Raw genomic sequence first — 115,343 nt, forward strand, 5'->3', positions numbered from 1 at the left:
GTTGAAGGAACTCGGCAAATTGCCCTCGTAACTTCGGAAGAAGAGGGCCCCGTTGTGGCGCAAGCCATGGCGGGGGGCACAGACCAGGGGGTAGCGACTGTTTACTAAAAACACAGGGCTCTGCGAAGCCACACAAGGCGACGTATAGGGTCTGACGCCTGCCCGGTGCCGGAAGGTTAAGAGGAGGAGTGCAAGCTCTGAATTGAAGCCCCGGTAAACGGCGGCCGTAACTATAACGGTCCTAAGGTAGCGAAATTCCTTGTCGGGTAAGTTCCGACCTGCACGAATGGCGTAACGACTTCCCCGCTGTCTCCAACACCAACTCAGCGAAATTGAACTCTCCGTGAAGATGCGGAGTTCCCGCGGTCAGACGGAAAGACCCCGTGCACCTTTACTACAGCTTTGCAGTGGTGCTAGGGACTTCATGTGTAGGATAGGTGGGAGGCTTGGAAACATGGGCGCCAGCTCGTGTGGAGCCAACCTTGAAATACCACCCTTGAAGTCTCTGGCATCTAACCGTGGCCCGTTATCCGGGTCCGGGACCCTGCATGGCGGGTAGTTTGACTGGGGCGGTCGCCTCCCAAAGTGTAACGGAGGCGCGCGATGGTGGGCTCAGAGCGGTCGGAAATCGCTCGACGAGTGCAATGGCATAAGCCCGCCTGACTGCAAGACTGACAAGTCGAGCAGAGACGAAAGTCGGCCATAGTGATCCGGTGGCTCCACGTGGACGGGCCATCGCTCAACGGATAAAAGGTACGCCGGGGATAACAGGCTGATGACTCCCAAGAGTCCATATCGACGGAGTCGTTTGGCACCTCGATGTCGGCTCATCACATCCTGGGGCTGGAGCAGGTCCCAAGGGTTCGGCTGTTCGCCGATTAAAGTGGTACGTGAGCTGGGTTTAGAACGTCGTGAGACAGTTCGGTCCCTATCTGCCGTGGGTGTCGGAGTTTTGCGAGGATCTGTCCCTAGTACGAGAGGACCGGGATGGACATACCTCTGGTGCACCGGTTGTCACGCCAGTGGCATGGCCGGGTAGCTAAGTATGGACGGGATAACCGCTGAAAGCATCTAAGCGGGAAACCCACCTCTAAACCAGAGCTCCCTTGAGAGCCGTGACAGACCATCACGTCGATAGGAGGCATGTGGACGGGCAGCAATGCCTGAAGCTAAGCCTTACTAATCGCTCGATCGGCTTGATCTCGACACCACACTAACCGCGCCATGCGCAGCAGCAAGCCTGTTCCAAGCAGTGCTTGACCAGCGCATCGCCGTTCGATACATCCTCAAATCACTTGCACGAACAAGCATACGCGCTTTCGGTAACAGCGTCGGTCTTGTGCCTCGGTGACCTGGTGGTCATGGCGAGGTGTCAAACACCCGATCCCATCCCGAACTCGGCCGTGAAAAGCCTCCGCGCCAATGGTACTGCGTCTTAAGACGTGGGAGAGTAGGTCGCCGCCAGGTCGCTCAGGCACAAGAGACGCTCAATATACAAAGCGCACAGGCTTGCATCTTCACACACATCGGAAACGCCCCGCCTCGAATGAGACGGGGCGTTTCGCCGTTGGGGTCGCGCTTACTCCAGGGTCGGGCCTTGCCTGGAGATAGGAGTCGTCGACGCACGGCTGCCGCCAGAGGAATGCAGGGCTGATTATCAGTCTGCCGAATTAGCATGCTCTGCAACCTAAAGAGAGCGGCCGGTCATGATGGACGAAACGGTGGGCGGCAGGCGAAACGGAACGGCCCGCCAGACGGCAGCCGGGACGGAACCCGGCCCGACGATCTACCTGCAGCTTGGCGGAGTCGTCCTGTTCTGGGGCGCCAACTGGCCGCTGATGAAGCTGGCGCTGCTCGACATCGGACCGCTCGCCTTCTGCGCCGTTCGACTGGTCGGCACCATAGTAAGCGTGGCCCTGATGGCGCCGCTGTTGCGCTTTCCTTTGCTGCCCCACCGCGGCGAGCGGCTGATGATCGCGGTCGTCGGCCTGCTGCAGGTCGGCGGCATGATGGGGCTGAGCAACATCGGGTTGCAGTTCGTCTCGCCGGGGCGGGCGTCGGTGCTTGCTTACACCATGCAGATGTGGACGCTGCCGCTCGGCCTGCTGCTGCTCGGCGAGCGCATCTCCAAGCGGCAAGCCGCGGCGGCGCTGCTGACCTTCGCCGGGGTGGTGGTCTTCTTCAACCCGGCGCTGGTGAACTGGAGCGACGTCAACGCGCTGATCGGCAACGGCTTCCTGATCGGTTGCGCGATCAGCTGGGCATTGGGAGCGACGCTCTACCGCCGACGGCTGTGGCGCACGCCGTTCTGGACCCAGATCTTCTGGCAGGTCGCCGCCAGCGCGGCGGTGATGGCGCCGCTGGCGCTGTTCGCCGAAACGGCGCACCCGATCAACTGGTCGGGCTCGCTGTTGGCGGTCATCGCCTACAACTGCCTGATCGCCACCGGGCTTTGCTATTGGTGGTGGAGCAAGGCGCTGTCGGTGATGCCGGCCAGCCAAGCCGGGCAGATCGTCTGTCTGGTGCCGGTCACGGCGCTGCTGTTGAGCGCGCTCTTCGACAGCGAGCCGCTGAGCTTGGGCGTGCTGCTGAGCGTGGCGCTGATCGGCGGCGGCATCGCCCTCTCCGCACGGGTGCGCTGATCGGCGGCGTCAAGCGAACGCATGCGGGAAATCCTGATTGGCGGGCGGGCTTTCGGCCGAAGACGGGCCTCGGTAACGGGGCGGCCGGTCGCAATCCGTGCGGAGAACCGTCCTTCATTTTCGAAGTAGCCGGAGGCGCAATCCTCAATTGCGCTAAAATTTTCTTTGAACCGTTACCTTGCGGCAGTGGATTGTTCCGGAAATGGATTATCCAACAGTCCAGTTCGGAGCAAGTCCCGGTCGAAGTGGCGCTTCCAGTGTGGATACTGATGCGGGAGAAACGGACCAACACTGGAGAGCACCCGATGGCCGGCATTCAGATCGCCGAGATGGATTTTTCCGCAGGGCTCAAGACCAAGCACATGAAGGTGCCCGCCATGGTCGCGAAGGTGGATTTGAAGGAGGTTCCGAAGGATCTCCAGAAGGCCATCGACAAGGACAAGATCATTGTCCAGAAGCTGATCGAAGCGGCCTATGAGCAGCTCAACAAGTCGAAGAAGGACATCCAGGGGGCTCTCCAGGACTTCGACGCCAACCTTGGCAAGAAGCCGCCGGTCAGCGAGAAAGAGCTGGCCGAGCGCGAGAAGACGATCAACGTCATGTGCAAGCAGTTCACCGAGGCACAGTCGGGGCTGGCCCTGAAGGCGGTGGAAAAGGCGTGGGACGCCTATGCTAGCAAGAAGTCCGATCTGAAGTCGTTCAAACTGAAGTTCGCCAAGAGCATGGTGCTGGGGTCGATCAGCATTCTTGCCAGCACCGTGTCGGCCGGCGTCAGCGTCGGTGTCGCAGCGGTAACGGCGGGCGGCGCCACCCCGATGGCGATCATCGGCATCTGCACGACCGTCGCCAGCATCGGCAAGACCGCGGTCACCATGGCGCTCGCCATTCACAATTTCGCCCGCGACATCGAGAAGGCGGAAACCGACATCCGCAAGACCGACGACACGCTGGCGTCGGCCTACAGCAGCGGCGACCTGAACTTCAAGGCCGGCGCGCGCGAGGTGGCGGCGATCCTGGGCGTGCCGTTCGTGAAGTCGGTCGGCGGCATGGAGAAGCTGCTGCTCGAATACCATGCCAAGACCGGCAAGATGGAAGAGCAGTCCGATAAGCTCTACGATCAGGCCAAGAAGATGATGACCCAGATCGAGAAGCTGGAGAAGGAGAAGCTCTCCAAGCAAGCCGATGCTCTGGTCAAGATCCTCGGCGAGAAGGTGACCTTCACGCTCGACAAGATCCACGAGCTGCAGGCGCGTATCAAGACGAAGGACGTCTTCTACGATCAGATGACCGGCCACCTGGTCTGCTACAAGGACCTGCGCGGCAAGCCGCTGGAGAAGATCGGCGTGACGAAGGAGACGCTGGAGACCATCGTCACCATCGGCTCGACCCTGAAGACCATCGTCTCCACGACGCTTCAGATCGTCAAGCTGGCCGGCGGCTGACGCCTGTGCCTCATCGGAGTCTGTCCGGCGCCCGGAGAGGCACTGGACAGACTCCGGGCTTTATTCCGGGAATGGACCGCAGCGAACGGGAAAAGGAGACGCATCATGGGAATGCAGGCCGTCATGGGCGCGATGACGATGTGCAGTTTCGGCGCCGCACCGTCGAGCCTCATGGTGCTTCCCGCCAGTGCGGTGATGAGTTCCAAGGTGCCCGCCGCCAACATCATGGACAGCAAGCCGTTCGTCAATGTCTTGCCGTTCGGCGTGTGCATGAGCATGGCCAACCCGGCGGTGGCCGCTGCCACCGCGGCGGCCTTCGGTGTGCTGACGCCCATGCCCTGCACGCCGATGACGGCCGCCCCCTGGGTGCCCGGCAGCCCGACCGTCCTGGTGGGCAAGATGCCGGCGCTCAACAACAGTTCGAAATGCATGTGCGCCTTTGGGGGCGTCATCCAGATCACGCTGCCCGGTCAGTTCACCGAAATGGTCCCCTGAGCATCGGTTGCCGGACCGAACCGCCCGACGCTATCGCCCCTGCGGCTTCGGCGGCGGGATCGCGCCGGTCTCCTTCCCGCCCTCGGAGAAGGTCCGCAGCGGCTCCACCAGGACGCCCTGGTGATAGACGCCGCGCTGCATCACCTTCCCGGACGGAAAGAAACGCAGGAACTCCCCCTCCAGCAGTCCGTCCTTGAAGAACGCCTGCTCGCTGACCGCTCCGCCTTCGAAAAAGCCTGCCGTCGGGCCGTGCAGACGGTCCGCGGCGTAGGTCTCCCGGCGCAGAACCGCGCCATGGGGGCTGTAGAAGACCGACTCGCCCTCGCGTTTGCCGGCACGATACTGCACCACGGCCGCCACCGTGCCGTTGGTGGCGAAATAGACGGACGGCCCTTCCAGTTCGCCGGCGCGGTAGCTCATGCGGCAGACCAGCCGCGCCTGCATGTAGAAGGTCGATGTGCCGTGCATCACCCCGTTTGCATAATCGGCCACCTGCACGATGTTGCCGTCATCGTCATAATGGCGTGTCTCGCCATGCATGGCGCCGCCGCGCATGCGGGCCCGCATCGCCGGCCGTCCGGTCTCTCCATAACGGATGAAGTCGCCGTCGAACACCCCGTCCACCAGCCGTCCGGACTGGACGATGCGCCCGTGCGCGTCGCGCTCCTCGACCGTGATCTCGGTGGGACCTGCGGCGTCGGGGGTGTCGGTTGGAGAGTCCATGTCCGTCATCTCAGTTCACCATCACCACGCCGCCCTTGAGCGTCAACATGCCGCCGCCGCTCACCTCGGCCGTCGCCGACCCCTTCACCGTGCTGGTCAGGCCCTGGGCCGTCAGAGCCAGCCCCGCCTTGAGGTCCAGCGTCGTGCCGCCCTTCAGCGTGGCGCCCATGCCGGCCTTCATGTCCAGGCCCATGCCGGCGTCGATCTCCATGCCGGTTCCGGCCTTCACGGTCATCGCGGTGCCGGATTTGACGTCGAGGGACGTGCCCGCCTTGATCTCGATGCCGGTCGCCGCCTTGATGCCGATGTCGGCCGATGTCGCCGTCAGCTTGATCGACTTGCCCTTGATCACGATGTCGCCGGTCACGTCGATGGTCAGGTTGCCCTTGACCGTCAGCGTGTAGTTGTTGTCGACGGTGTGCTCGAAGTCGTCGTTGTTGAGGTGCGTCTCCTTGCCCTTGACCGACAGGTCGCGGGTGCCCTTGGAAATCGCGTGCGTCTCGTTGCCTTCGGACACGGTGATCGTATGGTTGTTCTTGACCGTCAGCTTCCGGTCGTTCTTGACGTCGATGGTGCTGTCGTTCTCGATCGTCTCGATCTCGTCGTGCTTGACCAGGCGCGTCAGGTCGTTGAGGACCTTGATGTTCATGTCCTTCTGGGCCTGGACGAAGATCTCCTCGTTGTCGGCCTTGTCCTCGAAGCGGATCTCGTTGAACTTGCCAGTGCCGTTCTTGGAGGTCTGGGTCTTGATGGTGCTCTTCGTGGAATCGTCGGGCAGCGTGTAGGGAACGGTCTGGTCGGCGTTGTAGACGGCGCCGGTGACCAGCGGCCGGTCGGGATCGCCGTCCAGGAAGGTGACGACCACCTCCTGCCCGACGCGCGGGAAGAACATGATGCCGTAATTCTTTCCGGCCCAACCCTGCGCCACCCGGACCCAGCAGGAGCTTTTCTCGTCGCTGGTGCCGAGCCTGTCCCAGTGGAACTGCACCTTGATCCGCCCATACTGGTCGAGCCAGATCTCCTCGCCCGACTTACCGACCACCTTGGCGGTCTGGGTCGAGTGGATCCGCGGCTTCTGGGCGGTGTTGAGCGGGCGGAAGGGGTGGGCCGACGGGAAGCCGGTGAAGGTCGCGACGAAGCGGTTGGTCGCCCCGTCGATGCGCACGGAGTTCAGCACCATCTCCGCGTTGAGCGAGTCCTTGCGGTGGCCGGAGATGGTGATCTTGGTCCCGGCCTCCATCCCGCGGCAGTTTCCGCCGCCGCGGATGCGCTGGCTGGCGAAGGCGAGCGCCTGCTGGCGCACCAGGGCGATCTGCTCGCCGTCGGCGGACACCGTGTGGCGCACCGCATAGTCGTTCATCGTGCCGGTGCCGGCACTCCCCTCCGCCGTGGCGTAGAGGTCGGTCGAGGGCGTTTCGAAGTGATAGCTGTCCACCCCGACGCTCTTGGTCGTCACCCGCCGCTCGACGCCGAGCTGGGTGATGACATTGTCCTCGTTGTCGTAGGCCTTGTGCCCGCGATACTCGTAGGTGGAGACCAGAGCGCTGGTGGTGAAGGCGCTGTCGCCGTCGCCCAGAACCAGCTTGTGCTCGCCGTCGGCATGCTCGAAGAAATAGAAGATGCCTTCCTCTTCCAGCAGCCGGGCGATGAAGTTGTAGTCGGTCTCGCGGTACTGCACACAATATTCGCGGGTCGAATAGGTGCCGTTCAGCACCGTCTTGATGGTGCCGGTGGAGCCAATCACCGCCTCGACGATTTCCGGCACCGTCTTTTCCTGGAAGATGCGGCAATCGCCGGAATGGGTCAGCATCCACAGCCAGGGATGCAGCTCCGCCTCGTAATGCGCGGAGGAATCGCGGTCGTCGATGTGCGTCAGCTCGATGCGGCCGACGATGGCGTTGATGTAGCGCTTGGAGGTGCCGTCGCCCAGCGTCAGGGTCACCGTCACCGGCTTGCCGACGATCTGGTCGAAGTCGATGTCGTCGTCCGATGAGAGCATGGTCACCCGGTAGGAGAAGAGCGACGACAGCCGCTCTTCGCCCACGATGTTGCGCAGGATCAGCTTGTCGGGTCCGAGCGGAGTCGAGATCGACAGGTGCTGTTGGGCCTGTGAGAAACGCTCGCTCATTCTTCCCTCGTGCTGCCTTCCCTCGTGCTTCCTCGCCCCGTCCCGCGGCCGGTCAGGCCAGCGCCGGTTCCGCGGCTCCAACGGTCACGGTGAAACGCCCGTCGCTGTCGCAATCGACCCGGATCGCCCCCACCGGCTGCCCGGCGGCCACCTGATCGAGGATCCGCATGGCCACTTCGGGCACCACGAACTCCGACAGCAGGGTGTCGATCATACGGGCGCCCGCATCGGAATGCACGGCCCGCCGCACCAGCGCCTCCAGCGCTGCCGGTGCAACAGTGAGCGCCGCGGCGCGGTTGCCCTCGGTGCGCTTGCGCAGCTTCTCCACCTTCATCATGGCGATGGCGCGGACCTGCTGCTCGCTGAGGGGATAGTAGGGCACGACCGTCAGGCGACCGAGGAACGACGGCCGGAAGCGCCGCCGCAGCGGATCGGAGATGGCCTCGATACCCTCTTCCAGCGCCTCGCGGATCTCGCCGGCATCGAGCCGCGCCCGGCCCAGTTCCGTCAACTCCACGTCGCCGAGGTTGCTGGTCAGCAGGATCAGCGTGTTGCGGAAGTCGACCTCCACCCCCTCGCCATCCTCCAGCACGCCCTTGTCGAAGACCTGATAGAACATGTCCAGCACGTCCGGGTGGGCCTTCTCCACCTCGTCCATCAGGATGACCGAATGCGGGCGGCGTCGTACCGCCTCGGTCAGCACGCCGCCGCTGCCGTAGCCGACATAGCCTGGAGGGGCGCCGCGCAGGGTCGCCACCGCATGCGCCTCCTGATACTCCGACATGTTGATGGTGATGAGGCTCTGTTCGCCGCCGTTCAGCAGCTCGGCCAGGGCCAGCGAGGTTTCCGTCTTGCCGACGCCGCTGGGACCGCTCAGTAGGAAGACGCCGATGGGGCGGTTGGGCTCGTTCAGCCCGGCGCGGTAGCCGCGCACCGCCCGCGCGATGGCGCGCAGGGCCTGCGGTTGGCCGACGACGCGCGCCTCCATGCGCTCCTCCAGCCCGACGACGACATCGACGTCGTCCTTGGACATCGAGCCGACCGGAATGCCGGTCCAGTTCGACACCACCGCGGCGACCACGCCGCCGTCGACCCGGTGCGGCACCAGCGCGTCGTCGCCGCGCAGCGCGGCCAGCCGCTCCTCCGCCGCCACCGCGTCGGCCTGCCGGCCGGCGGTCAGCGCCTCGTCGATGGCCTTCACCAGTTCGGCTTCGCGGTTCCAGCGCCCGGTCAGCGCCGCAAGCTCCTCGGCGACGGCAAGGCGGCGGGTGGCGATGCCGGCCAGCCGGGCCTCGTGCGCCGCGCCGGCCTCGCGCTCCAGCCGCTCGGCCTCGCGGGCCAGCATCTGGTCCTCGCGCTCCAGGGTCTCGACGGCTTCGGGTTTGGAGGTGCGGGCGACGGCCACCCGGGCGCAGGCGGTGTCCAGCACGCTGATCGCCTTGTCGGGAAGCTGGCGCGCCGGGATGTAGCGCGCCGACAGCTTCACCGCCGCGGCGATGCCGTCGTCCAGCACGCGCACGCCGTGGTGTTCCTCGAAGCGGCGCACCAGTCCGCGCAGCATGGCGGCGGCGGCGACCTCGTCCGGCTCGGGAACCGAGACCGGCTGGAAGCGGCGGGCGAGCGCCGGGTCCTTCTCGAAGTATTTCTTGTATTCGGCCCAGGTGGTGGCGGCGATGGTGCGGAACTCGCCGCGGGCGAGCGCCGGCTTCAGCAGGTTGGCGGCGTCGCCCTGTCCGGCCGCCCCGCCGGCCCCGATCAGCGCGTGGGCCTCGTCGATGAAGACCACCGTCGGCACGGCGGAGGCCGCGACCTCCTTGATGATCGACTTCAGCCGGTTCTCGAACTCGCCCTTGACGCCGGCGCCCGCCTGGAGGAGGCCGAGGTCCAGCGTGCGAATCGCCGTGCCGCGCAGCGGCTCCGGCACGTCGCCCTCGGCGATGCGCAGCGCCAGCCCTTCGACGATGGCGGTCTTGCCGACGCCGGGGTCGCCGACCAGGATCGGGTTGTTCTGCCGCCGCCGCATCATCACGTCGACGACCTGACGGATTTCGCGGTCGCGGCCGATCACCGGATCGATCTTGCCGGCACGCGCCTGCGCCGTCAGGTCGACGGTGTACTGGTCCAGCATGGACTGGCCGGAGGCCAGCGGCGAGGGTGCCGAAGGCGCCTCGCCGAGCGGTGCGCCAATCTGCCCCGGCGCCGCCGCCGGGGACGCCTCGCCGAGCTTGGCGTCGCTGCGCAGCATGCGCACCAGTTCCGGCAGGTCGGTGGCGGTGCGGTCGCGCGGGATGGCAAGCAGCGACGGTGCGGACTCGCCGACCACCGCGCGCACGGAATCGCAGGCGACCGCCGCCCACAGCAGGGCCGGCACCAGGATCTGCGGGCTGTCCAGATGCGTCACCGAGGTGAGCAGCGCGTTCTCCAGCAGCTCCGGCACCCGCGGCGAGAAGGCGGGGGTGCGTGTGTTGCCGCGGCGGATTTTCTCCAGCGCCGCGTTCAGCTCGGCCTCGACCCGCGCCGCATCGACGTTGTAATGGCGCAGGATGCCGGTCACGACGCCGCTGTTGGCGCGCAGGACACTGAGCAGCAGATGTTCGACCTCGACGTCGTAATGGGTGTTCGACACGCACAGGGCGGCGGCGCGTTCCAGCACCTTGCGGCCGTCGCGGTCGAGCTTTCCGATCAGGGTCTTGATGTCGGCGGTCACGGGCTGCCTCCGGTCGCGGGCTGAAGAGTGAGCTGGCCGGGTGTCCGGCTCGGCGAGTTGGGGAAGCGCAGCCAGGACGTCCAGCCGAGCAGGCTGCCGTCGCGGGCGGAAAGGCGGGTGTGCGGCACCATCGGCGGGCTCAGCACCAGGGAGATCTGGAAATCCATGCCGTCGCCGCTGTGGAAGCGGGCGAGGGCGCACAGCGTGGCGTGGTGGCGGCCGCTGGGCAGGAAGTCGCGGTAGCGCTCCAGCGAGTCCATTTTCAGTTCGATGTCGTAGCAGGTCTGCTGGTCCCAGACGCGCCGTCCGACAACCACATCCTGGCCCAGCCGGTTGTTGCGTCCCCGACGCCCGGCGCTGACGACGGTCGTCGCCTCCTCGCCCAGGGGAAGCCAGCGGCCGACGAAGCCCTTGACCCGCGCCTCGACCTGGAAGATGGCGCCGATCATCGTCTCCAGCCCGGCGGCGGAACGCACGCGGCAGGACAGGATGCCGGAAAAGGCCAGCAGCATGCGGTCGGGCGCACCCGGTAGCCGCTCTTCCAGATGATCGGTGCCGATGCCCACCAGGGAACGCAGGGCCCGAGCCAGCAGCGACCGCTCCGGATCGCGCTCCAGCAGCGGCAGGCTGCCCTGCCGCGTCCGGTAGAGGATCGACATCAGGCGGTGGTTGAAGATGTCGTAGAAGGCGGCGCCGGCCGTATCGTGGCGGGCCACGCGCTCCAGCATCATCTCGGTGGCGACATAGGGCAGGGGGCCGCCCGTGCCGCCGAGCCCCAGCACCGGCGAGCGCACGACGCCGCGCCCGTCCTCGTCCTGCCGGGCCGACACCACGTCGCTGGCCGGAAAGGCGAGGGTGGCGTCATGTTCGATGCGCACGGCCTCGCGGTCGGGATCGATGCCGGACCCGAGTGGCTCGCGGTCCGGTGCGGCGCGTTCCAGCAAGGCGATGGCCTGAAACAGGTCGAACCCCCAGGGCTCGGCCTCCAGCGCCTCGATCAGAGGACGGGCTGATTGCCTGCCAGGCGTGGCCATGTCTTCCAGATCCCCCCTCGTTGCACCGAGCGCAGCCGGAGCTGGGCGAAAGCGTTGACGTTGACGTAGAGGCCGAGGAAGCGGCTCAGCACCCCGCCGAACACCAGCGGGCTGGTGCCCACGAAGTTGCGCTCGTCGATGTCCAGGGTCAGCTCCAGCCCGCGCACGAAGCCGCGCCAGGCATCCTGGCCGATGCGGTGCAGCACCGGCCGCGAGGAAAGGGCGTTCAGGCCGCGCAGCTGGTTCTGCGCCATCACGTCGTCCGGCGCATAGAGCCCGAGAATGGCCTGGAGCGCCCGCAGCCCCTCCGGATCGCCCGTCAGGCTGAGGTGGTTGACCGACAGGTGCGAGACCAGCTTCCACGCCGACGTGCCGCCGATCGGGGCAGGACGCCCGGCGGTCGGCTTGTTCAGGCAGCGGATGGCGGCGATGGGGGCCGCCTCCTCGATCATCAGCACCGCCCCGGCCGGTACCTGCTCCGCCAGTCCCCGGTTGGTGCAGGCGACCCGCACCAGCAGCGTCTCGTCCGCCGGCTCCGCCGGATCGAGGTCGAGATGGTGCAGGCTGAGATAGACGTCGGTGCCCGGCATGTCCTCGCGCTGGGTCGGTTCGCGCGCGGCGAGCCAGAAGCCGCGCGGATCGGCATCGGCGCTGGCATGCTGGAAGGAGAACAGCGGCACATAGGTGCGGCGCGCGCCGTCGGCGTCGCGCATGCCCGTGACCTCCAGCACCGAATGGATCTCGGTGGTCCGCTCGCGCATGGCGTCTGCGACGACGCGGTAGGAGGTGCGCTTGTGGTTGAGCCGCACCGGCTCGGCCGAGCGGGTGAACAGGTTGACGATCGGCGTGCAGCCCAGCTGGAAACAGTCGCGGCGCACCGTCAGCCGGTTGGGCAGCGGGCGCGACACCAGGATCAGCACGTCCACCACGGTTCCCGACAGCCGGCCCTGCGGCAGCGCCAGATCGTAGAAGTCGAATTTCTGCGGGAACTCGAAATACTCCTGCAGCAGGCCGTAGGCCGGCTGGGCGTGCCGCGGGTGCGGCAGCACGGTCTGGTCGGGCTCGAAGCCGACGGGGCGGAGCAGGTCGTCGCCGCGCAACCGCACCGGCGGCTTGCCGGGCATCAGGTAGACGACCTCCACCATGCCGCACAGCAGCAACTCGTGCAGCGCCGCGTTGAGCACCGGCTCGCCGTTGAGGAACAGCCTCAGGCTCTCGACCGGCAGATTCTCGAAGACCTGATTGCAGGTTTCCAGCCGCAGGCGCAGGACCGAGGCGGCTTCGCCGCCGTCGATGAAGTCGTAGCGCTCGGTCGGCTCCACCGCGGCCTCGGTCAGCGCCAGCGGCCACAGGGTCACGTCGTAGGCGGTGCGGAAGCGGCAGCGCGCCGATCCTTCGGCCAGGGCGTGCAGGGCCGTGCCCCGCGGCACGGTGAAGCCGCCGGTGAGCTGGCCGTTGCCGGCCGCCGGCTCCATCTGGGCGATGCCCATCGGCGGCACCGGTGCCACCAGCTGCGGGTGGAGGATGCCCAGCAGCGCTTCGGTGAAGCGCGGAAATTCGCGGTCGAGGTTGAGTTGCAGGCGTCCGGTCAGGAACGCGAAGGACTCGATCAGCCGCTCGACGTTGGGGTCGGCCGCCTGGTCGGGCCCGAGCGCCAGGCGCCGGGCGATCTTCGGGTAGCTGCGTGCGAACGCCTCGCCCGCCCGGCGGACGTACAGCAGTTCGCGCTCGTAATGTTCGAGGAGATCCTCGCGCCGCATGTCAATCCGTCCCGGCGGCGAGGCCGGCGGTCGGCGCCTGGGATGCAGCGCCGAGATTAACGGAGAAGAACAGCGGCTCGACGACGGTCCCGGCGGCCACCTCGCCGGAGATTTCCACCGTCAGCGTCCCGTTGCCCTTGCCCGGCGTCACGACGACGCGCGGCCGCAGCAGGCGCGGCTCGAAATCGAGGATGGCATGGCGGACCACGGTCTCCACCCGGCGGCGGTCGGTGAAGGAGCGCGGATGGATCTCGCCGAAGTCCGGCAATCCGTATTCCATCACGGTGCCGCCCGTGTCCGTCCGGCGTTCGCCCGCGGTGCGGCTGTCCAGCAGGCGCTGGATTTCCCGCTGGATGGACGCGGTCAGGTCGGGCATGGACATGACGATCATGGACGGATCGTCGGTCGACGGGTTGTCCGGCTCGAAATCGATCAGGCGCTCGAAGAGCAGCGTGCGCCCGCCGTTCATCGCCTTGGACTGTGTCATTGCCGGCCTTTCGATCCCTTGTCGTCCGCTTGCCCGCGGCGTTGCCACGCTTGCCCCTCCCTTGCGGAGCGAGAGAGGGGGCAACCGTTTCCGCCACGGCATGGCCCCGGCGGTTACCGAGGGCTCATGCCGCAGAGTCTCAGCTCGCGCCGCCGACCGCACCGGTGAGCAGATCGAACGAGACGCCGCCGCCGCCCTGGCTGGTCTGCTTCTCGTCGTACTGCTTGTAGACCCAGGTGATCTTCGTGGCGTTGATCTCCAGGCTCTCCGTGGTGTCGCCCTCGCTGACGCTCAGCGAGTGCTTCGACAGAAGCGGGTTGGTCAGCTCCAGGGTGAGGAACTCGACCCACTGGAACTCGTCGTCGCCCAGCGGCTTGACGCAGTGGATCTTCCAGGTCTCGCCCTTCACGCCGGCCCGCAGCAGCAGGCTGATGAGCTTGGGGGACGCGATGTCCCACTTGCGCTCCAGCGTGATGTTGTTGACCTTCGGCGTGTGGACGGTGCGCCGCGCGTTGGTCGTGACTTCCATCTCGACTTCCATGTCCTGAGCGAGCGATTCGCACAGGATCATGTCGGTGAAGTCGACCTGCTTCGTCTTGACCCGGCACTCGCCCTTGACCTCAGGGATCTCCAGGATGACCATGGACATGGTGATGAACTCCTAAACAGATGGGCGTTGGACGGTCGGGGCCGGGGTCAGGCTTCCGGCGCCGGCAGCTCGGCCACCAGCCGGATCGAAGCCGACAGCTCTTCGAGCTGGAAGTGCGGGCGCAGGAACACGTTGGCGCGGTAAACGCCCGGACGGCCCGGCACCTCATAGACGTCCACGCGGGCCTCGCGCAGCGGGAAGCGCGCCTTCATGTCCTGGGAGGCGTCGTCATCCAGCAGGATGTAGTTGCCGATCCAGGTGTTCAGGTAGCTCTGCACGTTGCCGCGGGTCGCAAACGAGCCGATCTTGTCGCGCAGCATGACCTTCAGGTAATGCGCGAAACGCGACGACACGAGCATGTAGGGCAGCATCGCCGAGAGCCGCGCGTTCGCGTTGGCCTCGTTGGTGTTGTACACCTTCGGCTTGTTGGCCGTCTGGCCGCCGAAGAACGCCGCATAGTCGGTGTTCTTGCAGTGCACCAGCGAAATGAAGCCGAGGTCGTTCAGCTCCTTTTCACGACGGTCGGTGATGGCGATCTCGGTCGGGCACTTCAGCGCGACGTCGCCCTCGTCCGTCTTGAAGGTGTGGGTGGGCAGACCGCCGACCCGGCCGCCGCCCTCGACGCCGCGGATGGCCGCCGTCCAGCCATACTTGGAGAAGGCTTCGGTGATGCGCACGCCGAGCGCCCACGAGGCGTTGCCCCACAGGTACTTGGAGTGGTCGCGGCCGTCCACGTCCTCCACGAAGTTCACGCCTTCGACCGGCACGGTCTTCGGGCCGTAGGGCAGGCGCAGCAGCGTGTGCGGCATGACGAGCGCGACGTAGCGCGAGTCTTCCGACGCCCGGAAGGAGCGCCACTTCACCATCTCGGCGGTTTCGAAGATCTTCGACAGGTCGCGCGGACCCGACAGCTCGGAGAAGCTGTCCATGTCGAACATCTTGGGCGAGGCGGCGGCGATGAACGGGGCGTGAGCCGCAGCGGCGACGTTCGAGATCTTCTCGATCAGCGACATGTCCTGCGGATGGCGGCCGAACTCGTAGTCGCCGATCAGCACGCTGTAGGGCGTGCCGCCGAGCGTACCGTACTCGGCCTCGTAGACCATCTTGAACAGCGCGCTCTGGTCGAACTCGACCGCGCTGTCCAGGTCCTTCTGCAGGTCCTTGCGCGAGCTGTTCAGCACGCGGATCTTGAGCTGCGTGCCGGTCTCGCTGTTCATGACGAGGTAGTTCAGGCCGCGCCAGGTGGCTTCCAGCTTCTGGAAGTCCTCATGGTGCAGCACCTCGTTGAGCTGAAGGCTGATCAGCTCGTCGATCTGGGCGATGCGGTGATTGATCGCCTCGACGACATCCACGGCGACAGCGTCGCCGGTCTCGGCGACAACCTGGTCGACGAACTCGGACAGCAGGTCGCGGGCGTAGGGGCGCTGGCCTTCTTCGCGCGCCATCTTGCCCTCGACCATCATGCGGTCGAGCAGGCTGGCGCTGGCGGTGCTCTCGACGGACATTTCCGTAGTCACTTGGGCACTCCTGTGAATGCGTTCCGTATCAGCGGATTGGCAGCCGTCAGGCGGCCGGCGGCTCTTCCGTCGGAACCGGCGCCATGGCCGTTTCCGTGGGGCCGAGGAGCTTCTTCAGCTCGTCCTGCTGTTCGGTGTTGGAGATGACGTCGTTGAGCAGGCCGCTCAGCTCGTCGTTGCCGTCCAGCTTCGCCAGCAGGTCGGAGAGCTTCTGCCGGGCCTCGAACAGGCGGGCCAGCGCCGGCACCTGGTTCAGCACCTGGACCGGCTCGAAATCGCCCATGTCGTCGAAGTTCAGCAGCACGTTGAGCTTGCCGCCGTCGGGCTGGAGCTTGTTGTCGACTTGGAACGCCAGCCGCGGAGCGGCGGAGGCCAGAACGTCGTTGAAATTGTCGCGGTCGATCTCGACGAACTTCCGCTCCTTCAGCTTCGGCAGCGGCTTTTCCGGCTTGCCGCTCAGGTCGGCCAGGACGCCGACGAGGAACGGAAGCTCCTTCATCTCGGTGGCGCCGCCGGTGTGAACCTCGTACGTCAGCTTGACGCGCGGCGGACGGACGCGCTCCAATTTCTTCTGGATGCTCTCGGTCATGACCTCACCACCTCGCAATGAATCCATGCGCGCCCTGCGCCGCGCGTTAGCCCCGCCATCATTCGGAGTGCAATCAATCTTAGCCAGCCGAGATAGGCCCCAATTGGCTGGCATCCCCCGGTAACACCTCCGTTTCGGAGGTATTACCCCGCAACCGGCCTTTCGGCCTGTACCATTCCGGCGGGAAGCCCGGCGCCGGTACGGAGTTACCGGCGCAGATGCCGCAGCAGGAAGTTGCGCGCTTCCACCAGCTGGCTCATCCGTTCCGCGCTCGACAGCAGGCCGGTGTCGGGATGGTAGATCGGCGCCAATGTGCGGAAGCGGCTGTTGACCGCCTGCGGATCGAGGCCCCACTCGTGGGTGAATCCCAGCACATAGGTCGCCTGCCAGGGCTTGAGGATCGGCTGCTGGAGCGGACGGAAGGCCAGCGTCTCCAGCGCGGAGGTCAACTGCTCCAGGCGCAGGCGGCAGCGGCTCATCTCGGTTTCCACCGCGGCCAGTTCGCCCGACGTGACCAGACGCGCCCCATCGGACGCACCGATGGTCGCCGCCGCCCACGCCGCCTTGCGCACCGTCGCATGGTCCAGGCGGACCGGGTAGCGCACCCTCAGCTTCGGCACCACGCGTACCCGCCGGGTGCGTCCGTTCTTCAGCGTTACCCGCCGGTACGACACGTCCACCGGGTTGGGTTCCCCCGGATCCGGCAGGGCTTCCAGCACGTCGGGGCTCATGACCGTCAGGAACGTTCGCAGAAGCTGTGAGGTCGTCATGCCACGGGCGGTGGCCGCCGCCTCGACGGCCGACCTCAGGGAATGCTGACAAGGCACGACGAAGGAGGACAAAGGGCGACCCCGAAGTGTGAGTGAAACCATGTAATGACCTGTAAGGCTCAGTCCCGCGCCTGCCGGATCTGGGCGAGCGCATCGCGGATCGCCGCCTCCAGCGCGGCGATCCGGCCGCGTTGCTGTTCGTCGCGGCGGGCGGCGGCCTGTGCGGCGCTGCGCAGGCGGCCGACCTCCTCGATCGGCGACGCGTCCACCCCCCGGCGGTCGAGGTAGAACAGCCCGACCTCGATCACCTCACGCAGCGTCTGGCCGGCCGGCAACAGCCGCTCCACCGCCGCCAGCGCGGCAATCCGCTCGCCCGCCGCCTCGCTGCCCAGACGCGGAAGCACCGCCCGCAGGCGCTTGTCCCGGCTCAACGCGCCGTCCGATCAATGCACGGCATGAGGAAGCCGCTGGAACATGCAGAGATAGCCGTGGACCGGAACCGACGCCTCGGTGCGCAGGATCACGTTGTCGATGGTCCTGGCGCGGAACAGGCCGCGAGCGCTGCTTCGCAGATGGTCGAGGCCATGGACGTAACGGCCGCTCGGCGTCAGCCGGTATCCCGGCTCCTCCTGCCGCTCCACGGTGAAAGCCAGCAGCCCGCCCGGATTCAGCACGCCCGCCGCCGCCCGGAAGACCTCGGTCAGGTCGCCGATGTAGCAAAGCACATCCGCGCTGACGACGGCATCGAAACGTTCATCCGTTCCGGTCATGAACTGGACGAGTTCGGCCTGCGCCAGCAGGTCATAGAGGCTGCGGTCGCGCGCCTTGTCCAGCATGCGCGCCGACAGATCGACCCCGACCAGCCGGGATGCCGCCGGGCGCAGGATCGGCCCGCACAGGCCGGTGCCGCAGCCGATGTCGAGGATCCGCGCACCGCCATCCGCCGACAATGCTGCGGGCAGGGCAGCGACCGCGGTACGTGCGACGATCTCGTGCGCCTTGTACTGGAGCGTCTTGACCAGATGCTCGTCGAAACGGTCGGCATAGGAATCGAACACGTTGGCGACATAGGCCTCCGGCGCCTTGGCCGAGGTCGTCCCGGCGATGGCGTGGACGAGATGGGCCAGAACCGTGTCGTCCGGGTCGAGCTCCATGGCCCGGCGATACACCGCCAGCGCCTCGTTCCGGTGATTGCGGTTCACCAGCAGCGATCCCAGCACGATCAGCGATTCCCGCCGCGACGGGTCGAGCGCCGCCCCGCGGCGGGCGGCGGACAGGGCCTCCGCCGACCGGCCGACGGCGTCCAGCGCCTGGGCCTGCACCGCCAGGACTTCCGTGCCCGCCGGATCCAGGGCGAGCGCGGCGCGGCACACGGGCAGGGCCTCCGCCGGCGCCTGGCCCTTGAGCAGGGCCATGGCGCGCAGGGCATGCATCGCCGAGTGGTCCGGGCGCAGCTTGGCCGCCTGCTCGGCGGCGAGGGCGGCGTCGCGGTAGCGGTTCTGGGCCAGCAGGATGCGGGCGAGGTTGGCGAAGGCCTCGGGATAGTCGGGGCGGTGGCGTAGCGCGGCGGCGCAGGCGAGCAGCGCCTCCTCCAACCGGCCCATGCCGCGCAGCGCGACCGCGAGGTTGTTGTAGGGCATCGGCCAGTCGGGTTGCGCGGCGATGGCGTCGCCGAACAAATCGGCGGCCTCGGCGAAGCGCCCCTGGCGGAGCAGGGCCGTGCCGTCCTCCACCTTCGCCCGGATTTCGTCCGGGATCTCGCCGGCTTGGAATGCGGGGGTTTGGAGAGACGGGGCATGACGGGGGGAGGGCGTTCCGGCGACACTTGGCGGCGCCATTGCGGGCGCCATTGCGGCGGACGCTTCGTCCATGGCGGTCCCCTCCGAGAAAGACTGATATTCCGGCCTATGCCGTGACAAAGGGCATACCGCACCCCCGATGCCGCCGCAAAAGCAGATCGAACCAACATGGGCCAATCTTCAGGGGCTCCGGCGCTGGAATCCGGCTATAGCCGAACCAGGAGGCCAGCCATGCTCTTCGGTTTCGGGCGTCTTGCATTCGTCCTGTGGCTCTGCGCGGTCGGCGGTCAGGTCTTCACCCTGTTCGCCTTCCACAACGCAGTGGCCGAGGCTCACACCAGCGAGATCGCCGCGCGGCTTTCGGCGTTGACGAACCGCGTCGCCGCGGCCGCGGCGGAACGCGCCACCATCGGAATTCCGCTGGCCCACCAGACCGACCTCCAGCGCCGCATCGAACTGGCGACCGGCGTCGGCAGCGGCGTGGCGCTGCATGTCGTCGACGCGCGCGGCACGGTGCTTTTCAGCACCGCGCGGGAAATGGTCGGCGCGACGGTTCCGGCCTCGTGGATCGGCATCGTCGCGGCCGCTCCGGCGGATCCGTGGAGCCACGAGGGGCGCGACGGCATGGTCATCGGCGTGCCGGTGCTCGACGCCCTGGGGGCGGTGGGCGGCGCCATTCTCGGCCATGCGGCGCAGGAGGATGCGCGGGTCGAGGTGCTGACGGCGCTGCGCGAGACGGCGACGGTCACCCTCGTGTTCCTGATGCTGGTCGCCGTGCTGGCGGCGCTGGGCACCCGTCTGCTGGTCGGGGAGACCCATCGTTCCGTTTTGAAGCTAAAGGCATTCTATGAGGCGCAATGCCAGAGGCTGATGGGGGCTGAGCCCGCCAACGCCGGGACGCGTCCCGCAGGGCAGGCTCTCGGCGTGGTCCTGCACGGTCTGGAGCAGGCCGAGGAACAGGCGGCGCGCATCGACGATGCGCCACCCCGCGGCACGTCGGGAGCATAACCAATGCTGTTTGGATCCGAGCACCCCGTCCGCCGCTTCGTCCCCCTGCTGGTCGCGGTCGTCGTCATTCCGTGGATCGCCACCCTGGCGGCGGCGCTGGTCGGCGCCGCCAATCTGGCCGACCGCGGCACGGCAACGCGCACCGACATCGTCGGCCAGGCCCTGGTGCAGGACCTCGAAAAGGCGCTCGGCCTCGGGCTGCCGCTCAACCGTCTGGCCGGCATGGACGATTATCTGGAGGAACTCTCCGACATCGTTCCCGAGATCGAGCTGGTGCTGATCGCCGACGCCGATGGGAAGACGCTGTTCCAGAAGGCGACCACCGGCCGGCCGGACCTGTCGGCGCACCTGTCCCCTGCCGAGACCGACTGGTCGGCCTTCCACCTGTCGGTGCAACGCTATCCCCTGCGAACCGGGGCGACGCAGTCCGGCGAGGTGATCCTCGGCCGGAAGGCGCTGGCGCAGCCGGCTAACACCCGGCGCATCCTCATCGATTTCGCGGTGGCGTTGACCATCGCGCTGACGGGTGGGTCGCTGCTTCTCCGCATGCTCGTGCACACGCAGCTGGTCGCTCCGCTCGGCTATGCCAGCGGGCTCGACGCGGTGGTGGCCCGGCGCGTCTATGACCGAATCGCTCCGCCGGTGGATCAAAGTCTGATCGGCGGCCTGCTGGCGGAAATGAACCGGCTGGTGATCGGCGTCAACGACCGCTTCGCCCGTGCGCATGCCTACCTGACCGAAGTGCGCGACCTCAGCTTCAATCCGGATGCGGCGACGGAGGTCGATCCCCTGATCGCCCGCATCGAGCGGCTGGGCCGCTTCTCGCCCGACCGGCTCGCGGCGCTGCCGCCCGTCGCGGGCAACCCGCTGCCGCATGCCGTCGTCTTCTTCGCCGCGGTGGCGCTGTCCATCCTCGCCGGTGTCGCCGCCCAGCGTCTGCCTCTCGACACGGCCCTGGCGGCGACGGCGCTGGGCATCGCCCTGGCGGCCCCCTTCGCGCGCATCGTCGGGCGGTACGGGCTGGCGGTGACGCTCGCCGCGCTGGTGGCCTGGGGCGTGACCACCCTGTCGGACCCCGGCCGCGACCTGCTGCTCGCCGCAGCGGTTCTGGGCGGCATCGGCGCCGGCCTGTCGGTCCAGACCGTCCGCCCGATCCTCGACACGCTCGGCGCCGACCTCGGGGTGTCGGCCACCGGGGGGCTGGTCGCCGGGGCGGGGATTTCCATCCTTTGCACCGCGAGCATCGGCACCGGACCGGTCATGGGCATCGGCGCCCTGTCGGCCGCCATCGGCCTGCTGGTCGCCCTGCGCGTGGAACGCGTCGCGTCGGCGCGCCGGGCTCCCCTGATTCTGCGCCAGATCTTCACCCTCGACCCTTGGTGGAGCGGCGGACGGCCCGCGCCGAAGGGCTGGGCGCTGTGGTTGGTCACCGGCCTTGCCCTGACCTATGCCGCCATGCCGCAGGTGGCCGGCACCCCCGGTGTCCGCCAGGGCGCGGAGTTCATCTGGTTCCACGGCGGTGCCGCGTGGCTGGCGGCAATTGCGGTTGTGGCGCTCTCACCCCGGCCGGCGGCTGCCGTGCTGCTGTCCTTGTCCGCCACCGCCCTGGCGGCCGGCGCGTTGGCGTTGGGGGCCGCCGCGGCCGGGCCGGGCTCGGCGCTGGCCGTCGCCGCGGCGCTCGGTGCCGGGCATGCCGCGCTGGCGGCGAGTGGCGAGAATGGCGGTCTGGTCGCACTGCGCGGAGCGATGGCGCTTCTGGCCGGAATGGGGTTGCCGCTGCTGCTCGGTGGCAATGCCGGCGTCGTCGCGGCCTCGGCCGGGCTGGTGGTGACGGTCGCCCTGCTGCCGCCCATCGCGCTTGCGCTGCGGCGCGTCCTGCTGGACCGCCGGACTGTGCCGGCCGCCGCGGCGGAAGGGAGTGCGGCGGCATGAGGATGGGCATCGTGGGAGCCGGCACTACGGGCGCTGGTTTGGGCGGGCGGATGTTCGTCTTCGCCGCCGGTGCGGTGCTGGCGGTGCTTGCCACGGCGGTCCTGTTCTCCGTGCTGTGGGGCGACCGCACCGCGGAACGCCGTGTGGCGGAGGAGACCCGTGTCGCCCAGCGGCTTTGGGAAAGCCTGATGGAGGAGGAGGCCGTCGTCATGCAGCGGGCGGCGGCCGACCCTCTGCTGGTCGCGGCGATGGACCGCAACAACGGCCAGGCCGCGGCGGCCCGGCTGCCGCTGCTCGGTTTTTCCTCGGCGGCGCTGGTCAACAGCGTCGGGCAGCCGCTGATATCGGTGCCGGCGCCGACCGACATGCGGCTCATCGACGAGCGGCGGGTCGCCCAGGTGCTGGCGCAGAACGATGTCTACACCGGCCTTGTCGTCGTCGGTGGCGCCGTGCAGCACATGGTGGCAGCCCCCTTCGGCGAGGCCCGGCCGGCCGACCGAGTCGTCCTTGCGCTGCGCACCGTGCAGCCGAGCCTCACGGTTCTCGCCCGCGTCCTCGGCGGCTCAGCCTATCTGGTCGACGGCAACGGCGCGCTTTACGACCGTGCCGGGGCCCTGCCCTGGGAGGACATCCAGCCGTCCCTGGGTGGCGGCGGCGGGGACCACGCCAGGGTCCATCGGTCCGGCCGCAGCTTCGAGGTCCGTACCCTTCGCCTCGCCGATCCTGCCGGCGGCAACACGCTGGCGCTGGTCGTGGCGCGCGAATCCACGCTGGAGGACATGGCGACCAGCCTGTTCGACACCAGCGCCATCCTGGTGCTGATGACCGTGCTGGCGGCCAGCCTGTTCGGGCTGGAGTGGTTTTTCCGCCGCTCCCTGGCGCCGATCCATGCATCGCTTTCCGCGCTGTCGGCGTTGGCCGACGGCAACACCAACGTGGCGGTGCTGGGCGCCGAGCGCAACGACGAGGCGGGCCGGCTCGCCCGGACGGTGGAGGTGTTCCGCAACCGCAGCCGCGCCCTGCAGGATGCCGAGGCGCGGCGTGGCCGCCATTGGCTGCGTCAGCAGTCCTTCATCCGCAAGCAGATGCTGCGCATGGCCGAAACCCTGCCCGACCAGGGGCGGGTGGAACTGCTGGGGGATCTGGATCGCATCGAGTCCGTCACCGGCCGTGGCGACGGGGCGGGCGGTGACGGGGCTGGCGGGCTGGCGGTCGCCTTCGAGGTGATGGCCGAGCGCGTGCGCAGCCAGCACGCCGCCCTGGACGGCATGGTCGTGCAGCTTCGCGCCTCGCTCGACACCAAGACCGAACTGGTGGAACTGCAAAAGCAGTTCGAGATCGCCCGCCGCATGCAGGAGGCGATCCTGCCCGCCGGTCTGCCGGCCCGCCCCGATCTGGCGGCGGCCGGCCTGCTGCTGCCGGCGGCGGAGTTCGACGGGAGCTTCTACGACTTCTTCCTGGCCGACGACGACACGCTGGTGATCCTGCTGGGCCAGGTATCGGGTGGCGGTCTGGCCGGCGGTCTGGCCGGCGGCTTCATGACGGTGACCGCCCGCACCGCCGTGCGCGCGCTGGCCTCCGCCGGGCTCGGTCCGGGGGCCTGCCTGACCGGCGCCAACCGCCTGCTCGCCGCCGACAATGCGGCGGGGCTGCGGATCGGGCTGGCGATGGGCGTGGTGACCCTGCGCAATCGCCGCTTCGTCTTCGCCGGTGCCGGCGTGCCGGCCCCGTTCCTGGCCCGTCGCCTGGGCGACGTCGTCGATCTGCCGGTGGCGGAGAACCCGCCGCTTGGGCTGGATGCCGGCCTGACGGTCGCCGAGACCGCATTCGACTTGCCGGTGCCGAGCACGCTGGTTCTGTGCGGCTCGGGGCTGCTCGACGGCACCAACCGGTTCGACGTGCCGTTCGGCCGCACCCACATGGGCGAGGTGCTGAGCGGTCTCGACGATCTTTCGGCCGACAGCACGGTCGCCGCCGTGCAGGCGGCGCTGTTCGAGCATGCCGGCGGCCGCACCGTTCCGATGGCGCGCGACCGCACCTGCCTCGCCGTGCGGGTGCGGGCATGACGCCCGGCATGCTTGTCCGCGCCGCGGCGGCGTTCGCCCTTCTCGGGCTGCTCGCTTTCCCCGCGACCGCGCGGGCGCAGCACCCGTGCGAGAGCTACTTCGCTGCGAACGAGGCGGCCTATGGCATCCCCACCGGCATCCTGCACGCCATCGGCATGACCGAGTCCGGCCGCGGCGGCGCGACCTGGCCCTGGGCGCTCAACCTGGGCGGTGCCCCGGCCTTTCCGGCGAGCCGCGGCGAGGCGCTGGCGCTGATGGGTGACGGGGCGGGGTCGCTGCGCCTCGACATGGCGGTCGGCTGCATGCAGGTGCACACACGCTGGCACGCGCGCGCCTTCCGCTTCGGAGAAGACATTCTGGACCCGGCGACCAATGTCGCCTATGCAGCGGCCTTCCTGCGCCTGCTCTATGACCGCCATGGCACCTGGACCGAGGCGGTGCGCCGTTACCATGCCGGCGCCGGCAACACCCAGGCGCAGGACATCTACCTGTGCCGGGTGCTGGGCTGGCGGGTCCGTCTCGGCTACCAGCGCGAGACCTCGGCGATGGACGGTCTGTGCGCCGCTGCCCGGACCGTCTCGGCGGAGGGGCGATGAAGAAGATCCTCCTCGCCGTGCTGGTCCTGCTGCTGTTGGTGGTGGCGTTCGGCGGCGGTTACTATCTGGCCGGCGGCGGGCTTCCGGGCGTCACCGCCCAAGCCGACAAGGACGCTCCGGCGCCGGCAGGAGGTGCCGCGGGGGCGGCCAACGGCAATGCTCCTGCCGGCGCGCCCGCCAGCGCCCCTGCCGCCGCCCCGGCCGGAGCGAAGACCGCGGACGGGAAGGATGCCAAGGATGCGAAGGGCGCACCGGGGGAAACCCCACCGCCCGACATCCCGGTGAGGCCCGCAGCGGTAGCGGCCAAGGGCGGCACGGTCTACGCCGTCGAACTGGGTGTCTTCCGCTCGCCCGACAATGCGAAAGCCTTTGCCGGCGTGATGCAGGAGCGCGGTCTGCCCGTGTCCATCGTCGAGACGCTCGACGCTGGCGGACGGCCCTGGCTGCGCGTGCGCGCCGGCAGCTTCGCCGACCTGTGGCAGGCCGAGGCGCGCCGGCCGGAGTATGAGCGGGTGGCGGGGATCGGCGGCGTGGTGGTCGGCGAGACATCCCCTGCCGCTCCTGCCGCCCCGCCGTGACCGGCGGCCGTCCGCGATCTGCCGCGGAAGTTGAATGCTCCACATTGGATGTATGCCTCAACCCCGCGGAAACGCATGGGATGCGGACTTTCGCCCATGCCGGAAATAGGCCTTCGGGACAGCGTCCCGTCCACCCCTGCGGACTACGCCAGAACGAACCAGACAGAGGGCGTGATTCCGGCGGCTTGATGCTTCAATTGCCACGATCCGGGCCGACGGGCTCTCGGAACAGGATTTCGCTCGGGATGCGATGGCGATGACGACGATTACGCTGGGGCGGGGACAGGTGGCCGGGCTGGCCATCGGCGTTGTCGTGCTCATGGTTGTCGCCGTGCTGCTGGGCGTCGGGATCGCCGTGGCGACGATGGGGCCGGTGCCGGCCACGCAGGTCGCCGCCGGCCCCATCGTCGCCACGGCGGGTGCCGCGCCTGCCGCCGCACCGGCCGGCGAAGGGCGGTTTGCCGGCGTCGCCGACACCGTCGGTATGAGCGCCATCTCGCGCCGCTTCGAGACCGAACAGGCGGTCAAGGCCACCGCCGACCGCGCCGCGGACACCGTCTCGGGCGTGACGGAGTCTGTGCTGGACCCGGTCGCCCACGGCACGCTCGCCGCCGCCGGCCGCTTCCTTCCCTCCTGGATGGCCGCTCCGATGGCCAAGTCGGTGAACCGTGCCTCCTTCCAGGCGCGCAGCAAGCTGTCCTACGGCGTCGAGAACAGCGTCGAGGAGCGTCTCTTCAACGGGCTCGATCAGGTGTCCGGGCAAGGGCAAGGGGGGCAAGGGGCGAAGGCGGGAGACCCAGCCCCCGTCCGCAGCTTCGCGGTCGAGCTGGGCCGCTTCGCCAACCAGGCCAATGCCGAGAGCTTCGCCGATGCCGCCGGTCAGCGGGGCGTTTCCGCCGCCGTGTCCTACGCGCCCGACGGCGGGGCCACGACGCCCTACGCCGTGCGCAGCGGCCGTTTCGCCACCACCGACGAGGCGACCGCCGCCGCGGACGCCATCAAGCGGTCCAGCGGCGTCGCCGGAACCGTCGTCACCCTTGCTGAGCCGGGAGGACGGTCCTGATGTCCCTTCGACGTTCCCATGCTGCCCTCGCCTTCCCCCTGGCCCTTCTTCTGCTTCTCGGCGCCTGTGCCGACAAGCCGGCGGCCTGGCTGAACACCGTGTCGTTCACCGTGGCACCCGCCGCCAACGACAGCACGCCGGTCGCCATCGACGTGGTGTCGATCCGCGACAAGGCTCTGGTCGATCAGCTCGCCGCCCTCACCGCCGCCGACTGGTTCGCCAAGCGCGAGCAGTACCGGCGCGACCACCCCTCGACCCTGGACATCGCGAGTTGGGAGCTGGTGCCCGGCCAGAAGCTCGACGCCCAGCTTCCGTCGGACCGCGAGGCGGCCTGGGCGATCCTCGTCTACGCCAACTACGCCACCCCCGGACCGCACCGCCTGCGCGTGCCCGACACGCGCACGCTTTCCCTTTCCGTCGGCGACAAGGATGTCGAACTTGCTCCCTGACGTTTCCGCCATTCACCGGAGGCCGGCATGACCGAGGCACGCGACATTCCCGAGGCCATCGCCTGGCACGACGGCATGCTGCTGGCCCCGCAGCATTTCCAGCAACAGGCCCTGCGCAACGAGCGGCTGCTGACCTACCACGCCGGCCATGCCCGTCCCTTCCACTGGGGCGTCGTGCATTTCCAGGTGGACCGCGTCAATCTGGTATCCGGTCTGGTGCGCATCCGCGAGCTGGAGGCGATCATGCCCGACGGGCTGATCGTCCATCATGCCGGCGACAGCACCGAGCCGCTGGAGGTGGACATCTCCGCCTATGCCGACCCGGTCGGCCAGACGCAGATCACCATCCATCTGGTGATCCCGCAGGCATTGGCGGACCGGGCCCCCGGTCCCGGCGAGATTTCCCGCTTCCTCTCGGTGGAGGGGCGTCCGGTCCCCGACCTCAACGGCGGCGAGGAGGTGGCCATCGCCCGCCTGCGCCCGCGCCTGGGACTGTTCGCCACCACCGGTCCGAACCAGAAGCCGCCGCAGAAATTCGTGTCGATGCCGGTGGCCCAGGCGACCTTCCGCAACGACGCCTTCGTTCTGACCGACTTCGTGCCGCCGACGCTGTCGGTGACCGCCAACTCGGCGCTCGGCCGCCTGGGCGGCGAGATCGTGCGGCGCGTGCGCGAGAAGGCGCTGTTCCTGGCCGAACGCTCCGGCGTCGGCACCGGCAACGCCGCCACCGAGCTGGCCGACGCGGCCCGCACGGAAATCCGCAGCCTCGTCACCGGACTGCCGCCGCTGGAGGCGCAGCTCGCCGTCGGCGTCTGCCATCCCTTCGATGTCTATCTGTCGCTGTGCACGCTGGCCGGCCATCTCTCGGCCTTCGCCAACGGCGCCGTGCCGGCCAAGCTGTCGCGCTACGACCACGACGACCCGATGTCGGCCTATGGCGAGGTTCGCGACTTCATCCTGCGCATGATCGACCGCGTCAAGGAGGGCGTCGCCCGCATCCCCTTCACCTTCGAGGCCGGGATGTTCGGTCTGGTGATGGAGGAGGCCTGGCTGAAGGGCCGTCTGGTCATCGGCGTGCGCGGCCCGGCCGCCGCGACCGTGGGCGAGGTCGCGGCCTGGATGGAGAACTGCATCGTCGCCTCCCATTCCAAGCTGGAGACGCTCTCCGGCCTGCGGGTGAAGGGAGCCGACCGCATCGCGCTCGACGACAGCGGCGAATCCGGCGTCGCCGCACCGCGCGGCGTCGTGCCGTTCGAGGTGGTGGTGGACCCTCGCTACATCGTTCCCGGCGAGCGGCTGGAAATCTGGAACCCCGACAGCATCGGCAGCCGCTTCAGGCCCGCCGAGATCACGCTGTTCGTCAGGGCCTGAGCTGAGGATTGGCACGATGCTTCACCGCCGGGATCTGGTCGATCACTTCCTCGCCTTCGCCCGCGAGATCCAGCAGCACCGTGCGGCGATCCGCGCCGGCCGCCCGGCTGCCGCTGCTGCCGCCGGTTCCGGGGCGGAGGCGACCGAAAGCCTGCCGGCCTTCCTGAACGAGGACGTGCTCGCGCTGTCGGCCATGCATGCGCCCGCCGGCTTCGCGACCCGGCCGGGGATCGGCGGGGTAGGGGGGACGCCGGCGCTGTCCCTCGAACCCGATGCGGAGATCGTCATCCGCCGCCTCCAGGACTTTCTGGAAGCCCAGGCGGCGCAGGTCGCGCGCACCGGCACCGAACTGATGATCAGCCAGTACCGCGAGGCGCAATACGCCATGGCGGCGCTCGCCGACGACCTGTTCATCCACGACGTGGAGTGGAACGGGCGGGAAGTCTGGCGTTCCGCGCTGCTGGAGCAGGCGCTGTTCCGCACCCGGCTTGCCGGCGAGCGCGTCTTCGACCGCATGGAGGCGCTGCTGGCCAGCAACGACCGCCGGCTGTCGCAGCTCGCCGCCGTGTACCTGCTGCTGTTGGGGCTGGGCTTCAAGGGCCGTTACCGCGAGCCCGGCGGTGCCGTGCAGCTGCGCAGCATCTCCGCCCGCCTTTTCGAATTCATCGCCGGACGCGAGTCCGAGCTTGCCCCCGGCCTGCTGCCGGCCGGGCGCACGCTGATCCCGTCCGCCTACGCCCACACCATGACCGACGGGCAGATGCGCACGCTGGCGCGCGGCGTCCGCTGGCCGGTGGTGCTGGCCGCCCTGGCCGGGGCGTGGCTGGTCGTCGGTCAGGCGATGTGGTGGGTGACGACCGCGAACCTGTCGAGTGCGGCGGACGCGGTGATGCAGGCGTCCGTCCGCGTGACGCGCTGAGCCGGGGCGGGGAGAGAGACCATGGATATTCTCGGCACCGTCCTGACGGGCATCGCGCAGAACCAGCTGTGGTTCTTCGCAGCACTTCTGCTGGTCGTCCTCGTCATCATCGCCGTCATGGCGGTGATCCTGCTGCGCGCCGGCCGCCGGCCGGCCGAGCCGCCGCCGGAGGTCAAGGCCCTGCCGGCGCCCGAGAGCGCCGACCCCGCCGGGGCGCCTGCATCGGGAGTGCCCGCGGCGTTGCCCATCGTCGGCGGGCGCGACCTCCGCCGGCTGTTCCGCGAAGGGCTCGCCGCCTATCGCGAAACCCTGTCGCGCAACGTCTATCTGGTGCCGTGGTACCTGCGCACCGGCGTCGTTCCCGGTGACGACGGCGGCCTGCTGACCTGCGCCGAGGAGGTGCGGCCGTCGGTCGAGTCCAAGGACCGGCCCTTCGGCTTCCACTGGCGCTTCTACGACCGGGCGGTGGTGATCGACATCGACGACGCGCGGGTGGCGTGGAAGGGCGTGCTCGACCAGCTCGCCCGCCACCGCGTCATGATGCCGGCCGATGGCGTGATCCTGACCATCCCGCTGGAGGAGCTCGAGGACGTCCGCCGCGCCGCCGCGCGCGGCACCGAGCTTTACGCCCGCCTGTGGGAGATCCAGCGCACGCTCGGGCTTGCGCTGCCGGTCTATGTGGTGGTCACCGGCTGCGACGCCATTCCCGGCTTCCCGCTGCTGGCCGATGCGCTGCCCGAGCCCCTGCGCGACGGCATGCTCGGCTGGTCGTCGCCCTACGCGCTGGAGACGGTGTTCACCCCGGACGTCGTCGGCGAGGCGCTCCAGTCCGTCGCCGCCGGCATGCTGGCCCTCCAGCTCGAAGTCTTCGGCGCGGCAGCGCGGGAGGACGGGGCGCAGATCGTGGCGCTGACCGACCGGCTGACCGGGACGGAGGCGGCCCTGCGCGCCATGCTCGGCACGGCTTTCAAGCGCACCGCCTATCAGGAAACGCTGTATGTCCGCGGCCTGTATTTCGTCGGCCGGACGGCGCCGGAGACGCCGGCCGTCTTCGGCCGCGACCTGCTGAACCGCAAGATCTTCCCCGAGGCTGGGCTGCCCAAGCCGACCCGCGCCTTCGCCGCAACGCGAACTCTGCGCCGCCATGCCTGGCCGGTCGGCACCGCCGTCGCCTCCGCCGCCGCGATCCTGCTGCTATGGATGGGTGTGCACCGGGTGAACACGCTGTCGGACCAGCTGGTGCCGATCCTGTCGGACATCCCGGCGAACCTCCAGCAGCTCTCCGACCAGCGCGCCGCCAATCAGGCCGGCGCGCCCCTGCCGCCGACCTATGCCGATGCCGCTGCGCGGTTCGTCCAGGGCATGGCGACCCTGCCGCAGGATCCGCCGTTCAACCCGCTGCCGGCCGCCTGGATCAGCGGCGTGCCCGACGAGGTGTCCCGCGCGCTGGCGGTCGGCTATCGCCGGCTGACGCTGGCGACCATGCGCGACGTCGCCGAAGACCGGCTGCGCCGGCTGGCCCGCGACCCGCTCCGCGTCCAGATCGGTGCCGGCGAATTCGACCGCCTGCGCGCCTTCGCCGCCGAGGTGGGCATCGCCGAAGGACTGGCCAGGGCCTACAACACCGTCGATTCCCGCGACGCCAACATGCCGCTCGACGAGGCGCTGGAATTCTCGCTGGGTTCCGCCGGGGCGCGCGGCTTCTCCGCAAGGCTGCATGGCTGGAGCGTTGACGTGCCGCCGTCGGGCGGCGCCGTCCCGGCCCCCGGTCCCGGCGCGCAGCGGCCGATCGACCTGTCCGCCTTTCGCGGTGACGTGACGCGCCGCTTCCGCCAGTTTGCCGACGCCTATCTGCGCGAACTCGCCATGAGCGGCCTCGCCGTGGCCCGCCTGTCGGTCGCCGCCAACGAGCTTGAACTGCTCGCCGGGGGAGCCCGCACCGGCGCCGATGCCGCGACCTCCTACGCCGAGGTGCTGGGAAGCCTGGACGAGGCCGCGCGCGGCCTGAACATGGAGCGCGGCGCCTGGATCGGCACCGATGGACCGGTGCTGCCGCCCGAGTTCGACACCCTTCTCACCCGCCTGGAGAAGTCGGAGCTGTTCGGCCCCGGCTTGCGCGCCGACATCATGGAACTGGCCCAGCGCCGCTATGACGAGGCCGGATCGGGTGGAAAGTCGCTGGACTCGGTGATCGGCCGGCTGCTGGTCCAGGGCTCCAACGGCGCCCCGCGTCTCTCGCCCACGGCCGAAAGCCTCCGCCAGACCCTCACGGTCTGGTCGGCACGACGCTTCATGCGCTCCGGCGAGGCGTCGGGCACGGCAGCGGCTCCGACCAACCGCGCCGGCTGGGACCGTGCGGCTTTGGAGACGATCCCGCCATTGCTGGAAGATTACCTGCTGTTCGATGCCAAGGAGGTGCCGCAGGCCCCGCAGATCCTGCGCGCCTCGATGCGCGCCGCGGCGCAGCACCAGCTCCGCCGCGGTGTCGAACAGGTTCTTGCCCGCGCCCTGTCCGGCACGCCTGCCGGCGGGACCATCGACCGTGCCGGCGGGCTGACACAGCTTCGGGAGTCTGCGCGCTCGCTGCGCCTCGCCTTCCCGGTGCTGGCCGAGACGATGCAGAGCTTCCGGCAGATCGGCCTCGCCACGCCGGCCGACGCCATCCGCGACATCGTCGCGCGGCAGGCCAACGCCGTGCTCGCCCAGGCCGACCGCATGCTGGAGGAAGACCAGCTCTACCGCCCCGATGCGCGGTCGCTGAACGCCTGGATCGACGGGCCGCTGGTTCCCGCCCAGCTGTTCGGCCAGCAGAGCCCGACGGCGCTGGCCCTCTATCTCGGCAATGCGCGGCAGGAGGTGATGGCGCTGACCCGTGAGGTCGCGGCTCCGGTGGTCGAAATCCTGGAGAAGCCCGTCATGGGCGGTGGCGCGGCCTCCGGTCTCTCGGCCAAATGGTCGCGCATCGTCGCCGAATTCGACCGCTATGAGGGCGGCCGTCCGAACAGCACGCTGGCCGCCCTGGAGAAGTTCGTCACCACCGACGTGGCCGCCATCGACGCCACCAACTGTTGGGATAAGGCGCAGCTCGACCCGCAGGCCGGCGATTTCTTCGCCAGCCGCCTGAACGAGCTGAAACAGTCCATCGCCGACCGCTGCCGCCTGATGGTCGACCAGCGCGTCTATCTGGGCTATGCCGAGCTTGCGACCGCCTTCAACGTCTCGCTGGCCGGCCGCTTCCCGTTCGGTCCGGTCGGCGACAGCCAGGCCGACGTCGCCATGGTGCGGGCCTTCTATGACGCCTTCGACGCGCGCCAGGGCTATGTGATCGAGGGGTTGCGCCGTTCGACCCGCCTCGGCACCGCCGGTCACGACGCCCTGCGCTTCATGGAAACGATGGCGTTGGCGAAGCCGGCGCTGACGGCCGCCACCGTCACCGACCAGTCCGGCGGACTGCTGCTCGACCCGACCTTCCGCGTCAACCGTGGCCGCGAGGCCGGCGGCACCAACATCATCGAGTGGAAGCTGTCCACCCCGGCCGGCACCATCGCCAACATCGGTGCGCGCTCGCCCTTGCGCTGGTACCCCGGCGACCGCGTTGCTGTCTCGCTGCGCTGGGCCAAGGACGGCAAGCTGGTGCCGGTCGCGGGCGTCGGTGCATCCTCCAGCGTGGACGAAGCCACGCTGACCTTCGCCTATGAGGGTCCGTGGGCGCTGTTCGCGCTGGTGCGCCAGCACAATGCCGCGCAGCGCGACCGCCCCACCAACGCCGATACGGTCCTCCTGTTCGAGGCGCAGACCAGGCCCGTGTCGGCCGCCAGGGACGGCGAGGGCAGGGAGGTCGAGGACAAGGCCGGACGCGATGCGCCGGTCTCCCTCAGCCCGACCCCGCGTCCCGGCACGCCGGGTCTGCCCTCCGTGCCCGAAGCGAAACGGCCGGACACGCGGGTCTTCATGGCGCTGGGCGCCAAGCGGACCGTCGTGACCGACGGCAAGCCGCCGCGCGACGAGAAGGTGGCGCTGCCCGAGCTTCCGTCGTCGGCGCCGCTGCTGGCGTCGGCCGGCGCCATGCCGCGGCCGGGCTTCCCGCCGGCCTTCCCGCCGAGCTTTCCCCCAAGCTCTTCAGGGACACCTCCGGCGGGGCTGACGGGCTTCCCCTCGGCCGGCTTCGGCGGTCAGCCGGTCAACCCGACCGACCGCGCCTTCTTCGACCTCCAGGCGCCGCCGGGCGTGCCGCCGCTGCTGCGGCCGGCCAACCAGCGCGTCTACTGACGTGTCAACGAACGGATCCCAGTCAACGCCATGACCGACACGCAGACCGCCGAACGCCCTCTCATCGACGTCGAACGGATTCTCATGCCGATCCCGGGAGATCTCCCGGCCGGCGAGGACATCCGCTACGAGCCCGAGTTCGACGCGCTGGTCGAGGCCCGGCGCATGGACGACGACACCGACAAGGGGATCTGGCAGACCGACGACGTCAAGCGGGCCGACTGGAAGGGCGTCGCGGCCGGCGCCACCGATCTGCTGGCGACCCGCTCGAAGGATCTCCAGATCGCCGTCTGGCTGGTCCAGGCGCTGGTGCAGCAGCATGGGCCGTCCGCCATCGCGCCGGGCCTGTCGATGCTCGCCAGCCTTGCCGAAACATTCTGGGACGGGCTCTACCCGCGCATCGACGAAGACGGCGACATGGAGGCGCGCTTCGCGCCCCTGTCGTGGCTGGATGAACGGCTGGCCCGCGATCTGCTGGCGATGCCCATCGCGCTGCCGGAACAGGGCGCCAAGTCGGGACTCCGGCTTCAGGACTGGCAGAATGCCCAGCGCCTGCGCAAGCTGGCCGGCCGCGATGCCCGTGCCTACAAGGCCGCCATCGCCGAAGGCGAGGTGCCGGTGGAGCGCATCGTCAAGGATGTCGAGAAGACGCCTTCGGAGTTCTACGTCGCCCAGCGTGAAAGCCTGAAAGCGGCAGAGGCGGCGGCGCATGGGCTGGGCGCGGTGCTGGACCGGCTCGCCGGCCGCAACGCTCCCGCCCTCTCCCGCATGAAGCGCACGGTCGAGGAGCTGTGCCGGTTCCAGGAGGATGTCTTGCGCAAACGCGGTGTCGCTCTCGAACCGGCGGCACCCGTGGCCGCGCCCGAAGACGCTGCGACCGGCGATGCCGACGCGGCGCCCGATGCCGTGGCCCGTCCGGCCGGTGCCGGCTGGACCGGCGGTCCGCGCAACCGGGAGGAAGCCTACGGAATGCTCCGGCAGATCGCCGACTTTCTGGAAAAGGAGGAGCCGCACAGCCCGACCTCCTATCTGGTGCGCCGCGCGGCCTCCTGGGGTCAGCTCTCGTTGCCGGAACTCTATGCAGACCTGCTCGGCGACCGCGGCGAGGTCGGGCGGATGTTCTCCGTGCTGCGCTTGAAGGACGAGTGACCCCGCGATGCGCATTCTTCTCAAATATCCCGGCATTGCCGGCGATTCGCTGCTCCAGGGCTACAGCAACCTGATCTTCTGCTCGAAGTTCGACATGAAGACCGGCTCCAACGACGCCGGATCCCTGGAATATGGCTCGGCGGTCGAGGACGACGACTACGACGTCTACGGCATCGCGGCGATGCATGACAATTACAGCAATGTGAAGCCGCAGGCGAAGCGGCGCACCGTCGGCATCGACAGCATCGACCTCAGCAAATCCATCGACATGGCTTCGCCGTTGCTGCTGAAGGCGGCGTTCGCCGACCCCGTGCCGGGCGCCGAAGCCACGATCTACTTCCTGCGGCCGATGGACACGCAGGTGTCGGCCAGCCAATCGGACATCGACGGCGGCAAGATCAGCTTCGACAAGTTCATGACCATCGTGCTGACCGATGTCCACGTCACGTCCTACACGGTCTCCGCCAATGGCAGCGGCGACAACAGCGGCGACGAGACGATCTCGCTGTCCTTCACCAAACTCAACATGACTTACGTCCATTACAAGAACGGCCAGCCGCAGAACGTTCCGGCTGAAATCAAGGTGGCAAAGAAAGAATGACCCACGCTCATATTACTCCGGCGGAACTCCCGACCGGCACCCCCATCCGGGGCCCCCGCGGACCGGCGAAGCAGGTCGAACATCTGCTCGAACAGGCGATGTTCCAGAGCCGCTGGCTGCTGGCGCCGCTTTACCTCGGGCTGGTCGGCGCGCTCGGCATGATCGGCTGGTGCTTCGCGGTCGAGTTCGTTCACGCCTTTCCGAAGCTGGCCAGCGGCAACGAGTCCGAGGTCATCCTTGTCGTCCTGGCTCTGGTCGATCTGACCATGGTCGGCAACCTCGTGCTGATGGTGATCTTCAGCGGCTACGAGAACTTCGTGTCCAAGATCGACGTGGCCGGCCATTCGGACCGTCCGGAATGGATGGGGAAGCTCGATTTCAGCGCCCTGAAGGTGAAGCTGATCGCCTCCATCGTGGCGATCTCGTCGATCCAGGTGCTGAAGACCTTCATGCATGTCGGAACGGTGTCCGACCGCGACCTGATGTGGCTGGTGGCAATCCATTGCACCTTCGTGGTCTCGGGTCTGCTGCTCGCGCTGATGGATTACATGGTCAAGAAGAGCCACGCGCTCGAACACTAACCGGGCCGGAAAGGGGGGCTTGAGATGTTTAGGAACCTGCTGGCGCTCGCGCTTCTGCTATTCACGGGTCTTTCCGCCATGACGGCGGACGAAGCGCGTGCCGAGCCGCAGAAGGTGGTCGTGGGGACTTACATCAACCAGATCACCGGACTGAACCTGAAGGAAAAGCAGGTGACCGTGGATTTCTATGTCTGGTTCCGCTGGGATGCCGACGACATCAATCCGCTCGACTCCTTCGAGGTGATGAACGGCACCATCAGCTCGAAGGAGCCGACCCCGCTGCGCAAGATCAAGGACCAGAATTATATCTCGGCCCGTGTCCATGCCGTGCTCAACCAGGCGTGGGACATCAGCCGTTTCCCGTTGGACAAGCAGTCGATCCGCATCGAGATCGAGGACAACGACCGCACCGTCGAAAATCTGGTCTATGTCGCCGATACCGAGAACACCGAGGTCAATCCCGACATCGACATTGCCGGCTACAACGTGAGCAAGACCACGGCCGGCATCATGGAGAAGACGTACCGAACCAACTACGGCGACATCTCCCTGCCGAAGGCGCACGAGTCGCGCTTCTCGCGCTTCGTGCAGGAGGTGCAGATCGACAGGCCGAACACGGTCTATTATTTCAAGACCTTCTCGACCATCTTCATTTCGTGCCTGGTCGCCTTCCTGGCCTTCCTGGTCAAGCCGGTCGATCTCGACCCCCGCTTCGGTCTCGGCATCGGTGCGCTGTTCGCGGTGGTGGCCAGCTACTTCATCGTCGCCGGCGAACTTCCACACAGCACGGGCTTCACCCTGTCCGACAAGATCAACATGGCGTCGATGGGGCTGATCTTCCTCAGCCTGTTGCAGAGTTCGGTGTCGCTGATGATCTACGAGCGGGACGCGGCGAAGGCCGTCAGGCTCGACCGCATCTCGGTCATCGTCTTCCCGATCGCCTACGTGATTCTCTGCGCCTGGATCACGGTGGGGTAAGGCCCCCGCCGCTCAAGGCGGGCGGCGGGCGGCGGGCGGGGAGGCCGCAATGGGGCGGGCCTCCCTCCATCAACGCCGCCAGTATTAAAGTCTCCAGTATCAACGCCGCCAGAACAGCAGTCCCTTGCGCTTCTTGGGCGGTTCGGGTTCCGGCTCGGGCTCCGGTTCCGGTTCCTTGGCTTCGGGCTCCTCGTCGAAGGAGAAGGCGTCGGCACTGACCGTCGGGGTGTCGTCGGCTTCGTCCTCGAAGGCCTTGAACGGGTCCTCGTCTTCAGCCGTCTCACTCTCGGCTGTCACGTCCTCCGGATCGTCCGCAGCCCCGGCCGTGCTTTGCTCCGTTTCGGACGAATCCTCCTCGGTGTCGAAGACAGCGAACGGATCGTCGGAACCGAAGGGATCCTCTTCGCCGGGTTCCTTTTCCTTCTCTTCCTCGTCGAAGCTGAAGGGATCCTTGCCGCTTTCCGTCTCCGTGTCGCTGCTGGAACCGAACGGATCCTCCGCAGCTGTTTCAGCATCGTCATCGTCGCCGAAGCTGAACGGGTCTTTCCCGCTTTCGTCATCGCCGAAGCTGAAGGGATCGGAGCTGCCCCCCGCTTCGTCGTCATCGCCGAAGCTGAACGGGTTTTCGTCCGACGCGGCCTCGTCGTCATCGGTGGCCGACGACCCGCCGGACGCCCGCATTTCCTCTTTGAATTGCTCCAGTTCTGCGCGGAAGCGCTCCTCCGCCTCGGACCAGCGCGCACGTTCGACTTCGAGCGCCTCCAGCAATTCCTCCTCGCGGGCACGCGCCTTGGCGCGCTCCTCGTCGAGGGCACGGATCAGTTCGTCCTGGCGGTCGATCATCGTCTCGTGACGCTCGTCGAGCGTGGCGATGACCTCGCGGACATACTGCTCGAACGCCTGGAACTGAAGGGCGAGGACATCCCGGTCGTCGTCCGCGGCGGCGGCGGCCCGGGCGGCGGCGGCCTTGGCGGCCTTCCCCTTGGGGGCCGGTGCGGGCGTTTCCGCCGGGGCGGATGTCGATTTTGAAACAGAAGCGACCCGGGCAGCCTGCTGTGCCGGGCCGTCGCCGAGCCAGCGCGCCACCAGGATGTAGGAGACCTGCAACTCCTCGGATATCCGCCGATAGCTCCAGCCCTGCGCCCGCAGCCGCTCGGCCATCTTCTGGCGGTCCATCTCATCGCGCGAGGTCGGGGCTTGGTCGGGGATTCTGCGGCCAACGTCGCCGGCCTGATCGGCCGAGGACAGCACGATCAATTCCTTGAATTTCCGATCGCTCATTCAGCCCCCGCGGCCACGCGCTTCAAGATTGTCCGGCCTTTCCGAGTGTCGCGGGTTTGCATCGCGGTTGTCGATGCCCAAACAGTCCTCATTGGTGCGGTTTGCGGACCGGCGGAAGGGTCCGCTTCAGGCCGTCAATTGAACGGAGGCGGATTGATGGACTGGATGTGCTCGATGTAGCGGGACATGGCGGCGATCCCCTCTTCGGTCAGTTCGACGAAGACCCGCCGGCCGTCCTGATCGTCCGCCACCCGGCGGATCAGGCCGCAGCCCTTGAGGTTGGAGATGCGGCGCAAGGCGGTCGTCTGGGCAACGCCGGAGGCCATGCACAGCGAGGATACCGAGATCCGCTTGCCCAGCAGGTGGTTGGTCATCAGATCCAGCAGCATGGCCCAGCAGGGATCCTCGAACAGATCCTTCGGGAAAAACTTGTCGCGGGACGCCTGCCACTGCTGGAGCGCACGAAGCGCGCGCAACCGCTCATGGTCCGATTCGGGGCGGATCGGAACGGGCTTCTTCGCCTTGGTCATTGGGACGACGCTGATCGTCGGCGCAGGAGGCGCCGCCGTTGCGGCGAAGGCGTGCGGGGTGGCCGAGTTTTGCCGTTCGCGCAGTGCCTTCACGGCGGCGATCATCGCCATTCCGTGCCGGTAGGCCTCATCGAGCGCGGCGTCGTGGGGCGGGGCCTCGCGCGTGGTCTGGCTCACGGACAGCGCCCGCACCAGGGCACCGTGCAGCCGGCCGAAATCCTCCGGATCGTCCACGAAGTCGGCCACCTTAAGGTGCATCGCCCGCACCACGTCACCAACCTGGGCGCCGGACGCCAGGATGATGAACTGGACGGAACGGCTGCCGATGGAGGACTGCATGCGTTCGACCAGCGCCAGCCCGTCGAAATGCGGCATCACCATCTGGACGACGACGACACCGATGGAGGAGTCGGCCTCCAGCGTGTCGAGCGCCTGGACGATGTCGCTGGTCACCTGGATGCGGTGACCGTTGCGCAGGAAACTCTCCCGCACGCGGTCGGCCGCGGGAAGGTTCTGACCGACGACCAATATGGAAGGACCCGGCGCAACAAGCTCCGTGCTGGTCTCTACCGGTCGGATCGGCCACGTCAACGGTCGCTCGATTTCGATCCGCATCATCCTACCCTCTGGGTTGCGATGTAGCTATGCCCATAGTAGGTACCACAATGGACCGCGGCATGAAAAGAAGTGATGTAGCACGTTTGGGCGTAAACTTCCGAGACACGCCGAATTAGCGGGAACAATGCTGTGACACGACTCGCACTTATTCGGTAGATCGACGCAATTACCCCGCAACTGTCATGTTACAGCTTAGAAATATTAGATTGTTCTTGAAGGAAGCGAAGCTATCGCTCAGATTGTGGTAATATTACTTAGGTCGTAAGCGCACAAAATGAATGCCCGCCTCGACCACTGCACGCCGGACGCGTCCACTCTGGACCCGTCTCGTCCGCGAGGCCGGTTGATTTGGGTTAAGGTCGGCTGAAACCGAGCTTCAGGCTGGGCAGAAGAATCTGCGATCAGCCATCTGCGATCAGCCAAGCGACCGATAATGCGATTGACCCTGTCGACCAAGATCATGCTCCTGCTTCAGGTGGCGCTGTGCTTCGCGCTCGCCTCCACCGCGGTGCTCTCGTATCTCAAAATGGAGCGCATGGTGGAGGAGACGGTTGCTTCGCGCTTCCGGGTCGTTGCCCATGGGTTGTCAAGCGAGGTCGAAGGCGCGGTGAGCCTCGGCGTGGCGCTGAACGCGTTGCGCAACCTCGACGAGATGATCCAGCGCGCCCTGGTGCGTGACCTCCAGATCACTGGGCTGATGCTGTTCAACGACAGGGGCGAGGTGCTGGGCGCTGCCGGCGGCAGTGCGGTCCGGGGCACGCTGCCCGACAGTTGGCTAGCGGCCTTCCACCGCGACGGCAAAACCGACCGGGGAGCGAAGATCGTCGATGGCGGTTCCCAGGTTCTGCTGCTCAGCATCGGCAACGCCTATGGCGGCGTGGCCGGCGGCGTCGCGCTGACCTATTCCCTGGACGCCTTGCGCGCGGGCATCCGCGGCACGATTCCGGAACTGGCGATCTCCGGTGCGATCAACCTCGCCACCTGCTACGTCATCAGCCTGATCGTCGTCTGGCTGGTGATGCGGCGGCTTCAGCGGTCCCTGCGGGAGGCGGCGGTCATCGTCGAGGCCGCGACCGACGGCGGGCGGCCGGTCGTTCCGCCGGAGATCGCGGCGTTCGCTCCGGGACTTGCCGGTTTCGTGGACCGCGTGTCCGCGCGACGCCGGCAAGGCATGGACGAGCGCAAGGCGGCGCCGGTGGAGGTCGCCTGATGGAACTCACCTTCATCAAGCGGCTGAACTGGCTGCTCACCGGCCTCGTGTCGGTTCTCATGCTGGTCAGCCTCGTCGTCCAGACCTCTCATTTCAACACGCTTTTCCGTCCCCAGGCGGAGCCGGAGCTGGCGCGCAAGGCTGAGGTCGTCGGCAGCTACATCGTCGCGCAGATCGACCGGGCGGTGTCGCTGGGCTTCGAGGTGGAGAAGCTCAACGGGGTCGACGAAATCCTCGCCGACGCCCTCGCGGTCAATCCGGACGTCAACTACATCGCGCTGATGGTCGGCGACCGGATCGCCGCGTTCGCCGGCGCCCCGGATGCACGTGCCGGAGATATGCTGGCGGCGCGCGACGCCGACGGCGCGGTGGCCGGGCGTTACATCGATGCCGCATTGACCGTCGGCGGCGGTGTGCCGGCGCTCCTGCATGTCGGCGTTCCTGCCGGTTCGGTGGAAGCGGCGCTCAACGACATCGTCTTCGATCTCGGGTCGGTGCTGATCGTCGCCATTCTCCTGAACATCGAAATCCTGCTCCTCGTGGTCGGCAGTTCGGTGACGGCACCGCTTCAGCGGGTGGGCGACGTTCTCAAGGAGGGTGCCGAGGGCAGGCTGAACCTGCGGACCGGCCTGCGAGGACGCGACGAGGTGGGGCATCTGGGCCGTGCCATAGACCGCGCGCTCGACGTCATGCGCGGTACCGACAGCGCCGCCCCGCAGCAGCAGGGTGCAAATGCGGCCGAGGCCCCTGCCGCCGGCGACCGCATCGTGACGATGCAGAGGATCAGCGAGCTGCGTTTCGCCATCTTCGTCTTCGCCCTGGCGGAGGAACTGACCCGCACCTTCCTGTCCGTCTATATCAAGGACCTCTTCGAGCCGGTGCCCGGTCTGAGCAAGGAGCTGGTGATCGGGGCGCCCATCGCGCTGTTCATGCTGCTCTGGGCCGTCGCCCAGCCGATTGCCGGCAACGTGTCGGAGCGCCGGGGCCGCCGCACCGTTTTCCTTGCCGGCGCGGTGTTCTCCGCGCTTGGGCTGCTGGGCTCCGGCCTGGCGACGGATCTCATCCAGCTCATCGTCGCCCGGTGCCTGACCGCGGTCGGGTACGCCAGCGTCTTCATCGCCGCGCAGGGCTTCGTCATCGACGCCACCGACCCGCGCCGACGCGCCGGCGCCATCGCGCTCTATGCCGGCGGCATCCTGACGGCCGGCGTCTGCGGTCCGGCCATCGGCGGTGTCGTCGCCGACCAGATCGGCTTCCGCATGACCTTCATCGTCTCCGCGACGCTGGCTCTGGCGGCGGCCTTGATGGCGTGGCACCTCCTGCCCAGGCATGTCGACAGCGGCAAGGCCAAGACCCGTGGGCTGAGGCTGCGCGACGTCGGCGTTTGCCTGACCAATCCGCGCTTCGTCGCCGTGACCCTGTTCAGCGCCGTGCCGGCGAAGTTCGGTTTGACCGCCCTGCTGTTCTTCCTGCTGCCGCTGGCGCTGGACGACAGCGGCGTCAGCCAGTCGTGGATCGGCCGCGTGCTTCTGCTCTATTGGCTGATGATGATCGTGGCGTCGCCGCTGGTGGCGCACCTGTCGGACCGTTCGGGGCGGAGAACCCCGTTCCTGGCGATCGGCGGCGTGATCGCCGCGGGTGCCGCCTATGTGCTGGCGAACTCCGGGACGCTGCCGATGACCATCACCGGCGTCGCCCTGCTCGGCTTTGCCCATGCGCTGGTCAACACCCCGCAGATGGCGCTGCTGGCCGAATCCTGCGTGCGTGAGCGTTCCACGCTCGGCGAGACCACGGTGATCGGCATGTTCCGGCTGATCGAGCGCATGGGGTCGGTGGTCGCACCGTTCCTGGCCGGCCTGTTTCTCGCCTATTACGGCTACCACGGCGCCATGAAGGGCATCGGCATCGTGCTGGCCGCCTGTGTCGCCGCCCAGCTTCTCCTGCTGGCCGCCACCGGCGGGCGGCCCTCCGCTGACCTCCCCCAGAAGGACCCGGCATGACCTCCGTGACCCGACGCTCGCTGCTCCTCGGCTCCGCCGGCGCGCTCCTGGCATCCGGCCCGGCCGCGGCCGCCATGACGGGTGCTCCGGCGGGAGCCCCGGTGCCCAATCCGGCAACGGCCGGGCGTGGCAACCGGCCCGCCAATATCATCGTGCTGACTCCGCGCAAGGATGTCGGCGACGTGCTCGGATTCCGCGATCTGCTCGAATCCATGGGCATGCAGGCGAAGATCGACGTGCGCGAGGTGCAGCAGGCGTCCGCGGTGGCCGGCATGCTGCCGGACATCCGCGCCGCCCGCCCCGACCTCGTGCTCACCGTGTTCACGCCGCTGACGCTGGCGACCGTCGGCCGCTACGACGATCCCGATCCGTCGAAGTTCCTGACCGATGTGCCGGTGGTCTTCACCTCCGTCACCGACCCGGTCGCCTCGCGCATCGTCCGCTCGCTGGAGCAGCCTGGCCGGGCGGTGACCGGCACCCGCCACATCGCCCCGGTGGCGGTCCAGCTGAAGACGATGCTGGCCTACCGGCGCTGGAAGAAGATCGCGGCGGTCTATAACCCCGCCGAAGAGAACATGGTCGTCGCCGTCCGCGACTTGAAGGAGGAGGCGGCCCGCCAGGGGGTGGAGATCATCGACGGCGCGGTTCCCCGCGATGGAGCCGGCAGGCCGAATCCCGACGCCATTCCCGACGTCATCCGGGACGTGGCGCGGGCCGGGGCGGAACTGGTCTACATCGGTCCGGACACGCTGGTGGCCTCGAACAACAGCCAGGCGGTGGCCGACGCGGCTCTGGCCAACAATGTCGCCACCTTCTGTTCCACCGAACTGCCGATCCGCCGCTCCGGCCTGCTGATGGGATTGGTGAGCCCAGCGGTCAACGTCGGCCGCTTCGCCGGGCTGAAGGCCTACGACATCCTGAACGGAGCCAAGCCGGCCGCCGCGATACCGGTGGAGACGCTGAACCGCTTCTCCCTGCTGCTGCGCATCAACACCGCCAAGCGCCTCGACCTTTATCCGCCGATGCGCCTGCTCAACATTGCCGAAATCGTCAAGGATGCCTGACATGCCGGTCGTGTCCTCTCCGTTACAGAGTCTCCATCAAGGCATTCTGAGCCTGTGGAACGGACAGCCTTCCGGTATTCCCTACCGCTTGCGTTTTCTCAACGCCGACGATCTTCCGGCGCTGGAGGAGTTCCGCGCCTTCATCTTCGGCAGCCTTCCGGACATCGACGCCTATTTCCCGGAAACCCCGGAATTCTCCGGCCTGCATATGGCCGAGCGCGGCGTCACGCTCGGCCTGGAGACGCAGGGCGCGCCGGGCGGCGACCGCCTCATCGGCTGCGCCGTTCTCGGCCTGCCGCAACCGGGGATGCCGGCCTTCGCCGATGACCTGCCGGGCGGAGGCCCCGATGTGACGGCCACCGCCCACATGTCGAGCTGCATGGTGCACACCGACTTCCGGGGCAACGGGCTCCAGCGCCTTCTGGTGACCATGCGCACGCTGTACGCCCTGGGAGCCGGCCGTCCGCACCTGCTGAGCCGGGTGGCGCTGTCCAACCCGGTCAGCCTCTCCAACATGCTGGCGTCCGGCTTCACCGCCCGCCGCATCCTGGTGATGCACAGCGGCCGGCTGCGCTACCTGCTGCACCGCGACATGCAGGCGCCGCCGCCGGCCTTCGAGCCCGGAACCGACCGTGCCCTGCGCGTCGCGGACCATGCGGCGCAGAACGCCGCCTTCGAGGCGGGGCTGGTCGGGCGCACCGTCACCTTCTGCGGCGACGAGCCCTTCATGATCTACGCCCGCCCGGCTGCCGCCGCCCGCCGAGCGGCCGCTCCTGCCGAACTGGAGGCCATCCCATGAAGACAGCGATCGTCGTCGACCCCTACTCGACCGGACATCTGCTCGCTCCGCGGCTGCGTGCGCGCGGTTACCGTGTGATCGCGGTGCAGAGCAGTCCCGACCTCGCGCCCTCGCTGCTTCTCAGCTACGTTCCCGGCGATTTCGACGAGCTGGTCCTGTTCGACGGCGACGTCCCGGCCCTGGCCGAGCGGATGCACGCGCACAGCCCCTCCTTCGTGCTGCCCGGCAACGAGTCCGCCGTGGAACTGGCCGATGCGCTCGGCGCGGCGCTGGGCACGCCGGGCAACACGCCCAAGCTGACGGCGGCGCGTCGCAACAAATACATGATGATCGAGCGGCTGGGTGCCGCCGGCCTGCTGACGGCCCGGCAGACCATGGTGGAGTCGGGTGCGGAGGCGGTGGAATGGGCGGCAGGCGCCGGCTGGCCGGTGGTCGCCAAGCCGCTCGACAGCGCCTCCACCGACCATGTCTATTTCTGCGACGGCGCTCCGGCGCTGCGCGAGGCCGTGGAGTCGATCCTCTCCAGCCGCAATTTCTGCGGCACGCCCAACCGGCGGGCCCTGGTGCAGACCTATCTCGACGGCGACGAGTATGTGGTCAACACGGTGAGCCGCAATGGCCGCCACTATGTCTGCGACGTGCTGCAGTCGGCCAAGCGCACGCTGAACGGCTCGCCCTTCGTTTACGACTATTACCGCCTGCTGCCGCCGGACGACGAGCGGTCCGTCCAGCTCATGTCCTACATCCGGCGCACGCTCGACGCGCTGGAGATCACCGACGGCGCCGCCCATGCCGAAGTGCGGCTGACCTCCCGCGGGCCGGCGCTGGTGGAGATCGCCGCCCGTGCCATGGGACCGGCGGGCTCGACCACGGCGATAGGTCACGGCACCGGCCACGATCAGGTGGATCTGCTGGTCGAGGCTTTCGACGGCGGGGTCTGCCCCGGTGGTCCCGATGGTCATTACCGCTTCCTGGCCGACGCCATGGTGCTTTACCTGCCGGTGCTGGTTTCCGGCCGTGTGGAGGCGCTCCCCGACCTCGGCGTGCTGGACCGGTTCGAGAGCGTCCGCGGCTACGGCATCGTGCCGCGCGTCGGTGCCCGGATCGTCCCGACGCTCGACCTGACACAAGTGCTGGCGAAAGTTTATCTCTCCCATGCCGACCGGGCGGTGTTCGAACGCGATTGGGCGGCGATCCGTGAAATGGAAGAGAGCCTGCAACCGGTCGTAACCCCCTGAAGCAACCGCCCCGCGAGGAGGACTAGATGGCGCACACTCCGTACGATCAGCAGTGGGATAAGGCCAAGAAAGAGTTCGAGGCTCTCACCGGCAAGCATAAGCCGAAGGAGAGCAAGGGCATTTTCAATGCCTTCGGCAGCCACACCGGCCTGTCCGGTTCGCTGAAGAAGTGCGAGAAGGCGCTCACCGCCTGCGACACCGCCAACTCGACCGACGTCAAGGAAGGCAAGAAGGTCGTCGCCGCGTTCCTGGCCGCGTCGAAGGATTTCTCCAAGGCCAAGAAGGGCTATCTTGAAGTTCTTCAGAAGGAAATCTACGCCGAGTTCGACAAGCGTACGGAAAAGGACTTCAAGACGAACTACGAGAAGGCGTTGAAGTTCCTGGTCAAGGAGCTTGCGGCGCTGGAAGCCACCATCGAGTCCGCGGTGGCGATGTACACCCAGAAGTTCAACGAGGCGGAGAAGGATTTGTCCGTCGAGCAGAAGATGCTCAAGAACTGGGAAAAGAACATCAACGGCGCGCTGGCCCGTGCCGCGGCCGGCGTTGCCAAGGTCAAGGCCAAGCCGACGGCGGAAACCTACAACGAGCTGTTCCCGACGCTGGCCCGCGACATCACCATGCAACTGGTGTTCGCGCGCAAGATCGAAGGCCTGCTGGCCGATCCCGACTTCTTCAAGAAGAAGCTGGATCCCTGGGCGAACCAGAGCAACGCCAACGAGCCGGTCAAGGTGCCGGCGGATGCCACGCCGAAGGTGATCCTCGACCATATGAAGGAGTTTTCGGCGGCCTGCAAAGGCGTTGTCCAACTCGTCAACTCGCGCACGAGCGCCTGATCAGCCGCCCGATCCGCCACCGGTTCGACGCCGGATGGTGCCTGCGCAGGTCGGAGCAGGGCGGGCAAGGACGCCCGCCCGGTCCGACGGATGCCGGTCACCGGACGGAAAAACCGTGTGGGGCGGAAAGGCGTCCTTCATGGAACGGCGGCCGTGGTCCATAGAAGGGCGAAAATTTAACGAACAACAATCGTAAAATATAAGAGCAAGCGATGGCAAAGAAATATCTGGAGTCTTGGAAGAAGGCTAAAGCCAAATTCGAGGCCGACACCGGCAAGAAAAAGCCCGATCCGAAGAGCCGCTTCGGGAAGATTTTCTCCAAAATCAGTTCCACGGGATTCGAAAAGTCTTTGAAGGCGTACGATGCGGCGAAGACCGTCAAGGAGGCGGAGAAATACGCCCGCGCTTTTCAGGCTGCCGCCTCCGACTACATCCCGACGCTGGACGCCGCCGGCAAAGCGGCGCGGCAGGATGGGGACGACGTTTACGCTGACGCCTGCGCCGCGATGGTCGCGTCGCTCAACAAGATCACCGCCAACGTCTTCATGGATCTGGAACGGTTCGGGAGCTGGCCGGACAAGCTCGACAACTTCTTCAAATCGCCATACTGGTACAAGCTCCTGCTGAAGCAGGCAAAAAAGGAATACTCGACCGAGAATATGGAGCTTTTCGGGCTGATCCTGAACAAGAAGGTGAACTCGGAGGCCAATGCGCAGAAGGCCTATGAACTCTATATCCGGGTGGGGTCGCCCAAAGAAGTCAACATGTCCTCAACGACCCGGAAGCTCTGCGATAAATGCGCGCAGGGAGGGACATGGAAGGCGATGCCCTGGGACAAGGTGGAGATGGAAGTCGCTGTGAATCTGGCCGATACCGTCGCGAGGCTGGGCGCGGCAGTGGCCGACGGGACGGCGTAGCACCGCCGGCAGCGGTCGCATCGGTCTTCCGCCAGGATGTCCGCTGGATATTGGAGGTGCGGATTGCCGCGCTGAGCGGCATGCTCGTCGTTGGGTGTCACCTGTCCCGGAAGTAGGCATTCGGAAGCGTCAGGGTCCGGATGCCGCATCTGTGCGTTCCATCTCCGGGAATGACACCGAGGCGAGTGCCATGATGAAGGATCCGAAGCAGATCGCGCGCGTTTGCCTCCAGGCGGCACGCGTCGACTTGGAAGCACACGCTGCCTGTGGGCTGATCACCGCGGACGACGAGTTCGGCCTGCGCTACAAGATCGCTGTCCAGGCATGCGATGTGAACGGCGACGACTGCCGGTTTCCCGCCTGCGCCTGTCCCTGGCCGGACTGTTCCCGGCAAACCCGGAAGCAGTGATCCGCAGTCGGGCTGAGGACGCCGGTGCCGGCACGACGCAAATGCGGGCGCCGCCGTCGCCGGCCCTCTGACCGGCGACAACGGCTTCCTTCACCTCGGCTTCCGCCGGAGCGGCGTGATCCGACTCAGACCGTCAGGAACAGCGCCGAGGTCCACACCCGCGACTGGTCGCGCTGGCGTCCGGTGAGGAACAGCGGGTGCTCGCGGCCTGCCGCCAGATCCAGTCCGGCCAGCGGGATGCGGCCGGCGAGATCGCGGGGCAGCGGCGCCTCGGTGACACGCTCCACCGTCACCTCCAGTTCCGTGCCGGGCAGCAGGCGGCTGACGGCTCCGGTCGGCAAGCGGGCGGCATCCAGCAGCGCGTCGCCGTCGATCTCCAGCACGGCCTCCGGCGCATGCGGGTTGGGCGGCGGGGTCAGCGGATTGCCGACCTTCACATAGGTGCCGATGTCGAGATGCACCCGGATGCGCGTGCCGGCCAGCCGCGACAGCGTCAGTTCCACCCCGTCGGTATCGCCGTGGGTGACGGTGCTGAGAGCCACCGTGGTGGCGTCCTGCCGCCAGCAGCCCTGTTCGGGATGGTCGAAGCCGAAGGGCTCGACCCGCTGCACCGCCGCCCCGGTGACGGTGATGCCGCCGCTCCAATAGGCGCCGCGATAGCGGTCCTTGATGCGGGCGCCGCCCAGCCGCAGCCGAATCCGCCGCTCCGAGAATCCCAGTTCGCGGTGCAGGTCGCGCTGCCACAGCGAAGTCTCGCCGTCGTAAAGCCGCAGGCTCTCCCAGCCGCGGTCGCCGAGCAGCCGGTAGTCGAGCCCGTCGCCGTCAGACGCCGTCACCACCTCGCCCATCCAGCGGTCGCCCAGCCGCAGGCTGGCGAAGCTGCGCTCGCCCGTCGTGGCGAAGGTGCGGCGCGAGCGCAGCGCCCGGCCGATGGTGGCGCGGTCGAGCCGGTCGGCCAGCACGCCGGTCAGCCCGCCGCGCGCACCGAACACCGCGGTCGCCGGTGCGCCGCCGCCGCAGCGGCCCTGGTGCTCGTCGCTGCTGGCCGAGGCGCCGAGCCGGTAGCCGCGGGCCAGCGCCTCGGCATAGACCCAGTGGAACTGACCCCAGGCGGAACCGATCTCGATCAGCCGCTCCAGCTCGGGATGGTGCCAGTCGAGATTGCAGCGCCGGCCGCCGACATGCGGGATCAGCAGATGGCCTTCCGGGTCGTCCTGATAGGCGGCATAGAGGTCGTCCAGCGGCCAGGCGCCGGGGCGCAGCTTGCCGCGCGTGGACTCGTTCCATTCGAAGGAACGGACCGGCTGCCCCCGGCTGTCGATGGGGAATTGCGGCACGCCGTCGCGCAGGAACACCACATTGTGGTCACCGCCGGCCGCCGAGTTGCCGCACCATTCTGTGCCTGGATAGCAGACGAAGCGGCCGGCCTGGTTGAAGCCGTCGATCAGCCCGACCGCCTCGCTCCAGGCCTTTTCGGTGACGTTGAAGTCGTTGGCTGTGTAGCCCAGCACGTCCAGCCCGGCGATATCGCGACCGTAGGACAGGTTGTAGGCGGTGTCGTTGGTGCCGACCGTGTCGTTGGAATGGACATGCAGGTCGGCATAGTAGGCACGCGGCGCATTCTCTTCGACGGTGACGAAGGCTTCGGCCGGGACCAGCCCGTCGGCGGTGGCGGCAATGCGCCAGTCGCCCTCCGACAACGCCACATCCTCGCGATGGACCAGCCAGCCATAAGCACCGGGGTTGGACGAGAGCGTCAGTTGCTGCGTTGCCTCACCCTGCGGTCCCGCCAGGGTCAGGGCGGCATCGATGGTGCCGCCGGTGCAGCAATTGCCCCAGACATCCTCGGCGCGCAGCAGCAGGTTGGCCGGACCGGGTGCCGTCAGGCGCGGCGCCACCAGACGCAGGGCGGCCGGCGTGCCGGGGACGATGTCGATCACGCAGTCGCCCGGCACCTCGGCATATTTCTGGCTGCCGAGCGGGTCGATGAAGACGCGGAAGCGGAATCCCTGCTCGACGAAGCTCTGCACCCGCGTGCCCGGCCCGCCGCGCCGCCGGTCGCCCAGCCGGATGACGATGCGGTCGCCGGGGTTGAGGTAGCCGTCGATCACGTCGATGACGATGGCCTTCTGATAGGGGCGCTCGTGTCCCTTCTGGTCGAAGCGCACCTTCAGCGCCTGGATCGTCGCCGGGCTCTGCCCCGGCACCAGCGGCCCGGCCTCGTATTCCGCCGAGACATAGTTGGCGGCCTGCGGCTCGCTGGTCTGGAACAGTGCCCAGTCCGAATAGAACTTCATCGCCAGCTTGATGCCGGCGCCGTCGGCGAGGCCCGACGCCCCGACCTCGTAGACCAGTTGCAACTCGGTCCATTCGCCGGCGACCAGCCGGCGGTGCGAACAGCTGGTCGACCCCAGGAAGGGGCGGTCCTTGTTGCGCTCGTACAGCCCGACGGGGGCGATGTGGCGGACAGGCGGCTGGGCTTCGGACATGGTGGCGTTTCCTCCGGTTTTGCGGGTTTTCGGGTCAGGCGAGGTGCCAGTGGCGGTAGTGCCGCTCGATGCGGCGGAAGACGAGGCTTTCGGTGATCCAGGCGGTCATGCCGATGATGGCGACGCCAAGCAGCACCTGGGAGGCGTTGCCGATCTGGCCGCCCATCGCCACCATCCAGCCGATCCCCTGCGAGGCGCCCAGCATCTCGGCCGCCACCAGCGCCCGCCACGCCTGGCTGAAGCCGATGCGCAGCGCCGCGGTCAGGAAGGGCAGCGAGGCCGGCAGGTAGACATGGCGGATCAGCTGCCAGCGGCGGGCGCCCAGCACGCGGGCGGCGCGCAGGTTGCCGTTGCGGATGGCGAGGAAGCCCTCCTGCACCGTCACCGCCATCGGGAACAGGGCGGCGACCACGATCACCATGGTGATGGCGACATAGCCCAGCCCGAAAAAGATCATCGACAAAGGCGCCCAGGCGATGGGCGGGATCGCCATGAACAGGCCGGTCAGCGGGGCGGAAAAGGCGCGGAAACCCGGCGACAGCGCGCCGGCCAGACCCAGCGTCAGCGCGCCCAGAACGGCCACCGTAAAGCCGCCGGCCTCGCGCAGCAGGCTGGCGACGACATGGGCGGCGAGCTGGCCGCTGTCCAGCCAGCGCACCGCCTCCGCCGCCACCGCCCAGGGCTGGGGCAGGACATAGGGCGGCAGGTTCCAGGCGGCCGCACTCCACACCAGCAGCAGTGCCGGAAAAGCCGCCCAGCCGTAGAGCCGGGTCCGCATCAGCGGCCCGCCCGGCGCAGATAGGAGCCGTCGACGATGTCCGCCGCCTTCATCGGCGCCGGAATGAAGCCGAGCGCCAGCGAGGTGTCCATCAGCCGCTGGATGAAGGCGAGGTCGCTTTCCTCCAGCCGGTCCGACCAGCCCAGCCGCTTGCGCGCCTCGGCGGCGACGGCGGCCGGGGCGATCTCGCTGCCGTCGGCGCGCTTGACCGGTTCCAGCTTGAACGCCTCGGCGATCAGGGCGTCGCCTTCGGCCGGGTGGTCGGACAGCCAGGAGATGGCCTTCGCATGGGCGCGCAGCAGCCTCACCACATCGTCCGGCCTATCCGCCAGCGTCTTCTTCGGCGCCATCACCACGTACCAGGGATAGCCGGGCAGTGCCTGGTTGACGTCGAACAGCACATGCGCGCTCCCCCGCAGCACTTGCTGGCTGATGAAGGGTTCCCAGGTGAAGGCGGCGTCCACCGTGCCGCTGTCCAGCGCGGCGTTCATGTTGCCGACCGGCATGGAGATCACCGACAGGTCACGGTCGGGGTCGAGGCCGGCCGCCTCCTTCAGCACGACGCCGCGCAGCAGCACGTCCATCCCGCTGCCGCGCGCCACCCCGGCGATCTTGCAGCCGCGCAGGTCGGACAGCTTGGCGATGGCGGGATTGTTGGCGATCACCGCCGCCTGCCCGTAATTCACCTTGGCCAGGATGCGGCTGTCCAGCCCGCGCGCCGCCCACTGGTAGACCGGCGGCGCGCCGATATAGGCGACGTCCAGCTCGCCGGCGGCGAGCGCCTGCTGGATGACCGGCCCGTCGCCGAAGGGCTTGGCTTCCACCGTCAGCCCCTCTTCGGCATAGAAACCCTTGCGGTCGGCGACCAGCGCCGGGGCGTTGGCCATGGCGAAGACCCAGCCGACCCGGAGCGGCCGGCTGTCGCCCGTTGTGGCGGCCCCGGCCGGGGCGATGCCGGCGAGCAGAGCGATGGAGCCGTACAGGGCGGCGGACAGTGCCGCGGCGAAGATCCGGTTCATGCGCGAAATCCTTCTGGTCGGGGGCTGGCAGGGGCTGGTCCCGGCTGCGGCTCAGGCCGCGGCGACGATGGCGGAAATCCGCTCCAGCAGCGTGTCGGTCAGGGTGGTGAAGCGCTCCAGCCGCCGGGTCTCGCGCAGGCGGCGCGGGCGGGGCAGGTCGATGGTGAGTTCGCTGTGGATGCCGGCCGGGGCGATGTCGAGCAGCACGACGCGGTCGGCCAGGAACACCGCCTCCTCCACGTCGTGGGTGATGAACAGGACGGTCTGGCCGAGCCGGCCGCACAGCCGCAGCAGTTCCTCGTTCAGGGTGGCGCGGGTGATGGCGTCCAGTGCTGCGAAGGGCTCGTCCATCAGCAGCAGGCGCGGTTCCAGCACCAATGCGCGGGCCAGAGCCACCCGCTGCTGCATGCCGCCCGACAGCTGGTGGGGAAACTTGCCGGCCGCGGCGTCAAGCCCGACCAGCGCCAGTGCCGCCAGCGCCTTGTCCCGCTGCTCCGCATCCGGCAGCCGGCCGGCCATCCGCAGGCCGAACCGCACATTGTCGAGCGCGTCGAGCCAGGGAAACAGCTGCGGCGACTGGAAGACATAGCCGAGCGCCGGCATCTCCGGCGTCACCGTTTCTCCGTCGATGGCGATGCGGCCGGAATCGGGCGGCAGGAAGCCGGACAGCAGGTTCAGCAGCGTGGTCTTGCCGCAGCCCGACGGGCCGAGCAGCGCCACGAACTCTCCGGGCCGGGCGGACAGCGCCAGCGAGCGGAACACCGGGTGCGCGCCATCATAGGCGAAATCCACGCCATTGACGTGGAAGTCGGCACCGCCGGAGCGGTCATTGGAAAAAGCCTCGAAGCGGCTGCTGGAGGAACAGGCCGGAATTCCACAGTCCATGTCCGTCTTATCCCCCTGATCAACCGGTTCAACTCGATAATACATTATAATACATATTATAAAATACGTAGCAACTAGGGAATTGAATCGGGATTCACGCGAACGGCACCGTGGCGGGATAGACGCTTGAGCCGCCCCGTCGCCGGTGGCATCAAGGCGGCCTCGATCCGCTGGCCGGGTCGATCAATCGGGGAGGGAAGCCAGGGTGCCCGTGGTGCGAGACAACGCGACGGCGCTGTACCGGCAGATCGCCGACCGGCTGCGCGACGAGATCGCCGCCCGGCTGTTCGAGCCGTCGGGGCGTCTGCCAACGGAAAGCGAGATCGGGACCCGCTTCGGCGTCAGCCGGGTAACCGTCCGGCTGGCGCTCGACCGGCTGGAGGCGGACGGGCTGATCGAGCGCCGCAAGGGCAAGGGCACCTTCACGGCGGGCAAGCGCGTCCAGCATCCGCTCGACCGTTTGCGCAGCTTTCACGAATCCCTGCGGCTTCAGGGGCTGGACGCCACGATGCGGCCGATCTCGGCGCGGATCGTCGCGACTCCGCCGGACCTGCGGGAGGATTTCGGGCCCCATTGCCTGGAGGTCTGCCGCCTGCATCTGGTGGATGGCGAGCCGGTGGCCCTGGGCCGCAGCCTGCTGCCGCCGGCTCTGGAGCCGGTCGATTGGCAGGCGGCCGGACACAAGCCGATCTACGGCATCCTGCAGGACATCGTCGGCAAGCCGGTCGGCGGCGCCGACATCGAGGTGAAGGCGGCGGCGGCCGATGCGGAGGTGGCGGCGGCGCTCGGCCTGCCGGCGGGCGCGCCGGTGCTGGTGATGGACCGCCGCTCCGTCTTCGTCGGCGGCGGCTGCGCCGACCGTTCGGTGTTCCACATCAGATCCGAGCGCTACAGCTTCATCCTGTCCCACCGCTGGGAAGGGTAGGGTCGGGCGACGGACATCTTGGCCAGATAGAACATAGATTATGTGTGCAAAAGAATTTACAATCGCTATCTTTACAGTAGGAATAAATAAGGTCTATGTTCTCCTCAGATGGTGAATGGAGAGCGTTGCACACGATCCCGAACGAGGAGGGATAGCGATCCGCGGCAGTCCGTCGCTGTCGCCCGGACGGTCGCCGCCGATCCGGACATCCCGCTGCCGCCAACCGATCCGAATTTCAAAATTTGAAAGCCAGATTTTTGAAAGACAGCCCGATGCTCGATCTGATCCTTCGTTCCACCGCCCTGGTCGCCGGCACCCTGTCGCTGTTGGCCGCACTCGGCCTTGCCCAGCCTGCCTTTTCGCGGACCGTGCCTGCCAATCCGGCGACGGTGCCGGTGGCGATGGGTGTCAGCGGGCTGCTGTCGGTCGGCCAATAGCAGTTTTCGCCTCACAACATAGCCCAACGCTCCAGGGCGGCGCGGACCCGAAGGATGACGGGAGGCCAGTCACCCGGCCGGTCCTGGCGGAACAGGCGCATGGTCGGATACCAGGGGCTGTCGGACCGGTTACGCAGCCAGCGCCAGCAGGCATCGTGACGCGACAGCATCCAGACCGGCCGTCCCAGCGCGCCGGCCAGATGGCATACCGAGGTGTCCACGCTGATGACGAGGTCGAGTTCCGCGACAAGTGCGGCAGTGTCGGCGAAATCCTCGACCTCATCCATCCAGTCGACAAGGTCGAGGCCGGCTGGCCGCGCTTCGCTCGCCGGCGGGCCTTTTTGCAGGCTGTAGAACCTCACACCCGGAATGCCCGCGAGCGGGGCCAGGGCAGCCAGCGGCAGGCTGCGCCGCCGGTCGACCATATGCGCGACGAACTGCTCGTCATGCGCCGAACCGGCCCAGACCAGACCGACCTTCAGTCCGCCCTCACCGCCGGGGCTCCCGTCGAGCCTCCGTTTCCAGGCGGCGCGCTCCTGCGCGGACGGGCTCAGATAAGGGACGGAGGCCGGAATGGTCGCCAGACCGGTGCCGAACACCAGTGGAAGGCTGAGCAGCGGAATGCAGGCATCGCATGCCGGTGGCGGCTCCGTGAGCGACCGGACGGAAGCTATGCCGGGAAGCCCGGACAGCAGCCGGACCAATGCCGGCTGCACCATCAGGTGGACCTGGGCGCCGAGTGCCGCCAGCATCGGGGCATAACGGACGAACTGAAGCGTATCTCCCTGCCCCTGTTCGGCCACCAGAAGGAGCGAGCGTCCCGCCGGATTTCCGCCGGCCCAGCGTGGCGCATGGGCCGGATAGGCCACATGCTCCATCCGCCAGCGCGATTCGTAGAGCTGCCACCCCTTGGCGAAGTCGCCTTCCGCCAGCAGCACCATGGACAGGTTGAAGCGGGCGATGTCGCTTTCGGGCTGAAGCGCCAGGGCGCGCTCGTTGCCGCTGCGCGCCGGTTCCGTCATGCCGCTGCCATGTTCAGCCAGGGACAGGTTGATGAGGGCGGCCGGAGAAGCCGGTTGCAGGACGAGAGAGTGGCGGGCCAGCGATAGGGCCGTCGCGAAATCGCCGCGCAGGGTTGCCACCAGACTGTCGCCGGTTTCGGCATGTCCCTCCAGCGGCGCCAGCCGGCGCAGCCGGCCATGCAGGGCCTGCGCCGCGTCGAGCCTGCCCAGCCTGATCAGCAGGCCGGCATGGTTCACATAGCCGGCCGGCCGGTCGGGCGCCAGCGCAACCGCGCGCTGGACACAGGCAAGCGGAAGAGCCGGCTCCGCCGTTTCGCCAAGCCCTCCGGCCAGCGCCAGCCACGGCAACGGGTTGTCCGGAGCCAGCCGCACCGCCCGGCGCAGGACAATCGGCAGGCGCTCCATCGCCCGCCGGTCCAGCAGGATCGAGCCGGCGACCGACCAGGCTTCGGAAAACCCCGGATCGAGCGCCAATGCCCGCATCGCGGCGCGCGCAGCGACCTTGGAGCGGCGACTTTTGAGCAACAGCGAGGCCAGCCCGGTCCAGGCCTTCGGATAAGCAGGACGCAGCCGCAATGCATGGCGGTAAGCCTGCGCCGCACCGGCAGGTTGGCCCAAGGCACGCCGCGCTTCAGCGAGATTGTGCCAGATGCTTGCCCGATGGGGCGCCAACAGGGCGGCCGTGGTGAAGTGGGAAGCGGCAAGCGCAGCCTCTCCCTCGTCCAGCGCTGCGGCGCCTCGGAGGGTGAGGGCGATGGCCGGGTCTGTAAAACTTTTGGTTTGGTAGGACATAATAGAATTGCCCTTTGGAACGTCTCGGACCGATGCAGAGCAGCCTTGGAGAGATGTATAGGCGGATTGGTGCTTCGGTCCGATTCGGACGGATGAAATTCCCGGTCCGTTCCGACCTGTGCAATCTTAAATCGTTCTTCCGTCGATATCCTCCCACGTCATTTCCATCTTCGGATGCGGGTAATTCCCAACTTTAAGGAGATTTCATATTCTATTATTAATTTAACTTTATTTTACAGCGTACGCGAATAAATCATTCAGGATGGTTGGGGACGGACGAGAGGGAACGTTGGATGGCCGCTGAAGAACGATCCCAGCCCATGGTGGCTCGGCCGATGCTGGAAGGTACGCCGAATCTGCCCGACTGGCTGGAGACGATCGGCTGCGCGATTGCCTTTTCGACCTACGAAACCCACAGGCTGTTCTTTCTGGGGTTGGGTGAAGATGGGCGTTTGAAGGCCCATGAGCGGATGGTGCAGCGTTGCCAGGGGCTGTGCGTCGACGGAAGCGCGCTGTGGGTCGGCGGGCAGTCCCACCTCTGGCGCTTCGCCAACACGCTTCAGCCATCCGACCGGACGCCGTCGGGCGCGGACCGTCTTTACGTGCCGCGCCTGGGCTACATGACCGGCGACGTCGATATCCATGACATCGCGGTCGGGCCCGACGGTGTTCCGGTCTTCGTCAACACGCGCTTCAGCTGTCTTGCCGTTCCCGACCCCGACCGCGGCTTCCGTCCGGTCTGGAAACCCGCCTTCATTTCCGCCCTGCGCAACGAGGACCGCTGCCATCTGAACGGGATGGCGCTCGGCGAGGGCGGCCGGCCGATGTTCGCGACGGCGTTGGGCCGCTGCGATGTCACCGAAGGCTGGCGCGAGCGCCGGACCGACGGCGGCGTGCTGATCGATGTCCCGTCCGGCGAGGTCGCCTGCGCCGGACTATCGATGCCCCATTCCCCCCGCTGGCACCGCGGCCGGCTGTGGCTGCTCAATTCCGGCACCGGCGAGCTTGGAACGGTGGACGGAAGCGGCCGCTTCGAGCCGGTCTGCTTCTGCCCCGGCTTCGCGCGCGGGCTGGCCTTTCATGGGAAATGGGCGGTCATCGGGCTGTCGCGTCCACGGGGCGGTCACGGAACCCTGAGCGCCTTGCCGCTCGAACCGGCGCTGAACCGGGCAGGGGTTTCCGCCCAATGCGGCTTGGCCGTCGTCGACACGGACAGCGGAACCGTGGCGCATATGCTGTGGCTCCATCACACCGTGAACGAGCTGTACGACGTCGCCATCCTTCCCGGCGTACGCCGTGCCGAAGCGGTGGGATTGCTCGACGCGCGGGCGCTGGCCGAAGCGGTGGCCACTCCAACGGAAATTGTGCATTGACCGGACGCCCCATGGCGGCCGGTGAACCGATGCGGTGTCGATACTTGTTTCTGAGGGGCTGAAAGATCGTGACCACTCCCACCTTTACCCTCGTCGGCACCAATTCTTTCGGCCTCAACGGCGTCGGCAATTATGCCGCCCCCACGTTCAAGGATCTCGACGGCGACGGCGACCTGGATCTTCTGGTCGGCAACGTGCTTGGCGAGACGGTGTATTTTGCCAATGTCGGAACGGCGCTGGCACCGACCTATTCCCTGCAAGGCACGAATCTGTTCGGCCTCTCCAGTTTCGATACTTATGCAAAGCCAAGCTTCGTCGATATCGATGGCGATGGCGACCTTGATCTGTTCATCGGCAGCAAGAACGGCGGCACGCAGTTCTTCCGCAACAATGGAACATCGTCGGCTCCATCCTTCTCGCTGGAGGGGACCAACCTCTTCGGCATCGTCGCCGGCAGCTATATGGCTCCGACCTTCGCCGATCTGGACGGTGACGGAGATGCAGATCTGCTGATGGGGGACCGTTCCAACGGCATCCTTCTGTACCGCAACAACGGTACGTCGTCGTCGCCGACCTTTTCACTGGAGGGAACCAACCTTTTCGGCATGACGGCGGGTGTCAGTCACAATGCGCCGGTCCTCGTCGACCTGGACGGTGACGGCGATCTCGACCTCGTGAACAAGGATGTCGTTTCCATCAACGTCGGGACGACATCGTCCCCCAGCTTCTCCCTTGTCGGCACGGCTGTCTACGGTCTCGTCACCGGTGGCTATCCGATGCCGGCGCTGGCCGACCTCGATGGCGACGGCGACGTCGATGCGCTCTATGGCGTCGACAATGGCTCCCTGAGATATCTCAGGAACGTTGCGCCGGTCGTCAGAATCCTGGCCGATTCCGGCAACACGCTGACGCTGTCGCAGATCAACACGCTGACAGGCGGTGCCGGGACCGACGCCATCACGCTGGGCGATATCGGCGCGACCTTCAGCGTCACCCGCGTCGAAACTCTGACGGGCGGTGCCGGGACCGACGTCGCCACGCTGGGCACCGCCGGCAACACGATTCTCGTTTCGGCTCTCGAAACGCTGACCGGTGGGGTCGGCACCGACGTGCTGACGCTTGGCACCGCCGGCAACAGCCTGCTGATTTCGGCTGTCGAGACGCTGACCGGCGGGGTCGGCACCGATGTCGTCAAGCTGAGCAGCGGCGGCTCGACGCTGCTGGTGAGCGGGTTGGAGACGCTGACGGGTACCGGCGGCACCAATGTGATCACGCTGAGCGGCACGGCCGGCACCACCATGACGGTGTCGTGGCTGAAAAGCCTGATCGGCGGGGTTGGGAACGATGTCATCACGCTGGGCTCGGCGGGCAACACCACGACGATGGCGCAGGTGGAAACCCTGGTCGGTGGCGTTGGAATCGACACCATCACGCTGGGTTCGGCGGGCAACACCGTACTGGTGTCCAAATTGGAAACCCTGCTGGGTGGCCTCGGTGTCGATGTCATCACCCTGGCCGATACCGGCAACACGACGGCGGTCTATAGTGCTGAAACCATCATCGGCGGTACGGGAACCGACTCCGTCGTGCTCGGCAGCAATGGCGTACAGTACGCGGTGTCGGGCGTGGAAATCGTCACTGCGGGAGGCGCGGGCGGTACGTCAGTTTTGAACCTGGGGGCGGAGGGCAACACCACCACGGTGTCACTGGTGACGAGCATCGTCGGCGGTAGCGGCACCGACCTGATCACCCTGGGATCGGCCGGCGTCACCACGAGGGTATCGGATTTGGAGACGCTGACCGGCGGCGCCGGCATCGACGCCGTGACCGTCGGAACCGCCGGCACGACCATGCTGGTTTCCCGGCTGGAAAGCCTGATCGGCGGCAGCGGCACCGATGTCATCACCATCGGAAGCGCCGGCAGCACCATGCTGACGAGGCTGCTGGAGACACTGACCGGCGGAGCCGGCACCGATGTCGTGACGCTGGGCTCCACCGGCAACACGGTGATGCTTGCCGCCGTGGAAAGCATCATCGGCGGCGCCGGTACAGATGTTGTGACCTTCGGATCGACCGGCAGCACGGTATTGATCTCGGCACTCGAAACGCTGGTCGGCGGTGCGGGTATCGATTTCGTCTCGGCCAGCGCCAGCGGCGGGACGCTTCTTGTTTCCCAGGTCGAAACGTTGAGCGGTAACTCAGGCCGTGACGCCATATCGCTTGCGGCATCAGGCAACACCATCCTGCTTTCGCGCATCGAAACGCTGACAGGCGGGGTCGGCAACGATGTCGTGACGTTCGGATCCAGCGGAAGCACGACACTGACATCCGGCATCGAGACGTTGACCGGCAGCACCGGCACCGACTTTGTGACACTGGGCACCGGCGGCAACACCCTGCTGGTCTCGGCTGTCGAATCGCTGACAGGTGGAGCCGGCACCGACGTCGTGACGCTCGGCACCGGCGGCAACACCCTGCTGGTCCTGGCTCTCGAAACGCTGACGGGTGGGGCCGGCACCGACGTGGTGACGCTCGGCACCGGCGGCAACATGGTGCTGGCATCCGACATCGAGACGCTGAACGGCGGGGCTGGCGTGGATGTCGTTGTCCTCGGCACCGGCGGCAGCACGATTCAGGTTTTCCGCATCGAAACGCTGGTGGGGAACAGCGGCACCGATGTCGTGACGGTGGCATCCAGCGGCGCATCGATAACGGTGGAAAGCCTCGAGACGTTGATTGGAGGTATCGGCAGCGATGTGGTGATGCTGGGCACGTCCGGTACCACGATGTTGGTCTCGACTGTCGAATCGCTGACCGGCGGTGTCGGCACCGACGTCGTCACGCTCGGCACTGTGGGCAACACGGTTCTGGTTTCGCTCATCGAAACGCTGACCGGCGGTGCCGGCACCGACATCGTGAGGCTGGGCGCCGCCGGAAACACCCTGCTGGTGGCGGCTCTCGAAACGCTGACGGGCGGCACCGGCACCGACGTTGTAACGCTGAGCACTGGCGGCAACACACTGAGCGTCACCGCCATCGAGACCCTGACAGGTGGCATCGGCACCGACATCGTGACGCTGGGCGCCGCCGGAAACACCCTGCTGACGACCGGCATCGAAACGCTCATCGGTGGCTCCGGCACCGATGTCGTCGTGATCGGCACCAGCGGGGCGACTATTCATGTCGTCAATATCGAGACCGTCATTGCGACGGGGCAGACCCTTCATCTGAGCGGGCTGGAAACCCTGGTCAGCATTTTCAGTGCCGACGTTCTCGTCCTGGACGACGGTGGCAGCACCCTGTCCGTCTCCACCCAATACAGGACCATTCTCGGATCGTCGGCATCCGATGTGATCACGCTTGGAAGCGGCGGCAGCACGGTTCTCGTCGAACGCCTCGAAACGCTGACCGGGTCGAACGGCGGCGATGCGGTGATCGTCGGCACGGTCGGCATCACGCTGCTGGCCACGCTGCTCGAAACGATCATCGGTGGGGCCGGCACCGATGTCATCACCCTTGGCGGCGCAGGCGGCACCCTGCTCGTCGACCGGCTGGAGACTTTGAGCGGCGGCAGCGGAGTCGATATCGTCACCCTGGGCACCACCGGCACAACCCTGCTGGTGAATGGCATCGAGACATTGGCAGGGTCGGCAGGCACCGACGTCGTCACATTGGGAGCCGGCGGCAACACGATCCTGGCCGATCTGATCGAGACACTCATCGGCGGCACGGGGGCCGATCTGGTCGTCCTCGGCACGTCCGGGTCCACCATCTCCCTCTCGGCCATCGACAGCCTGACCGGCGGATCCGGGACCGATGTCATTGTCCTGGGCTCGGCCGGAAACACCCTGCTGTTGCGCGGTATCGAGACGCTGGCCGGTGGCGCCGGCACCGACATCGTCACGCTGGGCGCCGCCGGCAACACCCTGCTGGTTTCGGCTCTCGAAACAATCGTCGGCGGTGCGTCTCTCGACTCGATTTCGCTGGGCACCGCGGGCAGCACCCTGTTTGCAACCGCTCTCGAGACGCTGACCGGCGGACTGGGCACCGACGTCGTGGCTCTCGGTTCTGCCGGCAACACCCTGTCCGTTTCGGGTGTCGAGACCATTGCCGGCGGCGGTGGCGCCGATGTCGTCGCCTTGGGCACTGCCGGCAACACCCTGCTCGCCAATTTGCTGGAGACGATCACCGGCGGTGCCGGCACCGATGTCGTGACGCTCGGTTCCACCGGCGTCACCCTGCTTGCCAATTTGCTGGAGACGATTGCCGGCGGCACGGGCTCCGAGGTGATTTTCCTTGGCTCTGCCGGCGGCACGATCCTGGTGTCCGGCCTGGAAATGCTGATCGGCGGCGCCGGCACCGACATCGTCACTCTGGGGCCGGCCGGCAGCACGGTCGTTGTGCGTGGCCTTGAAAGCCTGACCGGCGGTTTGGGCACCGATGCCGTCACCATCGGCGACACCGGCACCACCATGGCGGCCTCGGGCATTGAGACGCTGGTCGGCGGATCGGGGAATGATGCCATCACCCTGGGCACGGCAGGCGGCACTTTGCTGGTTCGGGCGATGGAGACCCTGACCGGCGGCATCGGCACCGATCTGATCACCATCGGGTCGGCCGGCGTTACTCTGCTTGCCGACCTGCTGGAGACGATTGTCGGTGGTGCGGGCTCCGAGTTGATCTTCCTCGGCTCGACAGGTTCGACGGTCACGGTGTCGGGCATCGAGATCCTGATCGGTGGGGCCGGCACCGACGTTGTCGCGCTGAATGGCGGCGGCAACACCGTGCTGCTGCGCGGCATCGAGACGCTGACCGGCAACAGCGGCACCGATGTGGTGACGCTGGGCGACACCGGCAACACGGCGACGGTGTCGCTGTTCGAGACCATCCTCGGCGGCACCGGTGTCGACAGCATCCTGCTCGGCAACGCCGGCAACACGTTGGCGGTGTCGCAGCTTGAAACGCTGTGGGGCGGGGCAGGGCTCGATGTGGTGACGCTGGGGTCCGGCGGCAGCACGCTGATGACGGTGGCGCTGGAAACGCTGATCGGCGGCAGCGGCCTGGATGCGGTGACACTGGGCACCGGTGGCACGACGGTGCGGATCGTCGGCATCGAGTCCGTCACCGGCAACAGCGGGCGCGATGTCGTCCAGCTGTCGGAGAGCGGCGGCACCTTCATCGTCAACCTGCTGGAAACGCTGGTCGGCAGTTCCGGCAGCGACGTGGCGGTGGTCGGCGAGCTTGGCGGCGGCTCGACCCTGCTGATCGCCGGGCTGGAGATCCTCGTCGGCGGTTCCGGCTCCGACATCGTCACGCTCAGCGACGGCGGTAACACCACGCTGCTGCGCATGCTGGAGACGCTGACCGGCGGCACCGGGCTGGACGCCATCACCATCGGCAACCGCGGCTCGACCATGCTGGCGTCGAACCTGGAGACGCTGGTCGGCGGCTTCGCGCTGGACGTGATCGGGCTGGGCACCGGCGGCAACACGCTGCTGGTGTCGCAACTGGAGACGCTGACCGGCGGGGCCGGGCTGGACATCGTGACGCTCGCTACCGCCGGCTTCGACAGTGCGGCGGACATGAACCGGGTGTCGGGCACCAGCGGCAACACGCTGCTGGTCTCCGGGCTGGAGATGCTGACCGGGTCGAGCGGGACCGACGTGGTCTATCTCGGCTCGGCCGGCAACACGTTGCTGGTGTCGGGGTTGGAGATCCTGGTCGGCGGGGCAGGCAGCGACGCGGTGACGCTGGGTGACGGCGGCAACACGGTGCTGCTGCGCGGCATCGAGACCCTGACCGGCAACAGCGGTGTCGACGTCCTGACGCTGGGCGACACCGGCAACACGGCGACCGTATCGCTGTTCGAGACGATTGCCGGCGGCACCGGCAATGACCTCATCACCCTCGGGTCGACCGGCAACACGCTGGTCGTGCTGGGTGTCGAGACGCTGGTCGGCGGGTTCGGCCTTGACGTGGTGACGCTGGGGTCCGGCGGCAGCACCTTGGTGACCGTTGCGCTGGAGACGCTGATCGGCGGCAGCGCTCTGGATGTGCTGACGCTGGGCACCGGCGGGACGACGGTGCGGATCGTCGGCATCGAGTCCGTCACCGGCAACAGCGGGCGTGACGTCGTCCAGCTGTCGGAGAGCGGCGGCACCTTCATCGTCAACCTGCTGGAAACGCTGGTCGGCAGTTCCGGCAGCGACGTGGCGGTGGTCGGCGAGCTCGGTGGCGGCTCGACCCTGCTGATCGCCGGGCTGGAGATCCTCGTCGGCGGTTCCGGCTCCGACATCGTCACGCTCAGCGACGGTGGCAACACCACGCTGCTGCGCATGCTGGAGACGCTGACCGGCGGCACCGGGCTGGACGCCATCACCATCGGCAACCGCGGCTCGACCATGTCGGCGTCGAACCTGGAGACGCTGATCGGCGGCTTTGTGCTGGACGTGATCGGGCTGGGCACCGGCGGCAACACGCTGCTGGTGTCGCAGCTGGAGACGCTGACCGGCGGGGCCGGGCTGGACATCGTGACGCTCGCCACCGCCGGCTTCGACAGTGCGGCGGACATGAATCGGGTGTCGGGCACCAGCGGCAACACGCTGCTGGTCTCCGGCCTGGAGACGCTGGTTGGGTCGAGCGGGACCGACGTGATCTATCTCGGCTCGGCCGGCAACACGCTGCTGGTGTCGGGGTTGGAGATCCTGGTCGGCGGGGCAGGCAGCGACGCGGTGACGCTGGGCGACGGCGGCAACACGGTTCTGCTGCGCGGCATCGAGACCCTGACCGGCAACAGCGGTGTCGACGTCCTGACGTTGGGCGACACCGGCAACGTGGCGACGGTGTCGCTGTTCGAGACCATCATCGGCGGTACCGGTGTCGACAGCATTCTGCTCGGCACCGGTGGCTCCACGCTGCTGGCGTCGCAGTTGGAAACGCTGTCGGGCGGGGCGGGGCTCGATGTGGTGACGCTGGGATCCAGCGGCAGCACCTTGGTGGTGGCCCAGCTTGAGACGTTGCGGGGTGGGGCCGGCCTGGACGTGGTGACGCTCGGCACCGGCGGCACGACGCTGACGGTGTCGGCCGTCGAAACCATCACCGGCGGTGCGGCGACCGATGCCGTCACCATCGGGTCGGGCGGCATCACGCTGCAGGCAACCGCGCTCGAGACCATCATCGGCAGCGAAGGTCTTGATTTGGTCTTCATGGGTGGTGCCGGCAGCACTCTGCTGGCATCGGCACTCGATATCCTGGTCGGCGGCAGCGGTCGGGATGTCATCGCGCTGGGCTCAGGCGGCAACACGCTGCTGCTGCGCGCGATCGAAACGCTGACCGGCGGGGCGGGCAGCGATGCCGTCACCATCGGCGACACCGGCTCCACCATGCTGATGGGTGCGGTCGAGACGCTGACCGGCGGGACCGGGCTGGACATCATCGCATTGGGTTCGAGCGGCAACACGCTGACGGTGTCGCTCCTCGAAACGCTGACCGGTGGGGCAGGCAGCGACGTGGTCGCGGTCGGCACCCTGGGGGCGACCCTGGTGGCCAATGCCCTTGAAACCCTGCTGGGTGGCACGACCTCCGAACTCATCTTCCTAGGTTCGGGCGGGTCGACGATCTTGGCGTCGGGCATCGACACCCTGATCGGCGGCACCGGCGCGGATGTCGTGACGCTGGGTTCGGCGGGCAACACCATCCTGCTGCGTGGCATCGAGACCCTGATCGGCAACGGCGGTGTCGACGTGCTGACGCTCGGCGATACCGGCAGCACCTCGACGGTTTCGCTTTTCGAAACGATCGTCGGCGGCCTCGGCAGTGACCTCATCGCCCTCGGGTCGAGTGGCAACACGCTGATTGTCACGGGTGTCGAGACATTGGTCGGCGGGACCGGCATCGACATCGTGACCATCGGCACCGCCGGCGGCACGCTGCTGACGTTCGGCATCGAGACACTGATCGGCGGCACGGGCCTGGAGGTCATCTTCACCGGTTCGGCGGGTGCGACCCAGACCGTCTCGGGCGCGGATTTCGTGATCGGCAACTCCGGCACCGACGTGCTCACCCTGGGTTCGGCGGGCAACACCACCACCATCCGCGGCATCGAGACGCTGATCGGCGGCACCGGCACCGACCTTGTGTTCCTGGGCGACACCGGCAACACGATGACGCTGGGTTCGGGTGTCGAGATTCTGATCGGCGGTGCTGCCACCGACGTGGTGACCATCGGCACGGCGGGCGCCACCCTGCTGACCCGCGGGATCGAAACCCTGATCGGTGGGGCCGGCGTCGATGTGATCACACTCGGCGACACCCCGAATACGGTCACCGTCACCGGCATCGACAGCCTGACCGGCGGTGCCGGCACAGACATCGTCTTTACGGGTTCGGCCGGCGTGACGATGACGGTCTCCGGTGTCGAGTTCCTGATCGGCGGTGCCGGTTCGGATGTCGTCACCCTGGGGGCGGGCGGAGCGACCACCACCGTCCGCGGCATCGACACCCTGATCGGCGGTGCCGGCAGCGATCTGGTGATCCTGGGCGACACCGGCGTCACCATGCGGGCCGAGGGCGGGGTCGAGATCATCGTCGGCGGTGCCGGCAACGACATCGTCAGCCTCGGCGACGGCGGCAACACGGTCCTGCTGCGCGGCATCGAGACGCTGACCGGCGGCACCGGCAACGACGCGATCACCCTGGGGGATACCCCGAACACGGTGACGGTCGCCGGCATCGACAGCCTGACCGGCGGTGCCAACACCGACATCGTCTTCACCGGTCCGGCCGGCGTGACGATGACGGCCTCGGGCGTCGAGTTCCTGGTCGGCGGCGCCGGTTCGGATGTCGTGACCCTGGGTGCGGCGGGCAACACCGTCATCACCCGCGGCATCGACACCATGATCGGCGGTGCGGGCAGCGATCTGGTGATCCTGGGCGACACCGGCGTCACCATGCGGGCCGAGGGCGGGGTCGAGATCATCGTCGGCGGCTCCGGTTCCGACATCGTCAGCCTCGGCGACGGCGGCAACACGGTCCTGCTGCGTGGCATCGAGACCCTGACCGGCGGCACCGGCAACGACGTGATCACGCTGGGCAACACCGGTGTGACGATGTCGGTCTCGGGCATCGAGACGCTGATCGGCGGCACGGGCACCGACGCCATCACGGTGACCGGCGGTGCGGGCATCCGCTTCCAGGCGGGTTCAGGCGACAGCATCACCCTGGCTTCGGGCAGCGGCACCGACACGGTGGTGTACTCGTCCTTCACCGACATCTCGGCCCCCGACATCTCGGCGCTGGGCGCGAACACCGGCTTCGTCTCGGTCTCGAACTTCCAGTCGGGCACCGACAAAGTGCAGCTGACCGGAACGGTCCGGACCGCTGCGGACAAGAACGGCGATGCCTCGCTCTCGACAGCCTCTGCTGCGACCAACGGCGTGAACATCGGCTCCAGCGAGCTGGTGAGCCTGACCTCGGTCGTCAGCGGCAGCCTGACGGACGCTTCGCTGGCAAGCTTCCGCTCGACCCTAGGGATGCTGACGAACTCGTCGGCCGGTGCAAGCATGCTGGTTCTGGCCAACAACGGCACCAGTTCCGGCTTGTACCAAGTAATCGACACCAACGGCGACGGTCAGGTGGCCGCCACCGAGGCCCGGCTGCTCAGCATCTACAACAGCACCGTTCTCTCGCTCTCCGACGTCAACCTCGGTTGATGGCCGGATCGGGACCGGCATTGCGGCTGTACCGGGGGAAGGCGGGCGTTCCTCCTTCCCCAGCCGGCCGCAAATCTGCTATGGCCGCGGGACCGGGCGGACTCTAGCCTTTTGGTTTTCCGTGCGATTTACGCTTCAAGCGATTCCGCTTGAACCGATCGCACTCCAGGCCATGCCCGGGTGAAAGGAGTGGGCGCCATGTGGCCCCTTGACTGGATCCGCCGTTCCCTGCCGAGCACCCTGCGCGGCAAGCTGCTTCTGGTTTCGCTCGCCGTGGTGGTCCTGCCCATCTCGCTGACCGGCTATCTGCTGGAGAGGGAGGGGCGTCAGGCGCTGGTCCGGGAAAAGTCGGAGAAGCTCTTCGGCCTGACGCGCCTGCTGGATGCTCATCTCGGCCCCGGCTTCGATTCTCTTCTGACCGATGCCGGTGTTGCGGCCGGCGACCGCGATGCCGCCATCCGGGTCCTGTCGGGCCGGCTGACCCCCTTCACCGACATGATCGCCGGGGCGAATCCCGGCGTGGGGGTCGGCTACTACAGCAAAGCGCTCAACGCCATCATCACCTATGGGCCGAGCCGGGACTACAGTGCGACGGTCGGCACCACGATACCTCCGGAGCATCCGGGCTGGCATGTGCTGGAAAGCGGCAGGCAGGCGGTCGAAAGCGGCCGGCAGGTGCGCGGCTTCATCCTGAACGCGATGCTGCCCATCCTCCGCGACGGCGGCGTGATCGGCTATATCTGGGCCAATGAGCTTTCCGACGATGTGGAGCGGCAGGCAGCCGCCATGGACCGGGCGGTCCTGACCGTCAGCCTTGGCGGAATACTGCTCGGGCTTGTGCTGACGCAGGTGCTGACGCGCGGGGTCGGTCGCGACATCCGCCAGATCATCGACGGCCTGCTGCGCATGCGGAGCGACCTTGGCGACGCGATCCGGCCGCCGCCGGGCGAGGTCGGCGCCATCGCTGTCGAGGTCAACGCCATGGCCCGCGCCCTGCTGGATGCCAAGTCCCTGACCGAGAATATCCTGCACAGCATCGCCGACGGCGTGATCGCTGTGGATCGGGCCGGGCAGGTCACGGCACTCAATCCGGCTGCCGAGGCGATGATCTCGGTGAGTGCGGCCGAGGTGATCGGCAGGCCCTATGAGTCCCTGTTCAAGCCGGACGGCCGCTTCGCCAGCCCGCTGCTCGACACGCTGAAGACCGGCCGGCAGCATGTCGGCGTGACGCTGGATTTTCCGGGGACCAGACAGACGCTTCATCTCACGGTATCGAGCAGCGTTCTGCGCGACAGCCATGGCGAGGCCATCGGCGCGGTGGTGGTGCTGAAGGATCTGACCGAGCAGCAGCGGCTCCGCACCCAGATCATGCGGGCCGACCGGCTGGCGGCGCTGGGAGAGCTGGTCGCCGGCCTCGCCCACGAGGTGCGCAACCCGCTGACCTCGATCCGCGGCTTCATGCAGTTCCTGGAAAGCTCCGACGATGTCGCCGAGTGGCAGCGCTATGCCCCGTTGATCGTGCGGCAGGTCGACAGCCTGAACCGCCTCGTCACCGAATTGCTGGAGTTCGGCCGGCCCCGCCCGCCCGCCTTCCTGCCGGTGCAGCTGAACGATCTGATCCGCGAGGTGTCCTTGCTGGCCGGGCGCAAGTCGAATGCCCGCATCGCCCTGCATCCCGCCCCCGACCTGCCCCTGGCCGAAGCCGACGGCGAGGCGCTGAAGCAGGTCATGCTCAACCTGATCATCAACGCGGTCCAGGCGACCTCGGAAACCGGAGGCATCGCCATCGCCACCGCCATGGCGGCGGATGGCCGCGAGGCCGTCATCACGGTGACCGACGACGGCGAGGGAATCGCGCCGGAGAACCTCGACAAGGTGTTCGATCCCTTCTTTTCGACCAAGCCGCAGGGGACCGGGCTCGGGCTGGCGATGGCGCACCGGATCGTCGACGCGCATCATGGAACCATCGCCATCGCCAGCGTGCCGGGTGCCGGCACCACGGTGACCTTGCGGATTCCCATCCTTCACAACCGGGCGGTTGACGCATGACGACCCAGTTCCCTGCCATGCAGGCCATTTCGGCGCCGGCCGTCCTGGTGGTGGACGACGACGAGGCGATCCGCGAGATGCTCGCAGCGGTGCTGACGCGCGACGGGCTGTCGGTGACCACCGCCGCCGACGGGGTGGAGGCGGTCGCCGCCTTCGCCGCGCAGCGCCATGCCGTGGTGCTGATGGATGTCCGCATGCCGCGGATGACCGGGTTGCAGGCGCTGGCGGAAATCCGCAAGCTCGACCGCTCCACCGCAGTGATCCTGATGACCGCCTATGCCGAGGTCGGCGCGGCGGTCCAGGCCATCAAGGACGGCGCCTTCGACTATGTCATCAAGCCCTTCGACATCGCGGAGATCCTGTTGCAGGTCGAGCGGGCGCTGCAGATGCGCCGGATGCGCGACGACATCGCCACCCTGCACCGCGAACTGTCCAGCAGCTATCGCACCGACCGCATCCTGACCGCCAGCCCGCGCATGAGCGAGCTTCTCCAGACCATCGCCAAGGTCGCCAAGAGCAACGCCACCGTGCTGGTGACCGGCGAGAGCGGGACCGGCAAGGAGCTGGTGGCGGCGGCCATCCACTACAACAGCCCGCGCAATGCCGGCCCCTTCGTCAAGGTCAACTGCGCCGCGGTGCCGGAAGGGCTGCTGGAAAGCGAGTTCTTCGGCCACGAGAAGGGGTCCTTCACCGGGGCCCAGGCGCGCCGCCGCGGCCGCTTCGAGCAGGCGGAGCACGGCACCCTGTTCCTCGACGAGATCGGCGACATCTCCCCCAGCTTGCAGGTGAAGCTGCTGCGCGTGCTTCAGGAGCGTGAGTTCGAGCGGGTCGGCGGCACCGAGCTGGTGCGCACGGATGTGCGCGTCATCGTCGCCACCAACCGCAACCTTGAGGAGATGGTCCGCCAGGGGCTGTTCCGGCAGGACCTCTATTTCCGGCTGAATGTCGTGACCCTCAGGACGGTGCCGCTGCGCGAGCGCCCGGAGGATGTCCGCCTGCTCGCCAGCCATTTCCTGCAACGCTTCGCAGCCGAGAACCGCATCGAGGTCAGCGGCATCGACGAGCAGGCGATGGAGCGCCTGCTGGCCTACCGCTGGCCGGGCAACATCCGCGAACTGTCCAACGCGATGGAGCGCGCGGTGGTGATGAGCACCGGTGCCATGATCGTCACCGAGGATCTGCCGGAGCAGATCGCCGGGCGGGCTGGGGACAGCGAGCCGGCAGCCGAAAACGACGGTGACGGCGCAGCCGCCCCGTCCGCCGCCGGCAGCCTGCGCGAACAGGTCAGCCGCTTCGAGGCGCGGGTGGTGGCCGACGCGCTGGCCCGCAACGACGGCAACCGGATGAAGACGGCCCAGCAGTTGGGGATCAGCCGCCGCTCCCTGCTCTACAAGCTACAGGAATACGGCATTTCCTGAACGGACGATCTGAGGGGGGCTACTGCGCAAGTTTTTGCGCAGCACGCACAATGTTGCGCACCGGACCGGGTGGCCGTGCCCGATCCCTCCCGGTTCCGACCGGCAGCGGTCACTGAATTCCAGGGCAGATGCTGGATTTCTCCGCCATCCGGACCGGAACCGGCCTTTGGCACATCCATTGCTAGAGTGTGGGTATATCGGCCGGCTCCGACGGTCCACGGCACTGGCCTGGATGTCGCGGGTTCCCCGATCGCAGCGCTATGAAACCAAGAATGAGCGCGCGGTCCACCTCTCAAGGATCCCCGTCCGGGATCCCGGGGCGGGCTCCGCGCCCGCGGGGCTGCCGGCGGAAATCGATCCGCCGCACCCCGACGTCCAAGGGAGACGTCGAATGAGTAAAGTGCGAAAGCTGGAAGAGGCCGTCGCCATGATTCCCGACGGCGCGGTTTTGATGATCGGGGGCTTCATGGGGGTCGGCACGCCGCCCCACCTGATCGATGAACTGCTCCGCCAGGGCAAGCGCGACCTGACGGTCATCGCCAACGACACCGCCCGCCCCACCGTGGGGATTGGCCGGCTCGTCACGGCGAAGGTGGTGCGCAAGGTGATCGCCAGCCACATCGGCACCAATTCCGAGACCCAGCGCCAGATGATCGCCGGCGAGACGGTGGTCGAGCTGGTGCCGCAGGGCACGCTGGCCGAGCGGGTGCGCGCCGGCGGCTTCGGGCTGGGCGGCGTGCTGACCCCCACCGGCGTCGGCACGGTGGTCGAGGAGGGCAAGCAACGCATCGAGCTGGACGGCACGGTCTATCTGCTGGAAACGGCGCTGAAGGCCGATTTCGCCCTGATCGCCGCCAAACGGGCCGATTACCTGGGGAATCTCGAATACGCGCTGACGGCGCGCAACTTCAACCCGCTGATGGCGATGGCCGCCGAAACGGTGATCGCCGAGGCTGAGGACATCGTGCCGGTGGGCGTCATTCCGCCCGACAGCGTCGTCACCCCGAATGTGCTGGTCGACTGCCTGGTCGCCAAGGAGCGTCGCCATGGATGAGAAAACCCTGATCGCCAAGCGCGTCGCGCTGGAACTGCGGCCGGGCAACCTGGTGAATCTCGGCATCGGCCTGCCCACCATGGTCGCCGCCCACCTGCCGGCCGGCGTCAACGTCTTCTTCCAGTCGGAGAACGGCATCGTCGGCATGGCCCCGGTCCCCGAACCGGGGGCGGAGAACGAGGATCTGAGCGATGCCGGCGGCAGCCCGATCGGCGCCGTTCCGGGGGCCGCGTCCTTCGACAGCGCGATGTCCTTCGGCCTGATCCGCGGCGGGCATCTGGACGTCACCGTGCTGGGTGGCCTCCAGATCGACGAGGAGGGACGGCTCGCCAACTGGATGGTGCCCGGCAAGATGGTGCCCGGCATGGGCGGTGCGATGGATCTGGTCTCCGGCGCCAAGCGGGTGATCGTCGCCATGCAGCACAGCGCCAAGGGCACGCCCAAGATCGTCAAGCGCTGCGAACTGCCGCTGACCTCGGTCCGGCGGGTCGACCTGATCGTCACCGACCTCGCGGTGATCGAACCGACGGACAAGGGGCTGGTGCTGCGCGAGATCGCGCCCGGCGTCACGGTCGCCGACGTGCTGGCCCAGACCGGCGCCGAGCTGATCGTCCCGTCCGCTGTGCCGACCATGCCGGTCGCCGCCTGACCGCCGCCCTTCACGCATCGTGAGCATCGGGGACCCGTCCTCCCGCGCCGTCCGGCCGTGCAACCGGCGGCGCGGGAACGGCCCCCCTCGTGCCGGAGACCCGCCATGAGCGTCACCACAGCCCCCCCGCCGGCGCCGGAGACCAGCGCCCGCTTCAACCCGATCACCCCGATTTCCCGCGCCCTGACCTGGCTGGTCAGCCGCTATCTGCCCGACCCGCTGATCTTCGCCATCATCCTGACCGTGCTGACCTTCGGCTTCGCCTGGTGGCTGACGCCGAGCGGGCCGGTCGATCTGGTGCGCATGTGGGGCAACGGCTTCTGGAACCTGCTGGCCTTCTCGATGCAGATGGCGCTGGTGCTGGTCACCGGCCATGCGCTCGCCAGCTCCGAGCCGGTGCGCAACGTCATGGGCCGGGTGGCCTCCATCGCCAAAACGCCGGCCCAGGGCGTCATGCTGGTCTGTTTCGCCGCTGCGGTGACCAACGTCGTCAACTGGGGCTTCGGCCTCGTCGTCGGCGCCATGTTCGCCCGCGAGGTGGCCCGCCGCGTCCCGAAATCGGACTACCGGCTGCTGATCGCCTCGGCCTATATCGGCTTCATGACGTGGCATGGCGGCTTCTCCGCCTCGGTACCGCTGGTCGCTGCGACCAAGGGGAACCCGATGGAGAAGACGGTCGGCCTGATCCCGATCTCCGACACCATCTTCACCACCTACAATGTCGGCATCACGCTGGCGCTGATCGTCGTCCTGCCGCTGATCTGCTGGATGATGCACCCGAAGCCGCACGAGGTCGTGGCGGTCGATCCCGCCCTGCTGAAGCCGGAACCCTCGACCAAGCGCGTCCTCGGCCCCGACGCCAGCCCGGCTGAAAAGCTGGAGGAGAGCCGCGTCCTCGGCTTCGTCGTCGCCGCACTCGGCATCGGCTACCTGTTCCTGCACTTCCAGGCCAAGGGCTTCGACCTCAACATCAACACGGTCAACCTGATCATGCTGGTGGCCGGCCTGATCCTGCACGGCACGCCGATGGCCTATGCCCGCGCCGTCGCCAACGCCGCCCGCGGCACCGCCGGCATCATGGTGCAGTTCCCCTTCTACGCCGGCATCCAGATCATGATGGAGCATTCCGGCCTGGGCGGCCTGATCACCAACCTGTTCGTCGACATCGCCAACAAGGAAACCTTCCCGGTCCTCGCCTTCCTGTCGTCGGGCCTGATCAACTTCGCCGTCCCGTCGGGCGGTGGCCATTGGGTGGTGCAGGGTCCCTTCATCATGCCGGCCGCCCAGCAGCTCGGCGTCGATCTCGGCAAGGCGGCCATGGCCATCGCCTATGGCGAGGAGTGGATGAACATGGCGCAGCCCTTCTGGGCGCTACCGGCGCTCGCCATCGCCGGGCTGGGGGTGCGCGACATCATGGGCTACTGCGCGACGGCCCTGGTCATCACGCTGCCCATCTTCCTGATCGGCCTCTACTTCTGACCGTCAACGACGCAACGGCCGCCGCGCTCCATAGGATGGACGCGGCGGTCTTCCTTCCCGCAAGACACACTTGTTCCGGCAAGACACATCGTTCTCAGGAGTCCTCCATGACCGAGATCGTCATCGCCAGCGCGGTCCGCACCGCCATCGGCAGCTTCAACGGCGCGCTGGCGTCCGTCCCCGCCCATGAACTCGGCGCCGCCGCGATCCGCGAGGCGCTGTCGCGCGCCCACACCGACGCCGCCGAGGTGTCCGAGGTGGTGCTGGGCCAAGTGCTGACCGCCGGCCAGGGCCAGAACCCGGCCCGTCAGGCCGCGGTCAAGGCCGGCATTCCGGTCGAAAAGACCGCCTTCGGCATCAATCAGGTCTGCGGCTCCGGCCTGCGCTCGGTGGCGCTCGGCTGGCAGGCGATCCGCTGCGGCGACGCCGAGGTGATGGTGGTCGGCGGCCAGGAGAACATGAGCCTGTCACCCCACCTCATGCATCTGCGCAACGGCACCAAGATGGGCACGGCCGAGATGCTCGACAGCATGATCCGGGACGGGCTGTGGGAGGCCTTCCACAACTACCACATGGGCGCCACCGCCGAGAATGTCGCCCGCGCCTGGGATTTGAGCCGCGAGCGGCAGGACCAATTCGCGGCTGCCTCGCAGCAGAAGGCGGAGGCCGCGCAGAAGGCCGGCCGCTTCCGGGACGAGATCGTGCCGGTCACCATCAAGGGCCGCAAGGGAGACACCATCGTCGACAGCGACGAGTACCCCAAGCACGGCACCACGCTGGAGGCGCTGGCCAAGCTGCGCCCAGCCTTCGCCAAGGACGGCACGGTGACCGCCGGCAACGCCTCCGGCCTCAATGACGGAGCCGCCGCGCTGGTGCTGATGACGGCGGAGAACGCCGCCCGGCGCGGGCTGACGCCGCTGGCGCGCATCGCCTCCTGGGCGACGGCCGGTGTCGATCCCAGCATCATGGGCACCGGGCCGATCCCGGCCTCGAAGCTGGCTTTACAGAAAGCCGGCTGGTCGGTGGACGATCTCGACCTGATCGAGGCCAACGAGGCCTTCGCGGCGCAGGCGCTGGCGGTCAATGCCGGCATGGGCTGGGACGAGGGCCGGGTGAACGTCAACGGCGGCGCCATTGCGCTCGGCCATCCCATCGGTGCGTCGGGTGCCCGCATCCTGGTCAGCCTGCTGCATGAGATGGGCCGGCGCGATGCCCGCAAGGGTCTCGCCACCCTGTGCATCGGCGGCGGCATGGGCGTTGCCCTCTGCGTCGAGCGCGCTTGATGCCCTCACGAAACGCGGAGCCGCCGATACCGACACAGGGCGGCGGCTCCGCGACCATTTGTACCCTTTTGAAGGATAGTAGTATGGCAGAGATTATCGAGGTGTCCGTCACCCTCCACATCGCGGTCGCTGACGCCTCTGACGGGCGGGCCCTCGCCCTGCGGGCGGCGGAACATTTCAGCCATGTCAGTCACGCCCAGATCGCCGCATTCAACGAGGTGAACCGGGTCCATTCCGCAGACCATGGCACCGTCGAAGCGGTCACCAGCATCGTCGCCGGTGCGGGCCGCGGCTCGTAACGTCGGTCCGGCCACCGGGAACGGCCCCTGGGAGCGGACCGGGGGGCAGGCCGGAAAGAGGGAAACAGAATCATGCGTTTGTCGGAGCTGCCGTTGCGGTGGCGAATCGGATTCCTCGCGTCGCTGTCGATCATCGCCGCCGGGCTGGTGGCGGCGGTCGGCGGCCATTTCGTCAACCGTGCGCTGGTCGAGCAGCGGATGAACAGCGTCCGCTTCATCGCCGAGAGCGGCGGCAGCATCGCCGCCCGCTTCCACAAGCTGGCGCAGGACGGCGTGATGAGCGAGGAGGATGCGAAGGATCGCGCCAAAACGGCCATCGGCGCGATGCGCTACGCCGACGGGGAGTATCTGTGGATCTGGACCTCGCAGATCGTCAACGTCATGCATGCCAACCCGGCGCTGATCGGCAAGAGCGGTGCCGAGATCCGCGACCGCAACGGCGTCTACGTCATCCGCGAGGCGGTGCGCGGCGCCCTGACGCCGGTGCCGGAGTTCGTGACCTACGAATGGCCGCGGCCCAACGACCCCAAGGGGCCGACCTATGAGAAGCTGGCCTATTCGGTCCATTTCAAGCCATGGGACTGGGTGATCGGCACCGGCGTCTATACCGACGATCTGCGCTCGGCCTTCGTCGGCATGATGACCGTGTTCGGGCTGGTGGTCGCCGGGCTCTCGGCGCTGGCCCTTCTGCTGGGCTGGGCGGTTGCCCGCAGTGTGACGCGTCCGCTGTCGCGCGTGCATGGCGTCATGCTCCGCCTTGCCGACCATGATCTGGACGCCGAGGTGCCCGAACGCGGGCGGCGGGACGAGATCGGCGGCATGGCGCGCACGCTTGAGGTCTTCAAGGAGAACATCCTGCGCAACCGGCAGATGGAGCAGGAGCGCCGCAGCGCCGTCGTCCAGGCCGCTGCGGAAAAGCGGGCGGCGGTGGTCGATCTGGCGAACCGGTTCGAAAGCCGGGTCGGCCGCATCGTCGACCAGCTCGGCCTGTCGGCCAGCGGCTTCCAGCAAACCGCCTCACACCTGTCCGGCGCGGTCCGCAAGGCCGAGCAGGACTGCACGTCGGTGGCCTCGGCTTCCGAGCAGGCGTCGGTCAATGTGCAGGCCGTCGCCTCCGCTGCGGAGGAGATGTCGACGGCCATCCGCGGCCTGTCGGGACGGGTGGTGCAGGCGGCCCAGCGGTCCAAGGTGACCGCCGAGCGGGCGGAGCAGGCGCGCGGCCATCTGGATGCGCTGTCCACCGCCATCGAGCAGGTCGATCAGGTCGTCGCGTCGATCAACGCCGTCGCCTCCCAGACCAATCTGCTGGCGCTGAACGCGACCATCGAGGCGGCCCGCGCCGGCGAGGCGGGCAAGGGATTCGCCGTGGTCGCCAGCGAGGTCAAGAATCTGGCGAGCCAGACCCATGCGATGACCGAGCAGATCGGCCAGCAGATCGGCACCGTGAAGGCGGCGTCGGACCGGACCGTGGAGGCGATGCGCGGCATCATCGGCCAGGTGGAGCAGATCGACCAGTCGGCAGCCGAGATGGCCGCCTCGGTCGAGCAGCAGAGTGCGGCGACCGACGAGATCAGCCGTAACGCCCAGCAGGCCGCCCTCGGCACCAACGAGGTCTCGCACAGCGTGGTCGACATCCAGAAGGCCGAGCGCGACAGCGGGGTGGCCGCCGGTCAGGTCAAGCAGTCCGCCGACACGCTGGCGACCGATGCGGCCCTGCTGAAGCGGGAACTCGACGCGTTCCTGGCGGAAATCCGCGCCGCCTGAAATCTGTTCGCTACGTGATTGCACGAACGCCCCGGTTCGCAGGAGCCGGGGCGTTCGTGTGTCTGGAAGGCTGGCGCTTGTGGTCAGGTGAACCAGTAGCGCGTGAGATGGAAGAACAGCGGCGCGGAGAACACGACGGAATCGAGACGGTCGAGGACGCCGCCATGCCCTTCGATCATGGTGCCCCAATCCTTGACGCCGAGGTCGCGCTTCATCGCCGACAGGACGAAGCCGCCGAAGAATCCGGCGATGACGATGATCAGCGACATCCCCGCCGCCTGGAGCGGCGAGAAGGGCGTGATGACGTGCAGGCCGGTGCCGATGGCGACGGCGGTCAGCCCGCCGCCGACCAGCCCCTCCACCGTCTTGGACGGGCTGATGCCGGGCGACAGCCGCGTCTTGCCCCACAGCTTGCCGAACACATACTGGAAGACGTCGCTCAGTTGCGCCACCGTCATCAGATACAGCAGCAGCAGGGCGGGGGGCAGGCTGTAGCCGGGAATGTCGAGCCACAGCAGGGCCGGCGCATGGCTGGTGCAGTAGACCGCCAGCATCAGGCCCCACTGCGCCTTGGCGGTGCGGGTCAGGAAGTCGGTGGTGTCGGCGCCCAGCACCGACAGCGACGGCAGCGCCATGAACACATAGACCGGGATGAAGATCGAAAACAGCCCGTACCAGCCGATCCCGACCAGCCAGTATTGCAGCGGCACGACCACGAAGAAGGACAGGAACAGCCCGGCATGGTCGCCGCGCCGGGTTGGCGTCAGCGTGATGAACTCGCGCAGCGCCAGATAGGAGAGCAGGGCGAACAGCACCAGTGTCACCCCGCTGCCCAGCAGCATCGCCGCGGCGAACAGCGCCACCATCACCCACCAGGACCGGATGCGGGCGTTCAGGTTGCGCACCGTGTCGCGCCCGGCCGGCGTCTTCACCCGGTAGGCCAGGACGGCGCCGATCAGCGTGGCGACGACCAGCAGGCCGAGGGCGGCGCCCGACAGCCAGAGGAACAGCGGATCGGTGGTCGTGAAGACAGTCATCACTGAGTTCATCACGCTGCTCATCGGGCGGTCCGTTGGTCGGAAGGTTGGGAGGCTGGTTGGGAAGCGGGCCGGGACAGCGACACCAGCGCGTCGCGCGCCCGCCCCAGGAAGGCCGCCTTGTCCTCGCCCGCGATCCCTTGCAGCGGCGCGCCGAAGCGCATGGTGCAGATCAGCGGCACCAGCAGCGGCATGCCCTTCGGCATCACGCGGTGCAGGTTCTCGATGAAGACGGGGATCAGTTCCGCCGCCGGCACCCGTTGGGAGAGGTGGTAAAGCCCGCTCTTGAACGGCGCCACGGTGCCGTCGCCGCGCGTGCCTTCCGGGAAGAGGATCAGCGACTGCCCGCTTTCCAGCACCGCCGCCATGGCGTCCATCACCTCCGCCGTCGCCTTGCCGGTGCGGTCGACCAGCAGCGCGTTCAGGCACCCCACCGCCACCGCACGCCGCAGGGCCGAACCGCCCCAATAGTCGAGTGCGGCCACCGGATGGGTGCGTGCCCGCAAATTTGCCGGCAGGGCCGCCATGACGGCCAGCGTATCGAGGTGGCTGGTGTGGTTGGCGAAATAGATGCGCGGGACGTCGGCGGGCGCACTGCCTTCCCAGCTTGCGCGGGCGCCGACCAGCAGGCGGGTCAGCCCGAGCAGACCATGGCGGAGCGCCGGTTGGAACAGAGGGATCATGACCGGACCTCCGGGTGATGGGCTTCCAGATGTTGGGTTTTCAGGCGGCGGGCGATGCCGAGCGTGCGCGTCGCGACGGTCAGCAGGCTGCCGGCCATGATGATCCAGGCCGCCGCGAGCAGGCTGTAGCGCGTGCCCCACAGCGCATGCTCGACCGCCTGGGCGATCAGGGCGACGGTGAGGGCGGCCATGCGGCGCTGCTTGGCCATCACGCCGCCGAAATCCTGCGCCAGCCCGAGCGCGCCGCCGAAGGTGCGGACATAGGCGGTCATCATGGCGGCCAGCGCTGCCGCCCAGCCGAGCCAGGGCAGGCCGGCGGCATAGCCCAGCGGCACCAGGAAGGCGGTGTCGGCGACGCGGTCGGGGATCTCGTTGTAGAGCGCGCCGACCGGCGATCCCTTGCCGCCCTCCACCGCGACCATGCCGTCGAGCAGGTTGCACACGAGGCGCAGCTGGACGCACAGCGCGGCGCCGACCCAGGCCAGCACGCCGCCCTGGAGCAGAAGGGTGCCGCCGATTGCCGCCCACACCGCCGACAGCAGCGAGATCTGGTTGGGGGTCACCGGCGTCGTGGTCAGCCACGCCGCCAGCCGTTGCGCCCAACGGGCCGACCGGGTGGCGATGGGGCGGCGGTCGGCAGCGGTTTTGGCGGCGGCCTTGGCGGCGGTTGCACTGGTCTCCATCATGCAGGCTCCTTGGCTGCGGCCTCCGCGGCGAACCGCGTCACGGCCGGATAGTCGGTCTTGCCGGTGCCCAGCAGCGGGACGGCGTCGATGCGCAGGATGTCGCGCGGAATGGCGATCTCGGGCGCTCCCCTGGCCCGTGCGGCGGCGACCAGCGCATCGCGGGACAGCGTGGTGCCGGTCGTCGCCAGCACGATCCGCTCGCCGCGCTTGGCATCGGGCAGGGCGACGGCGGCGTGGGTGGCGTCCGGATCGGCGAGGCTCGCCAGCTCTTCGACGACGCCGAGCGGGATCATCTCGCCCGCCACCTTGGCGAAGCGCTTGACCCGGCCGACGATGCGGATGAAGCCGTCGGCGTCGATCTCGACGATGTCGCCGGTGTCGTGCCAGCCATCCTGCGGCGGCTGGATCACGCCGGGGTGGTCGGCGTGCAGGTAGCCCTTCATCACGTTCGGCCCGCGCACCCGCAGCCGCCCGCCGGCATCGACGCCGGGCACCGGCACCAGTTCGGTCTCGATGCCGGGCAGGGCCTGTCCGACGCTGCCGGGACGGAAGCGGGCCGGGGTGTTGACGGCGATCACCGGCGCGGTCTCGGTGGTGCCGTAGCCTTCCAGCAGATGGACGCGCAGCCGCTCGGTGTAGACGCGCCGCGTCTCGTCCTGGAGCCGCTCGGCCCCGGCGAAGACGAGGCGCAGCGAGCGGTAGTCGTAGGGGTCGGCCGACCGCGCCCAGGCGTTCAGGAAGAAGTCGGTGCCGAACAGGACGGTGGCGTTGGTCTGGTAGACCAGTTCCGGGATCAGCCGGACATGGCGCGGGTTGGGGTAGAGCACCGTCTTCACGCCGTTCAGGATCGGCAGCAGCATGCCGCCGGTCAGGCCGAAGGAGTGGAAGACGGGCAGGCAGTTGAACACCACGTCCTGCCGGTTGAAATCCACCACCGACGCCACCTGCGCCATGTTGGCGAGCAGGTTGCCGTGGCTGAGCGCCACGCCCTTGGGCGGCCCCTCCGACCCGGAGGTGAACAGGATGGCGGCGATGTCGTCGCCGCGTCCCTGCGGCGGCAGCAGCCGTTCCGGTGCCACCAGAGCCGCCAGGGCGCGCAGCTTGTCACCCAGCCGCAGCCCGCGCTTGACCTCTTCCAGATGGATGATGGCGTGGTCGGCGGCCAGCGCCTCGACCAGCGCGCCGAGGCGGGCCTTCTCGATGAACTGGGCGGAGGTGACGATCCGGCGCACCCCGGCGGCCCGGCAGGCGGCCTTCACCGCATCCGGCCCGGCGGTGAAGTTCAGCATGGCGGCCGGCCGGCCATGGGCGGCAAGGCCGAAGAACACCGCCGCCGTCGGCGAGGCGGTCGGCAGCAGCACGCCCACCGGCTCGTCAACTTCCGTGCCGCGCGTCAGGATGCGGCCGAGCACCAGGGCGCGGGCCGCCAGCGCACGGTAGGACAGGGTGGAGAAATCACCATCCTGCACGGCCTCCTCCCGCGCCCCGGCCTTGGCCCGGGCGTCGAGCAGGGCCAGCATCAGCGTTTCCTGCCGCGGGCGGGCGGCGAAGACACTTTCCGTCATGACACGCGACAGCCAGGATTTCAGGGCGGCGCGCCGCTTCTTGCCGACCAGACCGCCAACCTCGGGAGTCATGACCGGCGGCAGCACGGTGATGGTGATGCGCGGGAACAGGCCGAGCCGCAGCCGGCCCTTCATCCGCGACAGGACCGAGCGCTGGGCGCCTTCGATGCAGACCGGCACCACCGGGCATCGCGCCTTGTCGGCCAGCATGCCGGGGCCGCCGTTGATCTTCATCAGCGACCCGGTGACGGTGATCCGCCCCTCCGGGAAGACGCAGACCTTGTCGCCGTCGGCGAGCGCGCGGGCCAGGATCCGGGTGCCGAGCGGGTTGGTGGGATCGATGGTTACATGGTCGGCGATTGCCAGGAACGGCTTGATCAGCGGGTGTTTGGCGATGTGGGTGTCGACCGCGAAGCGCATGCCCGGCAGGAAGGCGGCGAGCAGCGCGCCGTCGAGGAAGGACTGGTGGTTTGGCGTCACCACGGCGGCGCCATCGAGATTTGTCAGATGCTCCGCCCCGCGGACCTCGACACGGAAGGCCAGCCGGAACAGGCCGCGGAAGACGGCGCGCATCAGCGCCTGCGCATCGACAGCGAGCGCCATCACGACGGCAACCGCCATGCTGGCGCCGCCCACCGAGGCGACCGTCAGCGGCGAGGCTCCCAGCGCCAGCATCCCGGCGGCGACGGCCGAGCCGGCCACCATGTAGAGCGCATTGACCACATAGGCGGCGGCGATGACGCGGGCACGGGCCCCCGGCGCGGCGCGATGCTGGATCAGCGCATAGAGCGGAACGGCGAAGGCACCCCCGGCGGCGGCGATGACGAACAGGTCGGCCAGCAGCGGCAGCGCCCAGGGTTGGGCCAGCAGGGCCAGCGGCGACAGCGGGACCAAAGCCGGGGCGGCCGGGGTCAGCAGGGGCAGGACGGCGCCCGCCATGGCGGCGACCAGACCAGCCAGCGCGGCGCGGCCGGCATCGGCGGTGGACGGCGTGCGGTGGCTGAGGCCGGCGAACACCGAGCCGGCGGCCACGCCGATGGCGAACACCGCCAGCAGCAGGGTGGCGCCGCCGCTGTCGGTCCCCAGCGTCTCGCGGGCGATGGACGGGAATTGCGCCATCACCACCGCACCGACGCCCCAGAACACCGAGATGCCATGGATCGCCCGCATCGACGCCCGGTCGCCGGCGACCGAGCGCAGCACGCGCACCGTCACCGCCAACGGGTTGAGCCCGACAGCCACCGCCGGATCGGCATTGCCGGCGCGCGGGATGAACAGCGATGCCGCCAGACCCAGCAGCGCGGAAGCGCCCAGCATGCCCGGCACTGCCCAGGGATGGAGCAGGGCCAGCGAGCCGCCGGCGATGGTGCCCAGCAGGATGGCGACGAAGGTTCCGGCCTCGACCAGACCGTTGGCGGCGGTCAGTTCGGACGGGTCGAGCAGGTCGGGCAGCAGGCCGTACTTGACCGGCCCGAACAGCGTCGAATGGGCGCCCATGCCGACCAGCGCAATGATCAGGACCGGCAGGTCGGCGGCGACGATGCCCCAGGAGGCCAGCGCCATCAGGCCGATTTCCGCCAGCTTGACGATGCGGGCGATCAGCGTGCGGTCATAACGGTCGGCCAGCTGGCCGGCGGTGGCGGACAGCAGCAGGAAGGGCAGGGTGAAGGCGCCCGCCGCAAGGGTGGAGATCATTGCGCCGCTCAGCGCACCCTCGCCGGACACGCCATAGACCGCCAGCACCGCGATGGCGCCGCGCAGGACATTGTCGCCGAAAGCGCCGAGGAACTGGGCGAGGAACAGCGGCAGGAAACGCCGCGACGCGAGTAGGGATGACGCGTTCATCGGCCGGCTCCGGTCCTGGCGGTGAGGGGGGCGGTGGGGGTTGCGATGCCGGTGAGGATCGCGTCGGCTATCGGGTCGGCGAGGCTGGAGAGCGGCGCCGTCTGCCGGCCGTAAACCTGCGACTGCACGTTCAGCACGATGGCGCCGATGACGATGTGGGACAGCGCATCGCGGTCGGCCGGAACGATGCTGCCCTCCGCGATCCCGTCGGCGACGATGCCGCAGATCACGTCGACCGGCGTTTCCTGGCCCGGGGGCACCAGCGGCAGCGATTCATGCTGCGACAGCAGAAGGAAGCGGGTGCGGTCGGGTGCCGCCTCCGCCAGATGGAAGGCATGATGGATGATCCGCCGCAGCCGCTCCGGCGCCGGACCCTGGCCCGCCGCCTCGCGCAGGCTCTGCGACATGGCCGTGTATTCCGCCGCGAACAGGTCGGCAGCCAGTTCCTCCTTGCTCGGCCAGTGGCGATAGAGCGCTCCCTCCGATACTCCGGCGGACCGGGCGATGTCGCGGACCGTCGTCGCCTTCACCCCTTTCTGGGCGAACAGCGCGATGGCGGCATCGCGGACCCTGTGGCGAACGTCGGTGGACATGATGCCTCCATGTGAATGAATGTTCACTCACAAGGTGACGAGGCCACCTCACGGGCGCAACGACGAAAAAGTATAGGGTGCAACGTTCCTGGCTCAGCTCATGGATATACCTCTTATGAGCCGTGCCACTTCGCCCCCCGCCATCCTCTTCCGTCCTTGTCGAATGCCCTTCAACGATGCAACGCTAGGGGGTGGCGATGCAACGTTGGATGAAGATATGACGCCGGTTCTCCAGTCTCTGACAACTCTTCCGTCATATTTGCTGTTCGCTGTCGTGATGCTGGGGTTCCTGCTGCTGTTCATCCTGGCCTACACCGCCGTCACCCCCTATCGCGATCTGGCCCTGGTCCGTCAGGGGAACACGACCGCGGCCCTGACCCTGGGCGGCGCCATGATCGGCTTCGCCCTGCCGTTGATGAGCGTCGCCTCCCACACCACCAACATCGTCGATCTGGCGGTGTGGGGCGTGATCGCGCTGGTGTCGCAGCTGTTGGTCTACGTCATCGGCTCGCGCGTGCTGCTGCCGGATTTCCGCGACGGTGTCGAAGCCGACCGCACCGCCTACGGCATCCTGCTCGCCAGCCTGTCCATAGCGGTCGGGCTGCTGAACTACGGCTCGCTGACCTATTGATCCGAGGAAAGGCTTTGCGATGAAGCGCTCGCGCACCGTGGCGGCCCTGCTGCTGGGCGGCATCAGCCCGCTCCTGTTCGCCTGCGGCGAGGACGGGCCCGAAGAGGCGACCGTCTATCCCTCCGTTGAAGCCTGCACCGCCGAGAAGCCGGCAAGCGACTGCGCCGAGGCCTTTGCCGCCGCCCGTCAGGAGCATCTGGCCGGCGCTCCCCGCTTCTCCAACCGGGAAGCCTGCGAGGCGGAGATGGGCGACGGTGCCTGCACTCCGGCCAACGAGGGCGTGGGAAGCGGCACGGGCAGCGTCTTCGTTCCGGCGCTGGTCGGCTTCATGATCGGCCGCAGCCTGACCGGCGGTTACGCCCAGCCGGTCTATTTCGACCGCCAGGGCTATGCCCGCAGCGGCAACAGCCGGATCGCCGAGACGCCGCTGCCGCCGCAGCGCCGGGACGAAATCCGTCAGGGCAGCGGGGGTGTGGCCTCCAGTTCCGGCTCCTACTACCGGCCGGGCTCGGGCAATTCGGGCAAGTCCTTCACGGTCACCACGAGCGGGCGCAGCGCCGGGTTCGGCTCGACCGGCTCGTCGCGCGGCTTTTCGGGGAGCTGAGGCCATGGAGCGTGTCCGGACGGCCCCCCGCCCGCAGTGGCAGGCCAAGCTCGACGAGATCGGCTTTCCCTTCCACACCGACGCCGACGGCACGGCCTATTGGGATGAAAGCGCCTATTGGCGCTTCTCCCTCGCCGAAATCGAAACGCTGGAGGAGGCCGCCGAAGAGGTCTACCGGCTCTGCGAGGAGGCGGTCGGCCATGTCGTGACGCGCGGCCTGTACGAGGCGGTCGGACTTCCCCGCTGGGCTGCTCCCGCCATCGAGGCGAGCTGGAAAGAGCGCGAAGGGCGGGACATGGCCCTCTACGCCCGTTTCGACTTCGCCTGGGACGGCAAGGGCGGGCCGCCGAAGGCGCTGGAGCTGAATGCGGAAACGCCGACCTCGCTCTACGAGACCGCCGTCGCCCAATGGTGCTGGCTTCAGGACGTCCATCCCGACGCCGACCAGTTCAACAGCCTGGAGGAAGCCCTGGTCGAGCGCTGGCAGGCGCGGATGCAGGTGTTTCCCACTCTGGCATCGCAGGCCGAGGCGGTGCATTTCGCCTGCCTGATGCCGCATCCGGAGGACGAGGCGACCATCGCCTATCTCCAGACCCTGGCCCTGCGCGCCGGCATGACCACCAAGGCGATGCCGATCCAGGCGATCCGCTACGACGACGCTTCCGGCTGTTTCCTGGACGATGCCGGCCCGCCGATCCGGCACCTGATGAAGCTCTATCCCTGGGACTGGATGATCCGGGAGGAGACCGGCCGCGAACTGGTGACCGCTGCTGCGCAAGCCCGGATCCGGATGATCGAGCCGGCCTGGAAGATGGTGATGGCGTCGAAGGGGCTGTTCGCCCTGCTGTGGGAACTGAACCCCGGCCACCCCAACCTTTTGCAGACCTCGCTCGACCGCACCGGCTTTCCGGCCGGCAGTACGGTGGTGGCGAAACCGTTGCTCGGCCGCGAGGGCAGCAATGTCAGCATCGCCACCCTCGACGCCGCTGGCTTGCCCATCGGGCAGCCCATCGCCCAGACCGAAGGGCCCTATGTCGACGAGGGCTGGGTGTACCAGTCCTTCACGCCGCTGGCGGAGGCCGACGGCAACCATGCCGTCTTCGGCGTCTGGATGGCCGGCGACAAGCCCTGCGGTCTGGGAATCCGCGAGGACCGTGCCTTGATCACCGGCAACACCAGCCGTTTCGTCCCGCACCTGATCGCGCCGCCCTGACGGCGCTTGCGGTCACGCGCCGCCGAAGACAAGCTCCTCGGCGATGATGGCGCCGCTCGCCTGCATCAGATACAGCCCGATGTGGTGGGCCACCGCCTGCGGGTGGGCGGCGGTGTCGGGCAGGCCGAGGCCGCGGGCGGTGGCGAGCGGCAGGTCGTAGGTGGAGCAGCCCGGCTCATACACGACGATCTCGCGCAGCGGTCCGGTCATGCCGTGGTTGCGCGCCGACAGCAGGGCCTGCACCGCCTGAAGCACGCAGATGTCGGTGCAGATGCCGTCCACCACCAGCGTCTCGATGCCGTTGGCGGCGATCCAGTCGAACAGCCGGTTCTGGCCCGTCGTCAGGTCGGTCGTCCCGACCACGCCGTTGATGCAGTCCTTGCGCATCAGCGTGACGCCGGGGCGCCGTCCAGCCAGGACAGCTCCTCGACCAGATTCTCCTCGCCGGTGCCGGCCTCGCAGTGGGGCGGGTAGGGGTATTCGGGCTTGCCCGGCTCATGGGTGTCGAGGAACACCGCGATGGGATAGCCGGCCGAGAGGAACAGCCGGTTCGTGCGGTTGATCTCGGCGATCATCCGGGTGACCTGGGCATTGGCGACCGGCGGCGCCAGATTGCCGCCGCCGATGGCGGCGAACCCGTTCACCGGATCGACGTCGAGCTTCCCAACCCGCTTGCCGGCCAGCGAAACGACGGCGCTGCGCACCGGCAGGGCGGCGGCGACGGCCTCCAGAGCGGCGGCGGGGCCGATGGCGGGGCTGATGATGGACTCGGTCATGGTTTCTCTTCTCCGGTTCAGACCAGCACCGGGACGTTCGCGACGCCCTCGGTGCCGAAGATGGCACGATAGCGGGCGACTTCGGAGGCCGGCCCGGTGGCCTTCTCGTAATTGTCGCTGAGCTTGACCGCCCCCTTCCAGGCGCCATCGACCTCGACCGCCGTCACCTTGCAGACGAGGCTCAGCGGATCGAGCCCCAGGCCGTTGCGCGGGTGGCAGTTCCGGAAGTCCGAGGTCAGCAGCGTGCCCCAGCCATAGCCGTCGCGGATGCGGCCCCCGAAGGTTTGGTGGAGCGTCACGATGTCCTCGACATCCAGCCCGTCGCTGAACAGGACGCGCTTCTCGCGGGGATCGCGGCCGTGGCGTTCCAACCACGCGATGTATTCCTCGCCCGCCGCCACCGGCTCCTTGCTGTCCACCCGCATGCCGGTCCAGTCCCCCACCCAGTCCGGCGCATCCTTCAGGAACTGGGTCGAGCCGAAAGTGTCGGGCAGGAACACCAGCATCGAGCCGCCATAGGTCTCCTGCCACAGCCGCAGCACATCGTACTGCGCCACCCGCAGCTCGCCGTCGGTCCGCGCCAGCGCCGCGACCGTCGTCGGCAGCTCGTGCGCGTTGGTGCCGATGGCTTCCAGGTCGTGCTTCATGGCGAGGTGGGTGTTGGAGGTGCCGATGAAGCGCGGGCCGAGTTCCGCCGCCATAGTCTCCACCACATACTCCTGCCAGAGGAAGCTGTGCCGCCGCCGCGTGCCGAAATCCGACAGGCTGAGGTCCTCCAATGGGCGCAGCCGTTCGATCTTGTCCCACAGGCGGACCTTGGCGCGGGCATAGAGGATGTCGAGTTCGGTCTCCGTCATGCTGGCGAGCGCGGCGCGCGTCTTCAACTCGTTGATGACGCTGAGGGCGTAGATCTCCCACATCGTCGTCATCGCCCACGACCCTTCGAAATCCAGGCGCCACTGGCCGTCCTCCTCCGACAGCCTATAGTCGGGCAGGGCGAAGTCATCGGCGAGCCAGGCGACGAACTCCGGCCGGAAGATCCCGCGCTGGCCATAGAAGGTGTTGCCCTGGAGCCAGACCGCCTCGGACCGCTTCAGGCGCAGCGAACGGACATTGTCCAACTGGCGGCGCAGTTCGGCCTCGTCGATGATCCGGGCCAGCTTCACCGAGCGGGTGCGGTTGATCAGGCTGAAGCGGACCTTCACGTCGCGGAAATGCCGCCAGATGAATTGCAGCATCGCCAGCTTGTACCAGTCGGTGTCGAGCAGCGACCGGACGATGAAGTCGGTGGCGAAATTGTGGTTGTGGGCGCGGCCACTGAAATTGACGAGCATGGCTGGAACCTCCTGTTCTCGGTGACCGGGTCACAGCCCGTAATGGTTGGTGACCGGCAGACGCCAGCCCGGCCCGTAGGTCCGTTCGGTGACGACGACGCCCGGAGGGCTCTGGTCGCGCTTGTATTGCGCCCGCGCCGTCATGCGGGCGATGCGCTCGGCATAGGCGGTGGAGATCGGCTGGCCGACGGCGGCGCCCGCCAGTTCGGCGGCACGGTCCGCTCCATTCAGCCCCTCGACCATGGTCGCGAGCACCGCGTCCAGATGCTCGTAGGCGCCGAGCGCCTGTTCGTCGGTCTGCCCTTCTCGCAGTTCGGCGCTCGGTGGCTTGGCGATGATGCGGTCCGGCATCACGGCACCCTGCGGGCCGAGCAACCCTTCGGCCCTGTGCGTGTTGCGCCAGCGCGCCAGCCGGAAGACCACCGTCTTATAGACGTCCTTCAGCACCGAATAGCCGCCGCACATGTCGCCGTAGAGGGTCGCATAGCCCACGCTCATCTCGCTTTTGTTGCCGGTGCTCAGCACCATCAGCCCAAGCCGGTTGGACAGGGCCATCAGCGTCATGCCGCGCGCCCGCGCCTGGACATTCTCGAAGGTGGTGTCCGCCGCCGGCACCGGCAGGCCGTCGAAGACCGGGGCGAGCATACTGTCGAAGGCGTCCATCGCGCGTGCAATCGGCACCGTCAGCAGACGGGTTCCGAGCAGGGAAGCGGCCCGTTCGGCATCCTCCATGCTCTCCGCCGAGGTGTAGGGCGACGGCATGCGCACCGGCAGCACGCGCCCGGCGCCCAGCGCATCCACCGCGACGGCGGCCGACAGGGCGCTGTCGATGCCGCCCGACATGCCGAGCACCACACCGGGAAAGCCGTTCTTGTTCACGTAGTCGCGCAGGCCCAGCACCAGCGCCCGATACATCGCCTCGGTCTCGTCGGGGTAGCCGTTCGGCAGCATGCCGAGCACGTCGCCGCGCCGCAGATCGACCCCGCCGTCCTCGCCGCGCTCCAGCGTGATATCGAACTCGCACTCCTGGAAGCCGGCCTGGGCGATCACCAGCCCGGCCCGGTCCATCACATAGCTTCCGCCGTCGAACACCAAGCTGTCCTGTCCCCCGACCTGATTGACGTAGAGGAGCGGCAGGCCGGTGGCCTTGACCGTGCGGCGGCCGATGGCGAGGCGGACCGCCTGCTTCCCGGTCCTGAAATGCGAGCCGTTCGGCACGATCAAAACCTCGGCCCCTTCGGCCGCCAGCGCCTGGGCGACCTTGCCGTGCCAGAAATCTTCGCAGATGGCGATGCCCAGGCGGAAGCCGCGGAAATCGACGGGCGAGGGCAGCGGGCCGGGGGCGAAGACCCGCTTCTCGTCATAGACCTCGTCGTTCGGCAGCGTGTGCTTGAGCACGATCTTCATCGACCCGTCGGTCTCGATGAGAAAGGCGGCGTTGTAGGGCAGGGCGGCGCCGTCGAGCGGTCCGCCGACCAGCACCGCCGGCCCGCCGTCGCCCCGCATCTCACCGGACAGCGCGTCGAGAGCCGCGCGGAAGTCGCGCCGGAAACCCGGACGCAGCACCAGATCCTGAAGCGGATAGCCGCTGCCGAAACACTCGCTGAACACCAGCAGGTCGGCCTTGCCGCGATACTGGGCGCGATGGCGGCGGACGATGTCGAAGTTGCCCTGAAGCGCGCCGACCGTGGGATTGGCCTGGACGCAGACGATGCGCAGGGTGGAAGTGGTGGTGGTGGACATGGCAAAGCTCCTTTGCCGAATGCCGCCGGTCTGTCCGGCGGGCTTGATCGTCATGACGGGATGCAACCCTGACCATGTGAGCGGAAGCCGGCCCGGTTCAGTTGTTGGACAGAGCGATCAGGGTCTGGATGATGTGGAAGTGATCCTCGAACATCCGTTCGGGATCGATTTCCGCAATCGGCATCCAGCGGGCCGATCTGGCGTCGTCGCCGCCGCGCACCTTGGGAAAGCCTTCGTCGGTGGGCTTGAGCTGGATGAGGAAGGCTTGCGTCACCGTGCGCCCACGCGTCGAGCGGTAGGGGTGATCGAAGATCTGGCTGGCGCGGATGCCACCCTCCAGAAAGCCCGCCGGAATCTTGAGCTTCGTCTCCTCCCGCAACTCCCGGATCATGGCGTCCTTGATCCGCTCATGCTGGCCGACGAAGCCGCCGGGCAGCGCCAGCAGGCCGCGCCCCGGCAGGCCGCGGCGTTCGACCAGCAGGACATGGCCGGACAGGACAACCACCGCATCGGCGGTCAGGAATGTGGGAGGATAGGGAGCGTTGGCCCAGCCCGCCCGGTATTTGGCGATATAGGCGCTTTCCTCGGCCAGCCGTTTGTACTCGTCGGTGCGCGCGAACTCCGCCAGGAAGGCGGCGACAGTGGCGGGCAGGGCCTCTTTCCACTCCTCCAGCGCCGCCGCGGCATCGGCGAAATAGGCATCGCGGATCGGCGTCGCCGAAATGCCCTGGAAATTCGCGCACTCCACGGCGCCCCATTGCGGGAACATGCGCAGATAATAGCTGCTGTGGTCCTTGGAATGACCGATCAGCCCAACTTTGGGGGGCGAGCCGTCGGCAGGCCGGTGGTGCTGCACGACGACGCCATGCACCGCGGCCTGGACGTCGCGGATCCATTCCAGGTCGTTGTAGCGGTCGATGAGGGGAAGCACCGTGATGCGCCCGCACTCTTCCGGCGTGAAGGCGCCCTCGATGCAGGAGCGCACCTCTTCGAAGCGGAAGGGATTGCGGTGGCTGCGCGCCTGACGCGACGATCCGACCAGAACGATCAGATGCCGACCCAGCGACAGGGCCCGCTTCATGACGGTGAGATGGCCGAGATGGAAGGGGCGGAAGCGACCGACGAAGACCAGGAAATCGAAGCTTGTGGCGCTTTGCGCGCCCGGGCTTGAACTGGGGCTTGAGGCGCTCTGCGCGCCGGGTGCCGCGGTCTTCTGCGGCAACGACAGGGTGCCGGACTCGCGTCCGGTCAGGGAACCGATGGTCACGCTCAGCAAGCTCCTTGCTGAAAGAATGCCGCAGTCTATCTGCGGTACACAAACGATACGGTCCCGGCGGATATTTCTCAAGGCCCTCAGATATGCTCTTTGGGAGCAATACGGTTGGCTGGGCCGCATGGCTGCCCATAATCTATCACTCGCCGGTGCCGCCCATCTCGCGGAACCAGTCGGCGTAGGGTGTTGTCCGGATCATGTGCCGGTTGAGGTCCGGCGCACCGTCGGACCACCAGACGGGTCCCCGCTCGCCGAGCGCCCGCTTGGCCTGATCGACGGCGGCATGCGCCGCCGCTTCCGCGCTGTCGTCGCCGGCCCGCCTTGCGGTCGCCACGGCCCGGCGGGCCCGCATCAGATCGGCGACCAAGCCGGCGCGGGCCTCGTCGGACAAGGCCGGGTTGGCGGTGCGCCACAGACGTCCGCGCACGACGATGTAGCGGCCATCGGGGGTGGTGAGCGGGCTGGGTTTGGTGGACAAGAGAATCTCCGACGCGTCTGCTGCGTGAACAGCGAGAACGTCGAAATGGCGCATCAATCCGCGGCCTGGGCGCCCTCCTGCCCCGCGTCCGGCAGATCGCCGGCAGTCTCAAGCAGATTGGCACCCATCCGGCCCATGAAGGCGAGCCGGCGGTCGAATTTCGTCTCCATGACGATGCAGGAGGTGGTGCGGACGACGCCCTTGATCATGTTGATCCGGGTCAGTTCGGTGTTCAGCTTCTCCAGCGTCTCCGTCGCGACATGGATGACGAAATCCCAGTCGCCGGAAATGGCATACACCGCCTGCACCGCTTCCATCGTCCGCATCTGGGCGATGACGTCGGAATAGGTCTTGTTGTTGCAGACCGCCATGGTGAAGCAGTTCACCGTGTAGATCAGCTTGCTGTGGTTGATGCGGACCGAATAGCCCTCGATCACGCCGGCACTCTCCAGCCGCTGTATGCGCTCCTGCAAGGCCGTCCGCGACACGCCGATCTTGCGGGCCAGCGAGGAGGTCGGTTCCCGCGCGTTCTTCTGCAACAAAGCGAGGAGTTGCTTGTCCTTGTCCGTCAGGCGGAACCCCTGCTCGTTGCCCGGCCCAGACATTCCCTCATTCCCCCGCATGGCAATCGACCCCTCAAGCGCCCTGACGCCGGGATCGCGATTCCTGCCAGAAATCCATCAGGCGCAGTCCCGTATAGACCAGTTCCGCCGCAGGGGGGCCGAAGATACCGCCATTCCAGGTCAAACCGTAAGGGGCGAAAAACCGGATACGGTCGCTTTCGCCGGTGATCGCCTCGGCAACGACGCGCCCGCCGATGGGGGCCGTGTTCATGCCATGTCCGCCGAAGGACGAACAACTCCACAAGCCGTCCTCGACCTTGGCGATGTGCGGCATCTTGTGGCGTGCGTACCCCATCAGCCCTGACCACGCTTTTTCGATCCGCACATCGGCAAGGCCGGGGAAGACCCCGCCGATGTCCTGCCGCAACATGGCGGCAAGACGCTGTTCGTCCTGTTCGTAGAGGGTGGTGATGCGTCCGCCCCACAGCAGCCGGTCGCCGTCGACGATGCGGTAATAGTCGGAGGACCGGCGGTCGTCGCCGACCGCGTCGGTGGTGGCGACGAAGTCCGCCAGCCGGTCGCCCAGCCGCTCGGTCAGCACGACATAGGTGGCGATCGGCAGGAAGGCCCGGCGCAGGCGGCCGAACTCCGGCCCGCCGTACCCGCCGCCGCACATCACCACATCGTGGCACAGGACCGAGCCGTCCACCGTATCCACCCGCCAGCGGCCATTGGAGCCGGACGTGTCGGTGCGGCTCATGCCGATCATGGCGGTGCCTTCGAACAGCCGCCCGCCGGCTCCGGCGATCAGGTCGGCAAGGCCGAGGCAATAGTTCAGCGGGTGGAAATGGAAGCCGACCGGGTCGCGCAGGGCCTGGAAATAGAGTTCGCTCTTCAGCAGACCGCGCAGCGTCGGGCGGTCGATGTAAGTGAACTCATAGCCGTAGGTCCGCGCCATGTGGTCGCGGTGGCGCTGCAACTGGTCGGCCGCCTCGTAACGGGTGACGCTGAGCTTTCCGGTCGTCGGGTTGCAGCCGGGCAGGGAGTTACCGGCGATGGTGTCGCGGACGATCTCCACGCCTTCCACCGAAAGGCCGAACAGCGCGCGGGCATGGTCCCGGCCGCAGCGGGCCTCGATGTTGCGCAGCCCCTCCGACCAGCCTTGCAGGACGAAGCCGCCGTTGCGGCCGGATGCCCCCCAACCGATCCGCTGCGCCTCGATCAGCGCGACCGAACGGCCACGCCGGATCAGCTCCCAGGCGGTTGACAAGCCGGCCAGTCCGCCACCGATCACGCAGACGTCGACCGCCACCGTACCGCGCAGGGGGGCGTGGTCGTTCGCCGGGCGGCGGGTGGCGCTGTAATAGGTGTTCGGGTAGTCGAGCATGCCGGTTGGGTTCCGTTTGCCGGATTGATGCTGGGTGTTCTGAAAGATCGGTGGAGGCCGGCCGGCGAAGACGTTGGGACGGACGGCCTCCGGCCGGTTATTTGGCGCCCGGTTTATATGACGCCCAGCTTATTTCGCGACGGTGTAGTCCATGCCGTACCACTTCTCCGACAGTGACTTCAGCGTGCCGTCCGCCTTCAGGGCGGCGACGATTTCCGTCAGCTTGGCGTTCAGCTCGGCATCGCCCTTGTCGATGGCGATGGCCAGCGGCTCGTGATAGGCCGGCTTGTCGCTGATGGCGCGGATCGGGTAGCCGCGCTTCACCGCCGCCTCGACGGTCGGCAGGGCGGACACGATGGCATCCACCCGCACGCCGTCGCCCAGCCGCAGATCGTCGAGCGGGCCGACGCTGTCGCCATAGGTCTTGACGGTGCCCGGCTTCACATCGGCCGTGAACTCGGGAACGCCGACGGCGTCGATCTTCAGCTTGCCGTTGATGTAATCCTCGGAGGTCGTGCCGCCTTCGACCCCGATGGTCTTGCCGTTCAGCGCCGCGCGGTTGTCCAGCTTCGATGTCTTGTGAACGGCGAAGACATAGGGCGTGTAGTAATAGATCGCCGGGAAGTCGAGGACGCGGGTCCGCCCGGTCGTCGGCGTCATCGAACCGACCGAGATGTCCCAGCGGCCATTCCAGTTGCCGGCGGTGATGATGCCCCATTCCGGCGTGATGAAGCGGGCGGTGGCGCCCAGCCGCTTGGCGATCTCCTTGGCCACCTCGACGTCGAAGCCATCCAGCTGGTTGTCCTTGTTCATGAAGGACTGCGGCGGCCAGTTGGCGGCGGTCGCCACCACCATTTCCTTCTTCTGCGTGATGCGGTCCAGCGTGGCGCCGGCGTTGGCTGCACCGTTGGAGATCGCGAGCGCGCCGAGGGCGACGGCGCCGAGGCACAGGGATTTGAGCAGGGTCATGGACGGTCTCCTGACGTGAGGGGAAGCCTTGGCGTTCGGACGATGTGAATTCTCGGGAAGTGACCGGTCCGGCTCAGTGGCGGTGGCCGCGCGCCAGACGGCGCTCCAGCCGGGCCTGCACCTGCTCCAGGACGATGGAGATCAGCCAGTAGAGTCCGGCGGCGGTGATCAGCATTTCCAGGTGGCGGAACTCGTCGCGGCCCTGGGTGCGGGCGAGGAACATCAGTTCCCACACGCCGATCACCGAGACGAGCGAGCTGTCCTTCAGCATGGCGATGAACTGGTTGCCGGTCGGCGGAATGATCAGGCGCAGCGATTGCGGCAGGACGATCAGTACCAGCGTGTGCATCGGCTCGAAGCCGAGAGCGCGCGCGGCCTCCCACTGGCCCTTGGGGATGCTCATGATGCCGGCGCGGAAGATCTCCGTCATGTAGGCGCCATAGCACAGCGACAGCGCCGCCACGCCGGCCGGGATTGCCCCGATGACGTAACCGAGCTGCGGGATGCCGAGATAGATCAGGTAGATCTGGATCAGCAGCGGCACGCCGCGGAAGAAGGAGGTGTAGAAGGACGAGATGGCGATGGCGAAGCCGTTGTTCGACAGCCTCGCGATGGCGCCGACCATCGCTAGCACGAAGGCGATGGCGATGGAGATCGCCGAGATGTACAGCGTCGTGGCGACGCCCTGGGTGATCAGGAAGGACAGCTTGCTCAGGATGAAGCTGTAGGACAGGTCGAAACTGTAGAAGAACACCAGGAACAGGCTGAACACCTCCAGCCAGACGGCGGCGACCTGCAACCGCAGGCCGAGCCGGCCGATGAGATGGATGTTCAGCGTGAAGGCCAGCGCCAGGCCGATAGCGGCCCAGACGGTCGCCAGGGACTCGCCGCCCGGCAGGACCGCGACGACCGGCGCGAAGGGTGCGCCAAGGCCGGTGTGCCCGATGCCGCCGACGATGCCGGCCACCGTGACGGCGAGCGCCAGCACGCCCAGGAACCACGCCTTGTTCGTCAATCTGTCGCGGCGCACATGGTCATGGTACATGCCTGCGACTTTCCCTTCCGTGCGTTTCACCCACAGTCCGTTCCTCAGCCTGTACCGGCTGTGCGACGGGCGGTATCCGGCAATCCGCCGGTTCGCGAAGGAAAATTCGGAAAATCGCCGGGTCCGACCCGACGGTACGCCGGCCGGCCCCGCCAAATTGAGCGTGCTGCCGCCGCGAGCCGGCGCAGGGCTTTTTAAAAGTTGCCGGACTTCCGGCCCCTGGCCGGAGGTCTCCTCATGCGCAGACGGCGATCACGCCGGTTCGGCAATCCGGCCGGCAGGCAGGCTTCGCAGCAGGGTGAGATCGGCCACGGTCCGGCAGCCGAGCAGGGCCATGGTCAGGTCGAGTTCATCCCGCAGGATCGCCAGCGCGTGCTCGGCCCCCGCCTGTCCACCGGCCGCAAGACCGAACAGCGGCGCCCGGCCGAGCAGAACCGCGGCGGCCCCGGCGGCCAGCAGCTTCGCCGCATCGCTGCCGCGCCGCACCCCGCTGTCGGCCAGCACCGTCAGCCGGTCGCCGACCGCGTCCACGATCCGCGGCAGAACGGTGAGCGGCGAGGGCGCGCAATCGAGATTGCGCCCGCCATGGTTGGACACCACGATGGCCTCGACCCCGGCCGCCGCCGCGCGCAGCGCGTCCTCCGGCGCCAGCAGGCCCTTGAGGATGATGCGCCCCTGCCAGCGGCGGCGCAGCTCCGCCACATCGTCCCAGTCGACCCGGTCGCACAGACGGATCGGGTCGTGCGCCGCGGCGTCGGTGATGCGGGTGCGGAACTGCTCGGGATAATGGGCGTATCCGGGCCAGCCGCCATTGGCCAGCAGGCGGAGCAGCACCCCGCCCGCCCAGGCCGGGTGGCGCGCCACGTCCAGGGCGCCGCGCAGGGACGGCGTGACCGGAACGCTGAATCCGTTGTGTCGGTTATACTCGCGCTTGGGTGAAACCGCGGTGTCCACCGTCAGGATCAGCGTGTCCACCCCGCAGGCGGCGACGCGGTCGAGCAGGCCGTGGGTCAGGCTGCGGTCGCGCCAGACATAAAGCTGGAACCACAGCTCGGCCCCGGACTCCGCGATGGCCTCAATGCTGGTGATCGACTGGGTCGAGACGCTGAAGGGGATGCCGGCGGCGCGGGCGGCGCGGGCCAGCAGCACCTCGCCGTCATAGCGGACCAGACCGGCGGCGGCGGTCGGCGCGACGACGAAGGGCATCGGGCGGTCGCGGCCGAACAGCGTCACGCCGGTGTGGCGTCCGCTGCAATCGACCAGCACCCGCGGAGTCAGTTCGGCCTGCGCGAAGCTGTCGCGCAGCCGGCGCAGGGAGGTCTCGTCCTCGGTGCCGCGGTCGATGTATTCGAACAGGCCGCGCGGCAGGAATCGGCGGGCGCGCAGCCGCAACTCGTCGATGTTCAGACATGCCTGGTGGGCCGCCATGGGATCACCGCCTCCCGCGGGGTGGGGCGGCTATCGGGAATAGCTGCCGAATTTGTGGACGGAAATGGAGGCCGCAGCCACCTGGACATGGCGGGCGAGTTCCTGCTCGACCTGCTCCGGGGTCCAGCGCGTGGCCGGGACCGAGATGCTGAGGCCGGCCACGGCGCGGCCATGCTCGTCGGTGATGGCGGCGCCGACCGAGATGTCGCCCATCACCGTCTCGTTGGTCAGCAGGGCATAGCCCTTTTCCCCGGCTTCGCGCACACGGGCCCGCAGCCGGTCGGGATCGCAGACGGTGTAGGGGGTCAACGGGCGCAGGTCGGTGCGGGCGAGGATCTCCTCCCGCTCCTCCTCCGACAGACGCGACAGGATCGCGGTGCCGGACGCCGTGTAATAGGCGGGCAGCCGGCTGCCGACCATGAATTCGATGTTGACCAGATGCTTGCCGGGGAAGCGGGCGACGAAGACGATCTCGGCGCCGTCCAGCTCCTGCAGGTTGGTGGTCTCGCCGACGCTGCGGCTGATGTCGAGAAGGTAAGGGAAGGCCTTCTCGATCAGCTCGTTGGCGCGCAGGTAGTTGTAGGAGAATTGCAGCAGCTTCGGCGTCAGCGCGTAGTTGCGCGTGCCGTGGACGCGGCGCAGATACCCCAGAACCTCCAGCGTGTAGACCAGCCGCTGCGCGGCGCTGCGGTCCAGATTGGCGGCCCTGGCGATCTCCGACAGCGGCATTTGCCGGTGCGGCCCGTCGAAGGCGTGGAGGATCTGGAAGGTCTTCTCGGTCGAGCCGACGAACAGCGAAGACTCGCGCGGGTCGGCCTTCTTTGCCTCCGGCTCCGCAGTCATACCGGCCGCAGTCGATTCAGCCGAAGCCCCGCCTGTTTCCGTCACGGCCTGTTCCGCCTTCGGCTTCCGTCCTGCTGTCCGCGTCATCGGCAATTCCCCAAGGCAGTCTCCATCCCGCCGGCCCCTGGTCCCGTGCTTTCGCGCCAGGGGCCGGCCTGTCCACGCTAACGCATAGCATCCGGCGGACCGAATGCCACGCGCCGCGCGGTGCAACCCGTCATACCGGCTGGGCGGCCGGCATTCCCTCGTAAGTGACCAGCAGGCGGGACAGCTCGCGCCGCAGCGACTGCTTCAGCGGCTCGGCCGGCTCGCGCAGCGGCGCCAGCATCGCCGGGGCATGCACGCCGATCAGATCCATCACCGCCTTCATCGGGCCGGGATTGGTCTCGGCGAAGGCGAGGTTCATCATCGGGATCAGCGTGCGGTGGATTTCCAGCGCTTTGTCCAGCTTGCCGGTGGAGGCGAGGTCGTGGATCAGACGCCAAGCCCGCGGCAGCAAGTTGGCCGTCACCACGATGCCGCCCCGGGCGCCCGACGCCACATGCAGCGGGAACAGCGTGTCCTCGCCGCTCAGCACCGCGAAGGAGGAGTCCACCCCCGCCACCGTGCGGAGGAAATGGTACATGTCGGTATTGCAGGCCTTCATGCCGACGATCCGCTCGTGCCGCGACAGCTCGTGCAGGATCTCCGGATCGATGGCGATGCGGGTGCGGTAGGGGATCTCGTAGATCAGGATCGGCACCGGCGATTCGTCGGCGTAGCGCAGGAAATAGTCGCGGATGCCGGCCTGCGTCGGGTTGGTGTAATAGGGGGTCAGCACCAGCAGACCGTCCACACCGGCGGAGGCGAAATCGCGGCCCGCCGACAGCGCGTCGTAATAGCCGGTGTCGAGCACCCCGGCGATCACCGGCCCGCGCTTCTCACCGGCCTCTGCCATCGCCTCGACCGACAGCTCGGCGAAGCGGATGCGCTGGTCCTTCGCCAGGGCGCCATACTCGCCGGTGCCGCCGAGCGGGACCAGCCCGTCGATCCCCTGGCGGAACAGCCAGGAGAACAGCGCCTTGGAGGCCGCGACGTCGATGGTGCCGTCGGCTGTCACCGGCGTCGGGGTGGCGGGCAGGATGCCGCGAATCTTCGTGGCGTTGAGCATGTCTTGTCCTTGGAAGAAGCTGGTGGTGAAGGCGGTCGGGGAGCCGGTCTCAGCCGGCGAGGCTGCGGCGGCGCAGGCGGTCCGCGACATAGATCAGGGTGGCGACGAACAGCAGCAGCCCGGTCGACACCGCCGCGATGACGGGGGAGACCTGCAGCGTCACCTCGTCCCAGAACTGCTTGGGCAGCGTGGCGCTCAGCCCGCCCGAGGAGAACAGGGAGATGGTCAGCTCGTCGAAGGAGGTGGCGAAGGCGAACAGGAAGGACGACAGCATGCCGGCCCCCAGGATCGGGAAGGTGACGTGCCGCAGCGCCGCCACCGGCCGGGCGCCCAGGCTCTGCGCCGCGAGGTCGAGCCGGGTGTCGTAGTTGCGCAGCACCGCCATCATCGTCATGACCACATAGGGCACGGCGACGACGGTGTGGCCGATGACCAGCCCCAGGATGGTGCCGACCAGACCCATCTGGGCGAAGACATAGAACATGCCGACGGCGATGATCATGCGCGGCACGACGATGGGCGACAGGATGAAGGCCAGCATGGCGCCCTTGCCCCGCATCTGGCTGCGCACCATCAGGAAGGCGGCGGGAACGCCGATCGCCATCGACAGGAGGCCTGTGCCGAACGCCACCACGATGGAGCGCCACAGCGCCTGCATCCAGATCGGCGAGTCCAGCAGCTGCTGGTACCATTGCAGCGTGAAGCCCGACGGCGGCCAGGCGAGCCCGCCCTTGCCGAAGGACAGCGGGATCATCAGGAAGGCGGGCAGGCTGATCAGCACCAGCAGCAGCCAGACGAAGCCGGTCAGCGCCACCGGACGCTCGGACCGGCCGCGCAGCGGATGGCGGCGCGGAACCAGGCCGATCAGCGCATCGCTGGCGGAACCGAGCGCGGCCAGCACGCGCCCGCCCAGCCGCCGCATGGCGGTGTCGCGGTTGCGCACCACGGCACTCTCGCCGGTCAGCGACGCGAAGCCGAAGACGCGGTCGTACAGCAGGAACACCACCAGCACGACCGTCAGCAGCAGGACCGAGATGGCGCCGGCCAGTCCCCAGTTCAGCGTCTGCTGGACCTGATCGATGATCAGCTGGGTGATCATCGTCTCCTTCCGGCCGCCCAGCAGGGCAGGCACGATGAAGAAACCGATGGCCGACACGAACACCATGATCGCGGATGCTGCGACGCCCGGAAGCGACAGCGGGAAATAGACGGTCCAGAAGGCGGTGCCGGGCCGGGCGCCCAGAGTGCCGGCGGCGCGCGGCAGGGTGCGGTCGATGTTCTCCATCACCGCCAGCATGGTCATCACCGCGAGCGGCAGCATGGCGTGCACCATGCCGATCAGCACGGCGCCGAAGCCGTAGAGCAGGTCGGCCGGGGTGTCGATGATGCCCAGCGACATCAGCGTGCTGTTGACGACGCCGTTGCGGCCGAGGATGACGACCCAGGCGAAGGCGCGCACCAGGAAGCTGGTCCAGAAGGACAGCAGGACCCAGAAGATCAGCCGGCTCTTCGCCGGGCCCTTGGCGATGGAGATCAGGTAGGCGACCGGATAGGCCGCGACCACCGCGACCACCGTCGTCGCCAGTGAGATCTTCAGCGTGATCCACAGGACGGTGATGTAGAGGCTGGAGGCGAACAGCTGGGCGTAGGGCGCCAGCGTGAAGCCCTGGCCGTTGTAGACGCTGAGCGCCAGCAGCTGCCCGACCGGGAAGACCAGGAAGGCGACGAGCAGCAGGACGAGCGGGGCGCCCATCAGCACCGGCTTGCGCCAGGCGGGCGGGGGCGAATGGCGTTTGGCGCCGGGGGCGTGGGTCATGGTCATGGACTGTCCGCTCATCTCACGCCGTCCCGGCCGCAAGGGCGGCATCGGCCAGCTTGTCGGCGATCACCACGGCGTCCCGGCCGCTCCAGGACAGCGTCAGCACGTCGTCGATGCGGACCGCGTCGTCGTCGTTGCGGGTGGGGAAGGCGGCGACCAGCGGCGGCAGCTTGCCGTCCAGCGGCTCCATATAGACCTTGGTCAGGCTGCCGGTGACCATCACCTCCGACACGCGGCCCTGGAGCCCGTCCGGAGCGCCACCGCCCTTGCGGGCGACGGTCAGGTTCTGCGGCCGCACCATCACGCGCACCTCGGTGCCCGGCGGCAGGTCGTTGCCGTTGGCGAGCGCCCGGCCGGACACGCCCTGCGAGCCGAGCCCGATCTCGACCTCGTCGCCGCTGCGGCTGCCCAGGGCTGCGGGCAGGATGTTGGATTCGCCCAGGAAATCGGCGACGAACAGCGAGCGTGGACGGAAATACAGGTCGGCCGGCGTGCCCAGCTGCTCGATCCGCCCGGCATTCATCAGGCAGATGCGGTCGGACATCGTCATCGCCTCTTCCTGATCGTGGGTGACGTAGACGACCGTCGTCCCCAGCTCGCGGTGCAGGCGCTTGATCTCCAGCTGCATGTGCTCGCGCAGCTTCTTGTCGAGCGCGCCCAGCGGCTCGTCCATCAGGATGATCGACGGCTTGTAGACCATGCAGCGGGCGAGCGCGACGCGCTGCTGCTGACCGCCCGACAGCTCGCGCGGGTAGCGGCCGGCGATGTGCGGCAGATGGACCATCTCCAGCGCTTCAAGCGCGCGCCGCTTGGCTTCGGCCGCCCCGACCTTCCGCATCTTCAGCGGAAAGGCGATGTTCTCCTCGATGGTCATGTGCGGGAACAGCGCGTAGTTCTGGAACACCACGCCGATGTCGCGCTCATAGGGCGGGGCGTAGGTGACGTCCTGCGAGCCGATGCGCACGCTTCCCTCGTCGGGCGGCACCAGCCCGGCCAGCAGGCTGAGCAGCGTCGTCTTGCCGGAGCCCGACGGGCCGAGCAGCGTCAGGAATTCGCCGTCGGCGACGACGAGATCCGTCGGGGCGAGCGCCACGAAGTCGCCATAGCGCTTGGCAAGACCCTGGACGGAAAGGCTGGAAGAAGACATGCGCGCCTCCTCGCGAAGGGGTGGGGCCGAAGGGGGATGGGGGCGGAAAGGGCGGGTGGGGGAGGCCGCACCGGCATCCCCCACCCGCTGTTCCTCAGCTCAGCAGCCAGGCGTTGTAGCGCTCGAGACCCTTCTGCTGGTTCTTCAGCCAGTAGTCGGCGTTGATCTGCACGCCGCGCTCGATGTTGGCCGGGAAGGTCGGGCAGTCGGGGGCGATCTTGGCGTCGATGTGCTTGAAGGCCTCCGGCTGGGTCACGCCGGCCGGGAAATACTTCACCAGCTCGGCCTGACGCTTGGGGTCGGAGGCGAACTTGATGAACTGCCGGCAGGCGTCGGCGTTCGGGGTACCGGCCAGGATCGACCAGCTGTCGAGGCCCCAGATGTTCTGGTCCCAAACGATGCCGACCGGCGCGCCGGCGGCGATGGCCGCCTGCGGACGCGACACCCAGGTCGGCACCATGTCGACTTCACCCGACAGCAGCATCTGCTCGACCTGCGCGCCGCTGGTCCAGAAGACGGAGATGTCCTTCTTGATGCGGTCCAGCGCCTTGAAGGCACGGTCGAGATCGCAGGGATAAACCTCGGCGTTCGGCACGCCGTCGGCCATCAGCGCCTGTTCGATGGTGTCGAACGGATGCTTGCGCAGGGCGCGGCGGCCGGGGAAGTTGGTGACGTCATAGAAATCCTTCCAGGAGGCCGGCGCCTTGCGGCCCTTGAAGGCTTCGGTGCGGTAGGCCAGCACGGTGGTGTAGACGTTGGTGCCGACGCCGTATTCCGACATGTACTGCTTGGGGATCGAGGCGACGGCCGGATCGGCCTCCAGCCCATGCTTCTCCAGCAGCGGCTTGTCGCCGCCGGTCAGCATCAGGATGGCCGGCTGGCTGATCTTCGCCATGTCCCAGGTGTAGGACTTGGCTTCCACCATCGAGCGGATCTGCGCGGTCGGCTCGGCATTGGCCTGGACGCCGACCACTTCGATGCCGGTCGCGGCGGTGAAGGGCTTGTAGAAGACCTCGCCATAGGCCTTGGTGTAGATGCCGCCGTCGTCGCGCACGACGATCCGCTTGTTCTGCGCGCGGGCCGGGCTCCAGATCGCCGGCATGGCAAGCGCGGCCGTGCCGGCGGCGCCGGCTTTCAGAAGGGTGCGGCGGGACCAGCCGGATTGGCGGATGCTCATGTCGGAACTCCTCGTGGTGAGCCGGAACGGCGGACGGAACGGCAGGAAACGATAAGGAAAGGGCTTAGCCCGGCGGCAGCAGGCGGCCGGGGTTGAACAGATTCTGTGGGTCCAGCGCCTGCTTCACCGCGCGCATCAGCGCCAGTTCGGCGGCTGGCTTGTAGCGCGCCATCTCGCCCAGCTGGACGCGGCCGACGCCGTGTTCGGCGCTGAAGGTGCCGTTCAGCCGGGCGGCCTCGTCGTTCACCGCATGGCGGATGGCGGCGGCGAGCGCCTCGCGGTCGGCAACCGCGTTCCAGGCGTCGAAGGTGAAGAAGGGGATGAAGTGGACGTTGCCGTCGCCGAGATGGGCGACGACGATCGACGGCACATCCGGCACCAGCGCCCGCACCGCAGCATTGGCGGCGTCGATGAAGGCGGGCACCGCCGACAGCGGCACCGCGCAGTCGGTGGTCAGGCCGACGCCGGCCTTCTTGTTGGCCTCCGACACGCTGTGGCGCACCTCCCACATGGCGTGGCGCTGGGCGTCGCTGGCGGCGAGCGCCGCGTCGGTCAGCAGGCCGTCGCCGAAGGCGTCCTCCAGGATCAGCTGAAGTTCCATGTCCAGCGCGTCGCCGTCGCTGTTGTCCGACAGCTCGATCAGCACATGCCAGTCGGCCGAAGTCTCGAGCGGGCTGCGGCGGCCCGGAACCTGCTCCACCACCAGATCGAGCTGGAGGCGGTTGATCATCTCGAAGGCCGACAGCCGGGCGCCGCAGCGTTGCTGCACGCGGGTCAGCAGGGTCAGCGCGTCGGCGGGATCCGCCATGCCGACCCAGGCGACGGCATGGCGCGTCGGCAGCGGATGCAGCTTCAGCGTCGCCGCCGTGACGATGCCCAGCGTGCCTTCCGATCCGATGAACAGATGCTTCAGGTCGTAGCCGGTGTTGTTCTTGCGCAGGCCGTACAGGCCGGACCAGATCGTGCCATCGGCCAGCACCACCTCCAGCCCCAGCACATTGTCGCGCGTGTTGCCGTAGCGCAGGACCGAGGTGCCGCCGGCGTTGGTCGCGATGGTTCCGCCGATCTGGCAGGAGCCCTCGGCGCCCAGACTGACCGGATAGAGCCGCCCCGCCGCCGCCGCCGCTTCCTGCACGGTGGCGAGCACGCAGCCGGCCTCGACCTCCATGGTGCTGTTAACCGGGTCGATGCTGCGCACTGCGCGCATCCGCGCCAGATTGAGGATGACCGGGGCGGGGCCGCTTTCCCATGGGGTGGCGCCGCCGCACAGGCTGGTGTTGCCGCCCTGCGGCAGCAGCGGAATCCCGTGCCGCGCGCAGCAGCGCACCACCGCCGCGACCTGTTCGGCATTCGCCGGCCGGACGAGGCAGAGGGCCGGCCCGCGGTAGCGCCCGCGCCAGTCTTCCGTCGCCGCGTCCAGGTCGGATTTGGATGTCAGAACGGCGTCGGCGCCGATGAGGCCCGACAGCTCAGCGATCACGTCCACACGCGATCTCCTTGATCTGCATAGTGTCTGTTTGTAATCGCTATTCGATTACAGCAACTGGAATATGATAGCGCGTGATTGGTGAGCCAACAATCCACTTTTTGCATAGAGACCGAATTTTTGGATAGACGGCGAAATTTCCGGGATGGAAGCGAATGCCAGTCGGCCCTGGCATTGCCGGGACGCCGTTCATGCGGCGGCGCGCACGCTCGACCTGCGGTGGCGACCCTGCCATTATCCCGTGATTGCGTGGTGCAACGGGGCGGTCCAGCCCCCAGGGCGAGAGTCGATGAGCCTTTCGAGCGATACAGTGCCTACCGATCCGTCGGCGGGGGCGAAGCCCAGGCAGAGCCGGTCGCCCTCCCGCCGTTACGTCGTCATCGACTGCGAGACCACCGGGCTGTCGACGGCCGGTGGCGACCGCATGGTCAGCTTCGCCGCCATCGAACTGGCGGATGCGGTCCCGACCGGCCGCAGTCTCAGCCTCATCTTCAATCCGGGGCGCAAGTCGAACCCGCATGCGCTGAGGGTGCACGGGCTGCCGGACCATCTGCTTCGCCACCAGGATCCCTTCCGCAGCGTCGCCCAGTACATCCTCGGCTTCCTGGAGGGCGCGGTGCTGGTCGGCCACAATGTCGGCTTCGACATCGAGTTCCTGCGGCATGAGTTCGAACTCTGCGGCATTCGCTGGATGGCGGGTCAATCGGTCTGCACCATGCAGCATGCCAGGGCGCAGGTGGCCGGGCGGGCGTCGCTCGATGCGGTGGCGACGCTGTTCGGCATCGATGTCGGGATCCGGGCGCGCTTCCACGGCGCCTTCGTCGATGCCGAGATCACCAGCCGCTTGTTCCAGAAGATGATCCTCGGCAGTGCGGAGATGCTGGCGGTTCCCCATCTGGCGCCGACCAACCAGATCGATCCGCCGCCGCTGGTCCTGCAACCGGCCGTTCCCATCACGCATGGCATCGCCGGCTATGCCTTCGCCGTCACCGGCGAGTTGACCGGCCTGTCGCGCGAGGGGGTGATGGCCCGCATCCAGGCGCTGGGCGGGTTCTGGCATCACAGCGTCCGCAAGGATACCGACTATCTCGTCGTCGGCCATGCCCCCGGCGCCACCAAGCTGGACACCGCCGCCGCCCGGCGCGCCAAGTACGGCAAGCCCGACACCATCGACGAGGCGCAGTTCTTCGCCATGGTCGCGGCGTCCGGCGCCCGCAGGCGCGCCTGACGCCCGCCCGGCGTTTTTAAATCCTGCGCTTAGCGTCGGCCGGAGGAGGTGGTAGGACTGGGTGACCCCCAGTGTTTCATCCACCGGAGGAACAGCATGGCGCGGTGGCGGCGGTCCACCCGATTCGATTCCGAAACAATCGAGTTCTGGCGCCGCAACCGGCCCTCGCGCGGTCGCGCCGACAGCGGATGGAACGGTGGAACAGGGGCGAAAAAAACTGTTCCATAGCGTTCCATCCGTTCGATCCGGCCGCGATGCGGCTGGTCGCGTCAGGCCGCGCGGACCTCTCCGATGAAGGCCTGGATCCGCTCGCGCAGCCGGTCGGAATCGTGCGACAGGCTGTCGGCGGCGCCCAGCACTTCCGTGGCCGCCTGTCCGACCTGCCCGGCGGAGCTGCTGACCTCGGCGATGTTGCCGGTCACCAGCTGGGTTCCCTGGGCCGCCTGCTGGATGTTGCGGCCGATTTCCTGGGTGGCGGCGGTCTGCTGCTCCACCGCCGCGGCGATGGCGCCAGCGATGGAATCGACGTCGTTGATGGTGCGGCCGATGGTCTGGATCGCCGTCACCGTGCCGTCCGTCACCGTCTGGATTTCGGCGATCTGGCTGCCGATCTCCTCGGTCGCCTGGGCGGTCTGGGTGGCGAGCGCCTTGACCTCCTGCGCCACGACGGCGAAGCCCTTGCCCGCCTCGCCGGCCCGCGCTGCCTCGATGGTGGCATTGAGGGCGAGAAGGTTGGTCTGGCTGGCGATGTTCTGGATCAGGCTGACCACATCGCCGATCCGCTGGGCGGCCTCGACCAGCCGGGCGACCAGCGCGTTGGTCCGCTCGCCCTCCTGCACCGCATTGCGGGCGATGGCGGCGGCGGCGTTGACCTGCCGGCCGATCTCGCCGATGGAGCTTCCCAGCTGTTCCGACGCCGCCGCGACGGTGGCTACGTTTGCGGAGGACTGGGCCGTGGTGGCGGCGACGGTCGCCGCCTGTTCCGTCGTCTGCGAGGCGATGGCGGTCATGGTCTCGGCATTGCCGCGCAGATGGCGGGCCGCCGTCGCCACCGCCTGAACCACGTCCTGCACATCGGCGTCGAAGCGGTCGGCCAGCGCCCGCATGCCGGCCTGCCGGTCGCGTTCCGCCTGAAGCTTCTGCGCCTCGCGCTCCTCCTGCAGGGTGCGCATGGCGAGGCCGTTGCTCTTGAACACCAGCAGCGCGCGGGCGAGCAGCCCGACCTCGTCCTTGCGGCCGGCGCCCTGGATGTCGACCGCGAGATTGCCGTCGGCGATGGCGGTCATGTCGGCGACCAACCGGTGCAGCGGCCGGACGACGAAAGCCACGATGATGGAACCGAACAGGCCGAAAGCGACCAGCAGGCCCACGCCCGTGACACCGTACAGGCGGGTCATCACGCTGGAGGACAGCGCCAGCGCCCGGTCCTCGGCGCGCTTGGTCTCCGCCAGGCTATGCTCCACCCGCTCCGACAGGGCCGCGTTCAGCTTCTGCCGGACCGGGCGGCCGACGTCGATCGACACGCGGATCGCGCTGTCGGTGTCATAGGCCCGCGCCAGCTCGACCGCCTTCTGGGACACCCGCTCATACTCGCCGACGATGGATTTGATCCCGGAGATCGCCTCGCGGTCGGCCGGGGCGTCGTAGGCCGCGGCAAGCCGGTCGATGGCGGTCAGCGCCTTGCCGATGTTGTCCTTGTAGCTCGCGAAGGCGGCGTCGATGCGCTCGCGCGTGCCGGCGACCAGCGCGTTGGATTCAGCGTCCATCGCATCGCCCATGGCCGACTGGATGGTCAGTGCCGCCGACAGCCGCCCGGCCACCACATCGGTCACCCGGCTCGTGGAGGCGGTCAGGTCGACCAGTGCCGATCTGGCCGTCCAGACCACGCTGCCCATGACGGCAAGCAGCAGGACCGCCGGGATGAGCAGCTTGTGAACCAGTTTCCGATCGGAAAACCAGGCGTGCAGGGCCATGGGATATCTCTTTCCAAGGACGATGAAGTGGATCGGGGGCGTTCTGCCCAAGGCAACCGGCGGCAACGGGATCAGGAAAACCCGAGCCTAATTAATTGCTATGCGATTGCAATGACTGAAATATGATAGACAATAGTTTGTGTCCAAACAAACGGTTTTTCTTGCCAACCGTGTGCCGCAGACGGGGGCGCCGCAATCAAAGCGGTAGTGAATTGTTAACCCAACCGGGAGGCAGTAGCGGCAGATTGCCGCTTGTCACTGGAAACAGTGTGGGCATTCGTTATGATCGCGCCGTCATATCCCTGTCCGATGCCTCGCTGAAGCCCAGAATGCCAACTGACTCCCTGCCGCCCGACGACACAGCCATCCCGTCCGCGGCGGCAGCGGAGGAGCCGGCAACCGCACCGTCCGTGCTGATCGTCGATGACGAGGAAGGCATCCGCAATTTCCTGTCGCGCAGCCTGGAGCGGCGCGGCTGGCGCGTCACCACGACGGGCAGCGCCGAGGACGCTGCACTTCATCTGGAACGGCACTGTGTCGATCTGATCATCCTCGACATCGCCCTGCCGGGGCAGTCGGGCCTCGACTGGCTGAAGGAGTTGCAGGCGGCCGGCTTCGGCGGCGACGTGATCCTGATCACCGCCTTCGCCGACATCGACACCGCCATCGAGGCGCTGCGGGCCGGGGCGGCCGATCTGATCCTGAAGCCGTTCCGGGTCGAGCAGATCGTCAGCGCCATCGCCCGCTGCATGGAGCGCACCCGGCTCCAGCGCGAGAACTTCGTCCTGCGGCGTCAACTGGCCAAGCGGCGAGGCACCACCGACGAGATCGTCGGCCGCTCGGCGGCCATCCTGCGCCTGCGGGCGCTCATCGAACGGGTCGCTCCGTCGCCGTCCACCGTGCTGATCGAAGGGGAGTCCGGCGTCGGCAAGGAGCTGGTGGCGCGTGCCCTGCACACCCGCTCGCACCGTGCCGAGCGGCCCTTCGTGGCGCTGAACTGCGCCGCCGTGTCGGCCGATCTGGTGGAGGCGGAGCTGTTCGGCCATCTGCGCGGCGCCTTCACCGGGGCCAAGGAGGCTCGCAAGGGGCTGTTCTACTACGCCCATGGCGGCACGCTGTTCCTGGACGAGATCGGCGAACTGCCGCTGGCGCTGCAATCGAAGCTGCTGCGCGTTCTGGAGGAGCGCCGCATCCGTCCGGTCGGCGGCGAACAGGAGCTTCCGGTGGATGTCCGCGTCGTGGCCGCGACCAACCGCGATCTGAAGGCGGAGGTTGCCGCCGGCCGGTTCCGGGCGGATCTGTTCTACCGGCTCGCCGTGATGACCCTGCGCGTTCCGCCGCTGCGGGAGCGGGGCGACGATGTGGTCGAGCTGGCGCGCCGCTTCATGGGGGTGCTGTCGCTGCGCCTGGGGGTTCCGCCGCTGGACATCGACCCGCCGCTCGAAGCGGCGCTGATCGCGCATGGTTGGCCGGGCAACGTGCGCGAACTGCGCAACCTCGTGGAGCGCGCCCTGCTGTTCGGCGAGTTTCCGCTGGAGGATCTGGGGCTGTCGGTCCATGTCGCCCCGGAGGGGGGAGCCGTCGACGCGGCCGGCGGGCAGACGCTGGCCGAGGTCGAGAAGCGCCACATCCTGGCCGTGCTGGCCGATTGCGGCGGGAACCGGGCGCGGGCCGCCGCCCTGCTGGGGGTGTCGCGCAAGACGCTCGACCGGAAGTGGGCCGAATGGGGCGTCTGAGCCGCCTGCGCGCCGCGCTGGACGAGCGTCTGACACCCTTCACGGGATCGGTCCGCCACAAGCTGCTGGCGCTGGTCCTGGCGCCGCTGCTGCTGGGCATGCCGGCCCTGCTGCTGATCGTCTGGTACTGGGGCACCCAGGGCTACAACCAGCTGCTGATCAACAAGGTCAGCGCCGATCTCGGCACCGCCCGGCAGGTGTTCGACCGCGTGCAGGGCACGGTCGGCGACGGGCTGGCGGCGCTCGCCGCCTCCCACCGGCTGGCGCTTGCGCTCAACGGTCAAAAGGGCGGCAGGCTGGAGGCGCTGCTGGACGAGACCGCGCGCCGGCAGGGGCTGGATTTCCTGCTGCTGCTCGATCCGCAGGGCCGGGTGCGGTCCGGCGCCGGATCGGAGGGTGCCGGTTCGGAAGGGGCCGACCGGTCCGGCTGGACGGTGGTGCGCTCGGCATTGCGAGGCTCCAGCACCCACGGGCTCGACGTGCTGGAGCCGGAGCATCTCGCCGCCATCGACCCGTCCCTGCCGGCCCGCACCCTCATCCCGCTGGTCCCCACCCGCAATGCCGCTTCCACCGCGCGCAGCGTGGAGGACCGGGCCCTGACCATCCACGCCGCCGTGCCGATTTTCGGGCTCGACGGGGTGCTGCTCGGCGTGCTGGAGGGCGGCATGCTGCTCAACGGCAGCCAGACCATCGTCGACCGCATCAACACCGTCGTCTATCAGGAGGCGTCGCTGCCGCTGGGCAGCCAGGGCACCGCCACGCTGTTCCTCGACGACACCCGCATCGCCACCAATGTCCGCCTGTTCGAGGGGGAGCGTGCGCTCGGTACGCGGGCGTCGGCGGCGGTCTATCGCCGGGTGATGGGCGAGGGGAGGGTATGGCTGGGCTCCGCCTTCGTGGTCGACGACACCTATGTCTCCGGCTACGAGCCGTTGCTCGACACCGGGGGGCGGCGCATCGGCATGCTGTATGTCGGCTTTCTGGAAGCGCCGTTGCAGGACGCGCTGTACCGCGCCATGACCGGGCTGGTCCTGGCGTTCCTGGTGGTTTCCGCGCTCGGAACCCTGGCCGACCTGCGTTTCGCCCAGGCCATTTTCCGGCCGCTCGAACGGATGAACCGGGTCATCGCCACCATCGAGGCGGGCGACGAAACGGCGCGCGCCGGGCCGAGCCGGAGCCGGGACGAGCTCGGGCGGCTGTCGCGGGCCTTCGACCAGCTTCTGGACTCGCTGGCGGCCCGCCGGCTGGAATTGCAGCGGTCGGCCGAAGACCTCGACCGCAAGGTCGCGGAGCGCACGGCCGAGCTGGAAAGCGCCAATGCCACGCTCCGGCAGGCCAGCCGCCAACTGGTGTTGAGCGAGAAGCTGGCCGCCATCGGCCAGTTGACTGCCGGGGTCGCCCACGAGATCAACAACCCCGTCGCGGTGATCCAGGGCAACCTCGACCTGATGGGCGAGGTGCTGGGCGATGCCGCCGCACCGGTGAAGGACGAGATCCGCCTGATCGACGAGCAGACCCGGCGCATCCAGACCATCATCGCCAAGCTGCTCCAGTTCGCCCGGCCGGGCGACTATGCCGGGCAGGCGGAGCCGGTCGACGTCAACGCGGTGGTCCTCGACTGCCTGCTGCTGACCCGCCACACCATGGGGCGCCGCCGCATCGCGGTGGAAACCAGCCTGACAGCGACGGTGCCGGTCGAGATCAGCCGGGGCGAGCTGCAGCAGGTGCTGGTCAACCTGATGGTCAACGCCGTCCAGGCGATGCCGGACGGCGGCACGCTGACCATCGAAACCGCCGACACGCGCCTCCCGGAGGATGGCGAGGCAGGCGTCGTCCTGTCGGTCCACGACACCGGACACGGCATCCAGCCCGACTGTCTCGGCCGCGTCTTCGATCCCTTCTTCACCACCAAGAAATCCGAGGGGACGGGGCTGGGCCTGTCGATCAGCTTCGCCATCGTCCAGCGCCAGGGCGGTCACATCGCCGTGGAAAGCCGGCCCGGCCTCCGCACCACCTTCACCGTGAAATTGCGCCGGAAGGCCCGCTTCGCCGGCCGGCCCGGCGAAGCGGCATCCCCATCGATCCTGTTCGGCGACGAGTGAACCCGACGCTCATCCCGCCTGGGCAAGGAATGGGTTGCCGCCGATCCGCTGGAATCCCTCGTCGCCGACCAGGATGTCGAGGGCGAAGGAGGCGAGGTCGTCGGCCACCGGGTCGAGGCCGGGCGCCTTCTCCATCAGGAACAGCTTCAGATAGCCATTGCAGGATTCGCAGGTTTCGGCCCGTGCGGGATCGTTGGACCCGTTGCTGGAGTCCTCACCCGCCTCGATCAGCCGAAGCTCGATCCGGTTGCCTTCGCCGCAGGCGACGCAGGCGCTGCGGACATGGTGCCACGCCGTATGGCAGAGGCCGCAATGGAGATAGCGCAGCCCGCCGATCTCGCTCCCGGTGTGGATCACCCCGGCGACCGGCGCGCTTCCGCAAACCGGGCAGTGGCCGGCCACCGCCGAGGCGGAGACCGCACCGGCCTCCAATCCGCCGGCGTGGCGGGTCCAGGCGACCTGAAGGGCGGCGACGATGAAGGGCGCACCGCCGATGTCCTCCCGGTTCGCCGCGCCGGTCAGCAGCCGCGCAGCCAAGGCGTTCAGCGCCTCCCTGTCGCCCCAGGGCAGATCCTCCAGCGCAGTCTCCGCCGCCGCCGGGAGCATGCCGCGCAGCTGGCTGCGCAGCTGTTCCAGGTCGGAAAGCCAGCCTGTCTCAGGCGCCGCCGCGGCTGGGACCGTTGCCAGCGCGTGCTGGACATCGCTCAACTGCGCCATGAAGGCCAACCAGGAGGACAAGCGATGACCGCTGGCGAGGCTGCGAAGACGCTTGGCGCGGTGCTGAAACAGCTTGCCGGCATCCGGCAGGCGCACGGGGGACGGCGACCGGCCGGGCTCCAGTCCGGTGGCGGCCATGGCTTCGGCCATCGCCCCGCTGACGGGAGTGGATCCTTCGGTAGCAGTGGCGTGGCGGTGCTGGGACATGGGGGCCGCTTCTCCTGAGGTTGCGCCCGCCGTCCTCTGCAATTTCCGTACAAGCCGGCCGAGCCGCCTTTTCGCAGCGGAAAGCGCCAATCGGCCTAACCCTTATGTGGACATTCTGTCCCTCCGATCCGGACAGAATGTCCATAAAGACGCTAAGGCCATGACGGAAAGCCACAGGATTTGAGGGCTTTTCCGGACTGGCACGGAACCTGCCTTGGGCGCGCCCAGAACAGCGCCAATCCGGGAGGAACCATGCAGCTCAGTCGTCGGCAATTCATGAAGGGAACGGCGGGGGGAATCGCGGCCTCCAGCGTTGCGGCGCTGGGGTTCCTGCCGGCGACTGCACTGGCCGAGGTGCGGCAGTTCAAGCTGGCCCGCGCCAAGGAGATTCGCAACACCTGCCCCTACTGTTCGGTCGGCTGCGGCCTGCTGATGTACAGCCTGGGCGACGGCGCCAAGAATGCGAAGGCGGAGATCGTCCATATCGAAGGCGACCCCGACCATCCGGTCAGCCGCGGCTCGCTCTGTCCGAAGGGCGCTGGCCTGCTGGACTTCATCCACAGCCCGAACCGCCTCAAATATCCGGAGGTGCGCGAGGCCGGCAGCAGCGAGTGGAAGCGCATCTCCTGGCATGAGGCGGTCGCGCGCATCGCCCGCCACATGAAGGACGACCGCGACGCCAACATCGTCGTCAGGAACGACCAGGGCGTGACGGTGAACCGCTGGGTGTCGACGGCGATGCTGACCGCCTCGGCCTCGTCGAACGAGACCGGCATCCTGACGCAGAAGTTCATGCGCTCGCTCGGCATCGTCGGCACCGACGCGCAGGCCCGCGTCTGCCATGGCCCGACCGTGTCGGCGCTGGCCTCCACCTTCGGGCGGGGGGCGATGACCAACACCTGGGTGGACATCTCCAACGCCGACTTCATCCTGGTGATGGGCGGCAACCCGGCCGAGGCGCACCCCGTCGGCTTCAAATGGGCCATCGAGGCGAAGAAGAGGGGCGCCCGGATCGTCGTTGTCGATCCGCGCTTCAACCGCTCCGCTGCCGTGGCTGACGAGTATGTCCCGATCCGCGCCGGCTCCGACATCGTCTTTCTGGGCGGCGTCATCAACTGGCTGATCGCCAACGACAAGATCCAGTGGGAGTATGTGAAGGCGTTCACCAACGCCTCCTACATCGTCGACGAGGGCTTCGGCTTCGAAGACGGCCTGTTCTCCGGCTTCGATCCGGCCAAGGGCCAGTACGACCGCAAGAGCTGGAACTACGAGTTCGACGAGGCGGGCAACGCCAGGACCGACCCGACGCTCCAGCATCCGCGCTGCGTATGGAACCTGATGAAGGCCCATTACGCGCGCTACACGCCCGACGTGGTGGCCGACCTGACCGGCAGTCCGAAGGACGGCTTCCTGACGGTCTGCCGCTATCTTGGCGCGACGTCGGCGCGCGACAAGGTCGGCACGATCCTCTACGCGCTGGGCTGGACCCAGCACACCGTCGGCGCCCAGAACATCCGCACCATGGCGATGATCCAGCTGCTGCTGGGCAACATCGGCATGCCCGGCGGCGGCGTGAACGCGCTGCGCGGCCACTCCAACATCCAGGGCCTGTCCGATCTCGGCCTGCTGTCCACCAGCCTGCCCGGCTATCTGACGCTGCCCAATGAGAAGGCGCACCCGACGCTCGCCGACTATCTCGCCAGGACGACGCCCAAGGCGCAGCAGCCCGGCCAGCTCAATTTCTGGAGCAACACGCCGAAATTCTTCGTCAGCCTGATGAAGTGGTTCTGGGGCGACAATGCCACCCGGGACAATGACTGGGGCTACGACTGGATCCCCAAGTGGGACAAGATGTACGACGTGCTTCAGGTCATGGACCTGATGCACAACGGCAAGGTCAACGGGTTGATCGTCCAGGGCTTCAACCCGCTGACCTCCTTCCCCGACGCGCGCAAGACCGCCGCCTGCTTCTCCAAGCTGAAATACATGGTGGTGATCGACCCGATCGCCACGGAGACGGCGTCCTTCTGGCGCAATCACGGCGAGATCAACGACGTCGACACCGCCGCCATCAAGACCGAGGTGTTCCGCCTGCCGTCGACCTGCTTCGCCGAGGAGGACGGCGCCATCGTCAATTCGGCGCGTTGGCTGCAATGGCACTACAAGGGCGCCAATCCGCCGGGCGAGGCCAAGACCGACCAGGAGATCATCGCCGAGCTATTCGTCGCGCTGCGCGACCTCTACCGCCGGGACGGCGGCACGGCGCCGGAGCCGATCCTCAATCTCTCCTGGCCCTATCGGAACCCGCTGGAACCGACGCCGGAGGAACTGGCGAAGGAATTGAACGGCCGGGCGCTGGCCGACATCCCCGACCCGAAGGACCCGACGAAGTTCCTGGCCCGCAAGGGCGAGCAGCTTCCCGGCTTCGCGCTGATGCAGGATGACGGCTCCACCCTGTCGGCCTGCTGGATCTTCGCCGGCTGCTGGACCCAGGCGGGCAACCAGATGGCGCGGCGCGACAACTCCGATTCCGGCCTCGGCAACACGCCGGGCTGGGCATGGGCCTGGCCGGCCAACCGCCGCATCATCTACAACCGTGCCTCCTGCGACCCGTCGGGCAAGCCCTGGGATCCGAAGCGCACGCTGATCGCCTGGACCGGCGAGCGGTGGGCGGGCGCCGACGTGCCGGACTTCAAGATCGACGCGGCGCCCTCCAGCGGCATGAACCCCTTCATCATGAATCCGGAGGGCGTCGGTCGCCTGTTCGCCACCGACAAGCTGGTGGATGGCCCGTTCCCCGAACATTACGAGCCGATGGAAAGCCCGCTCGGCACCAACCCGCTCCATCCGAAGGTGGTCACCAGCCCGGCGGTGCGCATCTTCCCCGCCGACAAGGCGCGGCTCGGCGCCCATGACCAGTTCCCCTATGTCGGCACCACCTACCGCCTGACCGAGCATTTCCAGTTCTGGACCAAGAGCGTGGCGCTGAACGCCATCGCCCAGCCCGAACAGTTCGTGGAGATCGGCGAGACGCTGGCCGCCGAGAAGGGCATCCGCACCGGCGACACCGTGAAGGTCAGCTCGCGGCGCGGCTTCATCAAGGCGAAGGCGGTGGTGACCAAGCGCGTCAAGGCGCTGACGGTCAGCGGCAAGACCATCCATCAGGTCGGCATCCCGCTGCACTGGGGGTGGGAGACGGTGGCGCGCAAGGGCTACCTGTCCAACACCCTGCCGCCGGCCGTCGGCGACTGCAACACCCAGACGCCGGAATACAAGGCG

87 protein-coding genes and 2 rRNA genes (2 of these 89 running past the window's edge) are annotated in these 115,343 nt (G+C 67.9%); 46 read left to right on the forward strand and 43 right to left on the reverse strand.

Annotated elements, in window-relative coordinates:
* The 5 genes from ABNQ40_RS01130 to ABNQ40_RS01150 form a co-directional block, all read left to right on the forward strand.
* A 23S ribosomal RNA gene (locus ABNQ40_RS01130) occupies positions 1-1,204 on the forward strand; it begins 1,541 nt to the left of the window's first position.
* Between the two features lie 147 nt (positions 1,205-1,351).
* Positions 1,352-1,467, forward strand: a 5S ribosomal RNA gene (rrf, locus tag ABNQ40_RS01135).
* A gap of 239 nt (positions 1,468-1,706) precedes the next feature.
* On the forward strand, positions 1,707-2,642 hold the full coding sequence (locus ABNQ40_RS01140; RefSeq protein WP_109051038.1) for a DMT family transporter: 936 nt from the start codon (positions 1,707-1,709) through the stop codon (positions 2,640-2,642).
* 305 nt (positions 2,643-2,947) lie between these two features.
* Positions 2,948-4,084: a hypothetical protein gene (locus tag ABNQ40_RS01145; protein WP_391345365.1), complete on the forward strand. Its 1,137-nt coding sequence runs from the start codon at positions 2,948-2,950 to the stop codon at positions 4,082-4,084.
* Between the two features lie 105 nt (positions 4,085-4,189).
* The gene (locus ABNQ40_RS01150) at positions 4,190-4,579 is read left to right on the forward strand and encodes a DUF4280 domain-containing protein (RefSeq protein ID WP_109051039.1); all 390 of its coding nucleotides are present in this window, start codon (positions 4,190-4,192) and stop codon (positions 4,577-4,579) included.
* 30 nt (positions 4,580-4,609) lie between these two features.
* Here ABNQ40_RS01150 and ABNQ40_RS01155 read toward each other — a convergent pair whose 3' ends face one another.
* From ABNQ40_RS01155 to ABNQ40_RS01210, 12 genes are all read right to left on the reverse strand, one after another.
* On the reverse strand, positions 4,610-5,302 hold the full coding sequence (locus ABNQ40_RS01155) for a toxin-antitoxin system YwqK family antitoxin (RefSeq protein ID WP_247879937.1): 693 nt from the start codon (positions 5,300-5,302) through the stop codon (positions 4,610-4,612).
* 10 nt (positions 5,303-5,312) lie between these two features.
* Positions 5,313-7,430: a type VI secretion system Vgr family protein gene (locus ABNQ40_RS01160; protein ID WP_109051041.1), complete on the reverse strand. Its 2,118-nt coding sequence runs from the start codon at positions 7,428-7,430 to the stop codon at positions 5,313-5,315.
* A 52-nt stretch (positions 7,431-7,482) separates the two neighbouring features.
* Positions 7,483-10,137: a type VI secretion system ATPase TssH gene (tssH, locus tag ABNQ40_RS01165; RefSeq protein ID WP_109051042.1), complete on the reverse strand. Its 2,655-nt coding sequence runs from the start codon at positions 10,135-10,137 to the stop codon at positions 7,483-7,485.
* On the reverse strand, positions 10,134-11,171 hold the full coding sequence (tssG, locus tag ABNQ40_RS01170; RefSeq protein ID WP_109051043.1) for a type VI secretion system baseplate subunit TssG: 1,038 nt from the start codon (positions 11,169-11,171) through the stop codon (positions 10,134-10,136). Before tssG ends, tssH begins: the two co-directional genes overlap by 4 nt.
* Positions 11,135-12,931: a type VI secretion system baseplate subunit TssF gene (gene tssF / locus ABNQ40_RS01175; RefSeq protein WP_109051044.1), complete on the reverse strand. Its 1,797-nt coding sequence runs from the start codon at positions 12,929-12,931 to the stop codon at positions 11,135-11,137. The genes tssG and tssF overlap by 37 nt, the downstream gene beginning before the upstream one ends.
* Position 12,932: 1 nt before the next feature.
* Positions 12,933-13,418: a type VI secretion system baseplate subunit TssE gene (gene tssE / locus ABNQ40_RS01180; RefSeq protein WP_247879938.1), complete on the reverse strand. Its 486-nt coding sequence runs from the start codon at positions 13,416-13,418 to the stop codon at positions 12,933-12,935.
* A 139-nt stretch (positions 13,419-13,557) separates the two neighbouring features.
* Positions 13,558-14,067: a type VI secretion system tube protein Hcp gene (locus ABNQ40_RS01185; RefSeq protein ID WP_098735784.1), complete on the reverse strand. Its 510-nt coding sequence runs from the start codon at positions 14,065-14,067 to the stop codon at positions 13,558-13,560.
* A gap of 47 nt (positions 14,068-14,114) precedes the next feature.
* Positions 14,115-15,572 carry a type VI secretion system contractile sheath large subunit gene (gene tssC / locus ABNQ40_RS01190; RefSeq protein WP_109051046.1) on the reverse strand — a complete coding sequence of 486 codons (1,458 nt, stop codon included), beginning with the start codon at positions 15,570-15,572 and terminating at the stop codon, positions 14,115-14,117.
* A 58-nt stretch (positions 15,573-15,630) separates the two neighbouring features.
* Positions 15,631-16,173, reverse strand: a complete 543-nt coding sequence (gene tssB / locus ABNQ40_RS01195; protein WP_109051047.1) for a type VI secretion system contractile sheath small subunit — start codon at positions 16,171-16,173, stop codon at positions 15,631-15,633.
* A 206-nt stretch (positions 16,174-16,379) separates the two neighbouring features.
* The gene (locus ABNQ40_RS01200; protein ID WP_109051048.1) at positions 16,380-16,943 is read right to left on the reverse strand and encodes a hypothetical protein; all 564 of its coding nucleotides are present in this window, start codon (positions 16,941-16,943) and stop codon (positions 16,380-16,382) included.
* 119 nt (positions 16,944-17,062) lie between these two features.
* The gene (locus ABNQ40_RS01205; protein ID WP_109051049.1) at positions 17,063-17,374 is read right to left on the reverse strand and encodes a hypothetical protein; all 312 of its coding nucleotides are present in this window, start codon (positions 17,372-17,374) and stop codon (positions 17,063-17,065) included.
* Between the two features lie 12 nt (positions 17,375-17,386).
* A complete protein-coding gene (locus tag ABNQ40_RS01210; RefSeq protein ID WP_109051050.1) occupies positions 17,387-18,814 on the reverse strand; it encodes a tetratricopeptide repeat protein in 1,428 nt (475 codons plus the stop codon).
* Positions 18,815-18,973: 159 nt separating this feature from the next.
* Between ABNQ40_RS01210 and ABNQ40_RS01215 the strand changes: the two genes are divergently transcribed.
* The 14 genes from ABNQ40_RS01215 to ABNQ40_RS01280 all read left to right on the forward strand — a co-directional run bounded on the left by ABNQ40_RS01215 (position 18,974) and on the right by ABNQ40_RS01280 (position 36,302).
* Complete coding sequence (locus ABNQ40_RS01215; RefSeq protein WP_109051051.1) at positions 18,974-19,750, forward strand: hypothetical protein; 777 nt, start codon at positions 18,974-18,976, stop codon at positions 19,748-19,750.
* 3 nt (positions 19,751-19,753) lie between these two features.
* Positions 19,754-21,682: a hypothetical protein gene (locus ABNQ40_RS01220; RefSeq protein WP_109051052.1), complete on the forward strand. Its 1,929-nt coding sequence runs from the start codon at positions 19,754-19,756 to the stop codon at positions 21,680-21,682.
* The gene (locus ABNQ40_RS01225; RefSeq protein WP_109051053.1) at positions 21,679-23,748 is read left to right on the forward strand and encodes a PP2C family protein-serine/threonine phosphatase; all 2,070 of its coding nucleotides are present in this window, start codon (positions 21,679-21,681) and stop codon (positions 23,746-23,748) included. Before ABNQ40_RS01220 ends, ABNQ40_RS01225 begins: the two co-directional genes overlap by 4 nt.
* Positions 23,745-24,344: a lytic transglycosylase domain-containing protein gene (locus ABNQ40_RS01230; RefSeq protein WP_109051054.1), complete on the forward strand. Its 600-nt coding sequence runs from the start codon at positions 23,745-23,747 to the stop codon at positions 24,342-24,344. The genes ABNQ40_RS01225 and ABNQ40_RS01230 overlap by 4 nt, the downstream gene beginning before the upstream one ends.
* Entirely contained in the window at positions 24,341-24,922 is a 582-nt protein-coding gene (locus tag ABNQ40_RS01235) for an SPOR domain-containing protein (RefSeq protein ID WP_247879939.1), read from the forward strand. The genes ABNQ40_RS01230 and ABNQ40_RS01235 overlap by 4 nt, the downstream gene beginning before the upstream one ends.
* 256 nt (positions 24,923-25,178) lie before the next feature.
* Positions 25,179-25,985, forward strand: coding sequence for an SPOR domain-containing protein (locus tag ABNQ40_RS01240; RefSeq protein WP_247879940.1), 807 nt, complete (start codon positions 25,179-25,181; stop codon positions 25,983-25,985).
* A complete protein-coding gene (locus tag ABNQ40_RS01245; RefSeq protein ID WP_109051057.1) occupies positions 25,985-26,434 on the forward strand; it encodes a hypothetical protein in 450 nt (149 codons plus the stop codon). Before ABNQ40_RS01240 ends, ABNQ40_RS01245 begins: the two co-directional genes overlap by 1 nt.
* Before the next feature lie 27 nt (positions 26,435-26,461).
* Positions 26,462-27,805: a type VI secretion system baseplate subunit TssK gene (tssK, locus tag ABNQ40_RS01250; RefSeq protein WP_109051058.1), complete on the forward strand. Its 1,344-nt coding sequence runs from the start codon at positions 26,462-26,464 to the stop codon at positions 27,803-27,805.
* 16 nt (positions 27,806-27,821) lie between these two features.
* On the forward strand, positions 27,822-28,724 hold the full coding sequence (locus ABNQ40_RS01255; RefSeq protein WP_247879941.1) for a DotU/TssL family secretion system protein: 903 nt from the start codon (positions 27,822-27,824) through the stop codon (positions 28,722-28,724).
* A 21-nt stretch (positions 28,725-28,745) separates the two neighbouring features.
* Positions 28,746-32,993 carry a type VI secretion system protein gene (locus tag ABNQ40_RS01260; protein WP_109051059.1) on the forward strand — a complete coding sequence of 1,416 codons (4,248 nt, stop codon included), beginning with the start codon at positions 28,746-28,748 and terminating at the stop codon, positions 32,991-32,993.
* 30 nt (positions 32,994-33,023) lie between these two features.
* Positions 33,024-34,142 carry a type VI secretion system protein TssA gene (tssA, locus tag ABNQ40_RS01265; protein ID WP_109051060.1) on the forward strand — a complete coding sequence of 373 codons (1,119 nt, stop codon included), beginning with the start codon at positions 33,024-33,026 and terminating at the stop codon, positions 34,140-34,142.
* 7 nt (positions 34,143-34,149) lie between these two features.
* On the forward strand, positions 34,150-34,743 hold the full coding sequence (locus tag ABNQ40_RS01270; RefSeq protein WP_109051061.1) for a type VI secretion system tube protein Hcp: 594 nt from the start codon (positions 34,150-34,152) through the stop codon (positions 34,741-34,743).
* Complete coding sequence (locus ABNQ40_RS01275) at positions 34,740-35,324, forward strand: TIGR00645 family protein (RefSeq protein ID WP_109051062.1); 585 nt, start codon at positions 34,740-34,742, stop codon at positions 35,322-35,324. The genes ABNQ40_RS01270 and ABNQ40_RS01275 overlap by 4 nt, the downstream gene beginning before the upstream one ends.
* Before the next feature lie 78 nt (positions 35,325-35,402).
* Entirely contained in the window at positions 35,403-36,302 is a 900-nt protein-coding gene (locus ABNQ40_RS01280) for a hypothetical protein (protein ID WP_247879942.1), read from the forward strand.
* Between the two features lie 99 nt (positions 36,303-36,401).
* Here ABNQ40_RS01280 and ABNQ40_RS01285 read toward each other — a convergent pair whose 3' ends face one another.
* Both ABNQ40_RS01285 and ABNQ40_RS01290 read right to left on the reverse strand, forming a co-directional pair.
* Positions 36,402-37,583 (reverse strand): helix-turn-helix domain-containing protein, encoded by a 1,182-nt coding sequence (locus tag ABNQ40_RS01285; protein WP_391345376.1) that lies wholly within the window; start codon positions 37,581-37,583, stop codon positions 36,402-36,404.
* A gap of 134 nt (positions 37,584-37,717) precedes the next feature.
* Positions 37,718-38,641, reverse strand: coding sequence for a response regulator (locus ABNQ40_RS01290; RefSeq protein ID WP_247879943.1), 924 nt, complete (start codon positions 38,639-38,641; stop codon positions 37,718-37,720).
* Between the two features lie 523 nt (positions 38,642-39,164).
* Here ABNQ40_RS01290 and ABNQ40_RS01295 point away from each other — a divergent pair.
* From ABNQ40_RS01295 to ABNQ40_RS01330, 8 genes are all read left to right on the forward strand, one after another.
* Positions 39,165-39,941: a hypothetical protein gene (locus ABNQ40_RS01295; protein ID WP_109051066.1), complete on the forward strand. Its 777-nt coding sequence runs from the start codon at positions 39,165-39,167 to the stop codon at positions 39,939-39,941.
* The gene (locus ABNQ40_RS01300; protein WP_109051067.1) at positions 39,941-41,941 is read left to right on the forward strand and encodes an MFS transporter; all 2,001 of its coding nucleotides are present in this window, start codon (positions 39,941-39,943) and stop codon (positions 41,939-41,941) included. Before ABNQ40_RS01295 ends, ABNQ40_RS01300 begins: the two co-directional genes overlap by 1 nt.
* Entirely contained in the window at positions 41,938-43,005 is a 1,068-nt protein-coding gene (locus tag ABNQ40_RS01305; RefSeq protein WP_109051068.1) for an ABC transporter substrate-binding protein, read from the forward strand. The genes ABNQ40_RS01300 and ABNQ40_RS01305 overlap by 4 nt, the downstream gene beginning before the upstream one ends.
* An 88-nt stretch (positions 43,006-43,093) precedes the next feature.
* A complete protein-coding gene (locus tag ABNQ40_RS01310) occupies positions 43,094-43,804 on the forward strand; it encodes a hypothetical protein (RefSeq protein ID WP_247879944.1) in 711 nt (236 codons plus the stop codon).
* The gene (locus tag ABNQ40_RS01315; RefSeq protein ID WP_109051070.1) at positions 43,801-45,042 is read left to right on the forward strand and encodes an ATP-grasp domain-containing protein; all 1,242 of its coding nucleotides are present in this window, start codon (positions 43,801-43,803) and stop codon (positions 45,040-45,042) included. Before ABNQ40_RS01310 ends, ABNQ40_RS01315 begins: the two co-directional genes overlap by 4 nt.
* A gap of 26 nt (positions 45,043-45,068) precedes the next feature.
* Positions 45,069-45,875, forward strand: a complete 807-nt coding sequence (locus ABNQ40_RS01320) for a hypothetical protein (RefSeq protein ID WP_109051071.1) — start codon at positions 45,069-45,071, stop codon at positions 45,873-45,875.
* Positions 45,876-46,087: 212 nt separating this feature from the next.
* Positions 46,088-46,792: a hypothetical protein gene (locus ABNQ40_RS01325; protein ID WP_109051072.1), complete on the forward strand. Its 705-nt coding sequence runs from the start codon at positions 46,088-46,090 to the stop codon at positions 46,790-46,792.
* 190 nt (positions 46,793-46,982) lie between these two features.
* Positions 46,983-47,201 carry a hypothetical protein gene (locus ABNQ40_RS01330; protein ID WP_109051073.1) on the forward strand — a complete coding sequence of 73 codons (219 nt, stop codon included), beginning with the start codon at positions 46,983-46,985 and terminating at the stop codon, positions 47,199-47,201.
* 125 nt (positions 47,202-47,326) lie between these two features.
* Here the strand turns inward: ABNQ40_RS01330 and ABNQ40_RS01335 are convergent, their stop codons facing one another.
* The 4 genes from ABNQ40_RS01335 to ABNQ40_RS01350 are packed head-to-tail and all read right to left on the reverse strand — an operon-like array spanning position 47,327 to position 52,372.
* Positions 47,327-49,690, reverse strand: a complete 2,364-nt coding sequence (locus ABNQ40_RS01335; RefSeq protein WP_109051074.1) for a hypothetical protein — start codon at positions 49,688-49,690, stop codon at positions 47,327-47,329.
* A gap of 34 nt (positions 49,691-49,724) precedes the next feature.
* Positions 49,725-50,468, reverse strand: a complete 744-nt coding sequence (locus ABNQ40_RS01340) for an ABC transporter permease (protein WP_109051075.1) — start codon at positions 50,466-50,468, stop codon at positions 49,725-49,727.
* Entirely contained in the window at positions 50,468-51,487 is a 1,020-nt protein-coding gene (locus tag ABNQ40_RS01345; RefSeq protein WP_109051076.1) for an ABC transporter substrate-binding protein, read from the reverse strand. The genes ABNQ40_RS01340 and ABNQ40_RS01345 overlap by 1 nt, the downstream gene beginning before the upstream one ends.
* 51 nt (positions 51,488-51,538) lie before the next feature.
* Entirely contained in the window at positions 51,539-52,372 is an 834-nt protein-coding gene (locus tag ABNQ40_RS01350; protein WP_199235381.1) for an ABC transporter ATP-binding protein, read from the reverse strand.
* A gap of 205 nt (positions 52,373-52,577) precedes the next feature.
* Between ABNQ40_RS01350 and ABNQ40_RS01355 the strand changes: the two genes are divergently transcribed.
* Entirely contained in the window at positions 52,578-53,297 is a 720-nt protein-coding gene (locus tag ABNQ40_RS01355; protein ID WP_098735815.1) for a GntR family transcriptional regulator, read from the forward strand.
* Between the two features lie 272 nt (positions 53,298-53,569).
* Positions 53,570-53,734 carry a hypothetical protein gene (locus ABNQ40_RS01360; protein WP_199235382.1) on the forward strand — a complete coding sequence of 55 codons (165 nt, stop codon included), beginning with the start codon at positions 53,570-53,572 and terminating at the stop codon, positions 53,732-53,734.
* 11 nt (positions 53,735-53,745) lie between these two features.
* On the opposite strand, the gene ABNQ40_RS01365 is transcribed toward ABNQ40_RS01360, so the two are convergent.
* Positions 53,746-55,548 carry a tetratricopeptide repeat protein gene (locus tag ABNQ40_RS01365; RefSeq protein ID WP_109051077.1) on the reverse strand — a complete coding sequence of 601 codons (1,803 nt, stop codon included), beginning with the start codon at positions 55,546-55,548 and terminating at the stop codon, positions 53,746-53,748.
* Between the two features lie 320 nt (positions 55,549-55,868).
* Between ABNQ40_RS01365 and ABNQ40_RS01370 the strand changes: the two genes are divergently transcribed.
* From ABNQ40_RS01370 to ABNQ40_RS01415, 10 genes are all read left to right on the forward strand, one after another.
* Positions 55,869-56,921, forward strand: coding sequence for a TIGR03032 family protein (locus ABNQ40_RS01370; RefSeq protein ID WP_391345382.1), 1,053 nt, complete (start codon positions 55,869-55,871; stop codon positions 56,919-56,921).
* Positions 56,922-56,989: 68 nt separating this feature from the next.
* Positions 56,990-66,631 carry an FG-GAP-like repeat-containing protein gene (locus tag ABNQ40_RS01375; RefSeq protein ID WP_391345383.1) on the forward strand — a complete coding sequence of 3,214 codons (9,642 nt, stop codon included), beginning with the start codon at positions 56,990-56,992 and terminating at the stop codon, positions 66,629-66,631.
* 198 nt (positions 66,632-66,829) lie between these two features.
* Positions 66,830-68,680, forward strand: a complete 1,851-nt coding sequence (gene atoS / locus ABNQ40_RS01380) for a two-component system sensor histidine kinase AtoS (RefSeq protein WP_109047542.1) — start codon at positions 66,830-66,832, stop codon at positions 68,678-68,680.
* Entirely contained in the window at positions 68,677-70,098 is a 1,422-nt protein-coding gene (gene atoC, locus ABNQ40_RS01385; RefSeq protein WP_247879496.1) for an acetoacetate metabolism transcriptional regulator AtoC, read from the forward strand. The genes atoS and atoC overlap by 4 nt, the downstream gene beginning before the upstream one ends.
* 391 nt (positions 70,099-70,489) lie before the next feature.
* Positions 70,490-71,152, forward strand: coding sequence for a CoA transferase subunit A (locus tag ABNQ40_RS01390; RefSeq protein WP_109047543.1), 663 nt, complete (start codon positions 70,490-70,492; stop codon positions 71,150-71,152).
* The gene (locus tag ABNQ40_RS01395; RefSeq protein WP_109047544.1) at positions 71,145-71,801 is read left to right on the forward strand and encodes a 3-oxoacid CoA-transferase subunit B; all 657 of its coding nucleotides are present in this window, start codon (positions 71,145-71,147) and stop codon (positions 71,799-71,801) included. The genes ABNQ40_RS01390 and ABNQ40_RS01395 overlap by 8 nt, the downstream gene beginning before the upstream one ends.
* A 105-nt stretch (positions 71,802-71,906) precedes the next feature.
* Entirely contained in the window at positions 71,907-73,280 is a 1,374-nt protein-coding gene (locus tag ABNQ40_RS01400; protein WP_109047545.1) for a TIGR00366 family protein, read from the forward strand.
* 107 nt (positions 73,281-73,387) lie between these two features.
* Positions 73,388-74,563 (forward strand): acetyl-CoA C-acetyltransferase, encoded by a 1,176-nt coding sequence (locus ABNQ40_RS01405; RefSeq protein ID WP_109047546.1) that lies wholly within the window; start codon positions 73,388-73,390, stop codon positions 74,561-74,563.
* 83 nt (positions 74,564-74,646) lie between these two features.
* Positions 74,647-74,862 carry a hypothetical protein gene (locus ABNQ40_RS01410; RefSeq protein WP_109047547.1) on the forward strand — a complete coding sequence of 72 codons (216 nt, stop codon included), beginning with the start codon at positions 74,647-74,649 and terminating at the stop codon, positions 74,860-74,862.
* Positions 74,863-74,934: 72 nt separating this feature from the next.
* Positions 74,935-76,626, forward strand: coding sequence for a methyl-accepting chemotaxis protein (locus tag ABNQ40_RS01415; RefSeq protein ID WP_109047548.1), 1,692 nt, complete (start codon positions 74,935-74,937; stop codon positions 76,624-76,626).
* 83 nt (positions 76,627-76,709) lie between these two features.
* On the opposite strand, the gene ABNQ40_RS01420 is transcribed toward ABNQ40_RS01415, so the two are convergent.
* The 5 genes from ABNQ40_RS01420 to ABNQ40_RS01440 are packed head-to-tail and all read right to left on the reverse strand — an operon-like array spanning position 76,710 to position 83,035.
* The gene (locus ABNQ40_RS01420) at positions 76,710-77,663 is read right to left on the reverse strand and encodes a phosphatidate cytidylyltransferase (protein ID WP_247879497.1); all 954 of its coding nucleotides are present in this window, start codon (positions 77,661-77,663) and stop codon (positions 76,710-76,712) included.
* 20 nt (positions 77,664-77,683) lie between these two features.
* A complete protein-coding gene (locus ABNQ40_RS01425) occupies positions 77,684-78,346 on the reverse strand; it encodes a 1-acyl-sn-glycerol-3-phosphate acyltransferase (RefSeq protein WP_109047549.1) in 663 nt (220 codons plus the stop codon).
* On the reverse strand, positions 78,343-79,032 hold the full coding sequence (locus tag ABNQ40_RS01430; RefSeq protein ID WP_247879498.1) for a CDP-alcohol phosphatidyltransferase family protein: 690 nt from the start codon (positions 79,030-79,032) through the stop codon (positions 78,343-78,345). The genes ABNQ40_RS01425 and ABNQ40_RS01430 overlap by 4 nt, the downstream gene beginning before the upstream one ends.
* The gene (locus tag ABNQ40_RS01435) at positions 79,029-82,442 is read right to left on the reverse strand and encodes an acyl-[ACP]--phospholipid O-acyltransferase (protein ID WP_109047551.1); all 3,414 of its coding nucleotides are present in this window, start codon (positions 82,440-82,442) and stop codon (positions 79,029-79,031) included. The genes ABNQ40_RS01430 and ABNQ40_RS01435 overlap by 4 nt, the downstream gene beginning before the upstream one ends.
* A complete protein-coding gene (locus ABNQ40_RS01440; protein WP_199235215.1) occupies positions 82,439-83,035 on the reverse strand; it encodes a TetR/AcrR family transcriptional regulator in 597 nt (198 codons plus the stop codon). Before ABNQ40_RS01440 ends, ABNQ40_RS01435 begins: the two co-directional genes overlap by 4 nt.
* A gap of 217 nt (positions 83,036-83,252) precedes the next feature.
* Between ABNQ40_RS01440 and ABNQ40_RS01445 the strand changes: the two genes are divergently transcribed.
* From ABNQ40_RS01445 to ABNQ40_RS01455, 3 genes are read left to right on the forward strand one after another with little or no spacing between them, the layout of a single operon-like run.
* Entirely contained in the window at positions 83,253-83,666 is a 414-nt protein-coding gene (locus ABNQ40_RS01445; protein WP_109047553.1) for a DUF350 domain-containing protein, read from the forward strand.
* 19 nt (positions 83,667-83,685) lie between these two features.
* Positions 83,686-84,270: a DUF1190 domain-containing protein gene (locus ABNQ40_RS01450; RefSeq protein ID WP_109047554.1), complete on the forward strand. Its 585-nt coding sequence runs from the start codon at positions 83,686-83,688 to the stop codon at positions 84,268-84,270.
* Between the two features lie 4 nt (positions 84,271-84,274).
* Entirely contained in the window at positions 84,275-85,483 is a 1,209-nt protein-coding gene (locus ABNQ40_RS01455) for a glutathionylspermidine synthase family protein (protein ID WP_109047555.1), read from the forward strand.
* A 12-nt stretch (positions 85,484-85,495) separates the two neighbouring features.
* On the opposite strand, the gene ABNQ40_RS01460 is transcribed toward ABNQ40_RS01455, so the two are convergent.
* From ABNQ40_RS01460 to ABNQ40_RS01540, 17 genes are all read right to left on the reverse strand, one after another.
* Positions 85,496-85,870, reverse strand: a complete 375-nt coding sequence (locus tag ABNQ40_RS01460) for an isochorismatase family protein (protein ID WP_391345388.1) — start codon at positions 85,868-85,870, stop codon at positions 85,496-85,498.
* Positions 85,870-86,259: a hypothetical protein gene (locus ABNQ40_RS01465; RefSeq protein WP_391345390.1), complete on the reverse strand. Its 390-nt coding sequence runs from the start codon at positions 86,257-86,259 to the stop codon at positions 85,870-85,872. Before ABNQ40_RS01465 ends, ABNQ40_RS01460 begins: the two co-directional genes overlap by 1 nt.
* 17 nt (positions 86,260-86,276) lie before the next feature.
* Positions 86,277-87,593, reverse strand: coding sequence for a nicotinate phosphoribosyltransferase (locus ABNQ40_RS01470; protein WP_109047557.1), 1,317 nt, complete (start codon positions 87,591-87,593; stop codon positions 86,277-86,279).
* A 30-nt stretch (positions 87,594-87,623) separates the two neighbouring features.
* Positions 87,624-89,336 (reverse strand): NAD+ synthase, encoded by a 1,713-nt coding sequence (locus ABNQ40_RS01475; RefSeq protein WP_109047558.1) that lies wholly within the window; start codon positions 89,334-89,336, stop codon positions 87,624-87,626.
* Positions 89,337-89,433: 97 nt separating this feature from the next.
* Positions 89,434-90,603 (reverse strand): bifunctional nicotinamide-nucleotide adenylyltransferase/Nudix hydroxylase, encoded by a 1,170-nt coding sequence (locus ABNQ40_RS01480; RefSeq protein ID WP_109490663.1) that lies wholly within the window; start codon positions 90,601-90,603, stop codon positions 89,434-89,436.
* 145 nt (positions 90,604-90,748) lie between these two features.
* On the reverse strand, positions 90,749-91,087 hold the full coding sequence (locus ABNQ40_RS01485) for a hypothetical protein (RefSeq protein WP_109490664.1): 339 nt from the start codon (positions 91,085-91,087) through the stop codon (positions 90,749-90,751).
* 53 nt (positions 91,088-91,140) lie between these two features.
* Entirely contained in the window at positions 91,141-91,692 is a 552-nt protein-coding gene (locus ABNQ40_RS01490; protein WP_109047559.1) for an Lrp/AsnC family transcriptional regulator, read from the reverse strand.
* 31 nt (positions 91,693-91,723) lie between these two features.
* Complete coding sequence (locus ABNQ40_RS01495; protein ID WP_109047560.1) at positions 91,724-93,037, reverse strand: FAD-binding oxidoreductase; 1,314 nt, start codon at positions 93,035-93,037, stop codon at positions 91,724-91,726.
* A 129-nt stretch (positions 93,038-93,166) separates the two neighbouring features.
* Positions 93,167-94,006 carry a transporter substrate-binding domain-containing protein gene (locus ABNQ40_RS01500; protein WP_109047561.1) on the reverse strand — a complete coding sequence of 280 codons (840 nt, stop codon included), beginning with the start codon at positions 94,004-94,006 and terminating at the stop codon, positions 93,167-93,169.
* 73 nt (positions 94,007-94,079) lie between these two features.
* A complete protein-coding gene (locus tag ABNQ40_RS01505) occupies positions 94,080-95,051 on the reverse strand; it encodes an amino acid ABC transporter permease (protein ID WP_109047562.1) in 972 nt (323 codons plus the stop codon).
* Positions 95,052-95,303: 252 nt separating this feature from the next.
* Positions 95,304-96,479 carry an alpha-hydroxy acid oxidase gene (locus tag ABNQ40_RS01510; RefSeq protein WP_109047563.1) on the reverse strand — a complete coding sequence of 392 codons (1,176 nt, stop codon included), beginning with the start codon at positions 96,477-96,479 and terminating at the stop codon, positions 95,304-95,306.
* Positions 96,480-96,509: 30 nt separating this feature from the next.
* Complete coding sequence (locus tag ABNQ40_RS01515) at positions 96,510-97,322, reverse strand: IclR family transcriptional regulator (RefSeq protein ID WP_109047564.1); 813 nt, start codon at positions 97,320-97,322, stop codon at positions 96,510-96,512.
* Between the two features lie 217 nt (positions 97,323-97,539).
* The gene (locus ABNQ40_RS01520; RefSeq protein ID WP_109490665.1) at positions 97,540-98,472 is read right to left on the reverse strand and encodes a dihydrodipicolinate synthase family protein; all 933 of its coding nucleotides are present in this window, start codon (positions 98,470-98,472) and stop codon (positions 97,540-97,542) included.
* Positions 98,473-98,521: 49 nt separating this feature from the next.
* The gene (locus tag ABNQ40_RS01525) at positions 98,522-100,309 is read right to left on the reverse strand and encodes an ABC transporter permease subunit (protein WP_109047565.1); all 1,788 of its coding nucleotides are present in this window, start codon (positions 100,307-100,309) and stop codon (positions 98,522-98,524) included.
* A 1-nt stretch (position 100,310) separates the two neighbouring features.
* Entirely contained in the window at positions 100,311-101,438 is a 1,128-nt protein-coding gene (locus tag ABNQ40_RS01530) for an ABC transporter ATP-binding protein (RefSeq protein ID WP_109047566.1), read from the reverse strand.
* Between the two features lie 94 nt (positions 101,439-101,532).
* Positions 101,533-102,615 (reverse strand): ABC transporter substrate-binding protein, encoded by a 1,083-nt coding sequence (locus ABNQ40_RS01535; protein ID WP_109047567.1) that lies wholly within the window; start codon positions 102,613-102,615, stop codon positions 101,533-101,535.
* Positions 102,616-102,679: 64 nt separating this feature from the next.
* Positions 102,680-104,101 carry an FAD-binding oxidoreductase gene (locus ABNQ40_RS01540; protein WP_109047568.1) on the reverse strand — a complete coding sequence of 474 codons (1,422 nt, stop codon included), beginning with the start codon at positions 104,099-104,101 and terminating at the stop codon, positions 102,680-102,682.
* 310 nt (positions 104,102-104,411) lie between these two features.
* Between ABNQ40_RS01540 and ABNQ40_RS01545 the strand changes: the two genes are divergently transcribed.
* Positions 104,412-105,329: an exonuclease domain-containing protein gene (locus ABNQ40_RS01545; RefSeq protein ID WP_391345396.1), complete on the forward strand. Its 918-nt coding sequence runs from the start codon at positions 104,412-104,414 to the stop codon at positions 105,327-105,329.
* A 269-nt stretch (positions 105,330-105,598) separates the two neighbouring features.
* Here the strand turns inward: ABNQ40_RS01545 and ABNQ40_RS01550 are convergent, their stop codons facing one another.
* Entirely contained in the window at positions 105,599-107,302 is a 1,704-nt protein-coding gene (locus tag ABNQ40_RS01550) for a methyl-accepting chemotaxis protein (protein ID WP_109047570.1), read from the reverse strand.
* A gap of 329 nt (positions 107,303-107,631) precedes the next feature.
* On the opposite strand from ABNQ40_RS01550, the gene ABNQ40_RS01555 reads away from it, so the two are divergent.
* Both ABNQ40_RS01555 and ABNQ40_RS01560 read left to right on the forward strand, forming a co-directional pair.
* Complete coding sequence (locus tag ABNQ40_RS01555; protein ID WP_109047571.1) at positions 107,632-109,038, forward strand: sigma-54 dependent transcriptional regulator; 1,407 nt, start codon at positions 107,632-107,634, stop codon at positions 109,036-109,038.
* Positions 109,026-111,140: a cache domain-containing protein gene (locus tag ABNQ40_RS01560; RefSeq protein WP_109047572.1), complete on the forward strand. Its 2,115-nt coding sequence runs from the start codon at positions 109,026-109,028 to the stop codon at positions 111,138-111,140. Before ABNQ40_RS01555 ends, ABNQ40_RS01560 begins: the two co-directional genes overlap by 13 nt.
* A gap of 9 nt (positions 111,141-111,149) precedes the next feature.
* Here the strand turns inward: ABNQ40_RS01560 and ABNQ40_RS01565 are convergent, their stop codons facing one another.
* Positions 111,150-112,064, reverse strand: coding sequence for a formate dehydrogenase accessory protein FdhE (locus ABNQ40_RS01565; RefSeq protein WP_109047573.1), 915 nt, complete (start codon positions 112,062-112,064; stop codon positions 111,150-111,152).
* 252 nt (positions 112,065-112,316) lie between these two features.
* Here ABNQ40_RS01565 and fdnG point away from each other — a divergent pair, with 252 nt between their 5' ends.
* Positions 112,317-115,343, forward strand: the 5' portion of a protein-coding gene (gene fdnG, locus ABNQ40_RS01570) for a formate dehydrogenase-N subunit alpha (protein WP_109047574.1). 36 nt of this gene lie beyond the right edge of the window; the window shows 3,027 of its 3,063 coding nt (coding positions 1-3,027); its start codon is at positions 112,317-112,319; the stop codon falls past the right edge of the window.

This window comes from Azospirillum sp. A23 (assembly GCF_042938965.1).
Classification (GTDB): domain Bacteria; phylum Pseudomonadota; class Alphaproteobacteria; order Azospirillales; family Azospirillaceae; genus Azospirillum; species Azospirillum melinis.

Coding starts and splice junctions, on each gene's coding strand:
- ABNQ40_RS01235 (WP_247879939.1), top strand. CDS start 24,341: ATGAAGAAGATCCTCCTCGCCGTGCTGGTCCTGCTGCTGTTGGTGGTG.
- ABNQ40_RS01225 (WP_109051053.1), top strand. CDS start 21,679: ATGAGGATGGGCATCGTGGGAGCCGGCACTACGGGCGCTGGTTTGGGC.
- ABNQ40_RS01345 (WP_109051076.1), bottom strand. CDS start 51,487: ATGAACCGGATCTTCGCCGCGGCACTGTCCGCCGCCCTGTACGGCTCC.
- ABNQ40_RS01565 (WP_109047573.1), bottom strand. CDS start 112,064: ATGTCCCAGCACCGCCACGCCACTGCTACCGAAGGATCCACTCCCGTC.
- ABNQ40_RS01215 (WP_109051051.1), top strand. CDS start 18,974: ATGCTCTTCGGTTTCGGGCGTCTTGCATTCGTCCTGTGGCTCTGCGCG.
- ABNQ40_RS01430 (WP_247879498.1), bottom strand. CDS start 79,032: ATGATGGAGACCAGTGCAACCGCCGCCAAGGCCGCCGCCAAAACCGCT.
- ABNQ40_RS01270 (WP_109051061.1), top strand. CDS start 34,150: ATGCGCATTCTTCTCAAATATCCCGGCATTGCCGGCGATTCGCTGCTC.
- ABNQ40_RS01285 (WP_391345376.1), bottom strand. CDS start 37,583: ATGAGCGATCGGAAATTCAAGGAATTGATCGTGCTGTCCTCGGCCGAT.
- ABNQ40_RS01160 (WP_109051041.1), bottom strand. CDS start 7,430: ATGAGCGAGCGTTTCTCACAGGCCCAACAGCACCTGTCGATCTCGACT.
- ABNQ40_RS01500 (WP_109047561.1), bottom strand. CDS start 94,006: ATGACCCTGCTCAAATCCCTGTGCCTCGGCGCCGTCGCCCTCGGCGCG.
- ABNQ40_RS01520 (WP_109490665.1), bottom strand. CDS start 98,472: ATGCTCAACGCCACGAAGATTCGCGGCATCCTGCCCGCCACCCCGACG.
- ABNQ40_RS01550 (WP_109047570.1), bottom strand. CDS start 107,302: ATGGCCCTGCACGCCTGGTTTTCCGATCGGAAACTGGTTCACAAGCTG.
- ABNQ40_RS01525 (WP_109047565.1), bottom strand. CDS start 100,309: ATGAGCGGACAGTCCATGACCATGACCCACGCCCCCGGCGCCAAACGC.
- ABNQ40_RS01320 (WP_109051071.1), top strand. CDS start 45,069: ATGGCGCACACTCCGTACGATCAGCAGTGGGATAAGGCCAAGAAAGAG.
- ABNQ40_RS01495 (WP_109047560.1), bottom strand. CDS start 93,037: ATGCTCGACTACCCGAACACCTATTACAGCGCCACCCGCCGCCCGGCG.
- ABNQ40_RS01530 (WP_109047566.1), bottom strand. CDS start 101,438: ATGTCTTCTTCCAGCCTTTCCGTCCAGGGTCTTGCCAAGCGCTATGGC.
- ABNQ40_RS01330 (WP_109051073.1), top strand. CDS start 46,983: ATGATGAAGGATCCGAAGCAGATCGCGCGCGTTTGCCTCCAGGCGGCA.
- ABNQ40_RS01150 (WP_109051039.1), top strand. CDS start 4,190: ATGGGAATGCAGGCCGTCATGGGCGCGATGACGATGTGCAGTTTCGGC.
- ABNQ40_RS01140 (WP_109051038.1), top strand. CDS start 1,707: ATGATGGACGAAACGGTGGGCGGCAGGCGAAACGGAACGGCCCGCCAG.
- tssA (WP_109051060.1), top strand. CDS start 33,024: ATGACCGACACGCAGACCGCCGAACGCCCTCTCATCGACGTCGAACGG.
- tssG (WP_109051043.1), bottom strand. CDS start 11,171: ATGGCCACGCCTGGCAGGCAATCAGCCCGTCCTCTGATCGAGGCGCTG.
- ABNQ40_RS01465 (WP_391345390.1), bottom strand. CDS start 86,259: ATGACCGAGTCCATCATCAGCCCCGCCATCGGCCCCGCCGCCGCTCTG.
- ABNQ40_RS01535 (WP_109047567.1), bottom strand. CDS start 102,615: ATGAGCATCCGCCAATCCGGCTGGTCCCGCCGCACCCTTCTGAAAGCC.
- ABNQ40_RS01370 (WP_391345382.1), top strand. CDS start 55,869: ATGGTGGCTCGGCCGATGCTGGAAGGTACGCCGAATCTGCCCGACTGG.
- ABNQ40_RS01390 (WP_109047543.1), top strand. CDS start 70,490: ATGAGTAAAGTGCGAAAGCTGGAAGAGGCCGTCGCCATGATTCCCGAC.
- ABNQ40_RS01395 (WP_109047544.1), top strand. CDS start 71,145: ATGGATGAGAAAACCCTGATCGCCAAGCGCGTCGCGCTGGAACTGCGG.
- ABNQ40_RS01295 (WP_109051066.1), top strand. CDS start 39,165: ATGCGATTGACCCTGTCGACCAAGATCATGCTCCTGCTTCAGGTGGCG.
- tssE (WP_247879938.1), bottom strand. CDS start 13,418: ATGACACAGTCCAAGGCGATGAACGGCGGGCGCACGCTGCTCTTCGAG.
- ABNQ40_RS01400 (WP_109047545.1), top strand. CDS start 71,907: ATGAGCGTCACCACAGCCCCCCCGCCGGCGCCGGAGACCAGCGCCCGC.
- ABNQ40_RS01255 (WP_247879941.1), top strand. CDS start 27,822: ATGCTTCACCGCCGGGATCTGGTCGATCACTTCCTCGCCTTCGCCCGC.
- ABNQ40_RS01415 (WP_109047548.1), top strand. CDS start 74,935: ATGCGTTTGTCGGAGCTGCCGTTGCGGTGGCGAATCGGATTCCTCGCG.
- ABNQ40_RS01450 (WP_109047554.1), top strand. CDS start 83,686: ATGAAGCGCTCGCGCACCGTGGCGGCCCTGCTGCTGGGCGGCATCAGC.
- ABNQ40_RS01335 (WP_109051074.1), bottom strand. CDS start 49,690: ATGTCCGAAGCCCAGCCGCCTGTCCGCCACATCGCCCCCGTCGGGCTG.
- ABNQ40_RS01365 (WP_109051077.1), bottom strand. CDS start 55,548: ATGTCCTACCAAACCAAAAGTTTTACAGACCCGGCCATCGCCCTCACC.
- ABNQ40_RS01410 (WP_109047547.1), top strand. CDS start 74,647: ATGGCAGAGATTATCGAGGTGTCCGTCACCCTCCACATCGCGGTCGCT.
- ABNQ40_RS01305 (WP_109051068.1), top strand. CDS start 41,938: ATGACCTCCGTGACCCGACGCTCGCTGCTCCTCGGCTCCGCCGGCGCG.
- ABNQ40_RS01445 (WP_109047553.1), top strand. CDS start 83,253: ATGACGCCGGTTCTCCAGTCTCTGACAACTCTTCCGTCATATTTGCTG.
- ABNQ40_RS01505 (WP_109047562.1), bottom strand. CDS start 95,051: ATGTACCATGACCATGTGCGCCGCGACAGATTGACGAACAAGGCGTGG.
- ABNQ40_RS01470 (WP_109047557.1), bottom strand. CDS start 87,593: ATGCTCGTCAATTTCAGTGGCCGCGCCCACAACCACAATTTCGCCACC.
- ABNQ40_RS01515 (WP_109047564.1), bottom strand. CDS start 97,322: ATGACTGCGGAGCCGGAGGCAAAGAAGGCCGACCCGCGCGAGTCTTCG.
- tssC (WP_109051046.1), bottom strand. CDS start 15,572: ATGTCCGTCGAGAGCACCGCCAGCGCCAGCCTGCTCGACCGCATGATG.
- ABNQ40_RS01555 (WP_109047571.1), top strand. CDS start 107,632: ATGCCAACTGACTCCCTGCCGCCCGACGACACAGCCATCCCGTCCGCG.
- ABNQ40_RS01420 (WP_247879497.1), bottom strand. CDS start 77,663: ATGACTGTCTTCACGACCACCGATCCGCTGTTCCTCTGGCTGTCGGGC.
- ABNQ40_RS01245 (WP_109051057.1), top strand. CDS start 25,985: ATGTCCCTTCGACGTTCCCATGCTGCCCTCGCCTTCCCCCTGGCCCTT.
- ABNQ40_RS01300 (WP_109051067.1), top strand. CDS start 39,941: ATGGAACTCACCTTCATCAAGCGGCTGAACTGGCTGCTCACCGGCCTC.
- ABNQ40_RS01240 (WP_247879940.1), top strand. CDS start 25,179: ATGACGACGATTACGCTGGGGCGGGGACAGGTGGCCGGGCTGGCCATC.
- ABNQ40_RS01360 (WP_199235382.1), top strand. CDS start 53,570: ATGCTCGATCTGATCCTTCGTTCCACCGCCCTGGTCGCCGGCACCCTG.
- ABNQ40_RS01145 (WP_391345365.1), top strand. CDS start 2,948: ATGGCCGGCATTCAGATCGCCGAGATGGATTTTTCCGCAGGGCTCAAG.
- ABNQ40_RS01185 (WP_098735784.1), bottom strand. CDS start 14,067: ATGTCCATGGTCATCCTGGAGATCCCTGAGGTCAAGGGCGAGTGCCGG.
- atoC (WP_247879496.1), top strand. CDS start 68,677: ATGACGACCCAGTTCCCTGCCATGCAGGCCATTTCGGCGCCGGCCGTC.
- tssF (WP_109051044.1), bottom strand. CDS start 12,931: ATGCGGCGCGAGGATCTCCTCGAACATTACGAGCGCGAACTGCTGTAC.
- tssB (WP_109051047.1), bottom strand. CDS start 16,173: ATGACCGAGAGCATCCAGAAGAAATTGGAGCGCGTCCGTCCGCCGCGC.
- ABNQ40_RS01475 (WP_109047558.1), bottom strand. CDS start 89,336: ATGTCCACCACCACCACTTCCACCCTGCGCATCGTCTGCGTCCAGGCC.
- ABNQ40_RS01510 (WP_109047563.1), bottom strand. CDS start 96,479: ATGGCGGCCCACCAGGCATGTCTGAACATCGACGAGTTGCGGCTGCGC.
- ABNQ40_RS01440 (WP_199235215.1), bottom strand. CDS start 83,035: ATGTCCACCGACGTTCGCCACAGGGTCCGCGATGCCGCCATCGCGCTG.
- ABNQ40_RS01350 (WP_199235381.1), bottom strand. CDS start 52,372: ATGGACTGTGGAATTCCGGCCTGTTCCTCCAGCAGCCGCTTCGAGGCT.
- ABNQ40_RS01230 (WP_109051054.1), top strand. CDS start 23,745: ATGACGCCCGGCATGCTTGTCCGCGCCGCGGCGGCGTTCGCCCTTCTC.
- tssK (WP_109051058.1), top strand. CDS start 26,462: ATGACCGAGGCACGCGACATTCCCGAGGCCATCGCCTGGCACGACGGC.
- ABNQ40_RS01455 (WP_109047555.1), top strand. CDS start 84,275: ATGGAGCGTGTCCGGACGGCCCCCCGCCCGCAGTGGCAGGCCAAGCTC.
- ABNQ40_RS01155 (WP_247879937.1), bottom strand. CDS start 5,302: ATGGACTCTCCAACCGACACCCCCGACGCCGCAGGTCCCACCGAGATC.
- ABNQ40_RS01275 (WP_109051062.1), top strand. CDS start 34,740: ATGACCCACGCTCATATTACTCCGGCGGAACTCCCGACCGGCACCCCC.
- ABNQ40_RS01210 (WP_109051050.1), bottom strand. CDS start 18,814: ATGGACGAAGCGTCCGCCGCAATGGCGCCCGCAATGGCGCCGCCAAGT.
- ABNQ40_RS01200 (WP_109051048.1), bottom strand. CDS start 16,943: ATGACGACCTCACAGCTTCTGCGAACGTTCCTGACGGTCATGAGCCCC.
- ABNQ40_RS01405 (WP_109047546.1), top strand. CDS start 73,388: ATGACCGAGATCGTCATCGCCAGCGCGGTCCGCACCGCCATCGGCAGC.
- ABNQ40_RS01340 (WP_109051075.1), bottom strand. CDS start 50,468: ATGCGGACCCGGCTCTACGGCTGGGCGGCTTTTCCGGCACTGCTGCTG.
- ABNQ40_RS01325 (WP_109051072.1), top strand. CDS start 46,088: ATGGCAAAGAAATATCTGGAGTCTTGGAAGAAGGCTAAAGCCAAATTC.
- ABNQ40_RS01260 (WP_109051059.1), top strand. CDS start 28,746: ATGGATATTCTCGGCACCGTCCTGACGGGCATCGCGCAGAACCAGCTG.
- ABNQ40_RS01220 (WP_109051052.1), top strand. CDS start 19,754: ATGCTGTTTGGATCCGAGCACCCCGTCCGCCGCTTCGTCCCCCTGCTG.
- ABNQ40_RS01280 (WP_247879942.1), top strand. CDS start 35,403: ATGACGGCGGACGAAGCGCGTGCCGAGCCGCAGAAGGTGGTCGTGGGG.
- ABNQ40_RS01315 (WP_109051070.1), top strand. CDS start 43,801: ATGAAGACAGCGATCGTCGTCGACCCCTACTCGACCGGACATCTGCTC.
- atoS (WP_109047542.1), top strand. CDS start 66,830: ATGTGGCCCCTTGACTGGATCCGCCGTTCCCTGCCGAGCACCCTGCGC.
- ABNQ40_RS01435 (WP_109047551.1), bottom strand. CDS start 82,442: ATGAACGCGTCATCCCTACTCGCGTCGCGGCGTTTCCTGCCGCTGTTC.
- ABNQ40_RS01490 (WP_109047559.1), bottom strand. CDS start 91,692: ATGTCTGGGCCGGGCAACGAGCAGGGGTTCCGCCTGACGGACAAGGAC.
- ABNQ40_RS01460 (WP_391345388.1), bottom strand. CDS start 85,870: ATGCGCAAGGACTGCATCAACGGCGTGGTCGGGACGACCGACCTGACG.
- ABNQ40_RS01560 (WP_109047572.1), top strand. CDS start 109,026: ATGGGGCGTCTGAGCCGCCTGCGCGCCGCGCTGGACGAGCGTCTGACA.
- ABNQ40_RS01425 (WP_109047549.1), bottom strand. CDS start 78,346: ATGATCCCTCTGTTCCAACCGGCGCTCCGCCATGGTCTGCTCGGGCTG.